This is a genomic window from Armatimonadota bacterium (genome assembly GCA_031459765.1).
Lineage (GTDB): Bacteria > Sysuimicrobiota > Sysuimicrobiia > Sysuimicrobiales > Kaftiobacteriaceae > Kaftiobacterium > Kaftiobacterium secundum.
Map to the genome: position 1 here is coordinate 55,771 of JAVKHY010000004.1, position 112,621 is coordinate 168,391.

At 70.0% G+C, this 112,621-nt stretch carries 113 protein-coding genes and 1 riboswitch (1 of these 114 cut by a window edge); of the genes, 95 read left to right on the forward strand and 18 right to left on the reverse strand.

What is annotated here, in order from left to right; translation table 11 throughout:
* Positions 1-145 precede the first annotated feature (145 nt).
* Together QN141_06685 and QN141_06690 are read left to right on the forward strand one after the other, a co-directional pair.
* On the forward strand, positions 146-1,402 hold the full coding sequence (locus QN141_06685) for an ABC transporter substrate-binding protein (GenBank protein ID MDR7558156.1): 1,257 nt from the start codon (positions 146-148) through the stop codon (positions 1,400-1,402).
* Between the two features lie 46 nt (positions 1,403-1,448).
* Positions 1,449-2,279 (forward strand): ABC transporter ATP-binding protein, encoded by an 831-nt coding sequence (locus tag QN141_06690; GenBank protein ID MDR7558157.1) that lies wholly within the window; start codon positions 1,449-1,451, stop codon positions 2,277-2,279.
* 84 nt (positions 2,280-2,363) lie between these two features.
* Here QN141_06690 and QN141_06695 read toward each other — a convergent pair whose 3' ends face one another.
* The 6 genes from QN141_06695 to QN141_06720 all read right to left on the reverse strand — a co-directional run bounded on the left by QN141_06695 (position 2,364) and on the right by QN141_06720 (position 10,397).
* The gene (locus QN141_06695; protein ID MDR7558158.1) at positions 2,364-4,466 is read right to left on the reverse strand and encodes a glycogen debranching N-terminal domain-containing protein; all 2,103 of its coding nucleotides are present in this window, start codon (positions 4,464-4,466) and stop codon (positions 2,364-2,366) included.
* A gap of 52 nt (positions 4,467-4,518) precedes the next feature.
* Positions 4,519-5,568: a glycosyltransferase family 4 protein gene (locus tag QN141_06700; GenBank protein ID MDR7558159.1), complete on the reverse strand. Its 1,050-nt coding sequence runs from the start codon at positions 5,566-5,568 to the stop codon at positions 4,519-4,521.
* A gap of 137 nt (positions 5,569-5,705) precedes the next feature.
* Complete coding sequence (locus tag QN141_06705; protein MDR7558160.1) at positions 5,706-6,749, reverse strand: branched-chain amino acid ABC transporter permease; 1,044 nt, start codon at positions 6,747-6,749, stop codon at positions 5,706-5,708.
* A 4-nt stretch (positions 6,750-6,753) separates the two neighbouring features.
* Positions 6,754-7,635 (reverse strand): branched-chain amino acid ABC transporter permease, encoded by an 882-nt coding sequence (locus QN141_06710; protein MDR7558161.1) that lies wholly within the window; start codon positions 7,633-7,635, stop codon positions 6,754-6,756.
* A 30-nt stretch (positions 7,636-7,665) separates the two neighbouring features.
* Entirely contained in the window at positions 7,666-9,621 is a 1,956-nt protein-coding gene (locus QN141_06715) for an AMP-binding protein (GenBank protein ID MDR7558162.1), read from the reverse strand.
* Between the two features lie 2 nt (positions 9,622-9,623).
* Entirely contained in the window at positions 9,624-10,397 is a 774-nt protein-coding gene (locus tag QN141_06720) for an ABC transporter ATP-binding protein (protein MDR7558163.1), read from the reverse strand.
* A gap of 71 nt (positions 10,398-10,468) precedes the next feature.
* On the opposite strand from QN141_06720, the gene QN141_06725 reads away from it, so the two are divergent.
* From QN141_06725 to QN141_06790, 14 genes are all read left to right on the forward strand, one after another.
* A complete protein-coding gene (locus QN141_06725) occupies positions 10,469-11,722 on the forward strand; it encodes a phenylacetate--CoA ligase family protein (protein ID MDR7558164.1) in 1,254 nt (417 codons plus the stop codon).
* A 533-nt stretch (positions 11,723-12,255) separates the two neighbouring features.
* Positions 12,256-13,977 carry a biosynthetic-type acetolactate synthase large subunit gene (gene ilvB / locus QN141_06730; GenBank protein MDR7558165.1) on the forward strand — a complete coding sequence of 574 codons (1,722 nt, stop codon included), beginning with the start codon at positions 12,256-12,258 and terminating at the stop codon, positions 13,975-13,977.
* Complete coding sequence (gene ilvN, locus QN141_06735) at positions 13,970-14,473, forward strand: acetolactate synthase small subunit (GenBank protein MDR7558166.1); 504 nt, start codon at positions 13,970-13,972, stop codon at positions 14,471-14,473. The genes ilvB and ilvN overlap by 8 nt, the downstream gene beginning before the upstream one ends.
* Positions 14,474-14,535: 62 nt before the next feature.
* The gene (gene ilvC, locus QN141_06740) at positions 14,536-15,561 is read left to right on the forward strand and encodes a ketol-acid reductoisomerase (protein MDR7558167.1); all 1,026 of its coding nucleotides are present in this window, start codon (positions 14,536-14,538) and stop codon (positions 15,559-15,561) included.
* Between the two features lies 1 nt (position 15,562).
* Positions 15,563-17,134 (forward strand): 2-isopropylmalate synthase, encoded by a 1,572-nt coding sequence (locus tag QN141_06745; GenBank protein ID MDR7558168.1) that lies wholly within the window; start codon positions 15,563-15,565, stop codon positions 17,132-17,134.
* The gene (locus QN141_06750; protein ID MDR7558169.1) at positions 17,125-18,411 is read left to right on the forward strand and encodes a 3-isopropylmalate dehydratase large subunit; all 1,287 of its coding nucleotides are present in this window, start codon (positions 17,125-17,127) and stop codon (positions 18,409-18,411) included. The genes QN141_06745 and QN141_06750 overlap by 10 nt, the downstream gene beginning before the upstream one ends.
* A 4-nt stretch (positions 18,412-18,415) precedes the next feature.
* On the forward strand, positions 18,416-18,925 hold the full coding sequence (locus QN141_06755) for a 3-isopropylmalate dehydratase small subunit (protein MDR7558170.1): 510 nt from the start codon (positions 18,416-18,418) through the stop codon (positions 18,923-18,925).
* A 32-nt stretch (positions 18,926-18,957) separates the two neighbouring features.
* A complete protein-coding gene (locus QN141_06760; protein MDR7558171.1) occupies positions 18,958-19,101 on the forward strand; it encodes a hypothetical protein in 144 nt (47 codons plus the stop codon).
* A 9-nt stretch (positions 19,102-19,110) separates the two neighbouring features.
* Positions 19,111-20,178, forward strand: a complete 1,068-nt coding sequence (leuB, locus tag QN141_06765; protein MDR7558172.1) for a 3-isopropylmalate dehydrogenase — start codon at positions 19,111-19,113, stop codon at positions 20,176-20,178.
* 2 nt (positions 20,179-20,180) lie between these two features.
* The gene (gene ilvD, locus QN141_06770; protein ID MDR7558173.1) at positions 20,181-21,932 is read left to right on the forward strand and encodes a dihydroxy-acid dehydratase; all 1,752 of its coding nucleotides are present in this window, start codon (positions 20,181-20,183) and stop codon (positions 21,930-21,932) included.
* Positions 21,933-22,046: 114 nt separating this feature from the next.
* Positions 22,047-22,220, forward strand: coding sequence for a 30S ribosomal protein S21 (rpsU, locus tag QN141_06775; protein ID MDR7558174.1), 174 nt, complete (start codon positions 22,047-22,049; stop codon positions 22,218-22,220).
* Positions 22,221-22,289: 69 nt separating this feature from the next.
* Positions 22,290-22,733 (forward strand): GatB/YqeY domain-containing protein, encoded by a 444-nt coding sequence (locus tag QN141_06780; GenBank protein ID MDR7558175.1) that lies wholly within the window; start codon positions 22,290-22,292, stop codon positions 22,731-22,733.
* Positions 22,730-23,227, forward strand: a complete 498-nt coding sequence (locus QN141_06785) for an NUDIX hydrolase (protein ID MDR7558176.1) — start codon at positions 22,730-22,732, stop codon at positions 23,225-23,227. The genes QN141_06780 and QN141_06785 overlap by 4 nt, the downstream gene beginning before the upstream one ends.
* On the forward strand, positions 23,205-24,614 hold the full coding sequence (locus QN141_06790) for an aminotransferase class III-fold pyridoxal phosphate-dependent enzyme (GenBank protein ID MDR7558177.1): 1,410 nt from the start codon (positions 23,205-23,207) through the stop codon (positions 24,612-24,614). Before QN141_06785 ends, QN141_06790 begins: the two co-directional genes overlap by 23 nt.
* 247 nt (positions 24,615-24,861) lie before the next feature.
* On the opposite strand, the gene QN141_06795 is transcribed toward QN141_06790, so the two are convergent.
* Positions 24,862-26,067 (reverse strand): HNH endonuclease signature motif containing protein, encoded by a 1,206-nt coding sequence (locus QN141_06795; GenBank protein MDR7558178.1) that lies wholly within the window; start codon positions 26,065-26,067, stop codon positions 24,862-24,864.
* Between the two features lie 552 nt (positions 26,068-26,619).
* On the opposite strand from QN141_06795, the gene alaS reads away from it, so the two are divergent.
* The 18 genes from alaS (at position 26,620) to QN141_06885 (ending at position 45,602) form a co-directional block, all read left to right on the forward strand.
* Positions 26,620-29,388: an alanine--tRNA ligase gene (gene alaS, locus QN141_06800; protein MDR7558179.1), complete on the forward strand. Its 2,769-nt coding sequence runs from the start codon at positions 26,620-26,622 to the stop codon at positions 29,386-29,388.
* A gap of 2 nt (positions 29,389-29,390) precedes the next feature.
* On the forward strand, positions 29,391-29,885 hold the full coding sequence (gene ruvX / locus QN141_06805; GenBank protein ID MDR7558180.1) for a Holliday junction resolvase RuvX: 495 nt from the start codon (positions 29,391-29,393) through the stop codon (positions 29,883-29,885).
* Positions 29,845-30,129, forward strand: a complete 285-nt coding sequence (locus tag QN141_06810) for a DUF1292 domain-containing protein (GenBank protein MDR7558181.1) — start codon at positions 29,845-29,847, stop codon at positions 30,127-30,129. The genes ruvX and QN141_06810 overlap by 41 nt, the downstream gene beginning before the upstream one ends.
* Positions 30,130-30,134: 5 nt before the next feature.
* Positions 30,135-31,127 carry an endolytic transglycosylase MltG gene (gene mltG, locus QN141_06815; GenBank protein MDR7558182.1) on the forward strand — a complete coding sequence of 331 codons (993 nt, stop codon included), beginning with the start codon at positions 30,135-30,137 and terminating at the stop codon, positions 31,125-31,127.
* A complete protein-coding gene (locus QN141_06820) occupies positions 31,124-31,642 on the forward strand; it encodes a YqeG family HAD IIIA-type phosphatase (protein ID MDR7558183.1) in 519 nt (172 codons plus the stop codon). The genes mltG and QN141_06820 overlap by 4 nt, the downstream gene beginning before the upstream one ends.
* Before the next feature lie 152 nt (positions 31,643-31,794).
* The gene (locus QN141_06825; protein MDR7558184.1) at positions 31,795-32,271 is read left to right on the forward strand and encodes a prepilin-type N-terminal cleavage/methylation domain-containing protein; all 477 of its coding nucleotides are present in this window, start codon (positions 31,795-31,797) and stop codon (positions 32,269-32,271) included.
* A gap of 21 nt (positions 32,272-32,292) precedes the next feature.
* Positions 32,293-32,886, forward strand: coding sequence for a prepilin-type N-terminal cleavage/methylation domain-containing protein (locus tag QN141_06830; GenBank protein MDR7558185.1), 594 nt, complete (start codon positions 32,293-32,295; stop codon positions 32,884-32,886).
* Between the two features lie 144 nt (positions 32,887-33,030).
* On the forward strand, positions 33,031-35,214 hold the full coding sequence (locus tag QN141_06835) for a DUF4900 domain-containing protein (protein MDR7558186.1): 2,184 nt from the start codon (positions 33,031-33,033) through the stop codon (positions 35,212-35,214).
* A gap of 14 nt (positions 35,215-35,228) precedes the next feature.
* On the forward strand, positions 35,229-35,690 hold the full coding sequence (locus QN141_06840; GenBank protein ID MDR7558187.1) for a prepilin-type N-terminal cleavage/methylation domain-containing protein: 462 nt from the start codon (positions 35,229-35,231) through the stop codon (positions 35,688-35,690).
* Positions 35,687-36,610 carry a transglycosylase SLT domain-containing protein gene (locus QN141_06845; protein MDR7558188.1) on the forward strand — a complete coding sequence of 308 codons (924 nt, stop codon included), beginning with the start codon at positions 35,687-35,689 and terminating at the stop codon, positions 36,608-36,610. The genes QN141_06840 and QN141_06845 overlap by 4 nt, the downstream gene beginning before the upstream one ends.
* A 152-nt stretch (positions 36,611-36,762) precedes the next feature.
* A riboswitch (cyclic di-GMP riboswitch) is annotated at positions 36,763-36,845 on the forward strand.
* Between the two features lie 57 nt (positions 36,846-36,902).
* Positions 36,903-37,697, forward strand: coding sequence for a sigma-70 family RNA polymerase sigma factor (locus QN141_06850; GenBank protein ID MDR7558189.1), 795 nt, complete (start codon positions 36,903-36,905; stop codon positions 37,695-37,697).
* Between the two features lie 27 nt (positions 37,698-37,724).
* On the forward strand, positions 37,725-37,997 hold the full coding sequence (locus QN141_06855; protein MDR7558190.1) for a MerR family transcriptional regulator: 273 nt from the start codon (positions 37,725-37,727) through the stop codon (positions 37,995-37,997).
* A complete protein-coding gene (locus QN141_06860; GenBank protein MDR7558191.1) occupies positions 37,997-38,374 on the forward strand; it encodes a hypothetical protein in 378 nt (125 codons plus the stop codon). Before QN141_06855 ends, QN141_06860 begins: the two co-directional genes overlap by 1 nt.
* Before the next feature lie 40 nt (positions 38,375-38,414).
* Positions 38,415-38,792, forward strand: a complete 378-nt coding sequence (locus QN141_06865; GenBank protein ID MDR7558192.1) for a roadblock/LC7 domain-containing protein — start codon at positions 38,415-38,417, stop codon at positions 38,790-38,792.
* A gap of 11 nt (positions 38,793-38,803) precedes the next feature.
* Positions 38,804-41,320 (forward strand): type IV-A pilus assembly ATPase PilB, encoded by a 2,517-nt coding sequence (pilB, locus tag QN141_06870; GenBank protein ID MDR7558193.1) that lies wholly within the window; start codon positions 38,804-38,806, stop codon positions 41,318-41,320.
* Positions 41,321-41,336: 16 nt separating this feature from the next.
* The gene (locus QN141_06875) at positions 41,337-43,076 is read left to right on the forward strand and encodes a GspE/PulE family protein (protein MDR7558194.1); all 1,740 of its coding nucleotides are present in this window, start codon (positions 41,337-41,339) and stop codon (positions 43,074-43,076) included.
* Between the two features lie 107 nt (positions 43,077-43,183).
* Positions 43,184-44,347, forward strand: coding sequence for a type IV pilus twitching motility protein PilT (locus QN141_06880; protein MDR7558195.1), 1,164 nt, complete (start codon positions 43,184-43,186; stop codon positions 44,345-44,347).
* Positions 44,348-44,390: 43 nt separating this feature from the next.
* A complete protein-coding gene (locus tag QN141_06885) occupies positions 44,391-45,602 on the forward strand; it encodes a type II secretion system F family protein (protein ID MDR7558196.1) in 1,212 nt (403 codons plus the stop codon).
* Positions 45,603-45,727: 125 nt separating this feature from the next.
* On the opposite strand, the gene QN141_06890 is transcribed toward QN141_06885, so the two are convergent.
* Together QN141_06890 and QN141_06895 are read right to left on the reverse strand one after the other, a co-directional pair.
* Positions 45,728-46,078 carry an aspartyl protease family protein gene (locus tag QN141_06890; protein ID MDR7558197.1) on the reverse strand — a complete coding sequence of 117 codons (351 nt, stop codon included), beginning with the start codon at positions 46,076-46,078 and terminating at the stop codon, positions 45,728-45,730.
* 182 nt (positions 46,079-46,260) lie between these two features.
* Positions 46,261-47,019: a hypothetical protein gene (locus tag QN141_06895; GenBank protein ID MDR7558198.1), complete on the reverse strand. Its 759-nt coding sequence runs from the start codon at positions 47,017-47,019 to the stop codon at positions 46,261-46,263.
* A 214-nt stretch (positions 47,020-47,233) separates the two neighbouring features.
* Here QN141_06895 and QN141_06900 point away from each other — a divergent pair, with 214 nt between their 5' ends.
* From QN141_06900 to QN141_06915, 4 genes are all read left to right on the forward strand, one after another.
* Positions 47,234-47,662 (forward strand): type II secretion system protein, encoded by a 429-nt coding sequence (locus tag QN141_06900; GenBank protein ID MDR7558199.1) that lies wholly within the window; start codon positions 47,234-47,236, stop codon positions 47,660-47,662.
* Between the two features lie 130 nt (positions 47,663-47,792).
* Entirely contained in the window at positions 47,793-48,221 is a 429-nt protein-coding gene (locus QN141_06905; GenBank protein ID MDR7558200.1) for a prepilin-type N-terminal cleavage/methylation domain-containing protein, read from the forward strand.
* Positions 48,222-48,305: 84 nt separating this feature from the next.
* A complete protein-coding gene (locus tag QN141_06910; protein ID MDR7558201.1) occupies positions 48,306-48,890 on the forward strand; it encodes a tetratricopeptide repeat protein in 585 nt (194 codons plus the stop codon).
* Positions 48,853-50,298 (forward strand): O-antigen ligase family protein, encoded by a 1,446-nt coding sequence (locus tag QN141_06915; GenBank protein MDR7558202.1) that lies wholly within the window; start codon positions 48,853-48,855, stop codon positions 50,296-50,298. The genes QN141_06910 and QN141_06915 overlap by 38 nt, the downstream gene beginning before the upstream one ends.
* On the opposite strand, the gene QN141_06920 is transcribed toward QN141_06915, so the two are convergent.
* Positions 50,226-50,456: a hypothetical protein gene (locus QN141_06920; protein ID MDR7558203.1), complete on the reverse strand. Its 231-nt coding sequence runs from the start codon at positions 50,454-50,456 to the stop codon at positions 50,226-50,228. The genes QN141_06915 and QN141_06920 overlap by 73 nt on opposite strands.
* Before the next feature lie 164 nt (positions 50,457-50,620).
* Between QN141_06920 and QN141_06925 the strand changes: the two genes are divergently transcribed.
* The 7 genes from QN141_06925 to QN141_06955 all read left to right on the forward strand — a co-directional run bounded on the left by QN141_06925 (position 50,621) and on the right by QN141_06955 (position 59,209).
* On the forward strand, positions 50,621-52,723 hold the full coding sequence (locus QN141_06925; protein ID MDR7558204.1) for an O-antigen ligase family protein: 2,103 nt from the start codon (positions 50,621-50,623) through the stop codon (positions 52,721-52,723).
* Positions 52,713-54,002, forward strand: coding sequence for a flippase (locus QN141_06930; protein MDR7558205.1), 1,290 nt, complete (start codon positions 52,713-52,715; stop codon positions 54,000-54,002). Before QN141_06925 ends, QN141_06930 begins: the two co-directional genes overlap by 11 nt.
* On the forward strand, positions 53,999-54,733 hold the full coding sequence (locus tag QN141_06935; protein ID MDR7558206.1) for a methyltransferase domain-containing protein: 735 nt from the start codon (positions 53,999-54,001) through the stop codon (positions 54,731-54,733). The genes QN141_06930 and QN141_06935 overlap by 4 nt, the downstream gene beginning before the upstream one ends.
* Positions 54,734-54,737: 4 nt before the next feature.
* Positions 54,738-55,844 (forward strand): glycosyltransferase, encoded by a 1,107-nt coding sequence (locus QN141_06940; protein MDR7558207.1) that lies wholly within the window; start codon positions 54,738-54,740, stop codon positions 55,842-55,844.
* Positions 55,841-56,665: a glycosyltransferase gene (locus QN141_06945; GenBank protein MDR7558208.1), complete on the forward strand. Its 825-nt coding sequence runs from the start codon at positions 55,841-55,843 to the stop codon at positions 56,663-56,665. The genes QN141_06940 and QN141_06945 overlap by 4 nt, the downstream gene beginning before the upstream one ends.
* 2 nt (positions 56,666-56,667) lie before the next feature.
* On the forward strand, positions 56,668-57,678 hold the full coding sequence (locus QN141_06950) for a glycosyltransferase family 1 protein (GenBank protein ID MDR7558209.1): 1,011 nt from the start codon (positions 56,668-56,670) through the stop codon (positions 57,676-57,678).
* Positions 57,679-57,796: 118 nt separating this feature from the next.
* On the forward strand, positions 57,797-59,209 hold the full coding sequence (locus tag QN141_06955; protein MDR7558210.1) for a sugar transferase: 1,413 nt from the start codon (positions 57,797-57,799) through the stop codon (positions 59,207-59,209).
* Positions 59,210-59,219: 10 nt separating this feature from the next.
* Here the strand turns inward: QN141_06955 and QN141_06960 are convergent, their stop codons facing one another.
* On the reverse strand, positions 59,220-59,576 hold the full coding sequence (locus QN141_06960; protein MDR7558211.1) for a retroviral-like aspartic protease family protein: 357 nt from the start codon (positions 59,574-59,576) through the stop codon (positions 59,220-59,222).
* Between the two features lie 99 nt (positions 59,577-59,675).
* On the opposite strand from QN141_06960, the gene QN141_06965 reads away from it, so the two are divergent.
* The 33 genes from QN141_06965 to QN141_07125 all read left to right on the forward strand — a co-directional run bounded on the left by QN141_06965 (position 59,676) and on the right by QN141_07125 (position 89,673).
* Positions 59,676-60,827, forward strand: a complete 1,152-nt coding sequence (locus QN141_06965; protein MDR7558212.1) for a glycosyltransferase — start codon at positions 59,676-59,678, stop codon at positions 60,825-60,827.
* Positions 60,806-61,741, forward strand: a complete 936-nt coding sequence (locus tag QN141_06970; GenBank protein MDR7558213.1) for a MoxR family ATPase — start codon at positions 60,806-60,808, stop codon at positions 61,739-61,741. Before QN141_06965 ends, QN141_06970 begins: the two co-directional genes overlap by 22 nt.
* A 3-nt stretch (positions 61,742-61,744) precedes the next feature.
* Complete coding sequence (locus QN141_06975) at positions 61,745-62,836, forward strand: DUF58 domain-containing protein (protein MDR7558214.1); 1,092 nt, start codon at positions 61,745-61,747, stop codon at positions 62,834-62,836.
* Positions 62,821-64,890 carry a transglutaminaseTgpA domain-containing protein gene (locus QN141_06980; GenBank protein MDR7558215.1) on the forward strand — a complete coding sequence of 690 codons (2,070 nt, stop codon included), beginning with the start codon at positions 62,821-62,823 and terminating at the stop codon, positions 64,888-64,890. Before QN141_06975 ends, QN141_06980 begins: the two co-directional genes overlap by 16 nt.
* Positions 64,887-65,645 carry a prepilin peptidase gene (locus tag QN141_06985; protein ID MDR7558216.1) on the forward strand — a complete coding sequence of 253 codons (759 nt, stop codon included), beginning with the start codon at positions 64,887-64,889 and terminating at the stop codon, positions 65,643-65,645. Before QN141_06980 ends, QN141_06985 begins: the two co-directional genes overlap by 4 nt.
* 127 nt (positions 65,646-65,772) lie before the next feature.
* A complete protein-coding gene (locus QN141_06990; GenBank protein ID MDR7558217.1) occupies positions 65,773-66,312 on the forward strand; it encodes a prepilin-type N-terminal cleavage/methylation domain-containing protein in 540 nt (179 codons plus the stop codon).
* Positions 66,309-66,983 (forward strand): hypothetical protein, encoded by a 675-nt coding sequence (locus QN141_06995; GenBank protein ID MDR7558218.1) that lies wholly within the window; start codon positions 66,309-66,311, stop codon positions 66,981-66,983. The genes QN141_06990 and QN141_06995 overlap by 4 nt, the downstream gene beginning before the upstream one ends.
* A gap of 6 nt (positions 66,984-66,989) precedes the next feature.
* On the forward strand, positions 66,990-68,495 hold the full coding sequence (locus QN141_07000; protein ID MDR7558219.1) for a hypothetical protein: 1,506 nt from the start codon (positions 66,990-66,992) through the stop codon (positions 68,493-68,495).
* Positions 68,496-68,578: 83 nt separating this feature from the next.
* A complete protein-coding gene (gene pilM, locus QN141_07005) occupies positions 68,579-69,667 on the forward strand; it encodes a type IV pilus assembly protein PilM (protein MDR7558220.1) in 1,089 nt (362 codons plus the stop codon).
* Positions 69,664-70,224 (forward strand): PilN domain-containing protein, encoded by a 561-nt coding sequence (locus QN141_07010; GenBank protein MDR7558221.1) that lies wholly within the window; start codon positions 69,664-69,666, stop codon positions 70,222-70,224. Before pilM ends, QN141_07010 begins: the two co-directional genes overlap by 4 nt.
* Positions 70,221-70,859, forward strand: a complete 639-nt coding sequence (gene pilO, locus QN141_07015; GenBank protein MDR7558222.1) for a type 4a pilus biogenesis protein PilO — start codon at positions 70,221-70,223, stop codon at positions 70,857-70,859. The genes QN141_07010 and pilO overlap by 4 nt, the downstream gene beginning before the upstream one ends.
* Complete coding sequence (locus tag QN141_07020; GenBank protein MDR7558223.1) at positions 70,860-71,507, forward strand: hypothetical protein; 648 nt, start codon at positions 70,860-70,862, stop codon at positions 71,505-71,507. It abuts the gene before it with no gap.
* The gene (locus tag QN141_07025; protein ID MDR7558224.1) at positions 71,508-73,262 is read left to right on the forward strand and encodes a secretin N-terminal domain-containing protein; all 1,755 of its coding nucleotides are present in this window, start codon (positions 71,508-71,510) and stop codon (positions 73,260-73,262) included.
* Between the two features lie 14 nt (positions 73,263-73,276).
* Positions 73,277-73,711, forward strand: a complete 435-nt coding sequence (locus QN141_07030) for a tetratricopeptide repeat protein (protein ID MDR7558225.1) — start codon at positions 73,277-73,279, stop codon at positions 73,709-73,711.
* Between the two features lie 159 nt (positions 73,712-73,870).
* The gene (locus QN141_07035) at positions 73,871-74,353 is read left to right on the forward strand and encodes a prepilin-type N-terminal cleavage/methylation domain-containing protein (GenBank protein ID MDR7558226.1); all 483 of its coding nucleotides are present in this window, start codon (positions 73,871-73,873) and stop codon (positions 74,351-74,353) included.
* Positions 74,354-74,463: 110 nt separating this feature from the next.
* Positions 74,464-75,525 (forward strand): Xaa-Pro peptidase family protein, encoded by a 1,062-nt coding sequence (locus QN141_07040; protein MDR7558227.1) that lies wholly within the window; start codon positions 74,464-74,466, stop codon positions 75,523-75,525.
* A gap of 144 nt (positions 75,526-75,669) precedes the next feature.
* On the forward strand, positions 75,670-76,230 hold the full coding sequence (gene efp / locus QN141_07045; GenBank protein MDR7558228.1) for an elongation factor P: 561 nt from the start codon (positions 75,670-75,672) through the stop codon (positions 76,228-76,230).
* Between the two features lie 163 nt (positions 76,231-76,393).
* Positions 76,394-76,810, forward strand: coding sequence for a transcription antitermination factor NusB (gene nusB / locus QN141_07050; protein MDR7558229.1), 417 nt, complete (start codon positions 76,394-76,396; stop codon positions 76,808-76,810).
* A complete protein-coding gene (locus QN141_07055) occupies positions 76,800-77,078 on the forward strand; it encodes an acylphosphatase (protein ID MDR7558230.1) in 279 nt (92 codons plus the stop codon). The genes nusB and QN141_07055 overlap by 11 nt, the downstream gene beginning before the upstream one ends.
* Before the next feature lie 17 nt (positions 77,079-77,095).
* Entirely contained in the window at positions 77,096-78,031 is a 936-nt protein-coding gene (locus QN141_07060; protein MDR7558231.1) for a polyprenyl synthetase family protein, read from the forward strand.
* Complete coding sequence (locus tag QN141_07065) at positions 78,028-78,870, forward strand: TlyA family RNA methyltransferase (protein ID MDR7558232.1); 843 nt, start codon at positions 78,028-78,030, stop codon at positions 78,868-78,870. Before QN141_07060 ends, QN141_07065 begins: the two co-directional genes overlap by 4 nt.
* Entirely contained in the window at positions 78,867-79,751 is an 885-nt protein-coding gene (locus QN141_07070) for an NAD(+)/NADH kinase (GenBank protein ID MDR7558233.1), read from the forward strand. The genes QN141_07065 and QN141_07070 overlap by 4 nt, the downstream gene beginning before the upstream one ends.
* Positions 79,748-81,388: a CTP synthase gene (locus QN141_07075; GenBank protein MDR7558234.1), complete on the forward strand. Its 1,641-nt coding sequence runs from the start codon at positions 79,748-79,750 to the stop codon at positions 81,386-81,388. The genes QN141_07070 and QN141_07075 overlap by 4 nt, the downstream gene beginning before the upstream one ends.
* Before the next feature lie 63 nt (positions 81,389-81,451).
* Complete coding sequence (ilvE, locus tag QN141_07080) at positions 81,452-82,354, forward strand: branched-chain-amino-acid transaminase (GenBank protein ID MDR7558235.1); 903 nt, start codon at positions 81,452-81,454, stop codon at positions 82,352-82,354.
* A 6-nt stretch (positions 82,355-82,360) separates the two neighbouring features.
* Entirely contained in the window at positions 82,361-82,891 is a 531-nt protein-coding gene (locus QN141_07085; GenBank protein MDR7558236.1) for an NUDIX hydrolase, read from the forward strand.
* A 4-nt stretch (positions 82,892-82,895) separates the two neighbouring features.
* Entirely contained in the window at positions 82,896-83,861 is a 966-nt protein-coding gene (xerD, locus tag QN141_07090; GenBank protein MDR7558237.1) for a site-specific tyrosine recombinase XerD, read from the forward strand.
* A gap of 12 nt (positions 83,862-83,873) precedes the next feature.
* On the forward strand, positions 83,874-85,091 hold the full coding sequence (locus tag QN141_07095; GenBank protein MDR7558238.1) for a phosphopentomutase: 1,218 nt from the start codon (positions 83,874-83,876) through the stop codon (positions 85,089-85,091).
* Entirely contained in the window at positions 85,091-85,909 is an 819-nt protein-coding gene (locus QN141_07100; protein ID MDR7558239.1) for a purine-nucleoside phosphorylase, read from the forward strand. Before QN141_07095 ends, QN141_07100 begins: the two co-directional genes overlap by 1 nt.
* Positions 85,910-85,916: 7 nt before the next feature.
* The gene (locus QN141_07105; GenBank protein MDR7558240.1) at positions 85,917-87,221 is read left to right on the forward strand and encodes a pyrimidine-nucleoside phosphorylase; all 1,305 of its coding nucleotides are present in this window, start codon (positions 85,917-85,919) and stop codon (positions 87,219-87,221) included.
* A 1-nt stretch (position 87,222) separates the two neighbouring features.
* Positions 87,223-87,726 (forward strand): AAA family ATPase, encoded by a 504-nt coding sequence (locus tag QN141_07110; GenBank protein MDR7558241.1) that lies wholly within the window; start codon positions 87,223-87,225, stop codon positions 87,724-87,726.
* 33 nt (positions 87,727-87,759) lie between these two features.
* Positions 87,760-88,617, forward strand: coding sequence for a 3-hydroxybutyryl-CoA dehydrogenase (locus QN141_07115; protein ID MDR7558242.1), 858 nt, complete (start codon positions 87,760-87,762; stop codon positions 88,615-88,617).
* Between the two features lie 109 nt (positions 88,618-88,726).
* The gene (locus QN141_07120; protein ID MDR7558243.1) at positions 88,727-88,990 is read left to right on the forward strand and encodes an autorepressor SdpR family transcription factor; all 264 of its coding nucleotides are present in this window, start codon (positions 88,727-88,729) and stop codon (positions 88,988-88,990) included.
* Positions 88,987-89,673 (forward strand): DUF1648 domain-containing protein, encoded by a 687-nt coding sequence (locus QN141_07125; protein MDR7558244.1) that lies wholly within the window; start codon positions 88,987-88,989, stop codon positions 89,671-89,673. The genes QN141_07120 and QN141_07125 overlap by 4 nt, the downstream gene beginning before the upstream one ends.
* Here QN141_07125 and QN141_07130 read toward each other — a convergent pair.
* Genes QN141_07130 through QN141_07145 form a run of 4 tightly spaced genes read right to left on the reverse strand, consistent with a single transcriptional unit; the run spans position 89,670 to position 93,221 of the window.
* Entirely contained in the window at positions 89,670-90,221 is a 552-nt protein-coding gene (locus QN141_07130) for a Zn-ribbon domain-containing OB-fold protein (protein MDR7558245.1), read from the reverse strand. The genes QN141_07125 and QN141_07130 overlap by 4 nt on opposite strands.
* Positions 90,221-90,829, reverse strand: coding sequence for a Zn-ribbon domain-containing OB-fold protein (locus QN141_07135; protein MDR7558246.1), 609 nt, complete (start codon positions 90,827-90,829; stop codon positions 90,221-90,223). Before QN141_07135 ends, QN141_07130 begins: the two co-directional genes overlap by 1 nt.
* A 25-nt stretch (positions 90,830-90,854) precedes the next feature.
* Positions 90,855-92,051, reverse strand: coding sequence for a thiolase domain-containing protein (locus QN141_07140; GenBank protein MDR7558247.1), 1,197 nt, complete (start codon positions 92,049-92,051; stop codon positions 90,855-90,857).
* A gap of 21 nt (positions 92,052-92,072) precedes the next feature.
* Positions 92,073-93,221 (reverse strand): acetyl-CoA acetyltransferase, encoded by a 1,149-nt coding sequence (locus QN141_07145; GenBank protein MDR7558248.1) that lies wholly within the window; start codon positions 93,219-93,221, stop codon positions 92,073-92,075.
* A gap of 164 nt (positions 93,222-93,385) precedes the next feature.
* On the opposite strand from QN141_07145, the gene QN141_07150 reads away from it, so the two are divergent.
* From QN141_07150 to QN141_07180, 7 genes are read left to right on the forward strand one after another with little or no spacing between them, the layout of a single operon-like run.
* A complete protein-coding gene (locus QN141_07150; protein MDR7558249.1) occupies positions 93,386-94,537 on the forward strand; it encodes an acyl-CoA dehydrogenase in 1,152 nt (383 codons plus the stop codon).
* A gap of 13 nt (positions 94,538-94,550) precedes the next feature.
* The gene (locus QN141_07155; protein ID MDR7558250.1) at positions 94,551-95,336 is read left to right on the forward strand and encodes an electron transfer flavoprotein subunit beta/FixA family protein; all 786 of its coding nucleotides are present in this window, start codon (positions 94,551-94,553) and stop codon (positions 95,334-95,336) included.
* A gap of 13 nt (positions 95,337-95,349) precedes the next feature.
* On the forward strand, positions 95,350-96,330 hold the full coding sequence (locus tag QN141_07160) for an electron transfer flavoprotein subunit alpha/FixB family protein (GenBank protein MDR7558251.1): 981 nt from the start codon (positions 95,350-95,352) through the stop codon (positions 96,328-96,330).
* 3 nt (positions 96,331-96,333) lie between these two features.
* The gene (locus QN141_07165) at positions 96,334-98,313 is read left to right on the forward strand and encodes a heterodisulfide reductase-related iron-sulfur binding cluster (GenBank protein ID MDR7558252.1); all 1,980 of its coding nucleotides are present in this window, start codon (positions 96,334-96,336) and stop codon (positions 98,311-98,313) included.
* A gap of 4 nt (positions 98,314-98,317) precedes the next feature.
* On the forward strand, positions 98,318-99,931 hold the full coding sequence (locus QN141_07170; protein ID MDR7558253.1) for a methylmalonyl-CoA mutase family protein: 1,614 nt from the start codon (positions 98,318-98,320) through the stop codon (positions 99,929-99,931).
* Positions 99,931-100,341: a cobalamin B12-binding domain-containing protein gene (locus QN141_07175; protein ID MDR7558254.1), complete on the forward strand. Its 411-nt coding sequence runs from the start codon at positions 99,931-99,933 to the stop codon at positions 100,339-100,341. Before QN141_07170 ends, QN141_07175 begins: the two co-directional genes overlap by 1 nt.
* 6 nt (positions 100,342-100,347) lie before the next feature.
* On the forward strand, positions 100,348-101,202 hold the full coding sequence (locus tag QN141_07180; protein MDR7558255.1) for a tRNA (adenine-N1)-methyltransferase: 855 nt from the start codon (positions 100,348-100,350) through the stop codon (positions 101,200-101,202).
* On the opposite strand, the gene QN141_07185 is transcribed toward QN141_07180, so the two are convergent.
* Together QN141_07185 and QN141_07190 are read right to left on the reverse strand one after the other, a co-directional pair.
* Positions 101,146-102,930 carry an SLC13 family permease gene (locus QN141_07185; GenBank protein MDR7558256.1) on the reverse strand — a complete coding sequence of 595 codons (1,785 nt, stop codon included), beginning with the start codon at positions 102,928-102,930 and terminating at the stop codon, positions 101,146-101,148. The genes QN141_07180 and QN141_07185 overlap by 57 nt on opposite strands.
* 6 nt (positions 102,931-102,936) lie before the next feature.
* Complete coding sequence (locus tag QN141_07190; protein ID MDR7558257.1) at positions 102,937-104,115, reverse strand: acetyl-CoA C-acyltransferase; 1,179 nt, start codon at positions 104,113-104,115, stop codon at positions 102,937-102,939.
* Positions 104,116-104,245: 130 nt separating this feature from the next.
* Between QN141_07190 and lysA the strand changes: the two genes are divergently transcribed.
* Genes lysA through QN141_07225 form a run of 7 tightly spaced genes read left to right on the forward strand, consistent with a single transcriptional unit; the run spans position 104,246 to position 109,991 of the window.
* Positions 104,246-105,553, forward strand: coding sequence for a diaminopimelate decarboxylase (gene lysA / locus QN141_07195; GenBank protein MDR7558258.1), 1,308 nt, complete (start codon positions 104,246-104,248; stop codon positions 105,551-105,553).
* Between the two features lie 21 nt (positions 105,554-105,574).
* Complete coding sequence (locus QN141_07200; GenBank protein MDR7558259.1) at positions 105,575-106,189, forward strand: site-2 protease family protein; 615 nt, start codon at positions 105,575-105,577, stop codon at positions 106,187-106,189.
* Positions 106,189-106,902 carry a segregation/condensation protein A gene (locus tag QN141_07205; GenBank protein ID MDR7558260.1) on the forward strand — a complete coding sequence of 238 codons (714 nt, stop codon included), beginning with the start codon at positions 106,189-106,191 and terminating at the stop codon, positions 106,900-106,902. Before QN141_07200 ends, QN141_07205 begins: the two co-directional genes overlap by 1 nt.
* Positions 106,899-107,552: an SMC-Scp complex subunit ScpB gene (scpB, locus tag QN141_07210; protein ID MDR7558261.1), complete on the forward strand. Its 654-nt coding sequence runs from the start codon at positions 106,899-106,901 to the stop codon at positions 107,550-107,552. The genes QN141_07205 and scpB overlap by 4 nt, the downstream gene beginning before the upstream one ends.
* Positions 107,552-108,694, forward strand: coding sequence for a D-alanyl-D-alanine carboxypeptidase family protein (locus tag QN141_07215; protein ID MDR7558262.1), 1,143 nt, complete (start codon positions 107,552-107,554; stop codon positions 108,692-108,694). The genes scpB and QN141_07215 overlap by 1 nt, the downstream gene beginning before the upstream one ends.
* Positions 108,691-109,590 carry a CoA ester lyase gene (locus QN141_07220; protein ID MDR7558263.1) on the forward strand — a complete coding sequence of 300 codons (900 nt, stop codon included), beginning with the start codon at positions 108,691-108,693 and terminating at the stop codon, positions 109,588-109,590. Before QN141_07215 ends, QN141_07220 begins: the two co-directional genes overlap by 4 nt.
* On the forward strand, positions 109,587-109,991 hold the full coding sequence (locus QN141_07225; protein ID MDR7558264.1) for a PspC domain-containing protein: 405 nt from the start codon (positions 109,587-109,589) through the stop codon (positions 109,989-109,991). Before QN141_07220 ends, QN141_07225 begins: the two co-directional genes overlap by 4 nt.
* A gap of 4 nt (positions 109,992-109,995) precedes the next feature.
* On the opposite strand, the gene QN141_07230 is transcribed toward QN141_07225, so the two are convergent.
* Positions 109,996-110,331 (reverse strand): tRNA-binding protein, encoded by a 336-nt coding sequence (locus tag QN141_07230; protein ID MDR7558265.1) that lies wholly within the window; start codon positions 110,329-110,331, stop codon positions 109,996-109,998.
* On the opposite strand from QN141_07230, the gene QN141_07235 reads away from it, so the two are divergent.
* The 3 genes in view from QN141_07235 to cmk are tightly spaced (each overlapping or abutting the next) and all read left to right on the forward strand, a layout consistent with a single transcriptional unit that may run on beyond the window.
* Positions 110,318-111,214: an ABC transporter substrate-binding protein gene (locus QN141_07235; protein MDR7558266.1), complete on the forward strand. Its 897-nt coding sequence runs from the start codon at positions 110,318-110,320 to the stop codon at positions 111,212-111,214. The genes QN141_07230 and QN141_07235 overlap by 14 nt on opposite strands.
* Positions 111,211-112,029, forward strand: a complete 819-nt coding sequence (locus tag QN141_07240) for a heme ABC transporter ATP-binding protein (protein MDR7558267.1) — start codon at positions 111,211-111,213, stop codon at positions 112,027-112,029. The genes QN141_07235 and QN141_07240 overlap by 4 nt, the downstream gene beginning before the upstream one ends.
* Positions 112,023-112,621: the 5' portion of a (d)CMP kinase gene (gene cmk / locus QN141_07245; protein MDR7558268.1), read on the forward strand. It continues 79 nt past the right edge of the window; 599 of the gene's 678 nt are visible here — the first part of the coding sequence; the start codon lies at positions 112,023-112,025; its stop codon lies beyond the right edge, outside the window. The genes QN141_07240 and cmk overlap by 7 nt, the downstream gene beginning before the upstream one ends.

Consider the following 112,621-nt stretch of genomic DNA (forward strand, 5'->3'; position numbering starts at 1 on the left):
GCGGCCAGGCCCCGGAATCGACCGGGGTCGTGTCCGCGGAGAGGGGGAAGCCCCCCGGCGGGCCGAATTCCACCCCCAATATTCGCGGTCTCCATCGGTGGGTAGGGCGCAGCGGTTGAGGTTTCGTCGTCGGGAGGGGAGAGCGATGAGGAAGTGGGTCGTCCTGGCGCTGGGGGTCCTGCTCGTCGCGGGGTGGACGCCGGTTCTGGCACAACAGCCGATTCCCGCCACCGTCAAGGTGGGGGCTCTCTTTGATACCACCGGACCGACCTCGGACGTCGGGGTCGATTACCACAAGGGGGTGCTGGACCACGTCCGCTACATCAACGAGGTCGAAGGCGGCATCCGCGGCCGGGTGAAGCTGGACCTTGTCTGGTCCGACTACGGGTACCGCATCCCCGACGCCCTGTCCCTGTACCGGAAATACCGGGATGTGGACAGGGTGAACGCGATCATCGGATGGGGCACGGGCGATACCGAAGCCCTGAAAGACCAGATCAGCGAAGACCAGATCCCCTACATCTCGGCGTCGTACTCCTCCCACCTCAACGATCCGGCCAAGACACCCTACAACTTCTATCCGGTGAGCAGCTACTCCGACCAACTGCGGGCGGTGCTGAAGTTTGCCCGGGAACTGGCCGACCAGGCCCGGATCAGCCGGCCGAAGATCGTCTTCATGTACCCGGACCACCCCTACGGCCGCGCCCCGATCCCCGCGGGGAAGGCCTACGCGCAGGAACTGGGGTTCGAGGTCGGGCCGGACCAGATCGTGGCCCTGACCGCCCTGGAGGCGCGCTCCCAGGTGGCCGCGGTGAAGAGCTTCGGCGCGGACTTCGCCTGGATCGGCGGCACGACCAACTCGGCCTCGGTCATCGTCCGCGACGCTAAGGCGGCGGGGCTGACGACGAAGTTCTTTGTGAACGTCTGGGGATACGACGAGAGCATGATCAAGCTCATCGGGGCCAGCGCCGAGGGCGTCTACGGCAGCACCCCGCACACCTACTTCGGCGAGCCGGCGCCGGGCTTCAAGACGATGGCCGAGGCCTACACGCGGTTCCGGGGGCGCCTCCCGGAGTTCCAGTGGGGCACTACGCAGACGCCGGCGATCGCCTCCTATGTGCGGGGCTGGCTCAACGTGCTGCTGCTGCGGCGGGGCCTGGAGATCATCGTCGACAACTGGCCCACCTACTCCCGCCTGGGCGGGTTCAGCGGGCCCTCGGTCCGCTCCGCGCTGGAGACGCTGAAGGACTGGGATCCCCAGGGGCTGGCGCCGGCCGTCACCCTGACCCGCACCGACCACCGGCCGTCCACGACGACGCGCATCATGCAGATCCGGAGCGGGCGGATCACGCTCGTCAAGCAGGTGACGATTGAGCGGCGAAAAGACTGGCTTGGGTTCTGAAGCGACTGCCGCCGGGGGAACTCTGGTTTCCCCCGGCGGCGCTCCCCTGGCCACCCTCAATAACATCGAGGTCGTCTACTGGGGCACCATCCTGGTGCTCAAGGGCGTGTCCTTGACCGTGCCCGAGGGGAAGATCACGGCTCTGATCGGGGCCAACGGTGCCGGGAAGACGACGACGCTGAAGGCGATCACCGGACTGGTCCGGCTGGAACGCGGCGAGGTGACACGCGGCAGCGTCGAGTTCGCCGGCCGGCGGATTCAGAACTTGCTGCCCGAGGAGACGGCGCAGATGGGGATTGTGATGGTCCGCGAGGGACGCCGGCTCTTCGAGGAACTGACCGCGGAGGAGAATCTGCTGGTCGGCGCCGCCCTGCGCCGTGGTCGTCGCGGGAGTGGGCACGGCGCCGGGGACGGACCGGCCACAGGGGCAGGCATCGCCTCACTGGAATCGGTGTACGGGTACTTTCCCCGGCTGCGGGAGCGGCGGCGGGTGCGCGCCGGGTACCTGTCCGGGGGCGAGCAGCAGATGCTGGCCATCGGCTGCGCGATGATGGCCGCCCCGCGTCTCCTCCTCCTGGACGAGCCCAGTCTGGGTTTGGCGCCGCTCGTGGCCCGGGAGATCTTCGGACTGATCCACCGGCTGAACACGGAAGCGGGGATGACGATCCTTCTCGTCGAGCAGAACGCGAAGATGGCGCTCGATCTTGCCTCCTACGGCTACATCATGGAGAACGGCAAGATCGTTCTGGACGGGCCGGCCGCCAAACTGCGCGAGGATGCCGACGTCGAGGAGTTCTACCTGGGCGTGCGCGGCGCGGAACGGCGCCGCTTTACCGAGGTGAAGAGCTACAAGCGGCGCAAGCGCTGGCTGGCCTAGCGCATGCCTCCGGAAGCGGCGGCGCAGGCAAGCCGACCGTCGCGAAGTTGTTGACGCTTCCCCGGCCGGACCGCCCTCAGGGCGTCAGATCTCGTCGGGTGACCAGGGTTCGATGAGGAGGTCGAGCGATCCCTCGCGCACCTCGATCTCGGCCCTGGTGTCCTCCCCCGACCGGTAGACACGGAGGTCGCAGCGCGCCGGCCCGACGGTGAGGCCCTGCAGGGTGAGCGACGGAAGCCATTCCGGGAGAAAAGGGTCCAGGAGCAGGCGGGCGCGGGGGGCGTCGGCGCGCATGCCCAGCAGCGCGGTGATGAGCAGGAAGACCGCGCCCGCCGCCCAACCCTGCGGCACGTTCGCTTCCCGATACGGTACGGGGAAGCAGCACGGCTGACGGTCCAGCCCGGCGAACAGCTCGGGCAGCTGGTGCGACCGGAACCAGGCGGAGGCGGCGAAGATGCCTTCCGCCACCTGCGCCGCCTCCCGGGCGAAGCCGTACCGGCGAAATCCGAGGGCGATCAGGGCGCTGTCGTGGGGCCACACCGCGCCGACCTGGTATCCATAGGGGTTGTAGGCGGGGTGGCGGCTGCTCAGCGTGCGGATTCCCCATCCGCTGAACATGTCGGGGGCCATCAGGCGACGGACGATCGCGCCGGCGTGCTCCGGCTTCGCGATGCCGGACCACAGCGCGTGTCCGGCGTTGCTCACCACCGAAGCGATCGGTTGCTTCCAGCGGTCGAGGCCAAGGAAATAGGTCCCTTCGGCCGGCCACCAGAACCGCTCCCAGAAGCGCTCGCGCAGCCGGGCGGCCTCTTTCCGCAGCCGCGCCGCCTCGGCCGGGCGGCCCAGGAGGGCGTAGAGATCGGCGAGGCGGCGCTTGGCGTCGTAGACATAACCCTGCAGTTCGACCAGCGCCACCGGCGGCTCGGCCGGCGAGCCGTCGCCGTGGACCGTGGCATTCTCCGAGTCTTTCCAGCCCTGATGCGTGATGCCCCGAGGCGACCGACGCAGATACTCCTGAAACCCGTCCCCGTCGAGGTCCCCGTAGGTGTCGATCCAGTGCCGCGCCCGCTCCGCGGCCGGGAACACCTCCTCCACCAGCGCCCGGTCTCCCGTCCACCGGTAGGTCTCGTGGAGCAGGATGAGATACAGCGGGGTGGCGTCGGCGGTGCCGTAGTAAGGCGTGTGGGGGATTTCATGGAAGTGTGCCAGTTCGCCGTGGCGGATCTCGTGCAGGATCTTTCCGGGTTGCGCATCCCGGAAGTCGTCCACCGCGGTGGCCTGCCGGGCGGCCAGGGCGCGGAGCACGGCCGGGGCGAAGGCCTTGACCACGGGAAGCGACTCCAGGCTGATGATGAGGCTGTCGCGCCCGAACAGGGTGGCGAACCAGGGCAGCCCCGCGGCGACGACGACCTCTTCCGCCCGCGCATCCGCCGCCGTCAGCCGCAGCACGGTCAGATCGTCCACCGCCTGGCGGAAGGCGGCCTCCACATCCGCCGCCGGCGTCCGGCAGGACGCCATCGCCCGGTACCAGTCCCGCCGGCGCGCCTCCACTTCTTCCAGCAACGTCTGGTGGCAGGCCGAGGGTGCCTCCAGCACCTCCGTCCCGACCTCCGGGACCAGATGGAGGCAGGCCCGCCAGCGGCCGCCCGGCGGCACGGTGACCGGAAAGATGATGCGGGCCCGGGCCAGCCGGGGACGGCTGTCCGCGGTCACTAGGCGCAGGGTGAGGCCGCGCACGAAGTCCTGGCGTTCGTAGCGCCACCGGATCTCGGCCGGCTCGTCCTCGCGGATCTCGACGCGCACCCGGCGGGCGCGCCGGGCACCGATCCGGCGGATCTCGAAGATGTCGGCGAAGTCGCAGGCCGCTTCCAGGACCAGGGGAAAGGCCGCGGGACGGTCGGCGTAGTTCGTGATGCCGATGTCTTCGTGCACTCCTCCGCGCACGGTCCGCTCCCACACCAGGGCCAGCGTCCCGCGGGGGATCAGTCCCGAGGTTGAGGTCACGGCGGGGTTGACGAAGTGCGCCTGCATGGCGTAGTGACTGGTGGGCGCCGAGCCGACGAGCAGCCAGCGGCGGCGACCCAGCCGCAGGCGGTAGCGCGACAGCAGGCGCGTGTCCTGGACGAACAGGCCGTGGTCCTCCCCGGGGTAGATGTTTCCGTCGGGGGCGCTGACGAACAGCGTCATCCCTTCCGCCAGCGTGATCCGGGGCGGACCGAGTGGGAGCGCCGCTGGCATCTCAGGCCGGGACGGATTCGGGTGCGGCCACCACGCGCTGGTAGGCCTGGAGGTAGCGCGAGGCCATCACGGCGCGGGAGAAGTGGCGCGCGACGTGATCGCGGCAGGCCTGGCGGGAGATCTCCGGGATGCGCTCCACGGCCCGGATCATCTCGCCGACGTCCTTGCAGACAAAACCGGTCACCCCGTCCACGACGACCTCCGGAACCGAGCCGCAATCCATGGCGATGACCGGAGTGCCCGTGGCCATGGCCTCGATCATCGTGATCCCGAACGGTTCGGGCCAGTCGATGGGGAAGAGATAGGCGTAGGCGTTGCCCAGGAAGTCATCCTTGGCCTGTTCGTCGATCTCCCCGATGAACTCCACCAGATCGTGGTCCAGCAGCGGGCGGATGGCGTGCTCGTAATACTCCCGGTCCGCCGGGTCGATCTTCGCCGCCACGCGCAGCGGCATGCCCACGGCGCGCGCCACCTCCACGGCCCGGTCCAGTCGCTTCTCCGGGGACACCCGCCCGAGGAAAGCCAGATAGCGCCCGGGCCGTGTCCGCAGGGTGAACTGCTCCACGGCGATGCCGTTGTACACCGTGGCGATCCAGTTCGCCCTGGGCAGGAAGCGTTGCTGCGCCCGGCTGATGGAGATCAGGGGTTGTTCCCGGAAGAAGTCGTTCACCCGGCGCACCTCGGGGAGGTCCAGCCGGCCGTGCATCGTCGTCACGGTCGGGGTCCGCGTCAGCCGGGCGAAGGGGAAGGCGAAGTAGTCGGCATGGTTGTGAATGATGTCGAACTCATGGGCTCGTTCGTAGACCATTGCCAGCTGGATCGTGGCATAGGCGTGAAAGTCCCGCACCCGGCCGTCGAGACGCAGTCCCCGGTCACAGCACGGCACCAGTTCCGCCGAGGTCGTGCTGTCCCCGCTGGCGAACAGGACGACCTCGTGCCCCAGGCGCACCAGTTCCTCCGTCAGATTGAAGACGACGCGTTCCGTGCCGCCGTACCGCTTCGGTGGGACGCTCTCGATGAGGGGAGCAATCTGCGCGATGCGCATGGCCATCACCTGTGCTCGGTTGTCCGTGTCCGTGATGTCCGCGAGCGACCCTGCGGGCGCAGAGTCCGTCGGCCCCCTGAAATATGTGGTAGCGGGGCCGGAGGGAAATTTCAAGTCCGGTCGGGAGCTCAACAGTTGGGAGCTCAGTAACTAAACGGCCACAGATCCAGCAGCCGTTTGAGCTTGCGGGCCAGCGCCGCCAGCCCGCCCGGTTCCCAGATCAACAGCAGGATGAGGATGCCGCCGAAGACGATCTCCCGCAGCGGGGTGGCCACCTTGGCAAAGGATGGGAGGATGGTGACCACCGCCGGGGTGATGATTTTCAATCCCTGGGAGAGGCTGATGACCAGGGCCGCCCCCAGGTGCGGCCCCCAGATGCTGGTCAGCCCGCCCATGACGATCATCGCCACGTAGTCGATGGAGGTGACGATGGTGAAGTGCTCGGGGGAGATCAGCCGGTTGTAGTGCGCCCACAGGCTGCCGGCGAGGCCGGCATAGAAGGCGCTCATCCCGAAGGCGAGCGTCTTGGAGGCCAGGAGGTTGATCCCCATGACCTGCGCCGCGTAGTCCCGGTCGCGCACCGCCATCAGGGCCAATCCGACGCGGGAGCGGATCAGATTCGCCGCGAACACCCCGCTGACCAGCCACACCGCCAGGAGCAGGTAGTAGAACTGGATCTCGCCGCGCAGCACCCAGGGACCGATCCGCGGCGCGCGCAGGGAGATGGCGCCCAGCCCCTGGCCCACGGCGTGGATGATCGTGTACTCGGTGAGGAATTGAAAGGCCAGGGTGGCGATGGCTAGGTACAGGCCCTTGATTCGCAGCGACGGCAGGGCGACGATGGCCCCGCAGGCGAAGGCCAGCACCCCGGAGAGGGGCAGGGCGGCCAGGAAGGGCAGGCCGTAGTTGCCCGTGAGCACGGCCGATCCGTAGGCGCCGATGGCCATGAAGGCGGCGTGGCCGAGTGAGATCTGGCCGGTGAAGCCGGTGAGCAGGCTCAATCCGGTGGCGCCGATGGCGAAGATGCCGATGGTGGTCAACAGAAAGATGAAGTGCCCCAACCAGAAGGGGGCGAGGATCAGGGCGGCGACGAGAAGGCCGAACCCCCAGCGGTAGAAGGCGGTGTCCAGCAGGGCCATATCCTGCCGGTAGCTGGTTTTGAAGTCGCCCGCCGGACGGACCGCCATGGCGCTACAGCCGCTCGATGTGCTCGGTGCCGAACAACCCGTAGGGCCGGATCATCAGCACCAGCAGGATGATGATGAAGGCCACGATCTCCTTGAACCCATAGATGATGTGGGCGTCGATGTACCCGCCGACCGTGGTCTCGATCACGCCGATGAGCAGTCCGCCCACAATGGCGCCCGGGATGCTGTCCAGCCCGCCCAGGATCACCGCGGCCAGGGCTTTCAGCCCGACGAAGCCCAGGGCGAAGTTCACGCCCAGCCACAGGCCCAGCAGGACGCCGCCCACCGCCCCGGCGATCGCCGCAAAGGCCCAGGCGTAGGCGAAGACCCGGCGGAGGCTGACCCCGAGCGTGCTCGCGGTCAGTTGCTCGTTGGCCGCGGCGCGCATGGCGATCCCCACCAGCGAGTAGCGGAAGAACAGCCAGAAGACCAGGAGCAGCGCTGCGGCCGTGGCCGCGCTGTAGATGCCGACCCGCTGGATGGCGATGCCGGCGATGACCGTGACGCCCGTAGGCAGCCCGGCGGCGAACTGCCGGGTGTCGCCGCCCCACAGCCCGACCATCACCCCGCGCACGATATACCCCAGGGCCAGGGTGACGATGATCACGGAGAGCAGGGGCTGTCCGAAGAGCGGGCGCATGATGGCCCGCTCGATGGCAAAGCCGAGGATTCCGGCGGCGAGCAGGGTGACGAAGACGGCCGCCGGGAAGGGCAGGACATGGCTCAGGGCGATGGCCAGGTACCCGCCGAACAGCACCAGCTCGCCGTGGGCCAGATTGAGGATCTTCGTGGATTTGTACAGGAGGGCGAAGCCCAGCGCAATCAGGGCATAGATGCTGCCCACGGCCAGCCCGTTGATCAGCCCACCCAGGAAAAACTCGATCACGGCGAACGCCCGCTCACGGCACGACCCCGGTCACGGGAGGTCCCGGATCGCCAGGCGCGTGCGCACTTCTCCGGTGCGGCCGTCTTCGTAGCGGATGGTGAAGACGGCGTCGTAGTGGGGCGCGTCGGAGCACAGCGCGGCGACCAGGTCACGGTAGCGGTCCTGGATGAAGCTGCGGCGCAGCTTGCGGGTGCGGGTGAGCTCGTCGTCGTCGGGGTGGAACTCTTTGTACAGGGAGAGGAACCGCCGCAGGCGCCATTCCGGGCGGAGGCGGCTGTTCACTTCGGCCACGAGGCCCTGCAGCAGGTCCAGCACCTGGGGCTTCTGGGAGAGGTCGGCGTAAGAGGTGTAGGCGATGCCGCGATCTTCCGCCCACTTCCCCACGCTGCGCATCTCGATATTCAGGATCGCGGCCAGCGTGCGCCGATCGGGCCCCAGGACGACCATGGCTTCCTGGATGTAGGGGGTGAACTTCAGCATCGCCTCCACCACCCAGGGGCTGATGCGGGTGCCGTCGGCCAGGACTAAGACGTCGGACATCCGGTCGAACATGATCACGTCGCCGCTGGGGTCCAACGTGCCGTAGTCTCCGGAATAGAGCCACCCGTCCCGGAGGGCCCGGGCCGTCGCCTCCGGGTTGCGGAAGTAGCCCTGGAAGAGGGCCGGGCTGCGGCTGACGATCTCCCCCTCCTCGGTCACCCGGACCTCGGTGTTCGCGATGGGCGAGCCCATGGTCCAGAAACGCACCGCCCCGTCGCGGTGGACGCAGGAGATGCCGGCCATCTCCGTCTGGCCGTAGATCTGCTTGAGGTTCACCCCCAGGGCGTGGAAGAACTTGAAGTAGTCCGGCCCCAGCGGGGAGCCCCCGTTCCAGGCCACGCGGAGGCGGGCGAAACCGATCTTGTCCAGCAGCGGCCGATACACCAGCCAGCGGGCGAGACTCCGCTGGACCCGCAGCCACCACGACACCGGCTGCCCGTCGGCCCGGCGTTCCACGATCCGGCCGCCCACGCCCAGCCCCCAGTCGTACACCTTCCGGCGCAGCCAGCCTGCATCCAGGATGCGGACGGTGACCGCGGTGTGCAGCCCTTCATAGATTCGCGCCGGGGCAAAGGTGAACCGCGGGGCGATCTCCCGGAAGTCGCGCTGCGCCGTCTCGGGCTCCTCGGGAAAGTTCACCGTGAACCCCACCAGCTGGTGGAGGGACACGGAGAGCATCTGCTCGCCGATCCAGGCGAAGGGCAGGTAGCTGACGAACTCGTCGTCGACGCCGATGTGCGACTCGACGGCGTGGAAGTTCAGCCCCTGACTGATCAGGTTGGCATGGGAGAGCATGGCCAGTTTCGGCAGCGCCGTGGTGCCCGAGGTCTGGCAGAAGATGGCGACATCCGTGGCCCGGCCCTGGTCGATCTCCTCGTCGAACCGCCGGGGGTCGGCCTGGTGGCGTTCCCTGCCACGGCGCAGGACCTCCTCGAATCGGAGCAGCATCGGGTGGCGGTAGCGCCACATCCCCCGCCAGTCGTCCACGATGATGAACTCGACGCGGCGCAGTCGGCCCAGCGCGTCGAGGACCTTGTCCGTCTGCTCCTGATCCTCGCAGAAGACGAACCGGGCCTCGGAGAAGTCAATGAGCTGGGCCAGCTGCTCCGACAGGCTGTCCTGATAGAGTCCGTAGGAGATCCCCCCCACGGACTGGGCGCCCAGCGCCGCGTAGTACAGCTCCGGACGGTTGTCGCCGACGATGGCCAGGACCTCGCCGCGGCGGAATCCCAGGGCCTGCAACCCCAGCCCGAAGTCGCGCGCCGCGTGGAAGTAGCGCCGCCAGGAGATGGGCTGCCAGATCCCCAGGTCCTTCTCCCGAAACGCCGTCCGATCGCCGAACCGCTCCGCGTTGTGCCGCAGGAGCTTGGGCAGCGTGTCCAGTGCCCGCGGGAGCCCGGATGGGCTCGGGACGCTTCGGGGGTGCTCGAGGAGGGCGCGGGCCATCGTCAGGCGAGGGCCTCCGTGCCGATGTAGGCGCGGATCACCTCGGGGTGGCGCTGGATCTCGGCCGGGGGGCCTTCCGCGATCTTCCGGCCGTAGTCCATGACCATGATCCGGTCGCAGAGGTCCATCACCACGCCCATGTCGTGCTCGATGAGGATCATCGGGAGGTGGCGCACTTCCTTCAACTCCAGGATGTAGCGCGCCATGTCCGCCTTCTCGTCCACGCTCATCCCGGCCATGGGCTCGTCGAGGATCAGCAGGGCCGGTTCGGTGGCCAGTGCGCGGCCGAGCTCGACCTTCTTCTGGAGACCGTAGGACAGATCGGCCACCCGGGCGTCGCGCACCGCTTCGATCTCCAGGAAGTCGATGATCTCCTCCACCGCCGCCCGATGGGCGATGTGCTCCCGCTGGGCCGGGCCCCAGTAGAGGCCGCAGGCCAGTACGCCCGAGCGCATCCGGATGGCGCGACCGGTCATGATGTTGTCGAGGACGGTCATCCCGGGGTAGAGCGCGATATTCTGAAAGGTGCGGCTGAGGCCCAGCTGCGCCCGGACGTGGGGGGGGAGCCCGGAGATCTCGCGGCCGCGGAAGGTGATCCGTCCCCGCTGCGGGCGGTAGAAGCCGTTGATGCAGTTCAGGACGCTGGTCTTGCCGGCGCCGTTGGGACCGATGATCCCGAAGATCTCACCGTCCAGGACGTCAAAGCCGACGTCCTGAACCGCCTGGATGCCGTGGAAGCTCAGGTGCAGGTGCTCCGTCTGCAGGATGGCCTCCATGGCGTATTGCCCAGTAATTACGGCCGGGGGGAGGAGGCTTCCTCCACCGCTCCAGGGAAGAATCCCGTCTGATGGGCGGACACGACGCGTCGTTCTACAGGGCGTCGGAAGGGCGCCCGCACGCCGAGCGTCTGCGGGAGCAGGAGGGGCGCCTGCGGGCAGTGCTGACGCAGGCTTTTGACGTCTCGGCGGCCATCCGGCACGCCCTGGCCACGGCCGGGCTGTCCCCGCGAACCATCACCCTGGCCGACCTGCCGCGGCTACCGCTGGTGCGCAAGGATCGCCTGCCGGCGCTGCAGGCCCAGGCCCCGCCCTTCGGCGGATGGCTCGGCGCGCCCCCGGCAGAGCTGCGCCGCATCTTCGTCTCCCCGGGACCGATCTACGACCCGGAGGGCCGGGAGCCCGACTACTGGGGGTTCGCTCCGGCCCTGCACGCCGCCGGCTTCCGCCGGGGCGACGTGGTGCTGAACGCCTTCTCCCACCACCTCACCCCCGCCGGCGCCATGTTCGAAGGGGCACTGGAGGCGCTGGGCTGCGTGGCGGTGCCCACAGGGGTGGGCAACGTGGAGATCCAGGCCAAGACCGCCATCGACCTGCGGGCCCGGGGATTCATCGGGACCCCGAGTTTCCTGGCCACGGTGCTGGCCAAGCTCGACGAGCTGCAGGCGGCCTCACCGCTGGCCCTGGCCTTCGTCTCCGGCGAACCGCTGGACGAGGCGCAACGGAACGACCTGGAGCGCCGGTTCGGGCTGCGGATCAGCCAGGGCTATGCCATCGCCGATCTCGGTCTGATCGCCTACGAGTGCCCCGAGCGCCGCGGCCTGCACCTGGACGACCGAGTCATTGTGGAGCTGGTCGATCCCCGCACGGGCACGGCGCCGCCCCGCGGAGTCCCCGGGGAGGTCGTCGTGACCTTCCTCAGCCCGGTCTATCCGATCCTGCGCCTGGCCACGGGCGACCTCTCGCACTTCGCCGACGGCGATTGCCCCTGCGGCCGTACCGCGCCGCGGCTGACGCGCATCGAGGGACGCATCGGGGAGGGGGTCAAAGTCCGCGGCATCTTCCTCTATCCCCACGACCTGGAGCGGGCGCTGGCCCGCTTCCCCGAGGTCCGCCGGTACCAGGCCATCGTCACCCGCGAGGGACTGCTCGACGAACTGATCGTCCGCGTGGCCGGCGATGCCCCCGACCGCGAGGCGCTGGCCGGGCGGATCGCCCAGAGCGTCTACGAGGCGACGCGGCTGCGGGCCACCGTCGAAGTGGTGCCGCCCGGGGTGGTCTGGCCGGAAGAAAAGAAGATCGTCGATCGACGCCCCGCGTCCTGAGCGGCCACCGAAGGGAGGGCCACCCTGTTGACAAGAGCACAGGGGTCCGGTAGACTTCCCTTCAAGTTCCAGAAGAGGAAGTGCGCCTAGGGTTCCACGGCTTCACAAGAGCCGGTCGGTCCAAGCGGCGCAGGCGGCCGGGCGCGGCCGCTACACCGTCAGGATAAAAGCCTGAGGGATAGGTTCCTCCAGAATCTATCGCTCAGGCTTGTTGCTATCCGGGTCCGGTGAGCGGATCCGGTGCCGTGATTGCCGGGCGATGACGGGAAGCAGTAGACGCCGGCGGGCGCTTTCCAGAGAGCCGTGGGGGGTGGAATCCGGCAGCCGACGCCGCGTCGAACTCGTCCCTGAGCCGCGACGCCGACCCCTGACCGGCTAGGCGTCGCCGGCAGCCGCCGTTACCGGTGCGAGTGCCGGCGGCTCGGTCCTGAGGACCGGTCGCTGGAACTAAGGTGGTACCGCGGGAGCACCCGCCCTTAGGGTGTCTCCCGCGCTGTGTTTCTTGCGGCCTACAGGGCCGGGAGGAGAGTGTCATGGCCCGTCAGATCGAGGCAGCACCGGGCAGGCGTGCCCTCCGCGCCAGGACGATGACCGGTGCGCAGATCCTGGTGGAGGCGCTGCGGCGGGAAGGGGTGGAGATCATCTTTGGCCATCCCGGCGGGGCCTCTTTGCCGATCTACGACGCCCTGTACGATGCGAAGGACATCCGCCACATCCTCGTCCGCCACGAACAGGTGGCCGCGCACGCCGCCGTGGGCTACGCCCGCGCCTCCGGCCGGGTCGGGGTCTGCACCGCGACCTCGGGGCCCGGCGCCACGAACCTGGTGACGGGCATCACGGACGCCATGATGGACTCCATTCCGATCGTGGCCATCACCGGTCAGGTGCCCCGGCCCGTCATCGGCAACGACGCCTTCCAGGAAGCGGATGTTACCGGCGTGACGATGCCGATTACGAAGTGGAACCACCTGGTCCTGGAGGTGGGCGATGTGGCGCCCTCCGTGCAGCGCGCCTTCTACCTGGCCCGAACGGGGCGGCCGGGCCCGGTACTGGTGGACCTCCCGCGCGACGTCCTGCAGGAGAGCGCCGTCCCGGCCTTCCTCGACGGCATCCCGGTTCCCGGATACCGTCCGGTCCTCGACGGCAACCCCAGGCAGATCGCCGCGGCGGCGGAGCTGCTGGCGACCGCGACGCGGCCGGTGATCTATGCCGGCGGAGGGGTGATCAGCGCCGGAGCCAGCGCCGAGCTGACGGCGCTGGCCGAGCGCACGGGCATTCCCGTCACCCTCACCCTGATGGGCAAGGGGGCGATGGACGAGACCCACCCTCTGTGCCTGGGGATGCTCGGCATGCACGGGAGCGTCTACGCCAACTACGCGGTGCACGAGGCCGACGTCATCCTCGCCGTCGGCGTGCGCTTCGACGACCGCGTGACGGGCAGGCTGCGGGATTTCGCCCCCCGGGCCCGGTTCATCCACATCGACATCGACCCGGCGGAGATCGGCAAGAACAAGCCGGCGCACATCCCCATCGTGGGAGACGCCTCCCGGGTTCTGGCCGCCCTGGCCTCTCAGGTCCGCGCCCCCCAGATCGACGGCTGGTGGGCACAGATCAACACCTGGCGGCGGCGCTACCCGTTCCGGTACCGGCAGGGCGAGGCCACCGTCAGCGCCCAGTACGTCTGCGACCAGCTGAACCGGATCACCGGCGGCGAGGCCGTCGTCACCACCGATGTGGGACAGCACCAGATGTGGATGGCGCAGTGGTACCGGCCGCGCGGGCCGCGCCGCTTCATCTCCTCGGGTGGGCTCGGCGTGATGGGGTTCGGGTTCCCGGCGGCCCTGGGGGCGAAGTTCGCCTGCCCGGAGAGCCTTGTGGTGGCGGTGGTGGGGGACGGCGGCTTTCAGATGACGATGCAGGATCTCAGCACCGCCGTCGAGTACCGAATGGCTCTGCCGATCATCGTCCTGAACAACGGCGCCCTGGGGATGGTGCGCCAGTGGCAGACCTTCTTCTACCGCGACCGGCGGTCGGCGTCCATCCTGCGCAACCCCGACTTCGCCCGCGTGGCCGAGGCCTTCGGCGCCCGCGGGATCCGCGTGGAGCGGCCGGAGCAGGTCGAACCCGCGCTGCGCAGCGCTTTGGCCGTCGAGGACGGGCCGGTGGTGGTGGACATCCGGTGCGATCCCGAGGAGAACTGCCTGCCCATGATCCCTTCGGGCCAGTCCGTGGCCGAGATGATCATCGATGAGTGAGGTGGAGGCGGCCGTGGCCACGATCAGCGTTCTGGTGGACAACAGCCCCGGCGTGCTGGTGCGTGTCGCGGGCCTGATCCGCCGGCGCGGCGTGAACATCCACAGCCTGTCTGTGGGCCCGACGGAGAACCCGGCGATCTCGCGGATGACCATTGTCGTGGACACCCCGCCCGAGCGCACGGAACAGTTCGCCAAGCAGCTGCGCAAGCTCGTCGAGGTGCGGCGGGCGACCGCGGTGGACGGGGCGGCCACGGTGGACCGCGAGCTGGCCCTGGTGAAGGTGAACGCCACGCCCGGCACGCGGATGGAGATCATGGAAATCGCCAACGTCTTCCGGGCCAGCGTGGTGGACCTCACCGACCGGACGATGACCCTGGAGGTCACCGGCAAGGGCGAGAAGATCGACGCCATCCTGTCGCTGCTGGCCAAACACGGCATCCGGGAGGTGGCCCGCACCGGCCAGGTCACGCTGGTCCGCGGCGCGCAGGCGACCTAGGGCGAGCGCCGAGGGCGCACCGGCCCCTTGGCGGACACGCCCATACCGCAAGGAGGTGGAAGATGGCCAGGATCTACTACGACCAGGATGCGCCGCTGACCCCGCTGGCGGGGCGCACCGTGGCGGTCATCGGATACGGCAGCCAGGGCCACGCCCATGCCCTGAACCTGCGGGACAGCGGAGTGAACGTTGTGGTGGGGCTCTACCGGGGGAGCGCCTCCTGGGCGAAGGCGGAGGCGGAGGGGCTGACCGTGGCCGCCGTGGGCGAGGCGGCGGCGCGGGCCGACGTCGTGGCGATGCTGGTCCCCGACCACGTGCAGCGCACCCTCTACGACCAGGAGATCGCCCCGCACCTGCGCCCGGGGCGGACGCTGCTCTTCGCCCACGGGTTCAACATCCACTACAACCAGATCCAGCCTGCGCCCGACACCGACGTGGTGATGATCGCGCCGAAGGCTCCCGGCCACCGGATGCGGGAGCTGTTCGTGGAGGGAGCCAGCGTCCCGGCGCTCCTGGCCGTCCACCGGGACGCCTCGGGACAGGCCAAAGCCACCGCGCTGGCCTATGCCCGGGGGATCGGCTGCACGAAGGCGGGCGTCATCGAGACGACCTTCCGCGAGGAGACGGAGACCGACCTGTTCGGGGAGCAGGCCGTGCTGTGCGGCGGGATCACCAGCCTGATCAAGGCGGGCTTCGAGACCCTGGTGGAGGCGGGATACTCCCCGGAGATTGCCTACTTCGAGTGTCTGAACGAGATGAAGCTCATTGTCGACCTCATCTACGAAGGCGGGTTTTCCTACATGCGGTACTCGGTGTCCGACACGGCGGAGTACGGCGACTACACCCGCGGGGGGGCGGTTATCGACCAGCACGTCCGCGAGGCGATGCGCCGGATCCTCCGGGAGGTGCAGGACGGCACCTTCGCCAGGGAGTGGGTCCTGGAGAACCAGGCCGGTCGGCCCGCCATGACGGCGTACCGTCGCCTGGAGGCGGCGCACCCGATCGAGGAGGTCGGCCGACGCCTGCGCGCCATGATGCCCTGGCTCCGCCGTCGGGCCGCCTCGCCGGAACCGGTCGGAGCCTCCTGAGATGCACACGGTGCCGCGGCCGGTGCGCCCGGAACGGGTCTGGATCTTCGACACGACGCTGCGCGACGGCGAGCAGTCGCCGGGGTTCTCCATGAGTGCCGACGAGAAGGTGGAGATGGCGCGGCAGCTGGCGCATCTGGGCGTGGATGTGATTGAGGCGGGATTTCCCGTCTCCTCCCCGGGCGAGTTCGAGGCGGCGCGGAGGGTGGCCCAGGAGGTGGCGGGACCGACGGTCTGCGTCCTGGCCCGGACCGCGCCCGGGGATATCGAGCGAGCCTGGGAGGCGGTGCGGGAGGCGGAGCGTCCCCGTATCCACACCTTCATCGCCACCTCGCCGATCCACATGGCCCGGAAACTGCGCATGAGTCCTGAGGCCGTCCTGGAGTCGGCCGCCGACGCCGTGCGGCTGGCGCGCCGGCTGTGTCCGGAGGTGGAGTTCAGCGCGGAGGACGCCACGCGATCGGACGTCGAGTTTCTCTGCCGCGTCTTCGAGGCGGCGATCAACGCGGGGGCGGCCGTGATCAACATCCCGGACACCGTCGGCTACGCCCAGCCGGAGGAGTTCGCCGCGCTGGTGCGGACCCTGATCGAGCGCGTCCCCGGCATGGAGGCGGTCACGGTCAGCGTGCACTGTCACGACGACCTGGGCCTGGCCACGGCCAACACCCTGGCCGGGATCCGGGCCGGCGCCCGGCAGGTCGAGGGCACGATCAACGGCATCGGGGAGCGGGCCGGCAACGCCGCCCTGGAAGAGGTGATCATGGCGTTGCATACGCGCGCCGACCGCTACGGCCTGACCACAGGCGTGGACACGACGCAGATCGCCGCCACCAGCCGGCTGCTCTGCGCCCTCACCGGCATCGAGGTCCAGCCCAACAAGGCCGTGGTCGGGGCCAACGCCTTCGCCCATGAGGCAGGGATTCACCAGCACGGGGTGCTGATGGATCGGGCCACCTACGAGATCATGACCCCCGAGTCGGTGGGCCTGCCCGCCAACCGGCTGGTCCTGGGCAAACACTCTGGCCGCCACGCGCTGGCCGCGGTGCTGGAGGCGGCGGGATTCCGGCTCAGCCGGGAGGAGGTGGACCGCGTCTACCGCCGGTTCAAGGAGGTGGCCGACCGGAAGAAGACGGTGCTGCCCGAGGAACTCGTGGCGCTGGTCGAGGATGACCTGGCCGCCCCGCCCTCCACCTGGGAGCTGAGCGGCTTCGAGGTGACGACCGGCAGCGCCCGGAAACCCTCGGCGGTGGTGGCGCTCACCTCCGGCGGCCGCCGCATCGAGCGGACGGCGACGGGAGACGGTCCGGTAGACGCCATCTTCGCGGCGATCAACGACATCGTCGCCATGAGGCCGGCGCTGGTGGACTACACGGTCCGCGCCGTGGCCGGCGGCGCGGAGGCGGTGGGCGAGGCCGTGGCGCGCCTCCGGCTGGACGGCGCGCTGGCGGTGGGCCGCGCGAGCAGCACCGACGTCCTCGAAGCCAGCGCCCGGGCCTATCTAGCGGCGATCAACAAGCTGCTGGCCCGCCGCGCGGCATCCGTGGTCCCGGGAGGGTCCCGCGCGTGGGCATGACCATGACCGAGAAGATCCTCGCCGCGCACAGCGGGGTCCCCTCGGTCCGCCCGGGAGAGATCGTGGACTGCCGGGTCGATTTCGCCTTCGCCAACGACATCACCGCCCCCCTGGCCATCCAGGAGTTTCAGAAGATGGGCGGCGAGGCCGTCTTCGATCCCGACCGGGTGGCCTTCGTCCTCGACCACTACGTCCCCAACAAAGACATCGCCTCCGCCGACCAGGCCCGCATCACGCGGGAGTTTGTGCGGGCCCAGGGACTGCCCCACTTCTACGACGTCGGCCGCGCCGGCATCGCCCACGTCCTCCTCGCCGAGGAGGGCTTTGTCGGTCCGGGCGACCTCTTCGTCGGCGCCGACTCCCACACGTGCAACCACGGGGCCCTGGGCGCCTTCGCCACCGGGGTCGGCTCCTCCGACCTGGCCGCGGCCCTGATCACCGGCCGCCTCTGGCTGCGGGTGCCACAGACCCTGCGCTTCGTCCTGCGGGGACGGCCGCGGCCCTGGGTGACGGGCAAGGACCTGGTCCTGACCATCATCGGGATGATCGGCGTGGACGGCGCGCGCTACGCGGCGATGGAGTTCGCCGGCGACGCCCTGGCCTTCCTGACGATGGACGAACGGTTCTCCATCACCAACATGGCGGTGGAGGCCGGCGCCAAGAACGGCATCATGGAACCCGACGAGCGGACGCTGGGGTGGATCGCTCCGCGCGCCCGCCGGCCGTTCACGGTGGTCCGGTCCGACCCCGACGCGGCGTACGCCGATGTGCGGACGATCGAGGTGGACAGCCTGGACCCGGTGGTTGCCGCTCCGTCGTCTCCCGGCAACGTCGTCCCGGTCCGGGAGGCGGCGGGGGTGCCTGTGGACCAGTGCTTCATCGGCACCTGCACCAACGGGCGCCTGGAGGACCTCCGCATGGCGGCGCGGATCCTGTCCGGCCGCACGGTGCACCGGGACACGCGCCTGCTCGTCATCCCGGCGACCCCCGCAATCTACCGCCAGGCACTGGAGGAGGGACTGATCCGGATCTTTCTCGACGCCGGCGCCGCGGTCAGCACATCGACCTGCGGGCCGTGCATCGGAGGACACATGGGCGTGCTCGGTGCCGGGGAGGTCTGCGTCTCGACCAGCAGCCGGAACTTCGTCGGACGGATGGGCCACAGGACCAGCCGCGTCTACCTGGCCAACGCGGCGGTGGCGGCGGCCACGGCGGTGACCGGTCGGTTGACCCATCCCGCGGACGTCGTCGGCGAAGCGGTGCCGGCCCGGGGATGAGGCGATGATCCGGCGGGGTCGGGCCCATGTCGTCGGCCACCACATCGATACCGACGTGATTATTCCGGCGCGCTACCTGGTGACCGCGGACCCGGCGGACCTGGCGCGGCATGCGTTCGAAGATCTCGACCCGTCGCTGCGCGAGCAGATCGGAGAGGGCGACATCCTCATTGCCGGCGAGAACTTCGGCCAGGGCAGTTCCCGGGAACACGCCCCCCTGGCCCTCCGGGGGCTGGGCCTCGCCGCGGTGGTGGCGGCTTCCTTCGCCCGGATCTTCTACCGCAACGCCTTCAACGTCGGCCTGCCTCTGCTCGAGTGCCCTGCGGCCGCCGGCGGCGTGCGGGACGGCGATGTGGTGGAGGTGGACTTCGGGGCCGGCACCGTACGCAACCTGACGCGGGGGGACCTCTACCGCGGCCAGCCGATTCCGGAGTTCATGCAGCGCCTGGTCGATGCGGGGGGACTGGTGGGCTACATCCGGGCCCAGCGCCGGGCGCTGCAGGAGCGGGGATAGCGCAGCCTTTGTGGCACAGAGGAGGAATATCGATGTCGGAGTCCGCATCCCGGAGCGGTGAGCGCCGGGGCAAGACGGAGTCGGAAGCGGAACAGCGCCGCGAGCCCGACGAAACCGCCGGGCCGGAGTGGGTCCTGGAGCGAATCCAGCAGACCTTCGAGACGCGCCGGGGGTGACCGCGCCCGGTGAGGATCGCCGTCCTGCCGGGTGACGGCGTCGGCCCGGAGGTGACGGCCGAAGCCGTGAGGGTGCTCGTCGCCTCCGCCCGCCGCCACGGTCTGGCCGTCGAGACCGCGGACGGGCTCATCGGGGGCGCGGCACTGGAACGGACCGGCCGTCCGCTCCCGGCGGAGACGGTGGACCTCTGTCGTACCGCCGATGCCGTGCTGCTGGGGGCTGTGGGCGGCCCACGGTGGGACGATCTGCCGGGCGACCGGCGGCCGGAGCGGGGACTCCTCGAGCTCCGCCGCGCCCTGGGGGTGTACGCCAATCTGCGGCCGGCGCGCGTCTTCCCCTCCCTGCTGGACCGGGCGCCGCTGCGGCCGGAGGTCGCCTCGGGGACGGATCTCCTCATCGTCAGGGAGCTCACCGGGGGCCTGTACTTCGGCACGCCGCGGGGCCGCGACGGGGATGAGGCCGTGGACACGCTGCGCTACCGACGCCAGGAGATCCGGCGCCTCGTTCGCACGGGGCTGGATGCGGCGCGGCGCCGCCGCCGGCGCCTGACCTCGGTGGACAAGGCGAACGTGCTGGAAACCTCCCGGCTGTGGCGGGAGGTGGTGGTGGAGGAGGCCGCCGCGTTCCCGGAGGTTGCCGTCGAGCACATGCTGGTGGACACCTGCGCCATGCAGCTGGTCCGCGCCCCCCGCGCCTTCGATGTGATCGTGACAGAGAACATGTTCGGCGACATCCTCAGCGACGAAGCCGGCGCCGTGGTCGGGTCGATGGGACTCCTCCCGTCGGCCAGCCTGGGGGAGACGCCTCCCTTCCTCTATGAGCCGGTGCACGGATCGGCGCCGGACATCGCGGGGAAGGGGATCGCCAACCCCGTCGGCGCGATCCTCAGCGCGGCGTTGATGGTCCGCCACTCCTTCCGCCGACCCGAGATCGCCGCCGAAATCGAAGCCGCGGTGGAGGCGGCGATCGCCGCCGGCGTGCGCACCCCCGATCTCGGAGGAACGGCGACCACGGCGGAGATGGGGGAGGCGGTGGTCGCCGCGCTGTCCCGGGTTGCGGGGTCGGGAGGACGGTGAAGATGGCGATGCCGGAGTGCAGGGCGGAGGTTCGCGAGCCCAGGGCGGAGGTTCGCAACTCCAGGGCGGAGGTTCACGAGCGCAACGCAGCATTCCGCGAGCACAGCGCGCGGCTGCTCGACGGGCCGGACCGCGCGCCGGCACGCTCCTACTTCAGGGCCATCGGGCTGACCGACGAGGACCTGCGCCGTCCCCTGATCGGCATCGCCAACACCTGGATCGAGCTTATGCCCTGCAACTACCACCTGCGGCGCCTCGCCGAGCAGGTGAAGTCGGGTGTCCGTGAGGCGGGCGGGACGCCCCTGGAGTTCAACACCATCGCCATCTCCGACGGCATCTCCATGGGGACCGAGGGGATGCGCACCTCCCTGGTCAGCCGGGAGATCATTGCCGACTCCATCGAGCTCGTCGCCCGCGGCTATCTGCTGGACGGGCTGGTGGCCATCGCCGGGTGCGACAAGACGATCCCGGGAGCGGTCATGGCCCTGGCCCGTCTCAACCTCCCCGCCCTCCTGCTGTACGGCGGGTCGATCGCCCCCGGAAGGTTCCGGGGCAGGGATGTCACCGTGCAGGACGTCTTTGAGGCGGTCGGCGCCTACCATGCGGGCCGGCTGGATGCGGCGCAGCTGGCGGAGCTCGAATCCGCCGCCTGTCCGGGCCCGGGCGCCTGCGGCGGGCAGTTCACCGCCAACACCATGGCGATGGCTTTTGAGGTGATGGGGATCAGCCCCATGGGCAGCGCCGACATCCCGGCCATGTCCCCGGACAAGGACGCCGCCGCACGGGAGGCCGGTCGCCTGGTGATGGGACTGCTCCGCGCCGGAATTCGTCCGAGGGAGATCATCACCCGTCGCTCGCTGGAGAACGCGATCACGGCGGTGGCCGCCTCGGGGGGCTCCACGAACGCCGTGCTCCACCTGCTGGCCGTCGCTCAGGAGGCGGGGGTTCCCCTGACCATCGACGACTTCGACCGCCTCAGCGGGCGCACGCCCCTGATCGTCGACCTGAAACCGGGGGGCCGCTTCACCGCCGTGGATCTGCACCGCGCCGGCGGCATCCGGCTGGTGACGCAGCGGCTGCTGGAGGCGGGCCTGCTGCACGGCGAGACGATCACCGCCAGCGGCCGGACGCTTGCCGCCGAGGCCGCCGTGGCCCGAGAGAGCCCCGGCCAGGAGGTCGTTCGTCCGGTCAAAGATCCGCTGGAGCCCACCGGAGGGCTGGCCATCCTGCGCGGCAACCTGGCTCCCGAGGGATGCGTGGTGAAGCTGGCCGGCTCCGCGCGCCGCACGCACCGGGGGCCGGCGAAGGTGTTCGACTCCGAGGAGGAGGCGTTCCAGGCCGTCGCCGGCGGGAAGATCCGCCCGGGAGACGTCGTCGTCATCCGCTACGAAGGGCCGGTCGGCGGCCCCGGCATGCGCGAGATGCTCGCCGTCACCGCCGCACTCGTGGGCGCAGGCCTCGGCGAGTCGGTGGCGCTGCTCACCGACGGTCGCTTCTCCGGGGCGACCCACGGCCTGATGGCCGGTCACGTCGCTCCTGAAGCCGCCCGCGGCGGTCCGATCGCGGCGCTGCGCGACGGGGATCTCATTGTCTTCGATGTGCCCGCCCGCCGGCTCGACGTCGCCCTCTCCGAGGCGGCGCTGACGGAGCGTCTGGCCTCGTGGCGGCCGCCGGCGCCCCGCTACAGCGGCGGTGCGCTGGCGAAGTACGCCCGCCTGGTGTCCTCCGCAGCCCTCGGCGCCGTCACGCGCTGATCGGGTCGACGGCCCGCTTCCGTCCCTGCTATAATGGCCTGAGTCGCCAACCCACGCCGCATCCGACGCTCAGCGTTCTCGGCGGGCGGGTGAGGTCAGGAGGGGGTGGGTCCCATGACCGAAGTCCGTGTCGGCAAGGACGAAAGCCTGGACAGCGCGCTGCGCCGGTTCAAGCGCCAGGTGAAGCGCTCGGGCATTCTCACCGACGCCAAGCGCCACGAGCACTACGAATCCCCCAGTGTGAAGCGGCGCCGGAAGGCAGCCCGGCGGCGCCGGCGGGGAGGGTAGGGCGTCCCGCCACGGCGCAGCAGGAAGGGGGACGGCGGTCCCCCTTCGTGCTTTGCGCCCACGCGTGCAATGTCCCTCGCCGACCGTCTGAAGGAAGATCTGAATCGCGCCCTCCGTGCCGGCGACAGCCTCCGTGTGTCGACGATCCGGCTGGCCCGGGCAGCGATTCACAATGCCGCCATCGAGCGGGGCCGCGACCTGACCGACCTGGAGATCCAGGACATTCTGGCGCGGGAGATGAAACGTCGGCGCGAAGCGATTGAAGCCTACACCAGGGCCGGGCGCGAGGACCTGGTACAGAAGGAGACCCTGGAACTGGCCATCCTCACCGAGTACCTTCCGCCGCTGGACGAGGCGCAGTTACGGGCGATGATCCGCGACACCGTCGCCCAGGTCGGGGCCACCGGGCCGCAGGATCTGGGCCGGGTGATGGGAGCCCTGATGCCGCGCCTCCGCGGCCGCGCCGACGGCGGGCTGGTCCAGCGGCTGGTCCGGGAAGCCTTGGGGGCATGACACCGGAGCGCAGCACCTCGCGCCGCAGGCCGGTCAAGCGGGCGCGCAGCGCCGGCGGGGTGGTGTTTCGGAGCGACGGCGGCCGTCCGACTATCCTCCTGCTGCGGCATGAGAGCGGCAGGTGGATGCTCCCCAAGGGGACGATCGAGGAGGGCGAAACGCCCGAGGCCGTGGCCCTCCGCGAGGTGCGCGAGGAGACCGGTCTCTCCCGTGTCCGGGTGGTGGCCGACCTGGGGGAGGAGCGCTACCACTTCTTCTGGCGCTCCGAGGACGCCTACTACGACAAGACCGTGCGCTACTTTCTCCTCGAGTTTCTGGGCGGGGAGGATCCCGCCCCCCAGTCGGAAGAAGGGTTTGTGGCCTGCGAGTGGGTGAGCCTGGACGACGCTCTCGAGCGCATCAAGTACAAAGAAACGCGCGAGGTCGTGCGTCGGGCGAAGGACTATCTCGAGCATACGGGGGAGCGCAGCGATGCGACGACCGGCCGATCCTGACCGTACCGGCGATGCTGTTCGCAGGGTGGATGCCGCCCGGCCGCGGGTCCCTGTTCCCCCGTCGGCGTCTCCCCCGCCGAAGGGCTCCGTCCCTCCGACGGGATCTGTCCTTCCGAAGGACCCCGACCGTCTGGCCCAGGAGGTCCTGGACAAGTACGCCCGCTTCATCAACCCCGGACTGGCCCGCCTCTACCGTTTCGCCAACGTCACGACCGCGGAGTGGGAGGCGGAGGGGGCCGTGGTCCGGGATATCCATGGCAAGGAGTATCTGGACTTCTCGGGAGGACCGGCCGTTTTCAGTCTCGGCCACCGCCACCCCAAGGTTGTGGCGGCGGTCAAAGCGCAGCTGGACCGCATGCCCATGTCGGTCCGCGCCATGCCGCGTCTGCTGGAAGCCGAACTGGCGGAGCTGCTGGCGCAGATCACTCCCGGCGACCTGCAGTACACCTTCTTTGTCAACAGCGGGACCGAGGCGAACGAAGGTGCGCTGAAGCTGGCGCGCCTGGCCACGGGCCGGCCGAACATCGTGGGGGCGGTCGGTGCCTTCCACGGGAAGACGATGGGAGCCCTTTCCGCCTCCGGACGCGACACCTACAAGACGCCGTTCCAGCCCCTGATCCCGGGATTCAGCCACGTGCCCTTCGGCGACCTGGAAGCCCTCGAGCGAGCGGTAACGGTCGAAACCGCGGCGGTGATCCTGGAACCGATCCAGGGGGAGGGCGGCGTGATCATCCCTCCCGACGACTATCTGCCCGGCGTGCGCGAGATCTGCGACCGCACCGGGGCGCTGCTTATCCTGGACGAGGTACAGACCGGTCTGGGCCGCACCGGGAAGATGTTCGCCTGCGAGCACTGGGGCGTCGCGCCGGACCTGCTGACCATGGCCAAAGCGCTCGGCGGCGGCGTGATGCCCATCGGAGCGATCACGGGACGACCGCAGATCTGGAAGATGCTCGAGCAGAATCCCTACCTGCACTCCTCCACCTTCGGCGGCAACCCGCTGGCCTGCGCCGCGGGCGTGGCCACGATCAAGGTGCTCCTGGAAGACCGTCTGCCCGAGCGCGCCGCCGAGTTGGGTCCGTACCTGCTGGAGCGGCTGCGCGACGTGCAGCGCCGTCATCCGACCATCGTCCGGGACGTGCGGGGGAAGGGGCTGCTCCTGGGCATGGAGTTCGCCGATCCCGACGTCGTCCTCCTGATCACCGCGGACGCGATGGAGCGCGGGGTCATCATCTTCTACAGTCTGAACAAGCCGGAGTGCTTCCGGATCGCCCCGCCGCTCGTGGTCACGAAGGCGCAGATCGACCGCGCGGTGGAGATCCTGGAGCAATCCGTCGCCTGGGCGGAGCAGATGGTGGCCGAAGTCTCCGCCGAGACGACGCGCTAGCCGCCGCCGTCACGGGCCGGCGACCTGGTGCCGGCGATCCGGTGGCAGCGACTCAGTGCGGCGACCCCGTGGCGGCGATCCCGCCCAGCGGACGGAATCCCGACGGCCAGAGTTCCGGCGGCCAGCCCACGGCAGTCACAATCCCCGGTGCCGCTATTCCCGGTGGCCGCGATTCTCCGTGGCCGCAATTCCCGGTGACCACACCCCCGGGGAGCCGATCCTGACTCGTTCCCTCGTGGCGGGCGGCTCATCCCGGCGCCGCCGCCGGTCCGCGGCGCATGTCTTTGTGCCGCATCGCCTGCACCGTGTCGCGGCCGAAGATGAGTTCCGCTTCGTAGCCGTTGTGGGCGCGACACCTGAGCTGGATGTTGTCGAGGGTCGCTGTTCCCCCGCGGGCGTACGGAACGATGTGATGGAACTCGAGGAAGCCGCGGGCCTCGCAGCGACGGCCGCCGGGTGAAACGTAGGCGCATTGTCCCTGGTCCCGAGCCCACGCCGCCCGCCTGACCTCCGCCGGAATGTGCCGCGAACGGACTGATGCGTTCGTGGTGTGCTGCCGTGGCGGCGGCTCACCATCTGCTCGACGTCCGTCGGTGTCGCGCTGCGCGGCGGAGTGCCTGCGCTGCGCCAGATCTTTCAGAAGCGCCCGCAGCGCCAGCCTGAAGACTTCCCCCGCATCACCATCGGGAATCCGGTGCCGCAGCAGATCCTGGGCCCGGCGGAGCGCCTGATACATTTCCTCATCTGCGGTGAATTGAATGCGATACAGCCTGGGCGCCAGCGGTTCGACAACGGGTCGCCGTGCGGAGGAAGGCGACGAGAAGCGTGATGCTTCCGCCGGCGCATCAATCAGCGGGGCCCCCAGTGCTCCGGGCCTATCCGGTGCTTCCTGTCCCGCTGCTTCCTGTCCCGGTTTTTCCTCTCCGTGCGCTTCCCCGATGCTATCGCCTTCGGAGGCTTTCGGATCGCGGGCGGCCCCGACCGGCCGCGCAATGGCGGCCGGGATCGGCAACCGGCGCACCGTCGAGGCCACCGGCGGTTGCGGTCGCAGGCGGGCGACCAGGGCTTCCACCTCGTGCTTGGTCTTGCGTTCCGCTTCCGTCAGCAGGGCCACGTGATTCTCCGCCGTCAGGTGAGGGGCCAAAAGCCCCACCGTGGTCAGGTTCACCGCTCCGCTGGTCAGCAGGTCCAGGACCTGAGGGAACCGGCGCGCCACCCGCGCGGCCTCGATGCGGTTGTATGCGGCGTACTCGGAGAGGTGGAGCACCCGAGTACAGTAGGCGAACATCGACGGGCAGCCCTCGGCGAGGTAGAGACGGCGCTCGTCGAAGACGGCCAGGTGAGCAATGAGGGCGGCGGTGGCCTCACGCTCGCGGCGCACCAGGTCCTGGATCCGACAGGTCAAATCCCGGTCGTTGAGTCCTGCGGCCTGGACAAGGATGGATGCGATCATGGCCCTTCTATACGCGGTTGTCGTCGAAGCCGTCAATGACCGGGGTGGATCAGTTCTACTGGGTCCGGACCCAGTTCTGTTCGATCGTCTGGCGTCAGGGATGGCGCGAGTCCGGCGCGAGGGCGGCTCGACGGGGACAGACCGGGACCGGTCCTCTCGGACCCTGGCGAACGAAACTCTGGCGGGAGACCCCCGGCAAACCAAACCTTGACGGAAGACCCCTGCGGGAGACCCCGGCGACCGAGACCCCGGCGAGCCAGGCCTTGGGAAGCGAGACCCCGGCGACCGAGACTCCGGCGGCCTGACCTGGGGATTGACGGGAGCCCCGCGGAATGGCGGAGAGTCCCGCGAAATGGCGAAGAGTGCTGACGCAGACGAGGCGGGGGGATCGGGACGGCAGATTGACAGGGGCCGGCAGCCTCTCTACACTGGGGCCGAGCAATGAAGGAGCTCGCCCCTCCCGAGCGTTCGCCGAACGTCAGCACGTAAGGCGACGGAGGCCTCCGATATCGGCCCCACGAGAGCCCCGGGGCCGTGTATCCTCCGGGGAAGATGGGTGGTACCGCGGGAGCGCTGCTCGCTCTCGTCCCTGAGGGGACGAGGGCGTTCTTTTATGAGGAAGCGATCGAGGTGGAGGAGATGGGGACGACCCGATGGACGTGGCGGCAGGCGGCCGAGACGTTCCTGACGTTCTTCCGGGAGCGCGGTCATACCGTCGTCCCCGGCAGCTCCCTGGTGCCTGCGGGCGACCCCACGCTGCTCTTCACCAACGCCGGCATGGTGCAGTTCAAGGACACCTTCCTCGGCCTGGAACGCCGTCCGTATCTGCGGGCCGCCACATTGCAAAAGTGCATGCGCGTGCAGGGGAAGCACAACGACCTGGAGACGGTCGGGCCGAGCCCCTGGCACCACACCTTCTTCCTGATGCTGGGCAACTTCAGCTTCGGCGACTACTTCAAACGGGAGGCGATCGCCTACGCCTGGGAGTTGATGACCGCCATCTACGGGATCGATCCGTCCCGACTGGTGCTGACCATCTTCAAGGACGACGACGAGGCCTTCCAGGCCTGGCGGGCGCTGGAGATCCCCGCCGCGCGCATTTTCCGCATGGACGAGAAGACGAACTTCTGGATGATGGCCGACGTCGGACCCTGCGGGCCGACCTCGGAACTGCACTACGACTGGGGCCCCGAGCGCTGCACCTGCGGACGTCCCGACTGCAGCGTCGCCCTGGACAACGGCTGTCTCCGCTGGCTGGAGGTCTGGAACCTGGTCTTCATGCAGTTCGACCAGCGGCCCGACGGGACCCGGGTCCCCCTGCCGAGACCCGGGGTGGATACGGGCATGGGGCTGGAGCGTCTGGTGACGGTCCTCCAGGGCACCCGCGACGTGTACGGCACCGACCTGTTCCTGCCCCTGATGGATCGCCTGCAGGCCATTCTGGGCCACGACCGGCGCCGGCGCGAGGAGCATGAGGTGGCCTACCGGGTGATGGCCGACCACGGGCGGGCCATGACCTTCCTGCTCGCCGACGGCGTGGTTCCCGGCAACGAAGGCCGCAGCTACGTCCTGCGGATGATCATGCGGCGGGCGATGCGCTTCTGCCGCTCCACCGGCACCACGGCGCCGTTCCTCGCCGAACTGGCCGGGGCCGTCGCGGAGGAGATGGGGGATGTGTACCCGGAATTGCGCGCGCAGCGGGAGTTCATCGAGGCCGCGGCGCGCGCCGAAGAAGAACGCTTCACCCAGACGCTGACCAACGGCCTGGAGCGGCTGGAGGAGCTCCTGGACCGGACCGCGGAGGCCGGGGCGCGCGTCCTGCCCGGCGAGGAGGTGTTCCGTCTCTACGACACCTACGGGTTTCCGCTGGAGATGACGAAGGACGTGGCGCGCGAGCGCGGGCTGGAGGTGGACGAGACCGGTTTTGCCCGGGCGATGGAGGCCCAGCGCGAGCGGGCCCGGGCGGCGCAGGCGTTTACCCTCCCGGCGGATGACGGCCGCTATGCCCGGCTGGCGGCCGAAGGGATAACCACAGAGTTCGTCGGCTACCGGCGGCACCGCCTGCGGGCGCGCATCAGGGCGCTGCTGGTCCGCGGCCGGCCGGCGGAGCGGGCCGCCGCCGGCGACGAGGTGGAGGTGGTGCTCGACCGCACGCCCTTCTACGCGGAAGGCGGCGGCCAGGTCGGCGACACGGGCGAACTGGTCACGGCGGACGGCCGGGTCGAGGTCCGGGACACCCGCCGCGGGCCGGGCGGGATCATCGTCCACCTCGGGCTCGTCCAAGATGGTGCGATCCGGGTCGGCCAGACGTGCCGCGCGACGATCGACGTCGCGCGGCGACTCGACATCATGCGGAACCACACCGCGACGCATCTGCTGCACAAGGCCCTGCGGGAGGTGCTCGGGGAACACGCCCGCCAGGCCGGCTCGCTGGTGGCCCCCGACCGGCTGCGCTTCGACTTCATCCACCTGGCGCCGCTCAGCGCGGAGCAGCGGCAGGCCATCGAGGTCCGGGTGAACGAGCAGATCACGGCCGACCTGCCCGTGCGGGCGCAGTGGTTGAGCTACGAGGAGGCGGTGGCCCGCGGGGCCATGGCGCTCTTCGGAGAGAAGTACGGCGACCGTGTCCGCATGGTCAGCATCGACCACTACAGCCGGGAACTGTGCGGAGGCACCCACCTCGCGCGCACCGGGCAGATCGGCCTCTTCAAGGTCACCGCGGAGAGCGGCGTCGCCGCTGGCGTGCGGCGCATCGAGGCGGTCACCGGTCGGGGCGCGCTGGATCTGGTCATCCGCCAGGAGCGCGCCCTGCGCGCGATCGCCGAGCAGTTGCGCACCACGCCCGAAGAGGCCCCCGAGCGCGTGCGGCGGTTGAGCGAGCAGATCAGAGAACTGGAGCGTCGGCTGCGCGCCGGCGCGGAGCCGTCCCGCGAGGAGGTCGCCCTGCGCGGCGAGGCCGCCGCCGTCACCGTGGACGGCACGCGCGTCGTCGTCCTCGACGTCCAGGCCGACGACGCCGAGGCGCTGCGTCGCCAGGCCGATCGGCTGCGCGAGGTCTTCGACGCCAGGACGGAGCCCGCCGTGATCGTCCTGGCCAGCACCACCAGCGGCCGCCTGGTCGCGACGCGCACACGCAAAGCCTCGCCGCCGGTCCACGCGGGGGCGCTGCTGCGCAGCCTGGCCGAGGAGTTCGGGGGCAGCGGCGGCGGCCGGCCCGACCTGGGGCAGGGCGGGCTGCGCGATCCGGCGCGGGTGCGCGACCTGGTGGCCCGCGGCCGCGATCCGGCCTTCCTGGCCGCGCATCTGGCGCGCGGGAGGTAGGGATGGGTGGGAGGGTGCTCGCCCTCGACGTAGGCACCAGGCGGATCGGCGTCGCCGTCTCCGATCCCACCGGGACCATCGCGCACAGCCACGCCGTGCTGCCTCGTACCTCGTGGGCCGACCTCCTCCGGCGACTGCGGCGCATCATCGCCGACCAGGAGGTGGAGCGGGTCGTCGTCGGCCTACCCCTGCGTCTGGACGGGCGGGAAGGGCCCGCGGCGGAGGAGGCCCGGGCCTTCGCCCGGCGGCTGCGGCGCGAGCTGCCGCTCCCCGTTGTCCTGCAGGACGAGCGCCTGTCCACCGCAGAAGCGGAACGGGCAATGGTGTTACAGGACGCCCGCCGGGGGGTGCGACGGCGACGGCGGGACGCCGTAGCGGCGGCGATCTTCCTGCAGACTTATCTCGAGCGGTGCCGCAGGGACGCGGGCGCGGCGGACGACGGGGAGGAGGGACGGCGTGACGAATCGCGGGACCACCATCACACTCCTGGACGATGAGGGCCGATCCCACGCCTTCACCCTCGTCGACGTAGTGGAGGTGGACGACCGCCGGTACGCCGTGCTCCAGCCCCAGGGCGAGGAGGGGAGCGCGGTGCTTTTCCGCGTCGAGGGCGAGCTGCTCACGCCGGTGGACGAGGACGAGGAGTTCGACCGCGTCGTCGCCGAGTTGCAGGAGACCGGGGACTACGACGCCCTGACCGTAGTGGACGAGGACGACCGGCGCAGGCGCGGGGTGAACTGACACCGATGCGCCGGGCGGCGGCGGTGACGGCGGGACTCCTGGGTGCAGCGATCGCCGCGGCCGCCTTTGCCGTCTCGAGCGCGCTGGCGCCGGTGGAGCGGCGGGCCCCGGTGCAGGTCGTGGTCATCCCGCCCGGGAGCGGCGCGGCGGAGATCGGCCGGATTCTGGAGGATGCCGGGATCGTGCGCCGGGCCTCCCACTTTGTCTACGCGGCGCGGCTGCGGGGGCTGACGCGCCGCCTCCGCGGCGGAGAGTACCGCCTGTCCCCCGCCATGTCTCTGCCGGAGGTGGTGGAGCGCATCGCCCGCGGCGAGGTTGTGCTCCACACCGTGACGATTCCCGAAGGCCTCACCGCAGAAGAGATCGTCCGAACCCTCGCCGGGAAAGGGCTGGGCGATCCCGTGCGGCTGCGGACGCTGGTACGGGAGGGAGCAGGAGCGTTCCCCCACACCTTCCTCCGGGAGATCCCCACCGCCTCCCTGGAAGGCTACCTGTTTCCCGACACCTACCAGCTGCCGCGCTTCCTCGACGAACGGTTGGTGTTGGCCGCCTTCCTGGACCGGTTCGAAGCCGTCGTCATCCCCGCATGGCGGCGAGAGGGACGGGGACGGAGCCTGCACGAGATCGTCACGGTGGCGGCGATGGTGGAACGGGAGGCCCGCGTGCCTTCGGAGCGCCCGCTCATCGCGGGGGTGATCTACAACCGGCTCCGCCGCGGCTGGCGGCTGGAGATCGACGCCACCGTTCTCTATGCGCTGGGGCGGCACAAACCGGTCGTCACCTACGACGACCTGAAGGTGGACTCGCCCTACAACACCTACCTCCACGCCGGTCTGCCTCCCGGGCCGATTGCCAGCCCGGGACTGGCCGCGATCGAGGCGGCGCTGCGCCCGGCCCGGACGGACTACCTCTTCTACGTCGCCCGTCCGGACGGCTCCCATGCCTTCAGCCGGACGCTGGCCGAGCACCTGGTCGCCGTCCGCCGCTACCGGCCGTGATCCAGCGCCTGCTCACGCCCCGGGAGGTGGCGGCCTCCGTCGCGGATCTCGATCCCGAAGCGCTGCACCGCCGGGGGGTCCGCGGCGTGATCCTCGATCTGGACAATACCATCGTCCCGTGGGGTCGCCGGACCGTCCCCCCGGTTGTCCATGAGTGGGTGGAAGGCCTCCGCCGGACCGGCATCCGGGTCTGCATCGTGTCCAACAACTCCGGGGGGTGGGCCCGACAGGTGAGCGCCTCGTTGGGCGGGATCCCCGTGGTGGGATGGGCGCTCAAACCGGTGCCCTTCGGGTTCAGACGCGCCATGCGCCTGATGGGCACCGCTCCCGCGCAGACCGCGCTGGTCGGTGACCAGCTGTTCACCGATGTCCTGGGCGGCAACCTGCTCGGCGTCTACACGATTCTCGTCGAGCCGCTGTCGCCCCGGGACTGGCTGAGTACCCGCCTGGTGCGTCTGCTGGAAGGACCCTTCCGCCGGCGCCTTGCCCGCCGCTTCCCTCAGGACACCGGCTAGCCCTCAGACTACCGGCTTCCCCCGGCCGTCCTCCTCTCCTCCCGGGGCCTTCTTGCCGATATTTCTTTCCGAATAGGACACAGAAGGCCGTCTAGGCCCCGGGAGGCCGGGGCAAGGAGAGGAGATGAGCGGCCGGCGAGGCCGCAGCCGGGGTGAGGGAGGGGCCGATTACGACACGCCGCCAGTTCCTGCAGGGGCAAACCGGGTTCACGTTGATCGAGCTGCTCGTGGCCACGGCGATCTTCGGGATCGTGGCCATCTTTCTGCTCACCTCGTTCATCCAGGCGCTCAGCCAGGCGGGGTACTCCAACGAGCGGTCCGCGGCGACGACCATCGGGATGCAGGTCATGGAGCAGATCCGCTCCAGCGCCAACCCCTATCAGCTGGTGGCCTTCGACCCGCTGCCGCGGACACCCATCGCCAGCATCGGGCCGTGCCCGCCGGACCCCAACCCGAGCCCGTACTGCGGTCTGGCCAACCCCACCCCCTACGCCTTCGACCTGCAGGTGGACATCAACCAGAACGATGACCTGGGGCTGGTCGACGTCACGGTCCAGGTCTACCGGACCGGATCGGCCGCCGGCGTCCCGCCCATCGTGAGGCTGACGACGATCCTCGATGACCAGTAGATGACCAACAGGAGACCGGCGATGCGCAGAGCAGGCGACAGGCGGACGGCGTCTTCCGGCGAGCAGGGGTTCACGCTGCTCGAACTGCTCATCGGTCTGACGCTGGTGGCGCTCGTCATCGGCGTGGTGGGCGCGTTGCTGGTTACCGGCGCCCGCGCCGCCAAGAACACGAATAGTTTCCTCCAGACCCAGGCCCAGGTGCGCGCCGGATTGGACAACATGGTGGAGGAGATCCGGTGGGCGCAGGAGGTCCGCGCGGCTGCGGCGCAGTCGGTCACGCTGTTCGTCCCCCAGAGCACCCCCTTCTCGGCCAGCAGCCCGTACACCGTGACCTTCGCCTACAACGCCGCGGACGACACGATCACACGCCAGGAGGATCCGGACGCGGACGGCCCGCAACCGGCCGGACCGCCGACGCCGATCGCCTACCTCGTCGTGGATCCGGGCGGCGGGGCGGGACTGACCCTGGAGTACTTCGACACCACGGGAACCTCGCTGGGGTCCGCACCGCCGTCGCCGGGGGACGTCTCGCGGGTCCGCATCTTCATCACGACGACGAAGGACGGGTTCAGCCGGACCTTTGCCGGCGACGCGGCACTCCGCGGCCGGTTGTAGCCGGTTGTCGGGAGAGTCGGTTGTCGTAGCGGAGTCGGTTGTGGGAGAGGAGCCGGTGTTGGAAACGACAGGATCGCACCGCGGCCCGTGCCCGGGCGGGGCGGGCCACCGGTGCAGACCAGGACAGAAGGACGGGACAGTCTCATGAGACGTCGAGGATGGGGGGAGCAGGGCTTCGCCATGATCGCCGTGCTCTCGGTCATGCTGGTGCTGACCGTGTTGAGCCTCCTGGTCCTCCACGTGACCGGCAAGGAGGTCCGCCTGGGCGGGGTGCGGCGCCTCGGAGCCCAGAGTATCTATCTGGCGGAGGGCGGCGCCAACGCCGGCCGGGCGGGGCTGATGGCGTTCCTGCACCAGAACCCCTCGGGACCGACCCCCTCCGATCCGACCGGGCAGTGGTTCTCCGTGCACGACTCGCTGAGCGAGACCATCCTGGACAGCAACCTGTATTCGGCGGGGAATCCCTCCACGCAGAACGCGCTGGGGCTGTTCGACTACCTGGTGGTGGACGGCCAGCGGTTCACCCTGGGCACGACCAGCGCCACAGAGTGGCAGGCCTTCTACACGGACTGGAGCCAGCCCTACGCCCACCGCAAGCTGGTGGCCGGGCCGAGCGGCACCTCGCCGCTCCGCACCGCGGCCTGCACTCCGGCGCAGGCGGCCGCGGTGTTCGGCAGTCCTCCCACCAACACCCTGGGGCCGGGAACCTACCGTTCCACGGTCGTGGTGTGTCCGCGTCTGGCGGCGCATCCCAGCGACCCCGGCCAGCCAGCGCGCTACGTCCAGAAGCACGTACCCGGTGTCTATGAGTTTTTCTACTCCTACATGGTGGTCAGCGACGGCGAAACCGATCCCACCAGCCGCCGCCGGGTGGTCCTGACCGGGGACTTCAGCATCATCGTGCAGCGCCAGACCTTCGCCCAGTTCGCCCTGTTCACCCACGTGCACACCACGCCGAGCGGGGGCGCCATCTGGTTCACGGACCGCACCTCCTTCGACGGACCCGTGCACACCAACGGCGAATTCCGCTTCGCCTTCTTCCCCAAGTTCAGCGACCGGGTGACCAGCGCGGGGTGCACCAACGCCGCCTGCACCAACACCGACCGGGACTACGCCTGGTTCAACAACCTGGGCAGCTCGATCCGGCGGCGGCAGAACGAGAACGTGGTCAGCGGCACCCGCCGCGACGCCCCGGTGCAGTTCGACTCGACGCCGTCGGTCTACACGGACGACAACGACAACGCGCCGGCCAACTTCACCCGGGGCGCGGCCCGGATTACCATTCCGCCGTCGTCCTACAACCAGCGGGCCATTGCCCTGGGAATCGACCCGGCCGACACCGCTCCGAACAGCTGGACCAGCTCCCAGTGGAACAACGCGATCCGATCGGCCGTCCCCGAGCTGGCCAACAGCTCCTCGTCGGTACCCAACGGCATCTACATTCCCGTGGTGGACGCCAACGGAAACGGCGTCTCCGATCCGAACGAAGCCCTCGCCGGCGGTGTCTACGTTCAGGGGAACCTGAGCAGCCTGACCTTCAGCGTCTCCGGTCCGACGAACAACCTGGCGGTCTACACCTTCGTCGCTGGCAGCCAGACGGTCACCATGACGGTGAACCGGGCGGCGGGCACGACGACGATCAACAACACCTGCTGGAACCCGGAGGCCTCCTGCACGCAGAGCGGCACACGAACGTTTGTGGGGGTGCCCAAGGGCTGGCAGGGCGACCCGACCTCCAACACCAACTCCACCGTCATCTGGGTCAACGGCAACATCGCCGGTTCCAGCGCGACCCAGGGGGTAAGCGGCACCCTGGAGGAGAACGAGCAGGTGACGGTGGCCGCCTCGGGACGCATCGACATCGTCAACCATATCCGCTACGAGGATCCGCCCAACGTCTCCGATCCCAACGACAACCCGAAGAACGTCCTGGGCCTGTACTCCACCGACGGCGACATCCGGATCACCACCGCGGCGCCCAACGATCTGGTCATCCACGCCGTCCTGATGGCCGGCCGGCCCGGCGCGCGCGACTGCTACTCCATGTCCTGTCCGGTCGTCACCGTCGATCAGTACAACAGCGGATCGCCCCGCGGCCTCGTCCAGCTCGTCGGGGGGCTGATCGAGGAGGAGTACGGCGCCTTCGGCACCTTCGACTCCAGCACGGGAGCGGTGCAGACGGGGTACGGCCGCGACTTCAAATACGACCGGCGGCTCGCCCGGGGCATCCTCCCGCCCTTCTTCCCGACGACGACCCGGTTCGAGCTGGCCGAAGGGTCGGGCAAGCTGGCCGGGGTCAAGCCGGTCTGGCGCGAGTCCACGCCCTAGGGGGGAGGTCGGGGATGGCCGCGGCAGGCCGGAGGGGCCCGATCCGGGGGCAGGCCGGACTCAGCATCATCGAGCTGATGGTGGCCATGGGGGTGCTGGCCGTCGTCCTGGCCATCGCCGTGAACCAGTGGCACGACTACTCGGAGTGGCAGCGGCTGCGCTACGGCACGGTGCAGGTGGCGACCGACCTGCGTGAGGCCCAGGAGCGCGCCCGGGCCGAGCGAAGGCAGTACACCGTGACCTTCACCTCCGGATCCGCGGCCTACGCCATCGCCGGTCCGGGCTACTCGGAGAACGCCGAGATGCCGGCCGGCGTTACCGCCACCGCCACCCAGACGATCTACTTCTCGGCCTTCGGCAAGCCGGTCACCGTCGGCGGCGCGCCGACGGCGTACTCCGTGACGGTGCAGAACCCCAAGGGCAGCGGGACGATCTCCATCACCCAGGCCGGGGGCATCACCTACAGCGAGCCATGAGGCGGGTCGCCGGCATCCGCCGTGCCGCGGCTGCCGTGACCGCGGTCGCCGCGAGTGCGACGGTCGTGGGGCTCTCCGCCGTCCCGGCGGCCGCCGGGACGGCGACGGCAATGCGCGCCGCCCGGGAGGCCTACCTGACCGGCCGGTACGCCGAGGCCGTGCCGCTGCTCCGCGCTCACCTGCGCGTGGCGCCCCGGGACGCGGCAGCCTGGGTCTGGCTGGGAGCCTCCCACTATGCGTCGGGAGAGATTCGCCCGGCGATCTGGGCCTTCGAGAGCGCGGCACTCCTCGACCCTGCTCCGGAGATTCTGCTGTGGCTGGGGGCGGCCTATGCCCGCGGCGGACGGACCACGGAGGCGGAGCAGGCGCTGCAGCAGGCGCGGCGGGCGGATCGCGGCCAGGCCGGCGTGATCGCCGGCCAGTGGCTGCGGGCGCTGCGGGGCCGGCGGGCTCCGGTGCTGGCTAAGGATGATCAGGCGGCGCGGTACGCCTGGGTCGTCCGCTGGTACAACCCGTCCCTCTCCGACGTCCAGGTGGAGGTGATCGTCCGCAGTGTGCTGGGCTACGCCCGGATGTACGAGGTCGATCCGCGGCTGGTGATGGCCCTGATCGCCGTGGAGTCCGGATTCAGCATCTCGGCGCGGTCGTCGGCCGGAGCGATGGGGCTGGGACAGCTGATGCCGGCCACCGCCCGGCAGCTGCAGGTCGATCCGTGGGATCCGGTGGCCAACATCTACGGCACGGTCCGCTATCTCCGTCTGCAACTCGACCGCTTCGGCGGGAACACGGCGCTGGCCCTGGCCGCCTACAACGCCGGCCGCGGGGCGGTGATGCGCTACGGCGGCATTCCGCCGTACCGCGAGACCCAGTGGTACGTCGTCAACGTCATGGCGCTCTTCGGCCGGCTGTCCGGGACGTAAGGCGGCCCAGGGAGGCGGGGTGGCACAGGAGTTGCTACCAATCTTCCACAGAACCCCTTCCCGGTTTTCCCCGCCGGGAGGAGGATTCCGCCGGGACGCCGTCGAAAAGGCGAAACGTCAGGGCATAATTTCATAGCAGTTTTCGACGGGTCCTCGCGAAAAGGCAAACCCAGGGCAACCTGGGGGCGCAAAGCTACGGGGCCTTCCCGTAAGGAAGGCCAGCCGGGCTGCCGAACGGGGCGCGTGTATTTTCGCCCTCCTTCAGCAGCCCACGAAGGGGGGCGTTGTCATTATGGCGCGCAGTCGCGCCGCCGTCCGCAACGGGGGAGGTGCAGTGGGGCCGGCGGAGTCGCCCGAGGCGCTGTTCCGGGCCTACCGCTCCACGCGGGATCGAGAGATCCATGCGCGCCTGACCTGCCTGTACATGCCGCTGGTGCACCAGGTGGCCCGCCGCTACAGCCGGTCGGGGGTGCCGCTGGAGGACCTGCACCAGATCGGCTACATCGGGCTGATGAACGCCGTCGCCCATTTCGACCCCGACCGCAGCGTCAAGTTTGAAACCTATGCCCGACACCTGATCGCGGGGGAGATCCGGCACTATCTCCGCGACCAGGGGACCACGGTGCGGCGGCCGCGCTGGCTGTACGAGATGGACCACCGGGTGAGCCGGGCGATCACCGAGCTCACCCAGCGCAAGGGCCGCACCCCCACCGTCGCCGAGATCGCCGGGGAGGTGCAGCTGGCGGAAGACGAGGTGCAGCAGGTGCTGCACGCCCGAGAGTCCCTGCGCTTCCTCTCCCTGGACGAGGAGCGGGAGGGGGACGACGGCGCACCCATCGCCCAGCGCGACCGCATCGCCGCCCGGCAGCTTCCGGCGGGTATAGGTGAAGAGGAACAGGTGTTGATTGCGGACGCCATCCAGCGCCTCTCGGAGCTGCAGCGAAAGGTGATCTACTACCTGTTCTACATGGATCTGACGCAGACCGAGGCGGCGAGGGAACTGGGCATCTCCCAGAAACACGTCTCCCGGGTCATGCATGCCGCCCTGCGGCGGCTGCGGGAGACGATGCGGCCGGAGACGGCCTAGAAGGCAAGGAGGACGGCGGTGAAGACGATGGAGGCTACGGCGGGGCAGGATCTGCCCATCTACCCGATCCGCACCGCGGCGCGCCTGACCGGCGTGGACGCCCGACGCATCCGGGCCTGGGAGAGTCAGTACGGGCTCCTGCACCCGGCCCGGACCCGCGGCGGGCACCGGCTCTTCAGCCAGCGCGACCTGGAGCTGATCCGACGGATCAAACGCCTGATCGACGAGGAGGGGCTGCGCCTGCAGGGCGTGCGTCTGCTGCTCGAGGCGGAATCGGTCGACACCGGGGGGGCGGCCTGATGGCCGGGAACGTGAAGGATCTGCTGCGCGGCCTCGTCGGAGGCATCGAGGGAGTGGTGGGCGCGGCCGTGGTGGGTATGGACGGCGCGCCCATTGAGACCATGCGCGTGGAGCAGGAGTTCTCCGTGGAGGAGATCGCCCAGGAAGGGGCGATGGCCAGCAAAGTGCTGGACTACCTGTGCCAGAAAGTCGATGCCGGCGCCATCGACCACATCATGCTGGTCGCCGAGCGCTACGTCGTCCTCCTGGCGATGGCCGGTCAGGACTACTACGTCGGGATCGTCGTCCAGCCCAGGGGGAACGTGGGCAAGGCCAGGCTGCAGCTGCGGCGGTTCATGCCGGAGATCGCCTCGGTGCTGAACGCCGGTGTGATCTGAGCACGAATGTGAATTGACGATTGGGAAAGGGATGAGCGTCATGCAGACGATGGACACGGCGACCGCAGGCGGACTCCGAGGCATCCTGGAAGGGCTGCTCCGCATCGACGGCGTGACCGCGGCCCTGGTGGTGGGACGGGACGGCTTCGTCATCGAGGCGGTGAGCAGCGATGCGATCGAGACCGACTCTGTGGGCGCCATCGCCGCCAGCTCCCTGGCTACCTCCGAGGCGATGGGCGGGGAGCTTCACCTCGGGCCGCTGGGGTCGATCCTGATCGAGTTCGAGCAGGGGCCGGTGGCGGTCTCCCCGGCTGGCCCGGAGGCGGTGCTGGCCGTGGTGGGCAACCAGCACGTCAACCTGGGCCGCCTGCGCATCGAGATGCGGAAGATCCGCACCGCGGTGGCCAACCAGCTGTAGAGGACCCGGGCGTGATCGAGCTGGCGGAGTACAAACAGCGACTGCGGGTCCCCCTCCAGGACACCACGCTCGACCGCGCCCTGGCCTTCTACCAGGCCAGGACACTGGAGCGGCGGGGACAGTTCGACGAGGCCATCGCCGCGTACAAGAAGGTTCTGGAATACGGCCCGCAGGACGGGGTGGCCTACGCCCGCCTGGCCTCCCTCTACGTGCAGCGGGGGCTGCCCCGGGCCGCGGTCATGGTCTACGTGGCCCTGGCCGAGATGCACATCAGCCGCGACCGCTGGGAGAAGGCCGCCGCCGCCTACGAGAAGGCCACAGAGCTCGACCCCGACGACTCGGACGTCCACAGCGCGCTGCGCGACGTCTACATCCGGCTGGGCTGGCTCAAAGAGGCGGCGAAGGTCCAGGCCCGGCTGGACCGCATCCTGACCGAGACCCCGAAGGGGGCCGTGGCCGAGCCCCTGGCACCTCCGCCGCCCGCGGCGAAGCCGTCTGTGCCGAAGCCCGACGGCGTGAAGCCCGATGCTGCAAAGCCCGATGGAGCCGTCGCAGACGGCGCCGCTCCCCGGGTCAAGCCCGACGGGGCGGCCCCGGCGGGCGCACCCGCAGCACCGGGCCAGTCCGCTCCGCCGGCGTCGGAACGGGCGCAGCCGGCAGGGCCGCCCGCCGCGCCGCCCGAGGCAACGCGATCCCCCCGCCGGGGACAGGAACCTCCCGCGCCCGCCAAGGACCGCCCGAAGGCGAAGGAGGCCGCTCCCGCCTCTCCGGCGCCCGCCCCCCCGGCGCCTGCTCCGGCCGCCCCCGGCACCAAACGGGGGATGCGGGCCCGCACCGAATCCCTGGGCCAGATCCTCCTGGACCAGGGCATGGTCTCGCGCGAGCAGTTGGAGAAGGCCATCCAGATGCATCAGCGCTCCGGCGGACACCTGGGACGGATCCTGGTCGAACTGGGTGCGGTCACAGAACAGCAGCTGGCGCAGGCCCTGGCCGTGCAGTGGGGACTGACCTGGGTGGACCTGAACACGGTCGAGATCGACCCCGACGTGGTGAAGACCATCCCCCAGCACCTGGCCCAGCGCCACAAGGTCCTGGCCATCGAAAAGAGCCGCAAACGCCTCAAGATGGCCATCGCCGACCCGTTGAACGTCCTGGCCGTGGACGACGTGCGGTTGGTGACCGGACTGGAGATCGAGCCGGTGGTGGCCGCCGAGGCCGACATCGTCGCCGCCATCAGCCGCCACTACAGCAGCACCGTGGATTTGGACGAGGCGATGCGCGCCGCCGTGGGCAGCGAGCTGGAGGTGGCGGAAGAACGCACCGAGGAACTCAGCGTCGAGAAGCTGCGCACGCTGACCGAGGAAGCGCCGGTCGTCCGCCTGGTGAACCTGATCATCGGCCAGGCCATCGCCGACGGCGCCAGCGACATCCACATTGAGCCCCACCGCCGCACCCTGAACGTCCGGTACCGCATCGACGGCGTCCTGCACGACGTGATGACCCCGCCCAAGGCGGTGCAGCACGCCATGGTCTCCCGCATCAAGATCATGGCCAACATGGACATCGCCGAGCGCCGCATCCCCCAGGACAACCGGATCCACGTGGTGATCGAAGGCCGAGAGTACGACCTGCGCGTCTCCACCCTGCCCACCGTCTTCGGGGAGAAGGTGGTGATGCGCATCCTGGACCAGTCCAGCACGCGCCTGGGGCTGGGGAAGCTGGGGTTCACGGCCGCAGCCCTGGAGACGTGGGAGCAGCTGGTGAGCAAACCCTACGGGATGGTGCTGGTCACCGGGCCCACCGGCAGCGGGAAGACAACGACGCTGTATTCCACCCTGAACAAGATCAACACCACGGACAAGAACATCATCACCATCGAGGATCCCGTGGAGTACCAGCTGGCCCGGGTGAACCAGGTACAGGTGAACGTCAAAGCCGGCCTGACCTTCGCCAACGGGCTGCGCTCCTTCCTGCGCCAGGACCCCGACATCATCATGGTGGGCGAAATCCGCGACCGGGAGACGGCGGAGATCGCCATCCAGGCCTCGCTCACCGGGCACCTGGTGCTGTCCACGGTGCACACCAACGACGCGCCCAGCGCCACGACCCGGCTGATCGACATGGGCATCGAGCCCTTCCTGATCAGCTCCTCGCTGATCGGCGTGCTGGCCCAGCGCCTGGCCCGGACCATCTGCTCCCACTGCAAGGAGTCCTACGTCCCCCCCGTGGAGGCGCTGCACCGCCTGGGGCTGCAGCCCGAGGAAGGCGAGGAGATCGTCTTCTACCGGGGTCGGGGGTGCGACCGGTGCAAGGGCTCGGGGTACAAGGGACGGATCGGCATCTTCGAGCTGATGGTAATGTCCGACACCCTCCGCGACCTGATCCTCAAGGGGGCCTCCGCGGCGGAGATCCGCGAGGCGGCCATCGCCGAAGGGATGAAGACCTTGCGCGAGGATGGTATCCTCAAGGTACTCGAGGGTATGACGACCGTGGACGAGCTGCTCCGCGTCGTCTTCGTCGAGACATGAGGAGCGTCCGACCGGCATGGCCGAGACCGGGAATCCCCGCCGGCCCGCTCTGGACGGGCCGGGGCGACGGCGTCCCCTGGGGGAGATCCTCCTCTCCGACGGCCTGATCACTCCCGACCAGCTGGCCCGCGCCCTGGAGATCCACCGCGCCAGCGGGCAGCGGCTGGGCCGCATCCTGCTGGAGATGGGGCTGGTGGACCCCGAGCACATCGCCAGCGGGCTGTCCCGGCAGCTCGGGGCGGAGTTCCTGCGCTTGACCCAGATCCCGCTGCGCGAGGAGGTCCTGCGCCTGGTGCCGGCCGCCGTGGCCGGCCGCCTCCAGGCCATTCCCGTGGCCCGCGACGGCGCATCTTTGACCGTGGCCATGGTCGATCCCCTGGACGTCGTCGCCCTGGACGACATCCGCCGGATGACGGGGCTGGACGTCCGCGTCGCCGTCACCACCCTGGCCGACTTCCAGTACGCCCTGAACCAGTACCCGCCCCTGGATGCCGAGAGCGAGCTGCTCATGGACCTGCCGCGGCGCGAGACAGCGGTCGAGGAGGTCTCTCCGGAGGCGCTGCGGCGGGCGGCGGAGGAGCAGCCGATCATCCGCCTGGTCAACCGGATCATTGAGGAGGCCGTCCGCCGGCGGGCCAGCGACATCCACATCGAACCCCAGGAGAAGGGGATCCGGGTCCGCTACCGCATCGACGGCGTGCTCAAAGTCCAGCACACTCTCCCCGAGCACATCCACCCCCAGGTCGTCTCGCGCATCAAGATCATGGGGACGATGGACATCGCCGAGCGGCGGCTCCCCCAGGACGGCAGTTTCCAGACCCGCGTGGACGGCCGGGCCATCGACGTGCGGGTTTCCACCGTCCCCTCCTTCTACGGGGAGAAGGCGGTGCTGCGGCTGCTGGACAAGGCCGCGCCGATCTACGACCTGGACAAGCTGGGGCTGTCCACGCGGAACATCACGCGGCTGCGCCAGATCATCCGCCGCCCCCAGGGCATCTTCCTCCTCACCGGGCCCACGGGCAGCGGGAAGACGACGACCCTGTACGCCATCCTGCGGGAACTGAACAGCGAGGCGGTCAACATCCTGACCATCGAGGACCCCGTGGAGTACCAGATTCCGGGCGTGACCCAGGTGCAGGTGAACGTTCGGGCCGGGGTGACCTTCGCCTCGGCGCTGCGCCACTTCCTGCGTCAGGACCCGGACATCATCATGGTGGGCGAAATCCGGGATCACGAGACGGCGCGCATCGCCGTCCAGGCCGCCCTCACCGGACACCTGGTGCTGAGCACCCTGCACACCAACGACGCGCCGGGGGCGGTGACGCGCCTGTTGGACATGGGCATCGAACCCTACTTGGTCGCCTCCGCCCTGGAAGGGGTGGCCGCCCAGCGCCTGGTGCGGGTCCTGTGTCCCCGCTGCCGGGTCCCCGATCCCTACAGCGGCGACGACCTCCGGGCGCGGTTCGGCCTGGCCCTCCCCGAGGGGGAGTACCTCCTGGCCAGGGGCTGCGAGTACTGCAACTACACCGGCTACCGGGGGCGGGTGGCCATCTTCGAGATCGCCCAGATGGACGACGACCTGCGCCAGCTGGTCATCAACCGGGCCCCGCACCACGCCATCAAGGACACCGCGGTGCAGGCCGGGATGGTCACGCTCCTGGACGACGGGCTGGAGAAGGCGGCGCGGGGGATCACCTCGCTGGCCGAGGTCCTGCGCGTCGTGCAGATCGAACGCGTCGAGGGCAACGGCGACTGACGGGCTGCCCCGTCCGGGGCAATCCCCCCGGCCGGCCTCGTTGGGGCAGGCCTAGCGTCCGCGCCGCCGGGGTATGGTAAGGCGGAGGACCAGCCGAGGAGCCCTGGATGCACATCGATGACCTGCTGCGCGAAGCCGTCGACGCCAAAGCGAGCGACCTGCACCTCACCGTCGGCATCCCGCCGACGATCCGGGTCTGGGGCAAGCTGCAGCCGCTGAACTACCCGGTACTGACGCCCGAGGACACCTTCCAGCTCGGGTACAGCATGCTCAACACCTTCCAGAAGCAGCGCTTCGAGAAGAACTGGGAGCTGGACCTCTCCTACTCGGTGTCCGGGCTGGGCCGCTTCCGCGTCAACCTGTACCGCCAGCGCGGCTCGGTGGGTGTGGCCGCCCGCGTCATCCCGGACAAGGTCCCGCCCTTCGAAGCCCTGAACCTGCCTCCGGTGCTGAAGGACCTCTGCCGCCTGCCCCGCGGGCTGATCCTGGTCACGGGGCCCACCGGCCACGGCAAGTCCACGACGCTGGCGGCGATGATCGACTTCATCAACAACGAGCGGTCGGCGCACATCGTGACCATCGAAGACCCCATCGAGTACGTGCACGCCCACCGCAAGAGCATCATCAACCAGCGCGAGCTGGGGCAGGACACCCAGAGCTTCCCCAACGCCCTGCGCGCCGTGCTGCGCGAGGACCCCAACATCATCATGATCGGCGAGATGCGCGACCTGGAGACGATCAGCGCCGCGCTGACCATCGCCGAGACCGGCCACCTGGTCTTCGCCACCCTGCACACGGCCAACGCCGCCCAGAGCATCGACCGCATCATCGACGTCTTCCCCCCGCACCAGCAGCAGCAGATCCGGGTGCAGCTGGCCGCGGTCCTGGAAGCGGTGCTCTCCCAGCAGCTGCTGCCGAACCTCCAGTTCACCCGGCAGGCCGAGACCCGCCGGCCGGTGGCCGCCGCGGTGCGCAGCGGCGGGGGGGAGACCATCGCCTCGGGCTCGGCGTTCCCGTCACTGGGGGAGGTGGGGCGGGTGCCGGCGATCGAGATCATGATCGCCACGCCGGCCATCCGCAACCTGATCCGCGAGGCCAAGACCCACCAGATTCACACGGCGATCCAGACCGGCGCCCAGTACGCGATGCAGACCATGGACCAGGCACTGTACAACCTGTACTCCCGGCGTCTGATCACCCTGGAGAACGCGCTGGCGCGGGCGATCTATCCGGACGAGCTGCGCAAGCTCATCGAGCGGGGAGGCCAGTAGCGGCGGGCGGCCGCGACGGACGGAAGGAACGAGGTGAGGCGAGATGGCCACGTTCAGATACAGCGCGCGTGACGCCTCGGGCCGCGTGGTGGCCGGGGCCATCGAGGCCGAGACCGAGGTCATGGTCGTCGGCAAGCTGCGCGACATGGGGTTCTACGTCACCAGCCTCTCCCGGGAGGCGCCCAAGATTGACGTTCGGGAGGGGCTGCGGCGCCTGCGCAAGGTCAGCCTGCGGGAGCTGACGGTCTTCACCCGACAGTTCGCCACGATGGTGAACGCCGGGCTGTCCATGGTGCGCACGCTGTCCATCCTGGAGGAGCAGTCCGAGTCCAGCAAGCTGAAGAAGCTCATCGGCGAGGTGCGCAGCGACGTGGAGCAGGGCATGACGCTGTCCGACGCCTTCGGCAAGCACCCCCAGACCTTCAGCTCGCTGATGGTGAACATGGTGCGGGCCGGCGAGGTGGGCGGTGTGTTGGACGAGGTCCTCAACCGCATCGCCGGTTTCTACGAGAAGGACATGGCCCTGCGGCAGAAGGTGCGGGCCGCCGTGACCTATCCCGTGGCCATCTTCATCTTCTCCATCGGCATCATCATGTTCCTGGTGTTCTTCATCCTGCCCCAGTTCATCGGTTTCTTCGAGGGGCTGGACCTGACGCTGCCCTGGCCGACGCGCATCCTGATCCTCTTCACCCGCACCATGACCACCTACTGGTACATCATCTTCGGTTTCCTGGTCCTTCTGCTCTACGGCCTGCGCCTCTACATCCGCACCCCGCCCGGCCGCATGAACTTCGACCGGTTCAAGCTGCGCATCCCCATCTTCGGGCCGCTGGTGCGCAAGGTGACCATCTCCCGCTTCTCGCGCACCCTGGGCACGCTGATCAGCAGCGGCGTCCCCATCATGCAGGCCCTAGAGGTGGTGGCCAAGGCCGTGGACAACACCATCGTCAGCCAGGCCATCGACAACGTGCGGGCCAGCATCCGCGAAGGGGAGAGCGTGGCCCTGCCCCTGCAGGCCAGCGGGCTGTTCCCGCCCATGGTGGTGCAGATGACGGCGGTGGGCGAGGAGACCGGCCAGCTGGACTCCATGCTGACCAAGGTGGCGGACTTCTACGACGGGGAAGTGGAGACCACGCTGTCCCAGCTGACCTCGATCATCGAACCGCTGCTGATCCTCTTCCTGGGCTTCGTCGTGGGCTTCATCGTCCTGGCCTTCTACATGCCCCTGTACCAGATCATCACGGGGATCAAGTAACCGCTGGGATCGTTCGGTCGAGCAATGCGCAGGGCCGGGGATTTTCCCGGCCCTGCCCACGTTACGCGAACCCAATTGTAGTCACACATCTGAACCGGGGCAAGGAGGCCCGGTTCGGGCGGTCCTCAGGCCAACATCATCCGCATCGGCTGGAGCTCTCTGGTAAAGGGGTTGAGGACCAGACCCAGGATCTCCAGCGTGACCACCCCCAGAAGCGCCTCGTCGCCGGGTTCGCCGAGGACGACCGGCGTGTGCGCGGCGCCCTGGGGCAGGATGATGTAGCACTCCGAAACCGCCCGCTCCACCGTCGTCCCGTCGGCCAGCGCAAAGGCGACCCGCCGGCTCGGGGCCAGGCCGAGGCGGCGCCACACGTCGTGGGGAACCACCGTGTACGTGGCGCCGCTGTCCACCAGGAAGCGCACGGGAACCTCCACCGGGCCCGCCCGGACGATTCCCTCGACATAAGTCACACTCATACTGTGCCCCGGGACTCCTCACCGGAGATGATAGCATCGGCGCGCCCTGCCGGCGATGACCCGGTCTGGCTATCGGGTGCGCCTGCTGGCGAAGGCGTGCGACACCCAGAGCACTTCAGGCGGCATGAGAAGGGCCGGGAGGGACTCCCCCCGGCCGCCTTTCTTGCGTTGACAAGACTGGCTCAGTGGGACGCGCTCAACTGCTCCCGGACGACCCGCTCGGCCTCCTCGGCGGTGATCCAGATGCCGGAGGTCTCGTACACCAGGCGGCGCAGGTACCCGGCGAGGGACATGAACCGGGTCTCCGCCGTGTACCCCCGGAGATGAGCAACGTTGGGGTATCCCGTGGCCGTCGGGATGGCCGCCGGCGCACCCCGCTGGAGGGCGGAGACCATGGCGCTGGTGCCAGGGCGAAACACCAGGATCGCCGCCACCCCCTGGCCGTCGAGACCGAAGGCGATGCCGCGGCCCTCGTAGATCAGCCCGGGGAAGCCCTCCACCGTCCCGCGCCGGAAGTCGCGGCCGAAGACCTCGTAGACGCTCTCCACCCGGTACCCGACGCCCAGCGTCTCGTCGATCTTCAGCAAACTGTTGGTGCTGGCCACCGCGGTGACGGCGCCCGACCTGGCGTAGACCGTAATCCCGTATCGACTGAACAGGTACGCCGTGTCCAGAGCGGTCTCGCGGATGGCGGAGGGCCGTCCAAAACGCGTCAGCACGTTGCTCAGGCGGGCACCGATCGCCACACCGGCCAGCGACCGGCCGGGGACGATGTTCCGCGGGCCGGCCGGTCCCTCCGGCCGGGGCGGGGCCGGCAACTGCGGCGGCGGGGCCTGTTCCTGGGCGGCCGGGGGTTGCTGGGGCGGGGGCTGCTGGGCGGCTACCGGCCGGACCGGCACCAGAAGCAGGAGGGCGGCTGCAAGGACGACGGCAAAGCGCATCGATGGGTTCTCTCCTTGTCGACCTGTTCGCAGGTTGTTTCCTCTCAGGCCGGGAGTTTCCTTCCCCCCGCTTCATGCCCCCCCGCAAGCCGGCTCCAGACTCCCCGTCCCCCCGCGGGCCGCCTAAACCGGGGCCAGCCGGGGTATAGGCAGCATGACAGGGCCCGGTCTAGATGCGCCGGGCCTCTGAACTGCATGCGCGGCGGATCATCCATTGACGCGGACTCATCGGCAGGCAGGCTTCACGCTCATCGAGCTACTCATCGTCATCGCCATCCTGGCCGTCCTGGCAGCGATCCTGATCCCCAACTTCGTCCGCTCCCGCGCCTCGGCCCTGCTGGCCACCTGCCAGCTCGACCTGCGCAATATTGCCTACGCCCTGGACATCTACTACAACGAGAATCAGGTCTATCCCGATGCGTCCAACTGGCAGACGACCCTGGAGTCGGGGGGGTACATCCGTTCGGTCCCCCGGTCGCCCATCGACCGGGCGCCCTACGCCTACGCCACCAACGCCACTCGCACCAACTTCGTGCTCTCGGACGGTCCGAACAAGTACACCCAGGCCGGGGTGACGGGGTACGTGGTCTATACCCCGGTCGGAGGAGTTCTGGTAGGCGCCCCCTCCGTGCCCACTCCCTGAGGGCAATTGGCCCGGGGAGGCCACAGGCCCGGAGGGCGGACAGGTCTAAAGGCTGGCGATGGTGGGCAGGATGTGCGGCAGAGAGAAACCCTGGCGAGGGTTTCACCTTCTGAGTAGAGGAGGAAAACACATGCTCCGGTTCTTCCACCGCAGACTGCGCAACGAGCGCGGCTTCACCCTGATCGAACTCCTGATCGTCGTCGCCATCATCGCCATTCTGGCGGCGATCCTGATCCCGAACTTCCTGCGGGCCCGCGCTCAGTCCCAGGTCTCGGCCTCCAAGGGCAACATGAAGAACATCGCCACCGCCCTGGAGAGCTACTTTGTGGACAACGGGTCGTATCCGACGACCCTGGCCCAGCTGGCGGCCGCGCCGCAGAACTACCTGCGGTCCACGCCGAACGATCCGTGCACCAACCAGCCGTATGTTTACACTCCCACAGGATCGCCGCCGCAGGACTACGCGCTAACCACGCCGGCGGGCTGGACCAGCAGTCCCTGCAACGCCATCGTGCCGAACGGCCTGACCTACACGCCTGGCGGCGGCCTGTCGCCGTAGCCATCGCACCAGGCCATCGTGCAACCGGATGAGGGTGCGAGGGGCCCTGACCCCGTCGCACCCTCGCCCTTTCCAGGAGGGGCAGTGTCGAGATCCGATCTGCTGAGGTGGATCCGCGGGGCACTCCTCGGAGTCTGCGTGGCCGCCCTGCTTCCGGCGGGATCGAGGTTGGGCGAGGCCCTTGCCTCGGTAGGGAATGAGAAGGCGGCGGCTCAGGCCTACGAACGCGGGCTGGCTTTGCTGGCAACCGGCCGGCCGGATGAGGCGGCCGAGCTGTTCCGACGGGCGATCGTCCTAGTACCCGATGCCGTGGGGCCGCGCCGAAGTCTCGCCGACCTGCTGGCCCGTCAGGGGAAGACGGAGGCCGCCGTCGCACTGTACCGCTCCATCCTGGCTGCCTATCCTGCAGCCTACGAGCCGGCGTTCCTCCGGGAACGGGGGATCATCGAGTTCAGGGGCGGACGCCTTCACGAGGCTCGACGGGATTTTGTCCGGACCCTGGACCTCAACCCTTCGGACTGGCTAGCCGCGTACTACCTTGGCCACACCTACGCCCGTCTCGGCGACCGCGACGCGGCCCGGCGCGAATGGCGGCGAGCAGTCATCTTGAACCCGCAGTTTCGGCAGGTCCATGCCAACCTTCGTGATCTTGGACCGCCACGACCCTAAGGCGTCTCCGGCGCCTCCGGCCTCCGGCGGACGCCTCGAAGAGGCGATCTCCCTGTGGATCCGTGGCTTAGGAGTCACTCTGGCGATTGCCGTACCGCTCGCTGTCAACCCGTGGGCGCGGGACGCCTACAGTGCGATCAAGGCCCTGCTGATCTGGATCCTCACGCCGGCGATGCTGGTCGGGTGGGCTGCGGCCTATCTCGCCAAGAGGTCGCCTCGTTGGCGCTCGACCAGGCCGGAACTCGCCGCCTGGCTCCTGGTGCTGGCGGCGCTGCTCACGACCGGCGTGACGGTGGACCCACGGCTGACGCTCTTCGGCGCCTCCGGCCGCCACGAGGGACTCCTCACGGTGCTGGCGTATGTCGCCCTGTACTTCATCGCCGTGCACTTCTTCGCCGGTGGAGAGGGAATGCGGCTGCTCACCCGGTGCCTGGGAGTGGGGGCGGTCCTGGCTTCCGTCCACGCCGTCTTCCAGCTCGGCCTGGGGCCGCAGTTTTTCACAGAGGCCTACGTGTACGACTGGTATGCCTTTCCCCACCTGCCGAGGGTCTTCGGCACACTGGGGAGCCCGATCGCGCTGGGAGCGTATCTGAGCGTAGCCCTCCCCATGAGTATGGCGATGGCCGCTGCGACGTCTGGCGCCAGGAGGATCATCTGGTCCGGGGCGCTGGTCATGATGGCGGTAGCCCTGGCCTCTACGTCTACGCGGGCCGCGTGGGGCGGGACCGCGGCAGGAGTTGTTCTGCTCTTCCTGCTGCTTCGACGGACGCCGGGCGCGCGGACGGTGGCGCTTTCCGCCGTCCTGGCCGCCGTCGTCTCGGGTGGAGCTCTCCTGGTGGCGACGGGTACGCCGACGCCCATCGTCGAGCGGGCCGCCGCCGCCGCGGACCCCGGTGCCGGCTCCTTCGCCCAGCGGATCTACATCTGGCGGCGCGTGATCGACCTCGTGCGGGCGAGACCGCTGTCGGGGTGGGGCCTCGAGACGCTGGGGGTGGTGTTCCCCTACGACCGCGCTTCTCTCGTGGAGGCCTTCGGGGTGAGGCCGGTGATCATCGACCGGGCGCACAACGACCTGCTGCAGGTTGCAGTGTCGATGGGTCTCGTGGGGGCCGTCGCCTACATCGCCCTCTGGGGCTCCGTCCTCTTCGCTGCCTGGCGGCTGTGCCGTACAGTCTCAGGTCCCGACCGCGTCCTTGCCTGCGGCTGGCTGGCCGCGCTGGCGGCTTATCTTATCCAGCTCCAGTTCTCGTTCAGTATCGTCGCGGTGGCGCCGCTGGTCTGGCTGCTGGCCGGCGCCGCCTGCGGGTGGGAGACGGCGGCAGGGAATGGTAGAGATCACGGGACGGGCAGGTACCGCATGGCGACGGGGAGCAGGATGGAGATCACGAGCAACCCCAGGAGCCAGTAGAATTGGCGATCCATCTTGTCGTCCAGGCGGTTGAAGCGCGCTTCCAGCCTCTCGTCGAGCTGGCTGAGGCGCTGTTCCACGCCTCCCAGCCGGGCACTGATCTGATCGTAAGCCCCTTCCAGCCTGGCCAGACGCGCTTCGATGGTCTCCACCGCCATCTCGGCCTCCTGCCCTCCTGCGCCACCAACAGGGTACCACACCGCGGCCGCATTCCGGAGGATCCAGGCCGCGACGCGCGACGCGCGTCCTGCCTGGACGGGCATATACGGAGCAGGGGTACAGGATGACAGGGCTCGGGCAACCGGCAGTCAAGATGCCGCCCATGGCCGACAACCTTACTACCCGCGTCGTCCCCGGGTGGCGCACGCGACAGTTCTCCGCGCGACTGGCCGCGCCGTGGTGGCTTGGTTCGGTCGTGACAGTTGCCGTTCTGTTCAGGCTGGCGATCGGCGACGGCGGCCGGGAGCCCTTCGGTCTGGCGATGGCGCAGATCACGGTCCTCCTGCTGCTGGCCCTTCTGGTGTGGACCGGACGGGCGCGCCTGAGTCCCGCCGCCTGGAGCGGCCTCTTCATGCTCGCCGTTATGGCGGTCACGTCGCCGACGTCGGTCCGTCCCGAGGCCAGTGTGCGCCAGATCCTCCTCTGGGCAATGTACATTGGCATCGCGGTCACCACGGGCTCCACCCTGCTCACCCCTCAAGCCGCGCGTCGGGCGACCGACGCCCTCGTCGCCATCGCCGGCGCGCTCGTCCTCTACGGGCTGTTCATCTTCTGGGGTGCCGGCGATCCCCGGATGCGCTGGTACGCCACGTTCTACTGGCCCAACCCCTTCGCGGGGTTCCTGCTGCTGGTGGTTCCAGTCGAACTCCTGCGATGTCTGCGGGCGCGGGCCGCACGTGAGGCCCTGGCGCATGGAACGATGGCCGCGCTGCTCCTGGTCGCGCTGCTGTTCACGTATTCTCGCGGGGCCTGGCTGAGCCTGGCCGCGGTCCTCCCGGTGGTGGGGATCGTTCTCCGGCCTTCGTCGTGGTGGCAGGCTGCGCGCCGCCTGGCAGTGGTGGGCGCGGCGGTCGTTGCGGTCACGGTGGGTCTGGCGGGCGCAGCCGGCGCCCGCGCCACCGTCGCCGGCATCGCTGGGCGGGCATCGTCGACGGCGGATGTGGGCGACTACTCGATCCGGGGCAGGCTCCACTTCTGGCGGGCCGCCCTGGCGATCTTCCGGGATCACCCCGTCCTGGGGACGGGACCGGGGACCTTCGGCGCGGTACACGCGGCCTACCAGCGCGACTCCCGATACTACGCGCGTGACGCGCACAACTTCTACCTGCAGGCTGCGGCGGAGATGGGTATTCTTGGTTTCCTCTCCACGATCGCTGTGGTGGCAGGCATACTCCTGACGTGGCTCGGCAGTCTCGCCGTAACTCGGGGAACCGAGTCCTATGCCGTCGCTGTTGGGTTAGGGGTCGGCCTGATCGCGTTCTTCGCCCACAGCGCCGTGGACATGGACTGGATGTTCCCGGCCGCCCCGGCCGCAGCGTGGGCTTCGACGGGAATCCTCTCGGCGCTGGTCACCCGCGGTTCAGTCCCGACCTCCCGGCGCGTCAGACCCGGCGTCCTTGGGCTGAGGCTGGTCGTCGTGATCGGCCTTCTGCTGGCCGCGCTGGTCGCCCAGAGCATCTCCGTCGCCCACCGGAAGTTCGTGGACGGCCATTCCTTCGCCCGCCGTCATCAGTGGGACCGCGCCGTCCAGGCCTATCTGGCCGCGGCGCACTGGAACCCGCTGAACGCCGGCTACCACGCCGCCGCGGCGGTGGCTTTGATCCAGAGTGACCCCATCAATCCCGCGCCTGCCGAGACTCACCTCTGGCGGGCGATGGCCCTCGACTCCAGGAACGCCGCGCATCCTTTGGATCTGGCCCGCCTGATCCTGCAGAGCCACGGCGCAGAACGCAGGTACGCGGAGATAGAGGAACTCCTCCTGCGGTCGCTGTCACTGGATCCCGCGAACCGCCCGGATGCCTACCGTCTGCTGGCGTCCGTCTACCTCGCTCAGGGCCGGTCGGACGAGGCCGGGAAGGTCTATCGCCAAGCGGGTGAGCAGTACCTCGGCAAGGGGCTGTCCCAAGGCGTTCTGTATATGCTGCTCTGGCCGCAGGCGGCCTCGTTGCTCCAGGAGTGGGCGGTGTGGGAGGAGCGGCAGGGAGAGAGAGAGGTGGCAGAGACTGTCCTGCTACGGTTGTTGCAGGAGGATCCCGCAAGGCTTCCCGCCTATTTGCAGCTCTCGACGCTCTACCGCCGGATGGGCCGGAGGGGAGCTGCCGAGCGAGTCGTTCTGCAGGGGCTGACTATCGTGCCCTCAGGCGAAGATCTCTGGGGAGGGTGGCAGGCTCTGTCAGGGAGACAGGCTCATACCCATGAACGGTGACGCAGTTGCCGCCCCAAGTCCCCTGAAGACCATCGGTTCTGCGGCCGCGCTTCACAGGCGCGTCCTCGGCCACGCCGGAAGACTGCTTGCGGGGGATGCGGCGTCGCGCATTTTTTCGTTCGGGACGGCCGCGTACCTTGCACGCGTTGTTGGCGTAGAAGCTTTCGGACTGCTGACTTTCGCCCAGGTGCTCTTGGGGTATGTGGTGTTGGTCGCGGACTGGGGGCTGGGCACGTCGGGGGTACGCGAGATTGCCAGCACGCCATCGGATGCCCGCCGGATAGCCGTGGGAGTGACGGTCTTGCGGACCATCCTGGCCGTGGGCGTCACGGCGGTGGCGCTCCCCGCCGCATGGTTTGGGACATGGGACGATCGAACCAGGGCGGTTGTAGGGATGACGCTCCTCGCAGCTATCCCGCTGGCGGCGATTCCCGACTTCGCCTTCCGCGGCGCGGAACGAATGACGGAAGCGGCTTTCATTGTCGCGCTGCTTCCCGGACTGATACTACTTGGATCGGTACTCGTCGTTCACGGACCGAGAGATCTCCTCCTAGTTCCTGCGGTCCGGACCGGTGCCGCGATCTTGACGGCCACGATTAGTCTCGTACTGGTCACGCAGGCAGCGCGTATGCCCCAGCGAATGTGGAGGTGGTCTTGGCATCGAGAGTACGGCGCCGCGCGCACCAGGCTACGCGCCGGCAGTATCCTGTTCGCGACGAACCTGGCAGTGTTGGCACACTCGAGTCTCGACGTGCTCTTCGTCCGTGCGTTGCTGGGAGATCATGCCGTCGGCCTTTACAGTGCCGCTTATCGAGTCATTCAGCTGCCTATGGGGGCGTTCTATGCTTTGACTGCCGCCGCGTTGCCCGTGCTGGTCAGGTTTCGCGAGCATCGCGTAGCGGTGGGGCATTGGCTAGTCGGTACCGCCGTCGCGGCGGGCGCGGTCATCGCCCTTTTCATATGGGGGCTCCGCGTCCACATCATCCGTCTTATTTACGGCGATCCCTACCTTGACGCAGCCGGGGTACTGGGTATCCTCGCTGCCGCGGTATTGTTTGACTTCACTGTGGCCGTGAAAGGGACATCCTACATCGCGCGGGGCTGGGAGCGGTGGGCCCTGATTTGCGTGGGCATCGCGGTGGTCGTGAATGTTGCGGCCAACCTGATGCTGATACCGCGGCTGGGGTTGTCTGGTGCCGCTCTGTCCGCGATCATCTCATATGCGACGTTGCTCGGGAGCTATCTCGTGTGGCTCGACCGCAGGCTCGTCGCCAGATGAAAGCATACCGAGAACGGATTTACAGGCGTTACTTTTCCTCATCCTACGGCGAGGATAATCCGCTCCACGGGGCCGCGTACGAGGCCCGCCTGACCGCGTTGCGAGACCACCTACTGCGGTGGATTCCAGCGCACCGGGACTCCCGAATTGTTGACCTGGGGTGCGGGATCGGCTATGCGGTGGACATGCTTGCCCGCCAGGGGTACCGTCAGGTGGAAGGGATTGATGTGAGCGAGGAGCAGGTGGCGCTTGCCCAGGCGCGCGGGCTCCCGGTAAGAAAGGCGGATGCCTTCGACTTTTTAGCACCGCGTCGCGAGCAGTTCGACGCCATTTTGGCCCTCGATGTCATCGAGCATTTCGATCGGGACGAACTGCTACGATTCCTAGATCTCGTCGCGGCTGCCCTAAAGCCCGGCGGACGTGTCATTGTCAAAACACCCAATGCGAATGCACCGACCGCTGCGCGCGCCCGGTTCCGGGATCTTACCCATGAGCTCATCTTTACCGAGCACTCGCTGCGGACGGGATTCGCGGTCGCGGGCCTCCGCACGCTGTCCGTCTTTGGCGAACGAATTCGCCCAGCCACAACGGCCGGGCTGATCCGGTGGCTGCTTGGCAGTGTCACACGTCTCGCGTGGCGATTGCTCCTTATTGGGGAACTCGGCCGTGAGGCGCTACGGATTCCCGTGGAGTTCAATCTGATCGCTGTAGCGGAGAAACCTGACCGGTGAGTGTGTGATTCGGGTATTGTTTGTTCTCCCCAATCTCCAGGGTGGAGGGGCGGAGCGGGTTGCGCTGGATCTGGTCCGCCATCTTGACCGCCGAGACTTCCGTCCCTGTTTCTTTCTCCTCAAAGACGAGGGGCAGTTACGGGACAGTGTTCCTGATGATGTTCCGGTGCGCGCCGGGAATCCGCGACGCAGGCTGTGTGAGCAACTGCCGTGGCTGCTGAGCGCCATCATGGACGAAGCCCGGAGGAATGATGTGGTTGTGGGGGCCCTGGAGCTGGATGCCACTTTCGCGGCGTGTGCGGCAGCTCGAGTCGCACGGCGCCCCTTTGTGGCGTGGGTGCATACCGTTTTGGATCGGTTCCTAGAAGAAAAGGCCGGCCGTCTACGGGCGGTGGCGACAAGGCTCTTGTATCCAAGGTTTCCCGTGGTCGTTGTCCCGTCGGCCGCAGTAGGCGCCTCTTTGCGTCGACGCGCTCGCGTCTCCGAGGGACGCATTGTCGAGATTCCGAACCTTCTTGATCTGGATCGGGTGACAAGGCTTGCGGCCGAGCCCGTTGCGCTGGACCTAAATGACGCAGCAACAGTAGTGGCGGTCGGAAGACTCGACTTTCAGAAGGGATTCGACCTGCTGCTGGAGGCCCACGCGCGGCTTCGGCGCCGCGGCATAGAACATCGGCTTGTTATCGTTGGCGAAGGCCCGAACCGTCGGGACCTGGAGCTGAAGGCCGCAACGCTTGGAGTGGCAGACTCCGTAATCTTCCCGGGCTTCCTGAAAAACCCGTATCCGTTGATGCAAGCGGCCCGCGTCTTCGTCCTGTCATCACGCTTTGAGGGATTCGGGATGGCTTTGCTTGAGGCCCTGGCCCTGAGTGTCCCCGTTGTGTCCACCGATTGCGGGGCGGGACCCCGCGAGATCCTGGCAGATGGGCGTTTCGGGCGTCTGGTTCCCCCCGAGGATCCCGAGGCGCTGGCCAGGGCCATCGAAGAAGCGCTACGCGAAAATGCCGGCGATGAGGCCGCCCGAAGGAGCCGGATGCAGCGGGTTCTGGAGTTCGTCCCCGATCGCATTGTGCCGCGATGGGAAGCCCTCTTTCGGCAGCTCGTATCGTGAAGTTTTCTCTCATTCTTGCCACAGTCGAACGAACGAGAGAGGTTGCGCGGTTCCTCGCGTCGCTGGAGGGTCAAACCTATCCTCATTTCGAGGTGGTGGTCGTCGACCAGAACGACGACGATCGAGTTGATCGGCTCATTGCTTCACACGAGATGCACTATGCTATCAGGCGGCTTCGCGCCTCTCGGGGTCTATCGCGGGCACGCAACCAGGGCATTGCCGTGGCTACTGGAGATGTTCTGGCTTTCCCCGACGACGATTGCTGGTATCCTCCGGAGTTGTTGGTCCGTGTGGTCGGACATCTGGAGAGCGGAACATGGCAGGGCGTCGCTGGCCGTGCCGTGGATAGCGTTCACCGCCCGTCCGGCGGCATGAGGTGGGATCAGACTTCTGGCCTTCTTGCGCCCGGCAATGTCTGGCGTCGAGCCACCTCTTACACGATCTTTCTTCAGCGTGTGGTTGTGGAAAGGGTAGGGGGATTCGATGAGAGCCTGGGGATCGGGTCTGGCACTCGGTGGGGCTCCGGAGAGGAGACCGACTACCTCCTGCGCGCAATGGCCGCCGGCTTTCGCATCTTTTACGATCCGGCCCTCTACGTCTACCATGAGCAGCCGGTGCGCAACAGTGCAGCCCTTGGGTTCTCCTATGGGATGGGCATGGGACGAGTGCTACGGAAGCACCACTATCCTCCGTGGTTTGTCTTTCAGCAGGTCTCCCGCGCAGTCATTGGGGCCGTCGCAGCTGCTGCGGCAGGCCGCCGTGATGATGCTCGATTTCGTTGGGCGGTCGCCCGGGGGCGAGTGCTCGGCTGGCTGAGGTAGACATGGCCGCGACATCATCGGTTCTGGTCGACGCGAGGTGGCTGGGACCGCACGGCATCGGGCGCTTTGCCGCTGAACTGCTGGCTCGGTTCCCTCGTGTCGACCTTCTGCGGAATGGGTTGCGGCCGAACAACCCCGTAGACTCCCTCGTGCTGTCGTGGGTCCTCCGCCGACGGCGATCAGGAGTGTTCTTCAGTCCCGGATACAACTCTCCTTTGGACTCGCCTGTACCGTTTGTCTTCACCATTCATGATCTCATCCACATACGTTTCCCCGAGGAGATCACCGCGACGAAGAAGGCCTACTACTGGACCTTCGTGCGGCCCGCGGTGCGACGTGCGGCGTGCGTGCTCACCGTGTCGGAATTTTCGAGGCGAGAGATCCACGATTGGGCCGGAGACGATTCGGCGCGAGTGGTCGTTGTGCCACCGGCTGCATCGGCCGCGTTTACGCCAGAGGGCGAGCGTCGGGAGCCCGGCTATCCATATCTGCTCTACGTTGGCAATCGGAAGCCGCACAAGAATTTGAAACGCTGCTTTCAGGCCATCGCGCAGGCGTCCCTTCCGCATGAGATGAGGCTGGTGATGAGCGGAACGGCCGATGCTGTTACTGCAGCCGAAGCGCGGCGGGCTGGCATCGCGGAACGGTTGGTGTTTGCCGGATGGGTAGACGATGCCGGGCTGGCCACCTGGTACAGGGGCGCGGTAGCTCTCGTGATCCCTTCTCTTTATGAGGGCTTTGGGCTTCCAGCCCTTGAGGCCATGGCGTCGGGGACGGCGGTGGTGGCTTCCGGGACGACGGCGCTGCCGGAGGTCGTGGGCGACGCCGCGGTGATGGTTGATCCCTTCGATGTAAGCTCCATCGCGGCGGGCATCGAGCGCGTCGTCCACGACCCAGATCTGCGTGACGAGTTGAGGCGCCGCGGTTTGACGCGTGCCGCGCTGTTCGACTGGAATCGCACCGCCCGTCGCGTATGGGAGATCCTGTCGAGGGCAGGCGAGGAGAGTATCTGATCGGAACCGCGAGGCAATGACAAAGGCGACCTGGTAGACCGGAGCGCTACACTTCCAGAGTCGGTTCCCTCGACTATCTGCCCCTTCGGACGGGCATGCTCCCCAAAGGGAACCGGGGATGCTGACGGAGAGCCGGCGCAGACAACTGCGGGTGCTGCTGGCGGTCGTGCTCGACGCGGGGATGATCGTGGCCGCGTTCTCGCTGGCCTACCTGCTGCGGTTCCGCTGGGAGATCATCCCCGCCCTGGACGAGCCGCCGGCCGCGCCGTACTTCGTCGTGCTCACCCCCCTGCTGCCGACCTGGCTGCTGATCTTCGCCGCCTACGGGCTGTACCGGGAGCAGATCCAGCCATTCTTCGACGAGGCCCTCAAGGTGGCCAGCGCCGTGGCCATGGGGATGATGGTGCTGCTGGCCGGCTCCTTCTTCTACCGCGACTTCTCCTACTCTCGGCTGTGGATGCTGCTGGCGTGGGCCCTGAGCACCGGGCTGATGCTGGGCGCCCGCGGCACGCTGCGGGTGGGGCTGCGCGCCTTGCGCGCCCGCGGCATCGACGTCCGGCGGGTGCTGATCGTCGGGGCCGGACCGGAAGGGGTCGCGCTGGCCCGGGCCCTGCGCGAGCGTCCGGAGCTGGGCCAGCAGCCGGTGGCGTTCCTCGACGACCGCGCCCGATCCGAGGTCGCCGGGCTGCCGGTGGCCGGTTCTCCCGGGGAGGTGCTGCGGGCGGTGCGGCGGTTCGGGGCGCACCGGGTGGTGATCGCCCGGCCGCAGGAGGCGCGGGAGGAGACGATGCGGGTGGCCGCCCTGTGTCAGGAGGCGGGGGTGCCCTTCGCCATCGTGCCGGACCTGTATACCCTGGCCGCCACCGGCGCCGCGGTCGAGGTCGTCGGCCGCCTGCCGCTGCTGAGTCTGCAGGGCAGTCCGCTCGGGGGATGGGGGAAGCACCTCAAAGACGCTCTCGATGTCGTCGGCGCGCTGATCGGGCTGGTCCTGACGCTCCCCGTGTTCGTCCTCTGCGCCCTGGCCGTCGTCGTGGACAGCCCGGGACCGGTTTTCTACCGCCAGCGGCGCATCGGCAAGGGCGGGGTGCCCTTCACCGCCTGGAAGTTCCGCACGATGATCCGGGATGCGGAGGCCGTGCTGGCGCAGGACGAGCGGCTGCGGCGGCAATTTGAGCGCTCCTTCAAGCTGGTGGACGATCCGCGAGTGACGCGGGTGGGCCGCTTCCTGCGGCGGACCGGCCTGGACGAGCTGCCGCAGCTGCTCAACGTCCTGCGGGGCGAGATGAGCCTGGTCGGTCCGCGGCCGATCGTGGAGGAGGAACTGGCCAAGTACGGCCCCTGGGAGCGGCGCCTCCTGTGCGTCAAGCCGGGGCTGACGGGGCTGTGGCAGGTGCTCCGCCACGACGAGCCGGACTACGCCCAGCGCGTGCGGCTGGACATGTACTACATCGACCACTGGTCGCTGGGACTGGACCTGCAGATCCTGTTTCGCACCGTGCCGTCGGTCATCGCTGGCCGCGGCGCCTACTGATCGAACCCGCTCACAGCAGGTACAGGGTGGTGGGGACCAGCCGTTTGTTGACCGGGTCCGCGGTAAGCCCGAAGCCTTCCAGGGTGTAGGCGCCGAGCAGCGCCTGGGCGCCGTCCTCGCCTACGATGCACAGGGTCGCGCGCACCTTTCCGCCCAGGCGCACGTAGGCCTCGGCGATGCCTCGCCTGACGGTGCGCCCGCCGGCCAGCGTGAACTCGGCCTGCTCTGTGGCGCTGAGACCGACGCTGTCCAGAACCGAGCGCGGCACCTGGGTGTAGGATGCGCCCGTGTCCACCACCGCTTCGACGGGCCGGAACGGACCGGCGGGCGAAGGGCCGATCTCAATGACCTGCCTGAAGACCCCCATGCCGGACTCATTGTAACACCCCGCTGGGCGACTATCCGGCGGAGGCCAGGGGCAAGACAGCCAAGGGCAATGGGTCTCGTTCGCGAACAGGCTACGGTGGTGTCCGAGCCTTCCCGCGCCGTGTCGGATCCGGGACGCAGGGTGCAGGGGCTGCGCGTGGCCCTGGTCCACGACTGGCTGATCACCCTGGGGGGGTCCGACCGCGTCCTGCTGGCCCTCCACGAGGTGTTCCCCGACGCCCCCGTCTACACGTTCCTGGCCGATCCGGCCCGGCTGCCGGCACCCTTCGCTTGCCTTCCGGTGCGGACGTCCTGGCTGCAGCGCCTGCCCGGCGCCACCTCCCGCCACCGCTGGCTCGTGCCCCTGATGCCGCTGGCGGCGCGTACCTTCGACCTGCGGGGGGTGCAGGTCGTGCTGAGCAGCAGCCACGCCTGCGCCAAGGGCGTCCTGGTCCCGCCGAGGGCGGTGCACATCTGCTACTGCCACACACCGATGCGGTACGCCTGGGAGTTGAGAGGAACGTATCTGCAGGCGATGCCCCCGGTCATCCGCCCCCTCGCCGCGGCGGCGCTGGGCTGGCTACGCCGGTGGGATCACGCCACCTCGGCTCGGGTCCATCACTTTATTGCCAACTCCCGCCACGTCGCCGCGCGCATCCGGGCGCACTACGGCCGCGAAGCGACGGTGATCTATCCGCCGGTGGATACCGCGTTCTTCACGCCCGGGGAGAGGCGGACGGGCGAAGAATACTTCCTGACCGTCGGCCGGCTTGTGCCCTACAAGCGCATCGACCTCGCCGTGGAGGCGTTCACCCGGGCGCGCCGGCCCCTCGTCGTGGTGGGCGACGGCCCGGAGGCGCCGCGCCTGCGCGCGCTGGCCGGCCCCACGGTCCGGTTCGTCGGGGAGGTCTCCGACGACGTCCTCCGCGACTACTACCGCGGGTGCCGGGCCGTGGTCTTCCCCGGCGTCGAGGACTTCGGTCTTGTGCCGGTCGAGGCGCAGGCCTGCGGCCGGCCCGTCATCGCCTACGCCGAAGGCGGGGCGCTGGAGAGCGTGGTGGAGGGGGAGACCGGGCTGTTCTTCCGCCTGCCGACTCCCGAGGCGCTGTTCGGCGCCGTGCAGGCCTTCGAGCGCCGGCGCTTCGATCCCGGCGTGATCCGCCGGCACGCCGAGCGCTTTTCGGTCCCCCGATTTCAGGCGGAGATCGCTTCTTTCGTGGGGCAGGTCTGGTGGTCCACGTCGAGAGCCTGATCCGCAACCTGGAACGCGTCATCGTCGGCAAGCGAGCCGCCCTGGAGCTGGTGGCGGCCGCGCTGCTGGCCGGCGGGCACGTGCTGCTGCAGGACGTTCCCGGGGTGGGGAAGACGATGCTGGGCCGGGCGCTGGCCCGCTCCATCGGCGGGACCTTCCGACGGATTCAGGCCACCCCCGACCTGCTGCCGGCCGACATCACCGGGGGAATGGTCTACGACGCGTCGCGCGGCGAGTTCCGGTTCGTGGCCGGTCCGATCTTCGCCCACGTCGTCCTGGCGGATGAACTCAACCGGGCCACGCCGCGGACTCAGGCCGCCTTTCTGGAGGCGATGGACGAAGGCCACGTCACGATCGAAGGCACCGCGCACCCGCTGCCGCAGCCGTTCTTCCTGATCGCCACGTTGAACCCGCTGGAGCACCACGGCACCTACCCGTTGCCCGAAGGGCAGCTGGACCGGTTCCTGGTGGCGACGCAGCTGGGCTACCCCTCGCCGGCGGAGGAGGTGGAGGTTGTCGCCCGCCAGCAGCGCGGCCATCCCGTGGAGACCCTGCGCCCCGTGGTGGACCCCGCCGGCATCCTGCGCTGGCAGGCCGCGGTGCGCGAGGTCTTCGTGGACCGCATTCTCGTGGAGTACGCGGTCGAGATCGTCGCCGCCACGCGCACCCATCCGGACGTGGTGCTGGGGGCCAGCCCGCGGGCCTCGTTGGGCCTGATCCGGCTGGCGCAGGCGCGGGCGTATCTCCAGGACCGTCCCTTCGTCCTGCCGGACGACATCAAGGCGCTGGCCGTCCCCGTCCTGGCCCACCGCCTGCAGGTCCGCGGCGTTTCGGGAACGGCGGCCCGGGGAGTGGCCGCCGCGGCGGTCGAACAGGTCCTCCGTTCGGTCGCCGTTCCGGTGATCACGAGGTAGCCGATGCCGACCCGCGACGCCGCGGCCTACGCCGTCCTGACCCTGCTGTTGCTCTTCGTCGCCGTGAACCTGCAGGCGGGATGGGTCTACGCCGTCGACGCCCTGCTCATCGGGTTCGGCCTGGCCGGGTGGCTGAGCGCCGTCCTGGCTGTGCGGCCGCTGCCCGTGCGCCGCGCCCTCCCGGCGGAGGTGGGGGAGGGCGACCGCGTCATCGTCCAGCTGGCCGTCGGCCCGACGCGCCTGCCCCGCTTCTTGCTGCACCTGCGGGATGAGGTTCCGGGGCTGGATCCCGGCGAGGTGTTCCTGTCCCTCGTCCGCGGTCCGGTGAGCGCCGCCTACGAGACCGTGGCCAGGCGCCGGGGCATCCACCGCACGCGGAAGATCGAGCTGCGTTCTGTGGGCCTCACCGGGCTCTTCAGGGCCTCCGGACGGGCGGACTGCCCGGGAGTGATCACCGTCCTGCCGCGGTACGCCGTCCTCCGGCGCTTCCCCCTGCCGGGGCGGCGGGGGCTGGAGCTGCACCCATACTTGAAGCCGTCGCGGACGGGGATGGAGGTTGCGGGGGTACGGGAGTTCCGCGAGGGCGACGATCCGTCGCACATCCACTGGCGCAGCACGGCCCGGCGGGGGACGCTGGTGGTCCGCGAGTTCGAGCGGGACGTGGAGCCGGGGGCCGTGCTGGTGATCGACACCCGGCCGGCGGCCTGCGGGGCGGAGGGGTTCGAAGCGCTGGTGCGCGCCGCGGCCTCCGTCGCCCACCTCATCGGCCGCACAGGGCAGCCGGTGCGAATCCTGACCGACGGCCCCGACGGGCCGATCGCCGTGGGATGGACGGAGGCGCTGCGCTTTCTGGCCGCGGTGGAGCAACGCGGATCCCGGACGCCGGCCGAGCTGTGCGCGACGCTGCCTGCGGGGACGCCCGCAGTCGTCTTCACCGGCGACGCCGAGGCGGTGACGCCGCTGGCCGCCCGCGGCCATCCCCTGGTGGCGGTCCTGGCCGGCGCGCCCTCCGGCGGCCTGCTGCTGGCGGCGCTGGGCGTTCCGGTGCGGCTCCTGCGCGAGGGGGAGGAGGTGGGGACGTGCCTCGATTCCTGAGGCCGCCTCCACCGCCGGAAGACTCGGTCCTGGTCCGGACCCTGGTGCTGCTGGCCGTTCTCATCGCCGTGCTGGCGGTGGGGATCTTTGAGGAGTTTACCGTGCGCGCGGGTCTCTCCGCGGCGGCGATCACCGGAGGGTTTGCGACCAGCCACCTCCTCCGCCGGCGCCGGAGGCTGTGGCTGAAGGCGGCGATCACCGCCCTGGTGTTCGTCGCCGCGCGCGACTTCTTCTCGGCGCTGATCGCCAACCCCTACGATCCCCGCGTGGCGCTGGTGAACCTGTTCCTGTGGCTGCAGGCGCTGCACAGTTTCGACCTGCCGGCGCGCAAGGACCTGAAGTACTCGCTGGCCAGCGCGGTGGTGCTGGTTGCGGTAGCGGCGGTCTATGCCCGCGACGCCGCCTTCGGAGTGCTTCTGCTGCCCTTCGCCGCGGCCTCGAGCGCGGCCATGGTCTCGATGACGGTCCCGGCGGGCGCCCTGCACCCCGGCCACCTCGGTCGGGCCGCCATGGCCCTGGCGCTGGCCGCCCTCGTGGTGAGCGCCGTTCTGTTCGCGGCGATCCCGCGGGGCGCGGGACTCCGCGTGCGCTGGCTGCCCGTTTCGCCCCGGCTCTCTCTGCTGGCACGGCTGCAGGCGCGGATCATCAACCCCATGTATCCTGATCCCGGTGGAGCCGCCGACCCCACCCGCCCCCCTCCGGTGTTCAACCCGCAGGGATATGTGGGGTTCTCCTCGGCCGTCGACCTCCGTCTGCGCGGCGTGCTGGACGAGACGGTGGTGATGCGCGTCCGCAGCACGCGGCCGGCACTGTGGCGGGGGCTGGCTTTCGATGAGTACACGGGCGTCGGCTGGCGCATGGCCGACCAGACCGTGCAGGAGTTCATCTCCGAGGACCCGCGGATCGTGCCTCGGTTGACGGCCGACGAGCCGTGGCCCGCCGACAGCGAGCAGGTGATCCAGACCTTCTACGTCGAGGCGCCCCAGCCCAACGTCTTCTTCGCCGCCTACCGTCCCTTCGAGGTGTACGTGCCGACAGGGAGTGTGGGCGTGGACCGCTACGCCGGACTGCGCAGCCCCGCGGCGCTGGAGGAAGGGACCATCTACAGCGTGATCAGCCGCGTCCCGCGCCCGGCGCCGGGGCTGCTCCGGCGCCGCCGCGGCGACCTCCCGCCGGCGATCCGCGACCGGTACCTGCAGCTGCCGGCGGTGCCGGAGCGGGTGCGCGCGCTGGCGGCGGCGCTGACCGCAGCGCACGACACCGTCTACGACAAGACCGTCGCCGTCAACCGCTACCTGGTGCGCCACTACACCTACAATCTTCAGGCCCCGCCGCTGCCGCATGGGGCCGACGCGGTGGATTACTTCCTGTTCGAATCGAAACAGGGCGCCTGCGAGGCGTTTGCCAGCGCCATGACCGTCCTGCTGCGCGCGGCGGGGATCCCCGCGCGGCTGGTCACCGGGTACGCCACGGGCACCTACAACCTCTTCACCGGGTACTACGAGGTCCGCAACGCGGACGCCCACGCCTGGGTGGAGGTGTACCTGCCGGGCGCGGGATGGATCGAGTTCGAGCCGACGCCGGGCTTTCCAACGCCTGAGGAGGTGTCGGCCCGGACGGAAGGTCGGTGGCTGGCCCGGGACGCCGCGGTGTGGGCCGCTGCGGCGACGCAGCGGCTGCTGGCCGGGCTGCCCGGCCTGGCCCTCCGGCTGCCGCCATCGGGTGTCCTGCTCGGCGTGCTGGCAACGCTGGCGGTTTCCCTGGTCCTCTTCCGCTGGCGTGTCGGCGCCATCCGTCCCCGAGACGGGGTCAGGGCGGCCTACGCCGCGATGCTCCGGGCCCTGCGGCGGCGGGGCGTCGTGCGTCACCCTCACCTGACGCCGCGTGAACTCCTCGGGGCCGTCCCCTCCGGGGCACGGGACGCCGCGGGCGAGGTGACGGCCCTCTTCGAGCGCGTCGCCTACGGCGGCGCGGCCGTGACGGCCGACGACGCGCGCCGGGCGGCCGAGGCGCTCGCCCGGACCATTGCCGAGCTGCAGGGACGACGGCGGTGATCCCGACAATGATCCCGCATGGGTTCGCCGCGGTCCTGATCTTCGCGCTCGGCGCCGCCCTCGGCAGTTTCCTCAACGTGGTGATCTACCGTCTCCCGCGCCGCCGCTCGCTGGTCTCCCCGCGCTCGCAGTGTCCGTCCTGCGGGACGCCCATCGCGGCGCGGGACAACATCCCGCTGCTGAGCTTCCTGCTGCTGCGCGGGCGTTGCCGCTATTGCCGCCGGCCCATCGGCTGGCGCTATCCGCTCGTCGAGCTGCTCACCGCCGTGCTGCTGACCCTGCTGTGGTTGCGCGAAGGTCCCACGCTCCAGTTCGCCGCGGCGGCCGTCTTCGTGCTCCTGCTGATCCCCATCTTCTTCATCGATCTCGAGCACCGCATCGTGCCCAATGCCCTCAGTTATCCGGGGATCGTCCTCGGACTGCTGCTGGCCGTCCCGCAGGGCCGCTTTGCGGACGCGCTCTTCGCCGGCGCCGGCGCCGGCGCGGTGTTCCTGCTCATCGCCATCCTCAGCCGGGGGGGCATGGGCGGAGGAGACATCAAGTTGGCCGTGGTGATGGGAGCGTTCCTGGGATGGCCGGCGATCGCCTTCGCCCTCCTCGTAGCCTTCACCACCGGCGCTTTGGTTGGGGTGGTGCTCCTGGCCACGGGCCGGCGCGGACGGCGGGATCCCATCCCCTTCGGCCCCTTCCTGGCGCTGGGGGCGGTCGTCGCCTGGTTGACCGCCTCGACGGTCATCGCCTGGTATCTTCGCTGACGCATCCGGGTCAACTCTTCGTCCGGCCCTTGCCACCTCCGCGCGCTTCGTGCTAGTGGTGGGCTGCCCGCACGGCTTACGCAGTCTACGGCAACTGTGCGGAGTCTACCGCAATTGCGGGTGGGGCATGAACGGCCAGAAGACCGGCACGGCTTCCATGGCCTCCCGGGAGGCTTCAGCCGGCTTCACGTTGCTGGAGGTTCTGGTCGCAGTGGCCGTGCTCGCCCTGGTCCTGGTGGGAGTCGGGGGCCGGGGCGGAGCCCTGGACGGACTGCGCGGCGCACAGGGGGCCATCCGCGCTGCGCGCGATCACACCGCCGCCGCCAGCTACCTGCAGTCGCTGCAGGAGTTCATCGCCGCCCGCAGCGGACGCGTCGAGCCGGGCGCGTACTGCGTGGGACCGGGGTGCGGGACCGAGCGCGCGCTCCCGCCCGGGCTGGACGGGTATCCGCTGCCGCCGGCGACCTCTTCGCAGCTGGACTGGCAACGCCTGGAGATGGTGATCGAGCCGTGGGCGTGGGACGTCACAACCAATCGCTTTGTGCCGGCGCCATCCGGCCCGGACCGGCTGCGGGCGGCCGATGCGCTGTGGCGCGTGCGCTCGGCACTCGTGTGGCGGTCGGCCGGGGCGGAACGCAGCCTGGTGCTGGAACGGTTCGTCCGATGATCCGGCGGGCACGGCAGGGCGACGACGGGTTGACCGTCCTGGAGCTCCTCCTGGCGCTCGGGATCTTCGCCGCGGTCGCCGGACTGGCCGGCGCGGCGCTGATGGTGTCCGACCGGACGGAGCGCCGGGCGGCGCTTGCGGCGGACGCCCAGCAGAATGCCCGCCTGGCTTTGGATCGACTGATTCGCGAACTGCGCGAGTCCACCCCCGGCCGGGTCCGTTGGGGCGGGAGGGCAGGGGCGATGTGGGTGCTGTTCGCCTCGGCGCGGCCGGCGGCCGATCCCTCGGTGTTCTGCGTGCATGCCCGCCGGTCGTCTGCGCCGGCGGAGGCCTCTACCCCCGACTGCTTCACCTTTCCCGGCGGGGATCTGGCCGAGCCGGCCCTGGGTACCTACGCGCCGGTCTGGCAACGCTATGTCGGGTATTTCGTCGCCACCACGGCGGAAGGGCCGGTGCTGCGCCGCGTCGTCGGACCGCTCGCCCGGCCGGAGGCGGTGCCCGACCCGGCGGTGCTGGTGGGCGGTGAGACCGTGGCCGAAGGGGTGGAGGCGTTCGACGTCGCCGTCGCCGGCCGCTTCTTCACCGCCGCGGTGCGGCTCGCGGGCCCCGGCCCGGCGCCGCCGCTCGTGCCGGAATTCCGGTTGCTCGGCGCGGGCGTAATCCGGAACTGAACGTCGATGCGTGTCCGGACGGACCTGGAGACCGGTGCGGTGCTCATCGGCGTCCTGATGGCCTCGATCCTGGTCGTCGTCCTGGCCCTCTCCGCCCTGACGGTGGCCGCCGGCGAGGTGCTGATGGCGGGCCTCCAGCGGGATGGGGTCCGGGCCCTGGAGCAGGCCCAGGCCGGGGTGGAGGAGGCCCTGCGACGAATGGAACGAGGTTACCCGTTCGTCCAGGGCTTTTCGGGGTCCCTCTCGAACAGTACGTCGGTTTCGGTCGCGCGCCTCGTCACGGGGGCCGGTGCGGCGTACCAGGAGATCCGGGTACGCGCCGATGCCGGCCGCGCCGCGCGCCGGGTGCACGCGATCGTGCTGCAGCGGAGTACCGCGGTGCTGCCGGACACCGTGGTGGCCGGCAGCATCCTGGTGGACGAGAACGGGCGGCTCGGCTGCGGCGATATCTATGCGCACACCTACATCCGGCAGAACCGTCCCCCCATGACCGGATGTGACGGGGCGGACCTCACTTCGGCCTTCCTGTACGCCGGCTGGCGGATCGACGACGGATTCGTCGCCTGCACCAGCCACGCCGACTGCGTCCGGCAGGGGCGGCCCACCTGGTATCCGGGCCAGCGCCGCGGCGTGTGGGCGGCCAGCCCTTTGGGCCGGGAGATCATCGCCCAGACCCTGCGGTGCCTGCCGGGAGAAGGCGGCCTCCCGGGGGAGATCGTCTCCGGAACCCTCGCCGACGGGACGGCGTATGAGGGCCCGGCGTTCGGCTTCGACACGGATGATCCCGACGGCGCGGGATCCGTCCCGCCACAGGCCGTGCGCGAGGGGCTGCCCTGCGGTCTGCCCTACAAGATCGTCCCGGAGACGTTCCTCGACGACCGGGGCAACGTCGTCACCCGGCTGTTCAAGACGATCGTCTACGAGCAGTGGCTGGACACCTACTGGCGGTTCGATCCGGACACCCTGAGCACGGTCAAGCGCCGCGGGGGAGCGTGCTCACCGGAGCAGGGGCCGTGCCTGCCCGGGGAAGGCGAGCCGGATCTGGCGAACCATCCGCAGTTCGGTGCCGTGCCGCCGGTCCCGGAGGTCGCCTCGCTGACGGCGAATGTCGATCGGCGCCTGCGGGGCGGGGGCAGGATCGCCGGCGGAGACTTCGGCTGCCTGCATCCCCCGATGCGGGGAGATGCCCACTGTCTCGGCGTCCCCGCGGATGCGTCGCGCCCGCTGGCCGTGTCGCTCGAAGAGGGCTCCTACGTGCTGGACGGCACCCTGCGCGGCCACGGGACGCTGGTCGCCAGCGCGCCCCTGCAGCTGACCGGCGATGTGGTGTACTGGGGCGCAGTCGTCGCTTCCCGGGGCATAACTCTGGAGGGGCGCGCGGCCCTGTGGGGGGCCGTGGCCACGGACGGTCTCCTGCAGGTCCGGGGAGCCGCCGCCCTGGCCGCCTCCAGCGTGCCCAATGTCCCGCTGGGGCCGGCCGTCGTCGTCATCAGGAGCTGGTGGGAGCGCTAACACCGGGCGATCGCGGGCAGAGGATGTAGATAGGGCCCGGGAAGAGGATACCGGGAGACAACCGGAAGACAGGAGAGGGCGCCATGGGGTTCTTCGGGCCGAAGTCCTACGTGGGAGTGGACATCGGGAGCCGGGCGATCAAGGTTGTGGAGCTGGCCCCCGCCGGCCAGCGCTACCGCCTGTTGCACGCCGGGATGGGCGAGACGCCGGCCGGCACGGTGAAGGAGCGGGAGGTGGTGGACCCTCAGGCCCTGGGGGTCGCGATCCGTCAGGTCCTCTCCTCCGCCGGGGTGAAGGCCGGTCGCGTGGTCTCGGCCGTCGGGGGGCAGGCGGTGATCGTCCGGGAGCTGAAACTGCCGCCGATGAGCGCCGACGAGCTGCGCCAGGCGGCGCGCTACGAAGCCGAGCGGTACATCCCCTACGCGCTGCGCGAGGTCAACATGGACTTCGATGTCATCGGCGAGACGGTGGAGGACAACCAGAAGAAGGTGGTGATCCTCCTCGTCGCGGCGCGCCAGGAGATCGTGGACAAGCACGTCGAGGCCCTGGCCGCGGCGGGGCTGCAGCCCTTCGTCCTGGACGTCGAGTCTTTTGCCGTCATGCGCGCCCTCAACCCCCGCACCGACGGCGACGGGGCCGAGGCGGTGGTCGTCGTGGACCTGGGCGCCGAGACCACCGACATCATCATCATGGAGGGCGGGCAGCTGCGTCTGACCCGCAACCTCAGCATCGGCGGCGACAGCCTGACCAAGGCCATCGCCGCCCGCCTGGACATGGAGTTCAAGACTGCCGAGCAATTGAAGGAAGAAAAAGGCGCCGTGCTGCTCGAGGGCGAACCTATGCCCGACGATCGGACGGTGATGGCCCTGCACGATGCGATGCTTCCCATCCTGGGGGACCTGGCCACGGAGATCCGGCGGTCGATGGACTACTTCCAGACCCGGTGGCGTGAGAGTCGGGTCCGGCGGGTGGTGCTCAGCGGCGGGACGGCGCGGCTGACCAACCTCGACCGCTTCCTGTCCCTGGAGCTGGGCGTGGAGACCGTCGTGGGCGACCCCTTCGCTCAGTGTGAGATCCCCGGGCACGTCCTGCCCGGAGACGCCCGCCGGCAGATGGCTCCGGCCCTGGCCACGGCGGTGGGGCTGGCCATGAGAGGAGCGGCCGAGCGATGATCCGAATCAACCTCCTCCCGCGAGAGCGGGTCCAGCGACGGCCCCTGGGCACCCCCGTCCTGTTCGTGATAGTTCTCGCCGTGCTGCTGCCGATCGCCATCGGGGCGAGTCTGTGGATGGAGGCGAGGAACAAGGCGGTGGAGCGACAGGTGGCCGAGGTGAACCGGCAGATCGACGCGCTCCGGGACCAGGTGCGACGGGTCGAGGAGCTGCGCCGGCAGGTCGAGCAGGCCCGCCGGAAGAGCGATCTCCTGAAAAGCCTGGAAGCCGCGCGCGTCCCCTGGGACATGATCCTGGAGGAGCTGCGCGCCGTCCTGCCCCAGGACGTCTGGCTGACTCAGATCGAGATGCAGGAAGCCGGGGCCATGACCTTCAACGGCTACGGGCTGTCCTACACCTCCGTGGCGCGGTTCATGGTCAGCCTGGAGGGCAGCGAGCTGTTCCGGAACATCGACATGCTCAGCAGCCAGACCCAGATGGTCGGCGGCCGGCAGGTGGTGAGCTTTTCGCTGACCGGACAGTTCGTCCAGGTGCGGAAGGAGGCGAACGTCCGATGAGCCGCCGCGAGCGCATGTTGCTGATCGTCGGACTGGTCGTGGTGGTCTTGCTCGGTTTCTACTACTACGGCTATCTGCCGCGTCAGGCCAGGTATCGTGAGCTGCGGGCGCAGCTGACCGACCGGCAGACCCAGTTGAGCCGCATGGAAGCCATGGTCCGGGACGCTCCGCGGCTGGAGCAGGAGTATGCCGGCCTCCAGGCGACCATCGCGCGGCTGGAAGCGCTGCTGCCGTCGGACAAGGAGACGGCGGTGCTCCTGGTCCAGCTGGAGCAGACGACGCGCAGCCTGGGGATCACCCTGCAGGCGGTGCGGCCGTCGGCGCTGGAAGGGCCGAGAGCGCAGGCCCCGCCTGGGGCGCCCCCGTCGGGCCGGCCCGCCCCCGGCGCGCCGCCGGCCGCAGGACAGCCGGCGCCCGGGACGCCGGCACCTGCTCCGGCGATCGAGTACCGTCGCTATCCCATCCAGCTGTCGATCAACGCCAGCTATGCGGAGCTGCTGCGGCTGATGACGGCGTTTCAGGAGTTCCCGCGGCTGATCGTCGTGCGCAAGATCGGCGTCACGCCCCGCCAGGTGCCGGACCTGACGGCCTCCCTCGACATCGAAACCTACGTGCTGCCCAAGGAGGCGCGCTGAATGGGCCGGATCCGGGAGTTCTTGAGGAGAAATCCGATCGCCGGATGGGCGCTCGGCCTCGTCCTGATCGCGGGGGCCGGGTACCTGCTGGCCTCCAGGCTCTTCCAATCCGCCCCGCCCGCGGCGGTGGCGCCCCCGCCGCCGGCGCCGAGGGCGACGGCGCCCGAACCGGCCGCTCCACCCTCGGCGGCTCCCGCGCCGGCGCCACCTCCGGCCGCGGCGCCGCCGTCGGTGGCGCCGCCGGAGGCGACCAGGGTCCCGCCGGGCCCGGTCGGGAGATCGGATCCCTTCGTCCCGCTGGTGCGGTCGGGTCCTCCGAGCGCGCCGCCTCCGCCCCCGCCGCCTCCTCCGCCACCTGTCCAGCTGCCGCCGCCGGCGTTTCCCGAGCCGGGCGGCCCGCTTCCTCCCCCGCTGCCCGGACAACCTGCGCCGGGGCCCGAGGCCGGGATGGCCGTCCGCGGCCTGGTCGCCGACGGTGCCGTCACCGGGGGGGCGGTGGCCGTGGTGGTCATCGGCGGGAAGTCGGAGGTCGTCGCCGCCGGCGACGAGATTGGCGATTTGCGAGTTGTGCGCGTGGACCCGGTCCGCCGTCTGGTCACGTTTCTCAGGGCCGGCAGACGCTTCGACGTCCGCATGGGAGGTGAATAGATGCGTCGCCTTCTTCCCAGCATCATCCTGACTGCGCTGCTGGCGCTCCCCTCACTGGGCACCGGCCCAGCCCTGGCGGCACCGAAGCGCATCACCCAAGTGACGGTGAAGGACTTCGGGAGCCGGATCGTGGTCGGCATCGTCTCCACCGGCCAGATCCTGTTCCACATCACCGAAGTGCCGTCCCCTCCGCCGCCGCGCGTGGCCATCGACATCCTGGATGCGGTTGCCGATGAGGCGATTCGTCGGACGACGGTGGTGAACAAGGGGAACGTCCTGCGGGTGCGTGTCGGCCAGTTCGAGGATTCGCCGGCGATCGCGCGGGTGGTGGTGGACCTGGTGCGTCCGGTTGCGGTGGACATCCAGCGACCCGCGCCCCACATCCTCTCCGTGGGCGTCCCGCAGGTGCCGGTGACCGAGGGGCAGGCGCGCGCCGCCGCCGCCGCCCCCGTGCCCGTGAGGCCGGCCCAGGCGGCTCCGCCCCTTCCGCCGCAGACGGCGGCGCCGCAGACCGCGCCGCTGACGCCGGCCTCGGCGGCCGTCCCGCCGCCCTTCACCGCCGCGCCCGGGACGGGCGTCGTCCGGACGGCCCAGGCGACGGGGCAGGCAACGGGACAGGCGACGGGACAGGTCCCGGGGGGGACCATCCGCCTGCTGGAGTTTCGCGGGGTGGCCCTCAGCGACGTGCTGAGCGCGCTGGCCCGGTTGTGTGGATTCAACCTGGTCACCGACGGATCGGTGCAGGGCTCGATCACGCTCCGTCTGGTGGATGTGACCTGCGAAGACGCCCTGCGCTTCATTCTGGAAGCCAACAACCTGGCCTTCCGGAGGCTGGGCAAGAACATCATCATCAGTTCGGCGGAGCGCCTGGCGCCGCCGCCGGAAGCCCCGGAGACGATCGCCTACCGCCTGGAGTTCGGCGATCCCAACCAGATCCGGGCCGCGGTGGCCGCCGTGGTCCCGGGCGTGCGCGTGGCGGTGGATCCGCGCACCAACTCCCTGCTGATCACCGGCACACCGGCCCAGCACCAGGAGGTGGTGCGGGTGCTGGGCACCCTCGACGTGCGCATCAACCAGGTCGTGATCCAGGTGCACGCCATCGAGGTGAGCACCAGCGTGCTGAAAGACCTGGGCCTGCTGTCTCCTCCCGATCCGTCGACTACCGTCGGATCGCTCGGCGGCTGGATCCTGGACAGCGCCCAGAACCGGATCACCTTCGCCCTCTCCGACAACCCGCTGCTGCAGTTCCGGCTCCGGGCGCTGATCACCGAGGGCAAGGCGAGCATTCTCAGCGCTCCGCGGATCGCCACGCTCGACGGGAACAAGGCGTCCATCCTGCTCGGCGACCGCGTGCCGATCTTCACGGTGACGACCCAGGCCGGCGTGACCACGACGACCGTGACCTTCGTGGACGTCGGCGTCAAGATGGAGGTCACGCCCCGCGTGAACAACGAAGGCCTGGTGACCCTGGCCATCCGGCCGGAGGTCAGTTCCGTGGCGGAGATCATCACCGGCCCCGGTGGGCAGCAGGCGCCCCGGGTGGCCACGCGTTCGGCGGAGACCACCCTGACCGTCTCCTCCGGCCAGACCATCGTGCTGGGCGGGCTCATCAGCCGGGAGGAGCGGGCGACGATGGTCCGGGTCCCCCTGCTCGGGGACATTCCCATCATCGGCGAACTGTTCCGCTTCCGGAGCGTGGACCGGCGTGAGAGCGAGGTGATCTTCCTCATCTCGCCCACAGTGATCAAGCAGTGAGGGGGAGGTGCGCGATGAGGCGCGCGCTGTTCGTCCTGCTGCTCCTCGGCGTCGCCTGGGTCCCCACCGCGGCGGCCCAGGCCCCCGCCCCGGCGCAGCCCCTGCCGCCCTTCGACACCCTGCGGTTCTACGACCAGGCGCGGTTCGAAGCGGCGATCGCCCCCTACGCCCAGGCGGTGGCCCGCAACGCGAACGACGCACGGGCGCACTACTGGCTGGGGGTCGCCTACCTGCACGCCGCGCGGTTGCACCGCTTCGGCCTGGCACCGTGGGCCGCCGATCACGCCGGGCGGGCCGTCGCCTCCCTTGAGCGGGCGCTGCAGCTGCAGCCGGCCATCGAGGTGATGCTGGTCCTGGCCGATGCCTACGCTCTGGTGGGAGCCCAGGACAAGCTCAACGAGCTGAATGTCCGTCTCGCCGCCCTGGCCCGCCCGCAGCCGCTCCGCTGACCGGTTCCACCGTATCGCGAGCCTTTCAGAGTACTCGAACCGCCGCACTCCCGATTCGGGATGCGGCGGTTCGAACTGTGACGGGGGTCCTGGCGTCCGGTCCATCCGCGGCATGGCGCGGCCCGGCAGGGTGTGGTCTGATGCTGCTCGGGATCCGCGATGCGTCGGCGACAGGCCGGATGGACGCTGGTCGAGCTCCTGGTGGTCCTGACGCTCGTGGCCGCGGCGGCGGCCGGGCTGTGGCGCCTGCAGCCGTTGCGCGGCCGGCTGGCCCTGCGGGTCGCCGCCACGGCGCTGGTCAGCGACCTCCGCATGGTGCAGGCCCGCAGCCTCGGGGAGCGGAATCCCGACCGGGCCCACGGCCTTGTGCTGTCCGTGGGTTCGGACCGGTACCTGCGGGTTGTGCGCACCGCCGGAGTGGTGGAGGCGGCGGAGATGCGGATCCTCCCGTTCGGCGTGCGCATCACCTACGCGCGATTCGGCGGCGCGGTGCCGACGACCGTGTGGTTCACCGGCGGGAGCTGGTTTGGCGCGCCGTCCGGCGGGGGCACGGTCACCCTGGCCAGCGGCCCGCTCCGGCTGTGCGTGCGCCTGATGCCGGCAACCGGCCGGGCGCGCGTGGCGCACACGGGGTGCCCGTAGGCCCCCGCCCCCGCACAGGGATGCCCCCGCGCAGGGAAGCCTCGGACAGGGGCGAAACTCTGTCCCCCGGGCCGCTCCGCTCAACAGATCCCTGACGACAGGAGAGACCGATGGTCCGCGTGGAGCGCCTCCGCGCGCTCATGGAGGAGCGCGGTGTGGAGGCGATGCTGATCCAGAAGGCCGAGAACCGACGTCACCTCACCGGATTCACCGGATCCGCCGGGGTCGTCCTCGTCACGCCGCGGGAGGCGCTCCTGCTCGTGGACTTCCGCTATGTCGAGCAGGCGGGCGTGGAGGCCTCCGGATTCGAGGTGATCAAAGCCGACCGGCAGTTCATCGACACGCTGGTCGAGGTCGTCGCGGCCCGGGGGCTCCGGCGCATCGGATTCGAAAGCGACGGGCTCACCTACAAGCAGTACGACGATTTCTCCCGCCGCCTCGCTCCCGCCTCGCTGGTTCCCATAGACGGGGTGGACCGCCTGCGCTGGGTTAAAGACCGCGAGGAGATCGAGCGCATCACCCGCGCCGTCGAGATCGCCGACCGTGCCTTCGCCCACATCCGGGGGATGCTCCGGCCGGGAGCGGTGGAGCGCGACCTCGCCATCGAGATGGAGTTCTTCATGCGCCGCCAAGGGGCGGAAAAGGAGGCGTTCGAGACCATCGTGGCCAGCGGGCCGCGATCGGCGCTCCCCCACGGGCGTGCCAGCGACCGCGCCCTGGGGGCGGGGGAGTTCGTCACCCTGGACTTCGGGGCGATGGTGGACGGCTACGTCTCCGACTGCACCCGCACCGTGGTCCTGGGAGAAACGACCCCCAGGCACGAGGAGATCTACGGGATCGTGCTCCGGGCCCAGCAGGAGGCGCTGGCCGGTCTCAGACCGGGAATGACCGGTCGGGAGGCGGACGCTCTGGCGCGGAACGTCATCGCCGCGTCCGGGTACGGCGAGGCCTTCGGCCACAGCCTGGGTCACGGCGTCGGCCTGGCCGTTCACGAGGGGCCGACGCTCTCGCCGCGCGAGGAGGCCGTGCTCTCGCCCGGCATGGTGGTCACGGTGGAGCCGGGGATCTACCTTCCGGGCTGGGGCGGGGTGCGTATCGAGGACCTCGTCGTGATCACCGCCGACGGCTGCCGCGTGCTGACCCGCGCGCCGAAGGAGTTGTCGGTCCCGTAGGCCGGGCCCGCGGGGTGCCGGCGCCGGATGCGGAGGGTTGCTGGCGCCGGATGCGGATTGGTAAAGTGAAAGATTGGCGGGATCCGCACAGGGCATCTCGGATCCCTGTTGTTGATCTTCGCCGTTGATCTTCGGGAGGGTGGCATGATCGCCAGCGGAGAATTCCGGCCCGGCGTCGTCGTCGAGCTGGACGGCGAGTTGTTCGCCGTGGTCCAGACTCATCACCACAAGCGCGCCCAGCGTCAGGCCTTCGTGCGGGCGAAGCTGAGGAATGTGCGGACGGGCGCCGTGCTGGAGCGGAACTTCACCTCCGACGAGCGCGTCCGGCAGGTGTACCTCGACCGCAAGCCGATGCAGTTTCTCTACGTCCAGGGCGACGAGTACGTGATGATGGACCACGAGACCTTCGAGCAGCTGCCCCTACACCGGGACCTACTGGGCGACGCGGTGCACTTCCTCAAGGAGAACACCGATGTGACCGTGGTGTTCTACGAGGGGCGGCCGATCGGCGTCGAGCTGCCCAACACCGTGGAGCTCCAGGTGGTGGAGACCTCGCCGGGATTCCGCGGGGACACCGCGGCGGGCAGCAGCAAGCCGGCGCGTCTGGAGACGGGGGTCACCGTGCAGGTGCCCTTTTTCGTCAACGTGGGCGACCGGGTGCGTGTGGACACGCGGACCGGCCAGTACCTGGAACGCGTGAAGTAGCGTCCTCCGCGCAGCCCACCGAGAGGTTTGCCCGGGGGTCCCGTCCCTGCTATAATTCCTTCGTGCTGGACCACCCACGGGTTGTACGTCGCGGGCCTGGCCCGACGGACGTCGAGGCCGGGACGGCGAGCCACCCGGTCATCCCAGGGTGGTTCTTTCGTTGATGTCCCGGCGGCGGACCCGAGAACTGGCCCTGCAGGTGATGTTCGAGGTCGATGTCGGCCGGCAGCCCCTCCAGGACGCCCTGGCCCGGGTCCGGGGGGAGGTCGGCGAGACGGAGTGGGCGTACCTGCACGAGATCTGCACGGGCACCTGGGCCCGGCGGCCGGAGCTGGACCGCATCCTCCAGGGGCTGACCACGGACTGGGCCCTGGATCGTCTGGCCAACACCGACCGCACCGTCCTGCGCCTGGCCGCCTACGAACTCCTCCACACCGAGACCCCGCCACAGGTCGTGATCAACGAGGCCGTGGAGCTCGCCAAGCGCTACGGTACGGAGGATTCCGGTCGGTTCGTCAACGGCGTGCTGGGTGCCCTGGTGCGCCGGCACCGGCGGGCGCCCGTCGGCGATGACCACTGACCCGGTGCGCGCCCACCTCTGGATCAGCGGCGTGGTGCAGGGGGTGGGGTTCCGGTTCTTTGCCGTCCGCGCCGCCCGCCGTCACGGCGTGAGCGGGTTCGTCCGCAATCTCCCCGACGGGCGGGTGGAGGTGGAGGCGGAGGGACCGCGTGAGATGGTCCTCGGGTTCATTGCGGAGATGCAGCGAGGTCCGGCGGGCGCCGTCGTCGCCGCGGTCGATGTGCAGTGGGAGCCGCCGGCGGGCCGCCAGGGGTTTGTCATCCAGTGAGCGGGGTCGATCCGGTGATGAGCGCGCAGGCGGCCGTTGACGATCTGGCCGTCTTTCTCGCCACCCGCGCCCGTCTGGTCGACGACGCGCTGGACCGCTACCTCCCTCCGGCCACGGCGCATCCGGCCATCATCCACGAGGCGATGCGGTACTCGGTCTTCGCCGGGGGGAAACACCTGCGCCCGCTGCTGGTGATGGCCTCGGCTGAGGCCTACGGCGCGAGGCCGCAGGATGTCCTCCCCGTGGCCTGCGCCGTGGACCTCATCCATACCTACTCGCTCATTCACGACGACCTGCCGGCGATGGACAACTCCGATGTCCGCCGCGGGCGTCCGACCTGTCACATCGCCTTCGGCGAAGCGATCGCCATCCTGGCCGGGGACGCGCTCCACGCCCTGGCCTTCCAGCTCATCGCGGATGCGGCCCCGGTCTTCGGCGCGGAGCGGACGCTGCAGGTCAGCGCCGAGATCGCCGCCGCCATCGGCACGGCGGGCATGGTCGGCGGGCAGGTGTGCGATCTGCTGGCCGAGGTGCCGGTGCGCCGCTTTCCCGGAGGCACGCTGCCTCCGAAGCGGCCGCTGCCCGACACGGTGCGGGAGATCCACACCCGCAAGACCGCCGCGCTGATCCGGGCCGCGGTGCGGTCGGGAGCCATCCTGGCCGGCGCCCCCGCCCACGACCTCCAGGCGCTGTCCGTCTACGGCGAACACCTCGGCCTCGCCTATCAGATCATCGACGACGTCCTCGATGTGGTGGGCGACGCGGCGAAACTCGGGAAACCGACGGGCAGCGACAGCGCCAAGGCCACCTATCCCGCGGCCTTCGGTCTGGAACGCTCCCGGCAGATCGCCGCCGAGCTGACCGCCCGGGCCCGGGCCAGCCTGCAGCCCCTGGGCGCGCGGGCGCGCCTGCTGGACGCGCTCGCCGGCCTCCTGCTCACGAGGGACGCGTGACGACCGCCGCGGCGCGCCGGGAACGGTTGGATGTGGTGCTGGTGGCCCGGGGATTTCTGCCGACGCGGGCCAAAGCGCAGGCAGCCATTCTGGCCGGCGAGGTCTACGTCGGGGGCGCGCGGGTCACCAAACCGGGCCTCGCCGTGGCCCCCGACGCCCCGATCGAGATCCGTCCCCTCCGGCCTGCGTACGTCAGCCGGGGCGGACTCAAGCTCGACCACGCCCTGACCGTTTTCGGGATCGATCCGGCGGGCTGGCGCGTGGCGGACGTCGGCGCGTCCACCGGGGGGTTCACCGACTGCCTGCTCCGCCGCGGCGCCCGGCAGGTGTACGCTATCGACGTGGGCGCGGGCCAGCTGCACTGGTCGCTGCGTACCGATCCGCGGGTTGTGGTGCTCGAACGGCGCGACGTGCGCACGGTGGACGCCGCGCTGCTGGACGGCCCGGTGGACCTCGCGACCGTCGATGTCTCCTTCATTTCCCTGGGCAAAGTCCTGCCGGCGGTGCGCCGACTCGTCCGTCCGGGCGGCGCCGTGGTGGCCCTGGTCAAGCCTCAGTTCGAGGCCGGACCGAAGGCGGCCCGGGGCGGCGTGGTGCGGGACGCCGCCGTGCACCGGCACGTGCTGGCGCGCGTGGCGCGCCAGGCGGAGGAGTCCGGCTACACCGTGGCCGGGGCCACCTACTCTCCGATCGCGGGCCCGGACGGGAATCTCGAGTTCTTCCTGCACCTGCGGACGGAGCATCCGCCCGACGTGCAGGGCGGCGCGGGACGCGTGGACCTGGACGCCGTGGTCGATACCGCGCACGCCGTCGTTCCCCGCAGGGGCGTCCGACGATGACCCTGGGCGTGATCATGAACACCACCCGCCTGCGCGAGCGGCCGGAGACGGGCCCGCCGGCGCGGGAGGCGGTCGCCGCCCTGGTGGCCGCCGCCGGCGACGTCCGAGTCGGTGAGGAGGCGGCGCGCCTGCTGGGCTTCGCCCACCTGGCCTGCGGCGAGGAGGAGCTGGGCGAGCAGGCGCGGTTGCTGGTGGCCTTCGGCGGGGACGGCACCATCCTGCGGGCCGCGCGTCTGGCCGCCCCGCGGGGCATCCCCATCCTCGGGGTCAACATGGGCGGGTTCGGCTTTCTGGCGGAGTTGAACCTGGATCAGTTCGGCGACGCCGTCCCGCGCCTGCTGGCCGGCCGCTACGAGATCGACGAGCGGATGATGCTGGAGGCGGCGGTGGAGCGGGGCGGGACGCCGCAGCGGCTCCTGGCCCTGAACGACATCGTGGTGACCAAATCGGGCGTGGCGCGGGTGCTGCGATTGCGCATTTCCGTGAACGGCGAGCATCTGGCCAGTTACCCCGCGGACGGGGTGATCGTGGCCACCCCCACCGGCTCGACGGCCTACTCCCTGTCCGCGGGGGGACCGATCCTCGCCCCGCGCGTCGAGGCGCTGGTGATCACGCCCATCAGTCCCCACACCTTCAACTCGCGATCCGTCGTCGTGGACCGGCGCGACGAGGTGATGATCGAGGTCACGGCGCCGGAGCCGGAGGCGACGCTCACGGTGGACGGCCGCGTGGGCGTGGCCCTGGCCGCGGTGCGCGCCGTCGTGGTGCGCCGGGCCGAGCAGGTCACCCGCTTTGTGCGCCTGGGCGGGCACACCTTCTACGGGATCCTGCGGACCAAATTGGCCTGGGGAGAACGGGCATCGCTGGAGGGGGAACAGTGACACGGTACATCTTCGTGACGGGAGGCGTGGCCTCGGCCCTGGGGAAGGGGATCACCTCGGCCTCCGTGGGGCGCCTGCTGGTGGCCCGGGGACTGCGGGTGACGATGCTGAAGTTCGACCCCTACGTCAACGTGGACGCGGGGACGATGAACCCGCATCAGCACGGGGAGGTCTTCGTCACCGATGACGGCGCGGAGACCGACATGGACCTGGGCCACTACGAGCGGTTCATCGACGCCCAGCTGGGCCGGGACAACAACACCACCACCGGCAAGATCTACGGGACCGTGATCGCCCGCGAGCGCCGCGGCGAGTACCTGGGCGGTACGGTCCAGGTCATCCCCCACGTGACCAATGAGATCAAGGACGAGATCCGCAAGGTGGGGGCGGACGCCGACGCCGACGTGGTCATCGTAGAAGTGGGCGGGACGGTCGGCGACATCGAGGGCCTCCCCTTCCTCGAGGCGATCCGCCAGTTCCGCCACGACGTGGGCGCCGAGAATGTGATGTACATCCACGTCTCGCTGGTGCCCTTCCTGGAGGCGGCCGGAGAGCTGAAGACCAAGCCCACCCAGCACAGCGTGCGCGAACTGCGCAGCATCGGCATCCAGCCCGACGTGATCGTCTGTCGGACCTCGCAGCCTCTGTCCCGGGCGATCAAGGAGAAGATCGCCCTGTTCTGCGACGTGCCCCCCGAGGCGGTGATCCAGGCCCTGGATGCGGAGACCATCTACGAGGTGCCGCTGATCCTCGAGGAGGAGGGGCTGGGCACCATCATCACCGATCGGTTGCGGCTGGACACGCCGCCGCCGGACCTGGCGGAGTGGCGGGAGATGGTGGACCGGATCAAGCGTCCGGCGCTGCGGGTGCGGATTGCGCTGGTCGGCAAGTACATGGGGGTGGCGGACAGCTACGTGAGCATCGTCGAGGCGCTCCGCCACGGCGGCATCGCCCACCGCGCCGAGGTGGTGATCGGCAAGGTGGATTCCGAGGTAGTGGAGCGTTGGAGCGCCGAGGAGGTCGCCGCCCACCTGCAGGAGTTCGACGGCATTCTGGTCTGCCCCGGCTTCGGCTCGCGGGGGGTGGAAGGCAAGGTCAAGGCGATCCGCTATGCCCGGGAACACGGGGTGCCGTTCCTGGGGATCTGCTACGGGATGCAGTGGGCGGTGGTGGAGTTCGCCCGGCACGTCTGCGGTCTCGTCGGCGCCAACTCCACCGAGGTCGATCTCCACACGCCGCACCCGGTGATCGACCTGCTGCCCGAACAGAAGGCGGTGACCGAGAAGGGCGGGACGATGCGGCTGGGGGCGTATCCGTGCCGCCTGGTCGCGGACAGCATCGCCGGCAGGGCCTACGGGGTGCCCGAGGTCGCCGAGCGGCACCGCCATCGGTACGAGGTGAACAACGCCTATCTGGAGGTGCTCACCCGGCACGGCCTGCGGGTGACCGGCGTCTATCCGGCGAAACACCTGGTGGAGATCATCGAGTTGCCGAATCATCCCTGGTTCGTGGGCACCCAGTTCCACGCCGAGTACCGCTCCCGCCCCAACCGCCCGCACCCTCTGTACCGGGAGTTCGTCGGCGCGGCGCTGGCCCGCGCCCGGGTGGGCGCCCCGCTGCGCGGTACGGCGTCGTAGCGGGCGGGACGCGGCGCAGGGGAACGGCGGCAGGAAGATCCGAAGGCCAAGGAGGTCGGGACGATGGGGCTGGTCACCTACGTCAACGGAGCCTTTCTTCCCAAAGAGGAGGCGAAGGTCTCGGTCTACGATCACGGGTATCTCTACGGAGACGGCGTCTTCGAAGGCATCCGCGCCTATGGCGGCCGGATCTTCCGGCTGGAGCAGCACCTGGACCGGCTGTACGACTCCGCCCGCTACCTGATGCTGGAGATCCCGCTGTCCCGCGACGAGCTGCGCCAGGCGATCCTGGAGACGGTCCGCCGCTCGGGGCTGCAGGACGCCTATATCCGGCCGGTGGTCTCGCGGGGGGTGGGAGACCTCGGGCTGGACCCCCGCAAATGCCGGACGGCGACGGTCGTGATCATCGTCGATCAGATTCAGCTCTACCCCGCCGAGGCCTACGAGCGGGGGTTGCGGGCGATCACCGCCACCACGCGCAAGATCCGTCCCGACGCCCTGTCGCCGCAGGCCAAGACCCTCAACTACCTGAACAACATCATGGCCCGCATTGAGGCCAACCGGGCCGGCGTGGACGAGGCGATCATGCTCAGCGCCGACGGGTACGTCTGCGAGTGCAGCGCCGACAACCTGTTCATCGTGCGGCGGGGCGAGATCTGGACCCCGCCGGCCTACCTCGGCATCCTCAAGGGCGTGACCCGGGCCGCGGTGATCGAGCTGGCCGCCCGGCTGGGGCTGCCTCTGGCGGAGCGGGTGTTCACCCTGCACGACGTGTACACCGCGGAGGAGTGCTTTCTCAGCGGGACCGGGGCGGAGGTCGGTCCCGTGGTAGAGGTCGATGGCCGGCCCATCGGCGCGGGGCGACCCGGTCCCACGACGCTGGGGATCATGCGCGCCTTCCGCGAGCTGGTTCGTTCCGAAGGGACGCCGGTGTACGCCGAAGAGGTGGCGGAGAGGCGGGCCTGAGCTCCGGTGCGGGTGATCGCCAGCCGGCGGATCTACGAGGGAGCGGTCGTCGCCCTCCGGGTGGACGAGGTCGAGACCTCCGACGGCCGACGCCGCGTGCGCGAGATCGTCGAGCACCGGGGGGCCGTGGCCGCGGTCCCGCTGCTTCCCGACGGCAGCGTCCTGCTCGTCCGGCAGCACCGCGAGGCGGCGGGAGGATCGCTGCTGGAGATCCCGGCGGGCACGGTCGAGCCGGGGGAAGACCCGGAGACGGCCCTGCAACGGGAACTCGCGGAGGAGATCGGAATGCGCGCCGGCCGCCTCACCCGTCTGACTTCCTTTCTGCCGTCTCCGGGGTTCCTTACGGAAGTGGTGCACGTCTACCTGGCCCGCGACCTCGCGCCGGACCGCCGCCAGGCCGAAGAGGAGGACCTGGAAGTGGTCCGGCTGCCGCTGGAGCGGGCGCGGGCCATGGTCGCCTCGGGGGAGATCCGCGACGCGAAGTCGGTCATCGGCCTGCTGCTGTCCGAACGGGCCGTCGGTCTGCCCGGAGGGTAGGGCCATGGCGGGGGCGGTCCCGGCGTCGTTCGGTCGTCAGGTCGACGCCTATCTGGCCTACGCCCTGGCCGAGCAGGGGCTGGCCGCCCGCACCGTCGAGGCCTACAGGAGCGATCTGGATGACTTCGCCCGATTCCTCCGCGGTCGGGGAGTGAGGGATCCGGCGGAAGTCAGCCGGGCGGCTGTCACCCTCTACCTCGTGCACCTCAGGCGCGCCGGACGGTCGCCGGCGACCGTCCGGCGGCGGGCGGCGGCGATCCGCTCCTTCTATCGCTACCTGCTCCGGGAGCAGGTGGTGACCGCAGACCCGACGCTGGATCTGGGCCCGCCCAGGCCGGCGCATCGCCTGCCCCATGTGCTCACCGTGGAGGAAGTGGACCGGCTGCTGGCCGCGCCGGACCCGACCACCCCCGAAGGCCTCCGGGATCGGGCCATGCTGGAACTGATGTACGGCAGCGGCCTGCGCGTCAGCGAACTCATCGGTCTGGACGTCGGCGACGTGGATCTCGAGCGGGAACTGGTGCGCTGCGTGGGGAAAGGCGACAAGACCCGCCTGGTCCCTACGGGGAGCCGCGCCGTGGCCGCCCTGCTGGCCTACCAGCGCCGCGGCCGTCCCCAGCTGACCCGTCGGCGGATGTCGCCGGCGCTGTTCGTGAGCCGCCGCGGCCGTCTGACCCGGCAGGCGTTCTGGCAGATGATCCGCCGTTACGCCCGGGTCGCGGGGATCACCAAGCGCCTGACCCCGCACGTGTTGCGCCACTCCTTTGCCACGCACCTGCTGGAGGGAGGAGCCGATCTGCGCGCGGTGCAGGAGATGCTGGGACACGCCTCGATCGCCACCACCCAGGTCTACACCCACCTGACGCGGGAACGGCTGCGGACCGTGTACGATCGGGCCCATCCCAGGGACGCCATGCGCGTCCCGGTCCGGCGTCGTCCCCTGGGAGGGCAACCGGCGCAGAAGCGGTAGGCGCCGGCCCCCGTGCGGTCGAACCCCACCATCGTGGCGTCCTTTCTCCGCGTCGTGGTCATCGTGCTGGACAGCGCCGGCGTCGGGGAACTGCCCGACGCCGCGCGGTACGGGGACGAGGGCAGCGCCACCCTCCCGCACACCGCCGACGCCGTCGGCGGTCTGCACCTGCCGACTCTGGAGACGCTCGGGCTGGGCCGCATCGTGCCCATCCGCGGTGTCGCCGCGGTGGAGCGTCCCGCCGGAGCCTTCGGGAAGATGCGGGAGATGTCGCCGGGCAAGGACTCCACGACGGGGCACTGGGAACTGATGGGGGTCATCCTGGACCGGCCCTTTCCGACGTATCCGAACGGATTCCCCCCCGAGATCATCGAAGAGTTTGAGCGGAGAATCGGCACCGGGACGCTCGGCAACGTGGCCGCCTCGGGAACCGAGATCATCCAGCGCCTCGGACCGGAGCATGAGCGGACAGGGTACCCCATCGTCTACACCTCTGCGGACAGTGTCTTCCAGGTGGCCGCGCACGAGGCGGTGATCCCCCCCGAGCGGCTCTATGAGATCTGTCGCGTGGCGCGGGCGCTGCTGGTCGGCGCCCATGCCGTCAGCCGGGTCATCGCCCGGCCCTTCGTCGGCAGCGCGGGCCGCTACACGCGCACCGACCGCCGGCGGGACTTCTCCCTGCCGCCGGTCGCGCCCACCGTGCTGGATGTCGCCCGGGAGGCGGGGGTGGAGGTCGTCGGCATCGGGAAGATCCCCGACCTCTTCGCCGGGCGCGGGATCTCCCGCCCCGTTCCGACCCACGACGACCTGGACGGGATCAGGCAGACCGTGCGGGCGATGGAGACCACGCCCCGGGGAATCATCTTCGCCAACCTAGTGGACCTGGACACCCGGTACGGGCACCGCAACGATCCCCAGGGATACGCCCGGAACCTCCAGGTCATCGACGCGGGGTTGGGCGAGGTCCGGGAGCGCCTGGGCGCCGAAGACCTGCTGGTGATCACGGCGGACCACGGCAACGACCCGACCACCCCCAGCACCGACCACTCCCGCGAGTACGCGCCGGTGCTGGCGAGCGGGGCGCAGGTGACCGGCGGGGTGGATCTCGGGGTGCGGGAGACGTTCGCCGATGTGGGCGCGACCGTGGCCGCGGCCCTGGGCCTTCCCTGGTCGGGACCGGGGACCAGCATGCTGGCGGCCATCACCGCGGAAGGAGGCAGGAGAGGCTGATGCTGCGCGAGCGACTGGACGCCGCCGTGTCCTCCATCAGGACACGGGTGCGCACGATCCCGCAGGTGGCGATCATTCTCGGCTCGGGGCTGGGGGCCCTCGCCGAGCAGATCGACGCCGAGGCGCGCCTTCCGTATGCCGAAATTCCCGGATTCCCCCGGTCGACGGTGGAAGGCCATGCCGGCCGGCTGATCCTGGGCACGCTGGAAGGGAAGACGGTAGTGGCCATGCAGGGGCGCGTGCACTTCTACGAGGGGTACACGCTGGCCGAGGTGGTCTTCCCGGTCCGGGTGATGCGCCGTCTGGGTGCCGCCGTGCTGCTGGTGAGCAACGCGGCCGGGGGCATCAACCGCCAGTGGCACCGGGGCGACCTGATGATCATCGCCGACCACATCAACTTCATGGGCAGCAACCCCCTGATCGGTCCCAACGATCCCGAGCTCGGCCCGCGGTTTCCCGACATGTCCCAGGCCTACGACCCGGAGCTGATCGCCCTCGCCGAGCGGGCCGCCCTGGCCGAAGGGATTCCCATCCGCAAGGGCGTCTACGTCGGGGTGCACGGTCCCAGTTACGAGACCCCGGCGGAACTGCGCATGCTGGGGCGGTGGGGGGCGGATGCGGTGGGAATGTCCACGGTGCCGGAGGTGATCGCGGCACGGCACATGGGGATGCGCGTGCTGGGGATCACCGCCATCACCGACATGGCCACCGGGGAGCAGGTGGCCCCGGTCAGCCATGAGGAGGTCATGGCCGCGGCCCGGGAGCTGGAGCCGCGGTTCATCCGTCTGGTCCGGCGGATTCTCCGGGAGATGCAGTGACGGTCCGATGCGCGCCTACGATCTGATCCGGCGCAAGCGCGACGGCGGGACGCTGAGCGCTGAAGAACTGGAGTGGCTGCTCGGCGGCTTCGTCCGCGGCGAGGTCCCGGACTACCAGATGAGCGCCTTCCTGATGGCGGTGTTCTTCCGCGGGATGACGGCGGAGGAGACCGCGGCCTTCACGCTGGCCATGGCCCGCTCGGGCGAGCAGCTCGACCTAAGCGCCATCCGCGGGGTGAAGGTGGACAAGCACAGCACCGGCGGGGTGGGGGACAAAACCTCCCTGGTGCTCGTCCCGTTGGTGGCGGCCTGCGGGGCGCCCGTGGCGAAGCTGTCGGGCCGGGGCCTCGGCCACACCGGCGGCACCCTCGACAAGCTGGAGGCGATCCCGGGATTCCGCACGCAGCTCTCCGGCCAGCAGTTCGTGGCGCAGGTCAACCGTATCGGCTGCGCCATCGCCGGCCAGACGGCGGAGCTGGTGCCGGCGGACAAGAAGCTCTACGCCCTGCGGGATGTGACGGCCACCGTGGACAGCGTGCCGTTGATCGCCAGCAGCGTGATGAGCAAGAAGATCGCCGGCGGCAGCGACGCCATTGTCCTCGACGTCAAGACCGGCTCGGGCGCCTTCATGAAGACCCTGGAGGGGGCGCGGGAACTGGCCCGGACGATGGTGGCGATCGGGCGGCAGGTCGGCCGCCGGACGGTAGCCATCATCAGCGACATGGATCAGCCGCTGGGCTCCGCCGTGGGCAACGCGCTCGAGGTCCGCGAGGCCCTCGACACTCTGCGCGGGGAGGGCCCGCCGGATCTGCGCGAGCTCTGTCTGGTTCTGGGCGCGGAGATGCTGGTTCTGGCCGGCGTCGCCGCGCTGCCGGAGCAGGCCCGCGCCCGGCTGGAGGGGGCGCTGGCCCGCGGCACGGCCCTGGCCAAGTTCCGGGAGATGGTCAAAGCCCAAGGGGGAGATCCGACGGTGGTCGATCACCCGGAGCGGCTGCCCCGGGCTCCGGAGGTGGCGATGGTGCCGGCACCGGAGGCCGGCACCGTGGTGGCCATCGATGCCGAAGCCATCGGGCTGGCGGCGATGCGGTTGGGCGCCGGCCGGGCGACCAAGGACGACGTGATCGATCCGACCGTGGGGATCGTCCTGCGCAAGAAGGTCGGCGATCCGGTGCGGCCGGGGGAGCCCCTGGCCGAAATCCACGCCGGCACCGCGGCCCGGGCGGGCGGGGTCCTGGAAGCGGTGCAGCGCGCCTACACCATCGCCGCCGAGCGCCCTCCCCGCCGGCCGCTGGTGCACGAGGTCGTGGCGTGAGATGCGCATCGTGGTGCCGAACTCGTGCCTGGTCATCCTCTGCGGGCCGGCGGCGTGCGGGAAGTCCACCTTCGCCCGCCGCAACTTCCCCGCCACGGCCGTCGTCTCCTCGGACCACTGCCGGGCGATGATCGCCGACGACGAGCGGGACCTGCGGGTCTCCCCCGACGCCTTCGCCCTCTTCCATCAGATCATCGACCTTCGGCTGCGCTACGGCCGGCTGGCCGTGGCCGACAGCACCGCGCTGCATCCCGCAGCGAGACGGGCACTGCGGCGCATCGCGCGGCGCCGGCAGCGACCGGTGGTGATGATCGTCTTCAACGTCTCCGAGGAGACCTGCCGGCTGTGGGACGGGCGGCGCGAGCGGCAGGTGGGCGCGGCGGTGATCCACCGGCAGTGGCAGATGCTGCAGGAGGCCCTGGCCAGGATCCCCGGCGAAGGGTACGACCAGGTGGTGGTCCTGGGCGAGGACGAGGTGGGCAGGGCGCAGGTGGAGGTGGGGTAGGAGGTCGAGGGGCTGACGGACGGGAGGCGGGCCATGGAGATCAGGCGTGTCGGCGTGGTGGGGTGCGGCTTGATGGGGTCGGGGATCGTCGAAGTCTGCGCCCGCAGCGGCTACGAGGTCGTCGTCCGGGAGGTGGACGACGACCTGCTCCGCACAGGGCTCGGACGGGTCGAGGCCTCGATGCGTCGGGGAGTGGAGCGCGGCAAACTCACCGCCGCCGAGGCCGCGGCGGCGCGGGCGCGGATCACGGGGACGACGAAGCTGGAGGATCTGGGCGACGCCGACCTGGTGATCGAGGCGATCGTGGAACAGATGGCGGCCAAGAAAGCCGTCTTCGCCGAACTCGACCGGCTCTGCCCGCCGCGCACGATCTTCGCCAGCAACACCTCGTCGCTGAGCATCACCGAGATGGCCTCGGCCACAGGGCGTCCGGCCCAGGTGCTGGGGATGCACTTCTTCAACCCTGTGCCCGTGATGAAACTGGTGGAGCTGGTACGGGGGCTGCAGACCTCGGAAGAGACCCTCGCCGTGGGCCGTCGGTTCGCGGAGTCCGTGGGCAAGACGGTCGTGGTGTGCAAGGACAGCCCGGGCTTCATCGTCAACCTGCTCCTGGTTCCCTTCCTGCTCGACGCCGTGCGCGCCCTGGAACTGGGGGTGGCCAGCAAGGAGGACATCGACACCGCGGTCCAGCTGGGCCTGGCCCACCCCATGGGGCCGCTGACGCTGCTGGACTATGTCGGCCTCGACACCACCTACTTCATCGCCGAGGCGATGTTCCAGGAGTTCAAGGACCCGCGCTACGCGGCGCCTCCGCTGCTGAAGCGCATGGTCCTGGCTGGCCTCCACGGCCGCAAGACCGGCCGGGGCTTCTACGACTACGCGCAGGCGTAGCGGCGGCAGGAGGCGCCGCACCGCCGCCCGCCCGGCGCGAGACGGCGTTGACCGTCCGGCCCATCTGCGGTAGGATTATTTCGGTGATTACCGAAATATTGGCCCGGCCGTGGCGGACCTGTTCCAGGCCCTGAGCGATCCAACGCGACGGGAGATCCTGCGTCTGTTGCGGCGGAGGGACATGACGGCGGGGGAGATCGCGGAGCGGTTCCCGCTTGCCCGCTCCACCCTCTCCGGCCACTTCGCCATCCTCAAGCAGGCGGGCCTCATCGTGGCCGAGCGCCGCGGCACGACCATCGTCTACAGCCTCAACGCCTCGGCGCTACAGGAGGCGGCCGCCACGGTCCTGGAGCTGCTGCGGGTGGGACGATGAGACTCTCCTGGAAGAGCGAGCTGCCCCCGGTGCTGCTGCTGGCGGGGATGTTCCTCCTGGCGGCCGTCAGCTGGCCGGCCGCGCCGGACCGGATCCCCGTGCACTGGAACGTCGCCGGGCAGGTCGACCGGTACGGCGGGAAGGTCGAGGGGCTGCTCCTGATCCCGCTCCTCGCCCTCGGGCTCTACCTGCTGCTCCTGGCGCTGCCGTGGATCGACCCGGGTCGGGCGAACTACCCGCACTTTGCCGGCGCCTATCAGACGATCCGGTTGACGCTCGTCGTGTTCCTGGCGTTGGTCTACGGCATCGTCCACCTGTGGATCCGCGGTCGCCAGGTGGCCGTCGGCGCCTGGGTCCCCCTCCTTACCGGCGGCCTGCTGGTCATCTTCGGCAACCTCATGGGGAAGATCCGTCCCAACTGGTTCATCGGGATCCGCACGCCGTGGACGTTGTCCAGCAAGCTGGCCTGGATGCGGACCCATCGCCTGGGAGGCTGGCTCCTCATCGGGCTGGGGCTCCTGCTGATGGCCCTCGCCGTGGTGCGGGCGGTCTGGGCCATCTGGCTGGTGGTCGCGGCCGGCCTCGGATTCACCCTCTGGGCCGTCGTCTACTCCTATCTGGTGTGGCGGACCGATCCGGACAAGGTCCCCCCGGCCGGGACCCTGCCGGCGGAGGAGCCCTAGGCCCCGGTTGAGGTGCGGGGCTGGCGGGAGCGGCGGGGCCGCGAGGGGTTCGAGGCGGCCGTCGGGCGCGCCGCAGTCGGCGACCCTGCGCTGCCGACCGGCGCAAAACCCAGGAGATCTTCGAGGCTCCCCGTGCGCTGGCGTCGGGGAACGAGCACCCCTTCTACAGGAAGGTCGATGCGCACGTCGGCGGGAGCGATCCGGCGCAGGCGCGTCACCAGCCCGCCATCGGTGCCGTCGATGCGGACGTAGGCCACGACCTCCGGCTCCCGCAGCGGCCGTCCCTCCCGGTCCCTGTGGACGACGGTGTAGGTGTGCACCCGTCCCCGCGGTTCCACCTCGCTCCAGGCCGCGCTCAGATCGGCGAAGCACTCCTCGCAGTACAGGCGGGGCGGCAGGTAGGTCCGGCGGCATTCCGCGCAGTGCGTGACGGCCAGGCGACCGGTCCGGCGCAGCGTCTCAAAGAACCGTCGCCCGGCCACTCCGGGCGTGTACCGGAACTGCACCGGCATGGTGCCGTACCACGTTCTGCGCTCCGTGGGGCGCATTACGCCTTCCTCCCTTTCCCCCGGACCGGCTCGAAGTAGAGGATGTCGGTGATGGCGCCCGATCGCTCCCGCGCCGGCTTCCAGACCGCACGCACCGGCATGCCGATCTGCACCTGCCGGTGCACCGCCTCCACCGACGTGCCCCTGAGCCCGCCCAGCAGGTGCAGGAAGCCGACACGGGGAGTCGTGCCGTCGATCTCGATCACCGCGGGCACCTGGGGTTTCCGCAGCGGTTTCATGTCCCAGGTGACGTAGCACACGGAGAAGGTGTTCACCGTACCGGTGGGCGGCAACTCCACCCATTCGTCCATCGGCTTGAAGTCCAGCTCGCAGAAGGCGCGGGGTGGGGTGACCGTCCGCCCGCACCGCCGGCAGCGGACGCCGTAGATCTTGCCCGCCCGCAGTCCGGCCAGGAAGCGGCCGATCGCCTCACCCGTGTCCCAGCCGTACTCCAGTGCCGGCACCCACTCCACCGTGGCCACCGTCTTCTGGAACTCGGCCTCGCTCAGCCCGGTCCCGCGCATCGGCAGCCGCGGAGGGGCATCGATCATCCGCGGGGAGGCCGTCGTCGGCCTTCGCCGGGGGCCCGGCGTCACCGTCCTGGCCATCGCACCCTCCTTCGAGTCAGCTCCTTCAGTGGATCCCCAGCACTGCGACCGTGCCGATCTGCATCAGGTCGCCCCAGGCCTGGGCCACGCCGCGTTCCGGCTTGCCGGGGACCTGGCGTCTTCCGGCTTCGCCGCGCAGCTGCCAGAACAGTTCACACACCTTCATCACGCCCGCCGCGGCGATCGGGTTGCCGACGCCCATCAGCCCGCCGGACGGGCAGACGGGGAGGGGACCGGTGCGCTCGAACCGGCCCTGGGCCAGATCTTCCGGCGCCTGGCCTTTGTCCGCAAGCAACAGCCCCTCCAGGTGGTGCAGTTCCTTGTAGGCGAAGGGATCGTAGGGCTCGGCGATGTGGATCTGTTTGCGGGGCTCGGTCACCCCCGCCATCGCGTAGGCCATGCGCGCCGCCGCCTCGACGTACCGCGGGTAGGCCAGGTCGCGGTTCCCCCAGTACGAGGTATCGAGCGACCAGCCCACGCCCTGGATCCAGACCGGCTTGTCCGTCAGCCGGCGGGCCACCGTCTCGCTGGCCAGCACCAGGGCGGCCGCGCCGTCGCTGACCGGGCTCACCATCAGCCGGTGCACCGGCCAGGCGACGACCTCGGAGGCCAGCACGTCGTTCACGGTGAGGTTCGCGGCCACCTGCGCGGCGGGATGGTCCAGGGCGTTGCGCTTGTTCTTGACGGAGACCAGCGCGATGTCTTCGTTCCGGATCCCGTAGGTTGCCATGTACCGGTGCTGTTCGAGGGCGAAGATCCAGAGGAGATTCGGTCCCAGCGGCCGCTCGATGGTGTGGTCGAAGATGGTCAGGAAGGCGCCCTGGGGGTGGGGCTGGCAGCTGCTCATCTTCTCCTCGCCGATGACCAGCACGAGGTCGAACAGCCCCGAGGCCACCAGCGTCCAGCCGCTGATGAGGCCGAAGACGCCCGAGCCGCCGCCCACGTAGGTCCGCATGTAGGGCTTCCCCGCGCCCCCCGCGCCGTCCAGCAGCCATTCCCCTTTCATGTGCACGCCGTCGAAGGCGTCCGGCGCGGTGACCATCACCACCGCCTCGATCTCCCGCCGCTTCACCCCGGCTGTCTCCAGCGCCTGGGAGGCGGCATAGTAGGACAGTTCCTTGCCGGTCTCCAGGGCCCGGCGGACGAACAGGCTCATCCCCGCGCCGACCACCGCGACCCGGCGCCGGGGTTTGCCGAGCAGAGGTGCCTCCGTGGCCCTCACCTCCCTGAGCGCTACGCCCAATTACGCCGCGGCCAGCACCAGTGCGCCGCCGGTCTGGGTGGGCACCCCGCGCCAGGACAGGACCAGGCCGAGGGTGGCCCCGCGCACCTGCTGGCGTCCGGCCTCCCCGCGAATTTGCCGCACGGCTTCGGCGGTCCGGTACAACGCCGTGGCGTCGAAGCAGTACCCCATTCCCAGGCTTCCCCCGGAGGGGTTGACCGGCAGCGCGCCGCCACGCCCGGTCTCGCCGGCCAGTGTCATGCGCCCCGCGCCGCCCCGGGGAGCCAGGCGCGCGGCCTCCATGTGCTGGAGCTCCTTGTAGGCGTAGGTGTCGTCGATCTCGGCGAACCGGATCTCGTTGGCCGGGTCGGTCACCCCCGCCATGGCGTAGGCCTTCTCCGCCGCCGCCGCCGCGTAGGATGCCGCTCCCCAGGGACGGGTGCCGAGCCAGGGGCTCCCCGAGATCCAGCCGACGCCGCGGAGCCAGACCGGCCGCGGCGCCCGCCTGGCCGCCTCTGCGGACCCCAGCACCAGGACCACGGCGCCGTCGGCGTAGGCGCTGATCTCCAGCGCCCGCAGCGGCTCGCAGAGGGGATCGGAGGCCAGCACGTCGTCCGCCGCCAGCATCGCGCCGAAGGCCGCCGCCTGATTCCCCAGCGCATTCCGGCGGTTCTTGACCACGACCTGGGCCACCGCCTCTTCGGTGGTCCCGGTCTCGTGGAGGAAGCGCCGCATCTCGAGACCCGCCACGTAGTGGGGATAGACCTGCAGCGGCCGCTCGTAGAGGGGATCGAAGGCCATCTCCAGCACGGCCTCGTGACGGAGGATGTTGCTGGACTTGCAGTGCGCTTCCACCGCCACCAGATCGGCGATCCCGCTGCGGATGAGCATGAAGGCGGTGGCCACGCCCTGCAGCCCGTCGCCGGCGACGGTCTGCACCGGCCGAAGGACGGCGCCGAGCTGATCGGGGGTGTACTCGTCGGTGATGCTCGTGCCCTCGTGGAGATCCTCGGCCACGCTGATGAAGCTGTCGATGTCCCGATGGGTGACCCCCGCGTCGGCGTAGGCCCGCGCCGCCGCGGCGAAGACCATCTCCCGGTAGGACTGGTCGGGGCTCAGCGTCCGGAGCGGGGTGGAGCCGATGCCCACAATGGCCACATGATCGCTCATCGTCGACGGCTCCTTGGGGAAGCGGTGCGCGGGGCCGATCCGTTCCGCTGTGGTGATTCCTCCGGGCTCTCCTCGACTCCTGCCCGCGGAAGACGTCCTGCCGCCGAGGCCTGTGACGGCAGACCGAGCAGGGCCCCCCGCCCTGATCAAGAATGTAGACCGCGGTGGATTTCCGTCTCTCCGACGAACACCGCGTCGTGCAGGCCGCGGCGGCGGACTTTGCCGCGCGCGAGATCCTGCCGGTGGCCGCGCAGCTCGACCACTCCGGCGAGTTTCCCGCAGAGGTGATCCGCAAGGCGGCGGACGCCGGGTGGCTGGGCATGACCGTTCCGGAGACCTACGGCGGCGCCGGACTGGACACCGTGTCCTACGTCATCGCCCAGGAGGAGCTGGCCCGGGCGTCGGCCGGCGTGCAGACCATCATCACCGTGAATAACTCGCTGGTGTGCGATCCCATCGTGAGGTTCGGGACCGAGGAGCAGCGGCGTCGCTACCTCCCCGACCTGGCCTCGGGACGGAAGCTGGGCTGCTACTGTTTGACCGAGCCCTCCAGCGGATCGGACGCCATGTCGCTGCGGACCGAGGCGCGGCTCGTGGACGGGGACACCTGGCTGCTGCGCGGCACCAAGATCTTCGTCACCAACGCGGTGGAAGCCGAGGTCTGCATCGTCTACGCCCGCTCCGGTCCGGAGCCCGGGGCCCGAGGACTGTCGGCCTTCATCGTCGAGAAGACCTTTCCCGGGGTCCGTGTCGGGAAGGTGGAGAAGAAGCTGGGGATCACCTGTTCCTCCACCGCCGAGATCATCCTGGACGACGCCCGCGTACCCGCGGAGAACCTGCTGGGCGAACCCGGCCAGGGAGGTCGGATCGCCCTGGCCACCCTGGACGGGGGCCGCCTGGGGATCGCCGCCCAGGCGGTGGGCATCGCCCGGGCGGCGTTGGAGGCGTCCCGGACCTACGCCCGCGAGCGGAGGCAGTTCGGCCGGCCCATCGGCGAGTTCCAGGCCGTGCAGTGGATGCTGGCCGACATGGCCACGCGCATCGAGGCGGCCCGCCTGCTGATGTATCGCGCCGCCTGGTTGCGCGACCAGGGGCGCCCCCACACCAGGGAAGCCTCGATGGCCAAGCTCTTCGCCAGTGAGACGGCGATGTGGGCAGCGCACAAGGCGGTGCAGATCCACGGCGGATACGGCTACATCTGGGATTATCCCGCGGAGCGCTATTTCCGCGACGCGAAGATCACCGAGATCTACGAGGGAACGTCGGAGATCCAGCGCCTGGTGATTGCCCGCCAGGTGCTGGGAGGGCGACACTAGGGCCGGAGGGCGTGTGCACACGATCGTCTGTCTCAAACAGGTGGTGGATCCCGAACTCCCGCCGTGGGACTTTGGCATCGACCCGGCGACGAAGCGGCAGGTGCGGACCGGCAAGCCGCTGGTCATCTCCACCTACGACGAGAACGCGCTGGAGCTGGCCCTGCAGCTCAAGGAGCGGGTCGGGGGGAAGGTGACGGCGTTGACCATCGGTCCGGCCGGCGAGGTAAAGGACGCCGTCCGCCTGGCGCTGGCCATGGGCGCGGACGAGGCCGTGGTGGTGGACGACGCCGACGCGCCCCTGGCGCTGGCGGCCGACAAGGCGCAGGTCCTGGCCGCCGCGATCGGACGCCTCGGATCCTTCGACCTCGTCCTGACGGGCTGCGAGTCCGCCGACTGGGTGGAGCGCGCCGTGGCCCCCTTTCTGGCCGAGGCGCTGGAGGCGGCGTGCGTCACCTTCGTGACCCGGGCCGAGGTCCGCGAGGGCGGCCTCACGGTGCGCCGGACCTCGGACGAAGGATTTCACGTCGTCGATGTCCGGCTGCCCGCCGTCCTGTCCGTGACCAGCGACGAGTCGCTCCGGCCACGGCTGCCTAAGGTCAAGGACATCATGGGGGCGATGCGCAAGCCGGTGCAGACCTGGACGCGGGCGGAGTTGGGCGCGGCGGCCGGGGCGACGGGGGTGGAGGTGCGGGAGGTGGCCGTGCCCCAGCGCACGACCAAGTGCGAATTCATCGAGGGAGATCCCGCCCAGCAGGCCGAGGCGCTGGTGAGCCGGCTGCGGGCCCTCAAGATCATCTGAGGAGCGAGAGACGATGCCCGGCATCTTCATCGTGGCCACTGCCCTGGAGGGCAGCCTGGGCCGGTCGGGTCTTGAACTCGTCGGCGGCGCCCGCACGCTCGCCCGGCCGCTCGACCTGGAGGTCTCGGCGGCCGTGCTCGGCCACGGGGCGCACCTGGCCGACGCCGTCGACGAGCTCCACGCCCACGGGGTGGGCAAGGTGTATCGCTGCGACCATCCCGCTCTCACCGCCGGGCAGAGTGAGGCGGTTCTGGCCGCGGTGGATCCCCTGGTCGGGCGGGAGCGCCCGGATATCGTTCTGGTCTCGGCCGACACGGTGGGACGGGAGGTGGCCCCGCGTCTGGCCTACCGCCACCGGGCGGCCCTGGCCACGGAGGTGACGGCGCTGGACGTGGACGGAACAGTGATCCTCGCCCGGCGGCAGGTCTATGCCGGCCGGGCCATCGCCACGCTGGCCATCACCTCGAGGCCGGCGGTCATCGCGGTCAAGCCGCGGGCGCTGGACGTGCCCGAGCGTGCCCCGGTCCGAGGGACCGTGGAAGAGGTCTCTGCGAACATCCCCTCGGAGCTGCGCCTGCAGGTCCGGGAGATCCACAGCGAGCGCGCCGAGGTCAGCCTGGACGACGCCGCGGTGGTGGTGGGCGGCGGCCGCGGGATCGGCGGCCCTGAGGGCTTCAAACTGCTGGCCGAACTGGCCAGGGTGTTGGGCGGCGCCGTGGGCGCCTCGCGTCCGCCGGCGGACGAGGGGTGGGTGCCCATCACCTGGCAGATCGGCCAGACGGGGAAGTCCATTCGGCCGAATCTCTACCTGGCCGTGGGCATCTCCGGGGCGGCGCAGCATGTGGCGGGTGTCTCGGGCGCCCGCACCATCGTCGCCATCAACAAAGATCCGGAGGCCCCGATCTTCTCGCTGGCCCACTTCGGCCTGGTGGGCGACTACCGGCAGATCGTGCCGGCCCTCATCGCACGCCTCAAGGACGCCGCGGGCACCTAGGGGATGGACATCACCTGGCTGCGCGGTCTGGCCGCCCTGCTGCTGCTCGCGCTGGCCGGGGGGATCGCCGGCCGCAAACTGTGGTTCGTCTACCGCCTGATCCGCCTGGGCCACGGGCCGGTGCCGCTGGCACCCCTCTCCCGGGGCCTGCGGCATCTGCTCGTCCAGGTGGTGGGACACACCAAGGTCTTCCGCCGCTTTACCTCGGGGCTGCTCCACCTGTTCATCTTCTGGGGGTTCCTGGTGCTGCTGACCACGATCCTGCAGGCCTTCGGGGAGGCCTTCGTCCCGGGCTGGACGCTGCCGGTGGTCGGCGAGGCGGCCTGGCTGGTCGCGCTCCAGGACCTCTTCATCGTCCTGGTCCTGGTCGGAATCCTCCTCGCCCTCTACCTGCGGCTGGTCGTCCGCCCGTGGCGGCTGCAGACCCAGGATCAGTTCGGCGCCTACCTCATCCTGGGGTTGATCACCGGCATCATGACCACTCTGCTGCTGACCCGGGCGGCCGGCATCGCCCTGGGCCGTGCCGGGTGGGCGCAGGCGGCCTTCGCCTCGCGCGCCGTCGCCGGGGGGCTCGACACCCTGCCGGAGGCCGCCGCCCGGGGGATCTTCGAAGTCGCCTGGTGGGTGCATCTGGGCCTCATCCTCTACTTCCTGACCTGGATTCCCGAGGGCAAGCACCTGCACCTCATCACGCTGATCCCCAACGTCCTGCTGCAACGGGCCCGCCCGCGCGGGGCGCTGGCGCTCCTCGACATCGAAGGGGCCCATCGTCTGGGTGCGTCGCGCGCCGAGCACTTCACCTGGAAGGACAACCTGGATGCCTTCGCCTGCATGGAGTGCGGCCGGTGCACGGAAGTCTGCCCGGCCAACAACACCGGCAAGGAATTGGATCCCCGCCGGCTTCATACTGATCTGAGGAAGCAGTTGACGGCGGTCGGAGCGCAGTTGTTGGCCGGGCGGTCATCTGACGACGTCGCCCGACCTCCTCTGGTAGGCGAGGTCTTTTCTGAGGCCTTCCTCTGGCAGTGCCTCTCCTGCGGCGCCTGCGTCGAGGAGTGTCCCGCAGACAACGATCACATCGACAAGATCGTGGAGATGCGGCGGTACCTGGTGATGGAGGAAGCCCGCCTGCCGGAGCCGATGACGCAGGCGCTGCGCAGCCTGGAGGCGCGCGGCCACCCCTTCCGCGGGGCGGCCGTGACCCGGACCGCCTGGACCGCAGGGGCGGAGGTGGCGCGGTTCGACCTGGGCGGCCGGGCGGAGTGGCTGCTCTGGGTGGGCTGCGCCGCCGCGCTCAACGAGGGCAACCACGCCTCGCTGCGGGCCCTGGTGGGGTTGTTGCGCGCGGCCGGGGTCGAGGTGGGCATCCTGGGCGAGGAGGAGACGTGCACCGGCGATCCGGCGCGCCGGATCGGCCACGAGTACCTGTTCCAGACCCTGGCCCGGCAGAACATCGCCACCCTGGCCCGCCACGGCGTGACGCGCATCGTCACCCCCTGTCCCCACTGCTACAATACATTGAAGAACGAGTATCCGGCCCTGGGCGGCCGGTACGAGGTGTGGCACCATACGCAGCTCCTGGCCCGCTTCATCGACGAAGGGAAACTCCGTCCGGCGCGGGGCCTGGCGCAGCGGATCACCTTTCACGATCCCTGTTACCTGGGACGCCACAACGGCGAGTACGCGGCGCCGCGGCGGATTCTGGACGCCATCCCGCAGGTGCGCCGCGTGGAGATGGCCCGGTGTCGCGACCGGGCCTTCTGCTGCGGGGCGGGGGGCGGTCTGTACTGGCACGAGGACCGCGCGGGCGAGCGGGTGAGCCACGTGCGCAGCCGGCACATCGCGGCCACCGGCGCCGACATCGTCGCCACGGCCTGTCCCTTCTGCGCCCTGATGCTGGAGGATGCCGGGAAGGCCACCGACGCCAGGGCGCATCCAATGGATGTGGCCGAACTCCTCCTGCGGGGCACGACCGGAGGGTGAGAAGGTGAGCGATCAGGAGCAGTCCGAGGAACGGTTGCCGCGCTTCACGACGATCTCCGGCCTGGAGATCGACCGGGTCTACGGCCCGGCGCACACCGCGCGCCTGGACTACGCCCGGGATCTGGGCGATCCGGGGGAGTACCCCTTCACCCGCGGGATCCACCCCACGATGTACCGCGGCCGCCTGTGGACGATGCGGCAGTTCGCCGGTTTCGGCTCGGCCGAAGACAGCAACCGCCGCTTCCACTACCTCCTGGAGCAGGGCCAGACCGGGCTATCCGTGGCCTTCGACATGCCCACGCTGATGGGGTACGACTCCGACCATCCCCGGGCCCTGGGCGAGGTCGGCCGGGAGGGCGTGGCCATCGACACCGTGGAGGACATGAAGGTACTCCTGCGGGACCTGCCCCTGAACCGCGTCACCACCTCGATGACGATCAACGCCCCGGCCAACGTGCTGCTGGCGATGTACCTCGTGGCCGCGGAGGAGGCCGGGTTCCTCTGGCCGGAGCTGGGCGGGACGACCCAGACGGACATGCTCAAAGAGTTCATCGCCCAGAAGGAGTGGATCGTCCCGCCCCGGCCCAGCATGCGCTTCATCCAGGACATGCTGGTTTTCGGCACACGGGAACTGCCGCGCTGGAATGTGATCAGCATCAGCGGCTACCACATTCGCGAGGCGGGCGCCACCGCGGTGCAGGAGCTGGCCTTCACGCTGGCCGACGGGATCGCCTACGTGCAGGCGGGGATCGAGGCGGGGCTGGACGTGGACGCCTTCGCCCCGCGGCTGAGTTTCTTCTTCGACTGCCACAACGACTTCTTCGAGGAGATCGCCAAGTTCCGCGCCGCCCGGCGGATGTGGGCGCGGATCATGCGGGAGCGGTTCGGGGCGACGCGGCCGCGGTCGTGGTGGCTGCGGTTCCACACCCAGACCGCGGGGGTGTCGCTCACCGCCCAGCAGCCGCTGAACAACATCGTGCGGGTAACCCTCCAGGCGCTGGCCGCAGTGCTCGGCGGCACGCAGTCCCTGCACACCAACTCCATGGACGAGACCTACGCCCTGCCGACGGAGGAGGCGGTGCGGGTCGCCCTGCGCACCCAGCAGATCATCGCCCACGAGAGCGGGGTCACCAACACCGTGGACCCCCTGGGCGGGTCGTACTTCGTGGAGGCGCTCACCGACCGGATGGAAGAGGAAGCCGGCGCGTACCTGCGCCGGATCGACGACCTGGGCGGGATGGTGCGCGCCGTGGAGCTGGGCTTTCCCCAGCGCGAGATCGCCGAGGCGAGCTTCCGCTTTCAGCAGGCCCTGGAGCGCAAGGAGAAGATCATCGTCGGGGTCAACGACTTTGTCATCCCCGAAGAGACGCCGATCCCCATCCTGCGCATCGACCCGGAGGTGGAGCGGATCCAGATCGACCGCCTGCGCCGGGTCCGGGCGGAACGGGACGGCGCTGCGGTGCGCCGGGCCCTGGACCGGCTGAAGCGGGCCATCGAGTCCGGCGAGAACACCATGTACCCGATCGTGGAGGCGGTGCGCGCCCGGGCCAGTATCGGCGAGATCTGCGACGTCTATCGTGCCGTGTACGGGGAGTACCGCGAGCCGGCGATCATCTGATGGCCGAGAAGATCCGCATCATCATCGCCAAGCCCGGGCTGGACGGTCACGACCGCGGCGCCAAGGTAGTGGCGCGGGCCTTGCGCGACGCCGGCTTTGAAGTGATCTACACCGGGCTCCACCAGACGCCGGAGATGATCGTCAACGCGGCCATCCAGGAAGACGCCGACGCCATCGGCCTCTCCATCCTCTCCGGCGCCCACATGACCCTGTTTCCCCGCGTCGTGGCCCTGCTCAGAGAACGGGGGGCCGGAGACATCGTCGTCTTCGGCGGCGGGATCATCCCCGAAGAGGACATCCCGGCGCTGCGGGCGGCCGGCGTGGCCGAGATCTTCACCCCCGGCACGTCGCTGGAGACCATCGTGCGCTGGGTGCGGGAGCACGTGCGGCCGCGGGGCGTGCGGGCCTGACCCGGCATGCGCGCTGGTCCCCTCCGCGCCGGCGAGCCGGTACTCCTCATCGACCGCAAGGCCCGGCGGTATCTGATCACCCTGAAGGGCGGCGGCAGCAGCGACCTGCGCGGCGGCAGGCTTCCCCACGACGACCTCATCGGCACCACGGAGGGCCGCTACGTCGTCTCCACCCGGGGCGAGCGGTTCCTGCTGGTGCGCCCCACGCTCGCCGACTTCGTCCTGGAGATGCCGCGGGGCGCGCAGGTGATCTACCCCAAGGATCTCAGCGTGATCCTGCTGGCGGCGGACATCTACCCCGGCGCGACCGTGCTGGAAGCGGGCACCGGCTCGGGGGCCCTGACGATGGCGCTGCTGCGGGCCGTGGGGGCGGACGGGCGGGTCTACTCCTACGAGGTGCGCGAGGAGTTCGCCCGGACGGCCCGGCGGAACATCGAGCAGTACCTGGGGCCGGCGCCCCAGCTGGTGATGCGGACCCAGGATATCTATGAGGGCATTGTGGACCGTCCGCTGGACCGGATCGTCCTTGACGTCCCCGAGCCCTGGCGCGCCGTGCCCCACGCGGCCGGCGCGCTGCGCGAGGGGGGGATCTTCCTCTCGTACCTGCCGACGGTACCGCAGGTGATGGAGCTGGTCCGGACCCTGCGGGCCGCCCGGGTCTTCGCCCTGATCGAGACCACCGAGACCCTGCTGCGTCCCTGGAACATCGACGGAGCCAGCGTCCGCCCGGCCCACCGCATGGTCGGGCACACGGCCTTCATCACCACCGCCCGCCGGATCCGTCCCGCGGCGGAGGGCCCGGTCTCAGCGGAGGGGCCAGAGGAGGGGGATGAGGAGCAGGCTGAGGCCCCCGAGCAGTAAGGCGAGCGGCAGGCCGAGCCGCACGTAATCGGCCAGCCGATAGCCTCCCGGTCCCATCACCAGCAGGTTCACCGGATTGCTGATGGGCGTGAAGGTGGTTCCGGTGGCGGCGATCACCGCCATGACGAAGGCGTGGGGGTTGCCGCCGGTGGTGGAGGCGATCTGCACGGCGACAGGCGCCAGGAGCACGGTCGCCGCCACCGACGGCATCACCTGGTTGGCGACGATGCCGACGGCGAGCAGGACGACCAGGGCGGGGAGGGTCCCGCCCCCCACCGCAGCCAGGACGCCTCTGACGATCTGGTCGGCGGCTCCCGTGGCGGTGAGGGCGGTGCTGAAGGGAAGCATGGCGCCGATGAAGACCAGCGACCGCCAGTCCACGAACTGGTAGACCTCTTCCGCCGAGAGGCAGCCCGCCACCACCACCACGGCTGCGGTGAGCGCGGCGACGGCGATCTCCACCCCGGCGGTGCCGAGCAGGATCATCAGCAGGAGGGCCCCGACGGCCCACGGCGCCCGGGCCGGTCGCGGCGGCAGGGTCTCCTCCGGTTCCAGGACCAGGAAGTCGGGGTCGTTGCCGAGCAGGCGGAGCCGATCGCGGCGTCCCTGGACCAGCAACGCGTCTCCCAGCTGCACGGGCAGGTCCACCAGTCCGGTTCGCCTGGGCCGCCCCTCGCGCCAGATGGCCAGCACGTTGACCCCGTACTTCTCTCGAAAGTCCACCTCGCGCAGCGTCTTGCCCACCAGGGAGCTGCGCGGCGCGAGAATCACCTCCACCACCCGCACCTCCGGCGACTCCAGTCCGTCGACTTCGACGGAGTCGCGCTCCCGGACGTCGTCCCTGCTGAGGCGGCCGGAGCGCAGGAGATCATCGAGGCGCCCCTGGACGAGCAGGAGGTCCCCGGGCAGCACCCGGTCCTGCGGGGAGGGCGCGACGACCCGCCGGCGGTGTCGGGTGATACTCAGCACCGTCACACCCCAGGCCGAGCCCAGCGCCGCCTCCTCCAGCGTCCTGCCGGCGAGCGGCGAGTTCGGCGCTACGCAGATCTCGAAGAGACGCTCCCCGAGCCGGTACAGTTCACTCCACTTCCGCCGCCGGCGGTACTCCGCCGGAGCCGCGGATGGGAGCCACCGCCGTCCGATCAGCGCGATGAAGGCCAGTCCGGCGAGCAGGAACGGTCCCCCGATGGGCAGGAGCTCGAAGAAGCCCAGCGGGCGCAGGCCGTGGTCCGCCAGGATCCTGCTGGCAATGAGGTTGCTCGGTCCCGCGATCAAGGTGAGGTTGCCGCCCAATCGGGTGCCCAGAGCCAGCGGTAGGAGCAACCTCGACGGGCTCACCCCGGCCTCGCGCGCCGCGGCCATCGCCGCCGGCAGCAGAACGGCCATGGCGCCGATGCTGTTCATGACGCCCGAGAGCAGGCCGGCCACGCCGCCAAGGGAGAGAATGAGGAGGACCTCGCTGGCTCCGGCCAGGCGCACCAGGCGGCGGCCCAGGGCGGAGGCGACTCCGGTCCGTTCCAGAGCGGCGCTCACCACGAAGACGGCGCCGACGGCCACCAGGACAGGAGACCCGAACCCGGCGAACGCAGCACGGGGGTCGAGGACGCGGAAGAGGATCAGGGCGAGCAGGGCGAGGACGGCGACGGCGTCGGGCCGCCACCGACCCGCGGCGAAGGCCGCAATGGCGGCGGCCAGGGCGCCGACGGTGAGATACCCCGCCGAGGTCACTGCGCGCTAGAGGCGTTCCACGGCCAGCGCCACCGCCTCTCCGCCGGCGAGACAGATCGAGGCCACCCCCCGCCGCGCCTCATGCCGCGCCATGGCGTACAGCAGCGTGGTCAGGATCCGCGCCCCGCTGGCCCCGATGGGATGACCGAGGGCCACCGCGCCGCCGTGGACGTTCACCCGCTCATAGGGCAGCCCGAGGTCGCGGCACACCCCGATGACCACCGCGGCGAAGGCCTCGTTGATCTCGAAGAGGTCGACGTCGCTTATCGACCAGCCGATCTTCTCCAGCAGCTTCCGCGTGGCGTGGGCCGGCGCGATGGTGAACCACTCCGGAGCCAGCGCCGCGCCGGCCTGGCCCACGATGCGGGCCATCGGGCGGAGGCCTCTGGTCCTGGCCACGTCGGTGGCAGCCACGACCACGGCCGCGGCTCCGTCACTGATGCTGCTGGCGTTCGCCGCGGTGACGGTCCCGCCTTCCTCGAAGGCGGGCCGCAGCTGCGCGATCTTCTCGAACTTCACCCGGCGCGGTTCCTCGTCTTCGGCGACGACCGCCGGTTCGCCCTGGCCCGGCGCCCCCTCGACCCTGACCAGTTCGTCGGCGAAGGCGCCGGAGTCCATCGCGGCGATGGCGCGCGAGTAGCTGAGGCGGGCGAAGTCGTCCTGCTCCTGCCGCGAGATGCGATACTCGCGGGCCAACAGCTCCGCGCAGTTGCCCATGTGGATGTTCCGGTAGACGTCGACGAGCCCGTCCCGCAGAATGACGTCGGTGACCGTCCCGTCACCGAGGCGGTATCCGGATCGCGCTTTGGACAGGAGGTAGGGCGCGGCGCTCATATTCTCCATCCCGCCGGCCACCGCGAGGTCGGCGTCACCCACGGCAATGGCTTGATGGGCGAGCATCACCGCTTTCAGGCCCGAGCCACACATCTTGTTCACCGTAGTCGCGGGGACGGAGTGGGGCAGTCCGGCGAACAGCGCGGCCTGGCGGGCGGGCGCCTGGCCGAGCCCGGCGCTCAAGACATTGCCCATGATGACCTCGTCCACATCGGCCGGGGTCAGACCCGCGCGCCGCACCGCTTCGGCGATGGCGATGCTGCCGAGCCGGGGGGCGGGAATGCCGGCCAGCCCGCCCAGGAATCGTCCCACCGGAGTCCGCACCGCGCTCAGGATCACGACGTCGCGCATAGGAGCACCTCGTCTGTTCCAGTGTACTGCGCGCTCCGGCACAGCGGCAATCGTGCGCCGGCCCGTCCCCTGGCCGCGGCCGCGCCCGCCGCGTTGACACCTCCGCGGCGGGGCTGGTAGACTCGGCGCGATGCGCACCGTTCCGCCCCACGGCTTTCCGGTCAACGCCGCGGGCCATCTCACCGTGGGCGGCGTGGACGCGCTGGAGCTGGCCGGGGAGTACGGGACCCCCCTGCACGTCCTCGACGAAGATCGCCTGCGCGCCAACTGCCGCGAGTACCGGGACCTGCTGAGACAGGCCTATCCCCGCAGCCGCGTGGTCTTCGCCTCCAAGGCGTTGTGCGTGGGCGCGACCTGTCAGATCGCCCATCAGGAAGGCCTGGGGATCGACGTGGCCTCCGGCGGCGAGCTCTACACGGCGCGGCGCGCCGGCATTCCCGCCGAGGACCTGGTCTTCCACGGCAACAACAAGACGCCGGAGGAGATCAGCTACGCCCTGCGGGAGCGGGTCGGCCGGTTCGTCGTGGACAATGAGGACGAGCTGAGCCTGCTGGACGAGCTCACGGCCAGGACGGGGACCACGGCCGACATCCTGCTGCGGATCACCCCGGGGATCGAGCCGCACACCCACCGGGCCGTCCAGACCGGCGGAGTGGACTCCAAGTTCGGCTTCGCCCTGGCCGACGGGGCGGCCGACCGGGCCGCCGCGCGGGCGGCCGCCCTGGACCGCGTGCGGCTGCGGGGCCTGCACGCGCACGTCGGCTCGCAGGTGTGCGATCTGGAGCCGTTCCGTCTGGAGGCCGCGGCATTGGTGGAGTTTGCCGCGCGTCTGCGGGATGCCCTGGCCATCGCCGTGGAAGAACTCAACCTGGGCGGCGGGCTGGGCATCCGGTACCTCTCCAGCGATGAGCCGCCGTCCAAGGCGGCCTATATCCGCACTCTGGTGGACACCGTGCGGGCGAAGGTCGAGGCGCACCGTCTGACCCCGCCGACGCTCTACATCGAACCCGGTCGCTCCATCGTGGGAGACGCCGGAGTGACCCTGTATCGGGTGGGCGGGGTCAAGACAATCCCGGGCGTCCGCACCTATGTGACGGTGGACGGGGGGATGTACGAGAATCCGCGTCCCGCCCTCTACGGGGCGCGGTACGAGGCGGTCCTGGCCGCCCAGCCCCTGGCCGGGCCGGTGCAGACCGTGGCCCTGGCCGGACGGTGCTGCGAGTCCGGCGACGTCCTGATCTGGGAGGCCCGCCTGCCCGAAGTGCGCCGGGGCGACATCCTGGCCGTGTTCAGCACCGGCGCCTACCACTACTCCATGGCCAGCAACTACAACCGCTTCCCGCGCCCGGCGGTGGTCCTGGCCGGGGGCGGCCGGGCACGGGTCATCGTGGAACGGGAGGACTACGACGACCTGGTCCGCAAGGACGTTCTCCTCTAGTCCCCGAAGCAGTCCGGCGTGATGCGCCCACTCGGCCTCGCCGATCTCTTGCCCGTGCTGGTGGCGCTGGTCGTCGCGGCGACGGTGCACGAGTTCGCCCACGCCTTTGTCGCCGACCGGCTCGGTGATCCCACGCCGAGGAGCCGGGGCCGGCTCACCCTGAACCCTCTGGCGCACCTCGATCCGGTCGGATCCCTGATGATCCTGCTGTTCCGCTTCGGCTGGGCCAAGCCGGTGGAGATCAACCCGGCGCGCTTCCGTGACCCGCGCCGCGGCACGATCCTGGTGGCCGTGGCAGGCCCGCTGGCCAACGTGACCCTGCTCTTCGTGCTGGGCGTCCCCTACAAAGCCGGGCTGATGGATCCGGGGGGCACGGTCTTCGACCCTTTCCTCCTGACGACGATCTGGATCAACGCCATGCTGGCCGTCTTCAACCTCATCCCCGTCCCGCCCCTGGACGGCTCGAAGATCGTCCTGGGACTGCTGCCCCCGGCCTGGGCCGCGCGCTACGCCCGGCTGCACCCCCTCGGCGTGCTGGTGCTGCTGGCGCTGGTGCTGACCAACGCGGTGGCAGGGGTCGTGCTGGTGCCCATGCGCTGGTTGATGGCGCAGGCCACCGGCGGAGGGATCTTCTGATGCCGGGTTACACCGTCACCCTGCCGCAGTTTACCGGCCCGCTGGAGCTGCTGCTCACCCTCGCCCAGCAGGGGCAGGTGGACCTGCGCGAGATCCCGCTGGGCCAGATTGCCGAAGACTATATCGCCGCATCCGGGGCGGCCATCGACCTGGAGGAAGCGACCGAGGTCCTGTGGATGCTGGCGGCGATGATCGAGATGAAGTCTCGCCTGCTGGTCCCCAAGGACGAAGCACCGGTGGAACCCCTCGAGACCGAAGCGCCTCCCTCCGATCTGGAAGAGCGGTTGGAGGGGCAACTGCAGGAGTACCGGGCGTTCAAGGAAGTGACGACCGCGCTGCGCGCGCTGGAAGAGTATCAGCGGAAGGTCTTCGCCCGCCCCCGGGAGGGGGAGGCCGGAGAGGTCCTCCTCGAGGGCGTCACCGTGGACGATCTGTTCCGCGCCTTCCAGCAGGTCCTGGAGCGCGCCCGGGAGCAGGTCGGCGAGATCCCGGCGGAGGAGATCAAGGTCGCCGACCGGATGGACGCCATCCTGGACCGTCTGGCGCAGCGGCCCGACGGCGTGGCGTTCGCCGAACTCTTCGGAGAGCGCGCCGGGACCCTGGAAGTCATCGTCACCTTTCTCGCGCTGCTCGAGCTGATCAAGCAGCGGCGCGTGAGGGTCCAGCAACCCAGGCCCTTTGCGCCGATCCGGCTGGCGCTGGTCACGCCATGAGGGTGGAACAGGAGGGAGCGGCCACGACCGACGAGGGGGCGTCCCCGTCCACCGTGCCCGGGGCGGAGGACCGCCGCCACCTGAAAGGTGCGGCCGAGTGTGTGCTGCTGGTGGCCGCGGGTCCGGTGACCCCGCAGCAGCTGGCGGAGACGCTGGGCGTGCCGGTCGATGTGGCCGTCGATGCCGTGCAGGAGCTCGCGGCCGATTATGCCGGTCGCGGGCTCCAGATCCAGAACGTGGCGGGGGGCTTCCAGCTCTGCACCCGGCCGGAGTTCGCGGAGTACGTCCAGCGCTTCCTGCGACTGGACTTCCAGGAGCCCCTGTCGCAGGCGGCGCTGGAGACTCTGGCCATCGTCGCCTACCGTCAGCCGGTCACCCGCGGCGAGATCGAACTCGTCCGGGGCGTGCGCAGCGAGCATGTGCTGGAGCGCCTCGTGGCGCGCCGCCTCATCCGTGAGGTGGGACGCAAACCGACGGTCGGCCGCCCCATCCTCTACGGCACCACGGAGGGGTTCCTGCGTCACTTCGGCCTGCGGGACCTGTCCGACCTCCCCCCGCTTCGGGGCAACGACCCCCGGGCCATGCTATCCGGTCGGACCGACCGCGCCGAGGATGAGGAGACGCCCCCCGCGCACACCGGGCCCGCCTGATGCCGCTTCGCCTGGTCCTGACGGCCACGACCGTGTCCCTCGTCTTCGGCGCGCCGGTCTCGACGTTCGCGGAAGGGGTCGCGCCGGCGGCGGGGGCGGCTCCGCCCGTCCTGGCCGCATCCGCCGCCGTCCTGCTCGACGGTGCCCAGGGACGGGTGCTGTACGCCCTGGCTCCCGAACTCCGGCATCCTCCCGCCAGCACGACCAAGATGCTGACGGCGCTGCTCGTGGCCGAGTCCCTGACCCCCGCGACGCCCGTGACCATCAGCCCGCGCGCCGCGGCCGAACGTTCCGGGGCGGCGATCGGACTGGAGGCGGGCGAACGCTGGTCCGCCGACGAGTTGATGCGCGCCATGCTCATGCACTCCGCCAACGACGCCGCCGTGGCCCTGGCGGAAGCGGTGGCCGGCTCGGTAGAGGCCTTCGCCGACCGGATGAACCGCCGGGCTCGGCAACTGGGCCTGCGCCGGTCCCACTTCGTCACGCCGCACGGCCGGTACCATCCGGAGCACTACAGCACGGCTTATGATCTGGCGCTGCTGGGTCGGGCCGCTCTGGCCGTGCCCTGGATCGCGGGCATTGTCCGCACCCGGACCTGGGAACTCCGGGGCCACGGCGAGCGCCGGCAGGTGATCAACACCAACACCCTGCTCTGGCGATACCGGGATGCCGACGGGATCAAGACGGGGTGGATCGCGGAGTCCGGGCCGTGCCTGGTCGCCTCCGCCACGCGCGGCGGATGGCGGCTCATCGCGGTGGTCCTGAACAGTCCGCAGGTGTTCCGGGATGCGGCCGCACTCCTCGATTACGGGTTCGCCGCCTTCACTCGGGTGCGGGCTGCCGCGGCGGGGGAGGTGGTGGGGACCGTCGCCGTCCCCAACGGAGCGCGCGACCTGATCCTGGCGGCAAGAGACACCGTTGTCGTCACGATCCCCAGGAACGCGCCGCTCTCCCGCACCCTCGCGCTGTCCCGGACCAGGGCTCCCATCGCCCGGGGCGAGGTGGTCGGAGCGTTCCTGCTGACGACCGGCGGCGAGGAGGTGGGCCGTGTCACCCTGGTGGCCGCCGCCGTCGTCCCCCCCCGCGGGTGGCCGGCGCGGCTGTGGTGGTGGCTGCGGCAGGCGGCGGGGAGGGTGCCGTGACGGGCACCGCGACAGGCCCCATCCGCCTCCTGCGCTCGATGCTCTTCGTCCCGGGCGACCAACCCCGGATGATTGAGAAAGCCCGCGGTCTTGCAGCGGACGCCATCATTTTGGACCTGGAGGACGGCGTGGCGGCCCAGCACAAAGCGCGGGCCCGCACCGAGATCCGGGCCGCCCTCGACGGGGGGATGCCGGAGGCCCTCTCCGTCTGGCTCCGGCCGAACGCGCTGACCACGGGGCTGCTGGAGGAGGACCTGCTGACCTGCCTGCGTCCGGGGCTGGCAGGCGTCGTCCTCCCGAAGATCAGGCATGCCGACGAGGTGGCGCTGGTCGACGGACTGCTCTCCCGTCTGGAGCGGGCCCGTGGGATCCCCCACGGGAGTCTGGCCCTCGCCCTGCTGATCGAGACGCCGCAGGCCGTCCTCCATGCCGAACAGATTGCCGGGGCGTCTTCCCGGGTGGAGGCGCTGCTGTTCGGGGCCGATGACCTGGCCGCGGAGATGGGGGTGAGCCGGACTCCCTCCAGCGAAGAGGTGCGTCTGCCGCGCGCTGATGTCGCCCTCGTCGCCCACGCCGCGGGATGCGAGGCCGTCGACATCGTCTACACCGCGGTACGGGACCCCGAGGGTCTCCTCCGCGAATGCCGCGAAGGCCGGATCCTGGGCTACACTGGGAAGCAGGTGATTCATCCCGCGCAGATCGAGCCGGTCCACGCCGTTTTCTCCCCCTCGGAGGAGGAGGTGGCGAAGGCGGCACGCATCGTGGACGCCTACCGGACGGCGTCCCGCGGGGCCGTGGTCGTGGATGGCCGTATGGTGGACCTGCCGATCGTCCGACAGGCGCAGCGGGTCCTGGCGCGGGCCGGGCAGATCGCCCGCAAGGCGGCACCGCCGTGAGACGCATCCTGTACCGCTCGAGGTCCGACCGGTGGATCGCCGGGGTCTGCGGAGGGCTCGGCGCGTTCTTCAACGTGGACAGCAACGCGATCCGCGTCCTCTTCGTCCTGCTGAGCCTGTGGCACGGGGTCGGGGCCCTGGTGTATCTGGTGCTGGTCCTGACCCTGCCCGACGAACCGATCAGGGAGGCGGTCTCGGAGCCCGGGCTCCCGCCGCCGGAGGAGGAGCCCGAGGCCCAGCGTCGGGCCAGGATGCTCGGAATGGGACTGATGGTCGGAGGAGCCTACCTCCTCCTGCGGCAGGTTCCCGGCTTCCAGGCGATCTTCCAGGACGTGGGGGTGGGGGTGATCCTCATTGCCGGAGGCATTCTGCTGCTGCTCCTCCGCCCGCGTCAGCGGTAGGAGGTCAGGCGATGCGACCGCCCAGCTCGGCTTCCCGATCCGGCTGCAGGAGCACGATCCGCCCGCCGCGCTCCACCACACCGAGGGTGAGGACCTCGGAGACGAAGTCGGCGATCTGCTTGGGCGGGAAGTTTATCACGCAGACGACCTGGCGTCCGATCAAATCTTCCCGTGCATAGAAGGGTCGGATGGCCGCCGAGGATCGTTTGACGCCGAAGGGACCGAAGTCGATCGTCAGCCGATATGACGGCTTGCGCGCCCGAGGGAAGTCGTCCGCGGCGATGATTCGGCCGACGCGCATCTCCACCCGCTCGAAGTCGTCCATCGTGATCCGGGCCATGGGCGTCCTGTGGGGGGTTTGCCTGATCGCCGCCCTCCTCCTGCCGGACGTCCCTGCCGGCGCGGCGGCGGGCGGAGCGTCCGTCACCGTGACGGATGCTCTAGGACGGCGGGTCATCCTCCCCGCACTTCCGAGGCGTATCGTCTCCGTCGCGCCCAGCGTGACCGAGATCCTGTTCGCCCTCGGCCTCGAGGCCCGGATCGTGGGCCTGAGTTCCGCCGACGACCACCCGGCGGAGCAGGTGGCGGGCAAGCCGCGCGTGGGCGGGGTGATCCTGGATGTGGAGCGGATCATCAGCCTGCGACCCCAGCTGATCCTCGGGGTGGCCTCCCTCCAGCGCGATCAACTGGAGCGTCTGATCGCCTTCGGCCTGCCGGTGGTGGCGGTGGACGCGGCCACACTGCCGGAGGTCTACGCCCAGATTGCGTGGATCGGACGGCTCACGGGGGCCAACGAGGCGGCCGCCCGGCTCATCGCCACCATGAGGCAGAAGGAGCAGCGTGTGGCCGCCGCGGTGCGGGGACGGCCGCGGCGACAGGTGTACGTCGAGGTCTCAGCCGACCCGATGATCACCGCGGGGGAGGGGACCGTGGTGTCCGATCTCGTCACCCGCGCTGGCGGGGTCAACGTTTTCGGCGACGTGACCGGCTGGGTGCAGGTCAGCGAGGAGGCGGTCCTTCGGCGCGATCCCGAGGTCATGGTGGCCGCCTATCCCCGCGGCCGCCCCCTCATTCTCCGACGCCGGTGGCAAGGGGTGAGGGCGATCCGGACCGGCCGGGTGGGGGAGGTGCCCGCATCCCTCGTCTCGCGTCCGGGGCCGCGCCTCGTGGACGGACTCCACGCGCTGGCCGAGATCATCCACCCCGAGGCCTTCGGCCGATGACCCGTCCGGCGATCGTCCTGCGGGATCTGGTGTGCCGGTACGGCGACATCCCCGCCCTGGACCAGGTCAGCCTGACCGTCGTCGCCGGAGAGTTTGTCGGAATCGTCGGGCCCAACGGCAGCGGGAAGACGACGCTGCTGCGCGCCGTCATGGGGATGGTGCGGCCCGTCCGGGGAACGGTCTTCCTGGACGGCGCCGAGGTGCGCCGCCTCAGCGCACGGCAGATCGCGCGGACCGTGGCCCTCGTGCCGCAGCGTCCCCACCACGGCTTCGGATTCACCGCGCTCGAGATCGTGCTGATGGGCCGGGCGCCCCACCTGGGTGCCCTGGACCGTGAGGGGCCGGCCGACCTGGCTGCGGCCCGACGGGCGATGGAGCAGACACAGACCTGGCACCTCCGGCACAGACCGGTGGACGAGCTCAGCGGCGGAGAGCAGCAGCGCATCCTGCTGGCCCGGGCCCTGACGCAGACGCCGCAGGTGCTGCTCCTGGACGAGCCGACCGCACACCTGGATCTCCATCACCAGGTGGCGATGATGCGGCTGGTCCGGGAGTTGCACCGGGGAGGGCTGACCGTCGTGGCCGCGCTGCACGATCTCAACCTGGCGTCGATGTTCTGCGACCGCCTGGTCCTGCTCCACGAGGGTCGCGTGGTGAGCGTCGGATCGCCGGAGGAGGTGCTGACGGCGGACCGACTGCGGTCGGTGTACGGGGCCGAGGTTATGGTCTGCCGTCATCCGGCCACCGGGCGCCCCCTGGTCCTGGCCCTGGTCCCGCAAGGGGACCTCCCGGTCGCCGAGAACAAGGAATGGTAACCCGCCGTCGTCCGGTCATCGCCATCGACGGCCCGGTAGGGGCGGGAAAGAGCACCGTGGCCCGGATTCTGGCCCAGCGTCTGGGCTATCGGTACGTGGACACGGGCGCGATGTACCGGTCCGTGGCCTGGCAGGCCGAACGGCTCGGTATCGATCTCCGCGCCGAGGACGAGGTGGCGGAGGTGGCGCGGTCGCTCCGCGTGGAGTTTGTGCCCACCCCGGCGGGACAGCGCGTCGTCGTCGACGGCACCGATGTCACCGAAGCGATACGCAGCCCTCGGGTCAGCGAGGGGGCGTCGATCGTCAGCGCCTATCCCGCGGTGCGCCGGGCGATGGTGGCGCTCCAGCGCCGGATGGGCGCGGACGGTGGAGTGGTGATGGAAGGTCGCGACATCGGGACGGTGGTCTTCCCGGATGCGGAGGTCAAGATCTTCCTGGACGCTTCCCTGAAGGAACGGGCGCGCCGGCGGTACGAGGAACTGCGCGCGCGGGGGGAAGGGGCCACCTTTGAGAAGGTTCTGGCCGCCCTGCGGGAGCGGGACCAACGGGACTCCACGCGTCGCCACTCGCCGCTGCGCGCCGCGCCCGATGC

What these genes read in the sequence shown, in the direction of transcription:
- QN141_06685 (MDR7558156.1), top strand. Translation starts at nt 146, where the DNA reads ATGAGGAAGTGGGTCGTCCTGGCGCTGGGGGTCCTGCTCGTCGCGGGG.
- QN141_06695 (MDR7558158.1), bottom strand. Translation starts at nt 4,466, where the DNA reads ATGACGCTGTTCGTCAGCGCCCCCGACGGAAACATCTACCCCGGGGAG.
- QN141_06700 (MDR7558159.1), bottom strand. Translation starts at nt 5,568, where the DNA reads ATGGCCATGCGCATCGCGCAGATTGCTCCCCTCATCGAGAGCGTCCCA.
- QN141_06705 (MDR7558160.1), bottom strand. Translation starts at nt 6,749, where the DNA reads ATGGCGGTCCGTCCGGCGGGCGACTTCAAAACCAGCTACCGGCAGGAT.
- QN141_06715 (MDR7558162.1), bottom strand. Translation starts at nt 9,621, where the DNA reads ATGGCCCGCGCCCTCCTCGAGCACCCCCGAAGCGTCCCGAGCCCATCC.
- QN141_06720 (MDR7558163.1), bottom strand. Translation starts at nt 10,397, where the DNA reads ATGGAGGCCATCCTGCAGACGGAGCACCTGCACCTGAGCTTCCACGGC.
- QN141_06725 (MDR7558164.1), top strand. Translation starts at nt 10,469, where the DNA reads ATGGGCGGACACGACGCGTCGTTCTACAGGGCGTCGGAAGGGCGCCCG.
- ilvB (MDR7558165.1), top strand. Translation starts at nt 12,256, where the DNA reads ATGGCCCGTCAGATCGAGGCAGCACCGGGCAGGCGTGCCCTCCGCGCC.
- ilvN (MDR7558166.1), top strand. Translation starts at nt 13,970, where the DNA reads ATGAGTGAGGTGGAGGCGGCCGTGGCCACGATCAGCGTTCTGGTGGAC.
- ilvC (MDR7558167.1), top strand. Translation starts at nt 14,536, where the DNA reads ATGGCCAGGATCTACTACGACCAGGATGCGCCGCTGACCCCGCTGGCG.
- QN141_06745 (MDR7558168.1), top strand. Translation starts at nt 15,563, where the DNA reads ATGCACACGGTGCCGCGGCCGGTGCGCCCGGAACGGGTCTGGATCTTC.
- QN141_06755 (MDR7558170.1), top strand. Translation starts at nt 18,416, where the DNA reads ATGATCCGGCGGGGTCGGGCCCATGTCGTCGGCCACCACATCGATACC.
- QN141_06760 (MDR7558171.1), top strand. Translation starts at nt 18,958, where the DNA reads ATGTCGGAGTCCGCATCCCGGAGCGGTGAGCGCCGGGGCAAGACGGAG.
- ilvD (MDR7558173.1), top strand. Translation starts at nt 20,181, where the DNA reads ATGGCGATGCCGGAGTGCAGGGCGGAGGTTCGCGAGCCCAGGGCGGAG.
- rpsU (MDR7558174.1), top strand. Translation starts at nt 22,047, where the DNA reads ATGACCGAAGTCCGTGTCGGCAAGGACGAAAGCCTGGACAGCGCGCTG.
- QN141_06780 (MDR7558175.1), top strand. Translation starts at nt 22,290, where the DNA reads ATGTCCCTCGCCGACCGTCTGAAGGAAGATCTGAATCGCGCCCTCCGT.
- QN141_06785 (MDR7558176.1), top strand. Translation starts at nt 22,730, where the DNA reads ATGACACCGGAGCGCAGCACCTCGCGCCGCAGGCCGGTCAAGCGGGCG.
- QN141_06790 (MDR7558177.1), top strand. Translation starts at nt 23,205, where the DNA reads ATGCGACGACCGGCCGATCCTGACCGTACCGGCGATGCTGTTCGCAGG.
- QN141_06795 (MDR7558178.1), bottom strand. Translation starts at nt 26,067, where the DNA reads ATGATCGCATCCATCCTTGTCCAGGCCGCAGGACTCAACGACCGGGAT.
- alaS (MDR7558179.1), top strand. Translation starts at nt 26,620, where the DNA reads ATGGGTGGTACCGCGGGAGCGCTGCTCGCTCTCGTCCCTGAGGGGACG.
- ruvX (MDR7558180.1), top strand. Translation starts at nt 29,391, where the DNA reads ATGGGTGGGAGGGTGCTCGCCCTCGACGTAGGCACCAGGCGGATCGGC.
- mltG (MDR7558182.1), top strand. Translation starts at nt 30,135, where the DNA reads ATGCGCCGGGCGGCGGCGGTGACGGCGGGACTCCTGGGTGCAGCGATC.
- QN141_06830 (MDR7558185.1), top strand. Translation starts at nt 32,293, where the DNA reads ATGCGCAGAGCAGGCGACAGGCGGACGGCGTCTTCCGGCGAGCAGGGG.
- QN141_06835 (MDR7558186.1), top strand. Translation starts at nt 33,031, where the DNA reads ATGAGACGTCGAGGATGGGGGGAGCAGGGCTTCGCCATGATCGCCGTG.
- QN141_06840 (MDR7558187.1), top strand. Translation starts at nt 35,229, where the DNA reads ATGGCCGCGGCAGGCCGGAGGGGCCCGATCCGGGGGCAGGCCGGACTC.
- QN141_06845 (MDR7558188.1), top strand. Translation starts at nt 35,687, where the DNA reads ATGAGGCGGGTCGCCGGCATCCGCCGTGCCGCGGCTGCCGTGACCGCG.
- QN141_06850 (MDR7558189.1), top strand. Translation starts at nt 36,903, where the DNA reads ATGGCGCGCAGTCGCGCCGCCGTCCGCAACGGGGGAGGTGCAGTGGGG.
- QN141_06855 (MDR7558190.1), top strand. Translation starts at nt 37,725, where the DNA reads ATGGAGGCTACGGCGGGGCAGGATCTGCCCATCTACCCGATCCGCACC.
- QN141_06860 (MDR7558191.1), top strand. Translation starts at nt 37,997, where the DNA reads ATGGCCGGGAACGTGAAGGATCTGCTGCGCGGCCTCGTCGGAGGCATC.
- QN141_06865 (MDR7558192.1), top strand. Translation starts at nt 38,415, where the DNA reads ATGCAGACGATGGACACGGCGACCGCAGGCGGACTCCGAGGCATCCTG.
- QN141_06875 (MDR7558194.1), top strand. Translation starts at nt 41,337, where the DNA reads ATGGCCGAGACCGGGAATCCCCGCCGGCCCGCTCTGGACGGGCCGGGG.
- QN141_06880 (MDR7558195.1), top strand. Translation starts at nt 43,184, where the DNA reads ATGCACATCGATGACCTGCTGCGCGAAGCCGTCGACGCCAAAGCGAGC.
- QN141_06885 (MDR7558196.1), top strand. Translation starts at nt 44,391, where the DNA reads ATGGCCACGTTCAGATACAGCGCGCGTGACGCCTCGGGCCGCGTGGTG.
- QN141_06890 (MDR7558197.1), bottom strand. Translation starts at nt 46,078, where the DNA reads ATGAGTGTGACTTATGTCGAGGGAATCGTCCGGGCGGGCCCGGTGGAG.
- QN141_06895 (MDR7558198.1), bottom strand. Translation starts at nt 47,019, where the DNA reads ATGCGCTTTGCCGTCGTCCTTGCAGCCGCCCTCCTGCTTCTGGTGCCG.
- QN141_06905 (MDR7558200.1), top strand. Translation starts at nt 47,793, where the DNA reads ATGCTCCGGTTCTTCCACCGCAGACTGCGCAACGAGCGCGGCTTCACC.
- QN141_06915 (MDR7558202.1), top strand. Translation starts at nt 48,853, where the DNA reads ATGCCAACCTTCGTGATCTTGGACCGCCACGACCCTAAGGCGTCTCCG.
- QN141_06920 (MDR7558203.1), bottom strand. Translation starts at nt 50,456, where the DNA reads ATGGCGGTGGAGACCATCGAAGCGCGTCTGGCCAGGCTGGAAGGGGCT.
- QN141_06925 (MDR7558204.1), top strand. Translation starts at nt 50,621, where the DNA reads ATGGCCGACAACCTTACTACCCGCGTCGTCCCCGGGTGGCGCACGCGA.
- QN141_06930 (MDR7558205.1), top strand. Translation starts at nt 52,713, where the DNA reads ATGAACGGTGACGCAGTTGCCGCCCCAAGTCCCCTGAAGACCATCGGT.
- QN141_06935 (MDR7558206.1), top strand. Translation starts at nt 53,999, where the DNA reads ATGAAAGCATACCGAGAACGGATTTACAGGCGTTACTTTTCCTCATCC.
- QN141_06950 (MDR7558209.1), top strand. Translation starts at nt 56,668, where the DNA reads ATGGCCGCGACATCATCGGTTCTGGTCGACGCGAGGTGGCTGGGACCG.
- QN141_06955 (MDR7558210.1), top strand. Translation starts at nt 57,797, where the DNA reads ATGCTGACGGAGAGCCGGCGCAGACAACTGCGGGTGCTGCTGGCGGTC.
- QN141_06960 (MDR7558211.1), bottom strand. Translation starts at nt 59,576, where the DNA reads ATGGGGGTCTTCAGGCAGGTCATTGAGATCGGCCCTTCGCCCGCCGGT.
- QN141_06975 (MDR7558214.1), top strand. Translation starts at nt 61,745, where the DNA reads ATGCCGACCCGCGACGCCGCGGCCTACGCCGTCCTGACCCTGCTGTTG.
- QN141_06990 (MDR7558217.1), top strand. Translation starts at nt 65,773, where the DNA reads ATGAACGGCCAGAAGACCGGCACGGCTTCCATGGCCTCCCGGGAGGCT.
- QN141_06995 (MDR7558218.1), top strand. Translation starts at nt 66,309, where the DNA reads ATGATCCGGCGGGCACGGCAGGGCGACGACGGGTTGACCGTCCTGGAG.
- QN141_07000 (MDR7558219.1), top strand. Translation starts at nt 66,990, where the DNA reads ATGCGTGTCCGGACGGACCTGGAGACCGGTGCGGTGCTCATCGGCGTC.
- pilM (MDR7558220.1), top strand. Translation starts at nt 68,579, where the DNA reads ATGGGGTTCTTCGGGCCGAAGTCCTACGTGGGAGTGGACATCGGGAGC.
- QN141_07010 (MDR7558221.1), top strand. Translation starts at nt 69,664, where the DNA reads ATGATCCGAATCAACCTCCTCCCGCGAGAGCGGGTCCAGCGACGGCCC.
- pilO (MDR7558222.1), top strand. Translation starts at nt 70,221, where the DNA reads ATGAGCCGCCGCGAGCGCATGTTGCTGATCGTCGGACTGGTCGTGGTG.
- QN141_07020 (MDR7558223.1), top strand. Translation starts at nt 70,860, where the DNA reads ATGGGCCGGATCCGGGAGTTCTTGAGGAGAAATCCGATCGCCGGATGG.
- QN141_07025 (MDR7558224.1), top strand. Translation starts at nt 71,508, where the DNA reads ATGCGTCGCCTTCTTCCCAGCATCATCCTGACTGCGCTGCTGGCGCTC.
- QN141_07030 (MDR7558225.1), top strand. Translation starts at nt 73,277, where the DNA reads ATGAGGCGCGCGCTGTTCGTCCTGCTGCTCCTCGGCGTCGCCTGGGTC.
- QN141_07035 (MDR7558226.1), top strand. Translation starts at nt 73,871, where the DNA reads ATGCGTCGGCGACAGGCCGGATGGACGCTGGTCGAGCTCCTGGTGGTC.
- QN141_07040 (MDR7558227.1), top strand. Translation starts at nt 74,464, where the DNA reads ATGGTCCGCGTGGAGCGCCTCCGCGCGCTCATGGAGGAGCGCGGTGTG.
- efp (MDR7558228.1), top strand. Translation starts at nt 75,670, where the DNA reads ATGATCGCCAGCGGAGAATTCCGGCCCGGCGTCGTCGTCGAGCTGGAC.
- nusB (MDR7558229.1), top strand. Translation starts at nt 76,394, where the DNA reads ATGTCCCGGCGGCGGACCCGAGAACTGGCCCTGCAGGTGATGTTCGAG.
- QN141_07055 (MDR7558230.1), top strand. Translation starts at nt 76,800, where the DNA reads ATGACCACTGACCCGGTGCGCGCCCACCTCTGGATCAGCGGCGTGGTG.
- QN141_07060 (MDR7558231.1), top strand. Translation starts at nt 77,096, where the DNA reads ATGAGCGCGCAGGCGGCCGTTGACGATCTGGCCGTCTTTCTCGCCACC.
- QN141_07070 (MDR7558233.1), top strand. Translation starts at nt 78,867, where the DNA reads ATGACCCTGGGCGTGATCATGAACACCACCCGCCTGCGCGAGCGGCCG.
- ilvE (MDR7558235.1), top strand. Translation starts at nt 81,452, where the DNA reads ATGGGGCTGGTCACCTACGTCAACGGAGCCTTTCTTCCCAAAGAGGAG.
- xerD (MDR7558237.1), top strand. Translation starts at nt 82,896, where the DNA reads ATGGCGGGGGCGGTCCCGGCGTCGTTCGGTCGTCAGGTCGACGCCTAT.
- QN141_07100 (MDR7558239.1), top strand. Translation starts at nt 85,091, where the DNA reads ATGCTGCGCGAGCGACTGGACGCCGCCGTGTCCTCCATCAGGACACGG.
- QN141_07105 (MDR7558240.1), top strand. Translation starts at nt 85,917, where the DNA reads ATGCGCGCCTACGATCTGATCCGGCGCAAGCGCGACGGCGGGACGCTG.
- QN141_07110 (MDR7558241.1), top strand. Translation starts at nt 87,223, where the DNA reads ATGCGCATCGTGGTGCCGAACTCGTGCCTGGTCATCCTCTGCGGGCCG.
- QN141_07115 (MDR7558242.1), top strand. Translation starts at nt 87,760, where the DNA reads ATGGAGATCAGGCGTGTCGGCGTGGTGGGGTGCGGCTTGATGGGGTCG.
- QN141_07125 (MDR7558244.1), top strand. Translation starts at nt 88,987, where the DNA reads ATGAGACTCTCCTGGAAGAGCGAGCTGCCCCCGGTGCTGCTGCTGGCG.
- QN141_07130 (MDR7558245.1), bottom strand. Translation starts at nt 90,221, where the DNA reads ATGCGCCCCACGGAGCGCAGAACGTGGTACGGCACCATGCCGGTGCAG.
- QN141_07135 (MDR7558246.1), bottom strand. Translation starts at nt 90,829, where the DNA reads ATGGCCAGGACGGTGACGCCGGGCCCCCGGCGAAGGCCGACGACGGCC.
- QN141_07145 (MDR7558248.1), bottom strand. Translation starts at nt 93,221, where the DNA reads ATGAGCGATCATGTGGCCATTGTGGGCATCGGCTCCACCCCGCTCCGG.
- QN141_07160 (MDR7558251.1), top strand. Translation starts at nt 95,350, where the DNA reads ATGCCCGGCATCTTCATCGTGGCCACTGCCCTGGAGGGCAGCCTGGGC.
- QN141_07165 (MDR7558252.1), top strand. Translation starts at nt 96,334, where the DNA reads ATGGACATCACCTGGCTGCGCGGTCTGGCCGCCCTGCTGCTGCTCGCG.
- QN141_07175 (MDR7558254.1), top strand. Translation starts at nt 99,931, where the DNA reads ATGGCCGAGAAGATCCGCATCATCATCGCCAAGCCCGGGCTGGACGGT.
- QN141_07180 (MDR7558255.1), top strand. Translation starts at nt 100,348, where the DNA reads ATGCGCGCTGGTCCCCTCCGCGCCGGCGAGCCGGTACTCCTCATCGAC.
- QN141_07190 (MDR7558257.1), bottom strand. Translation starts at nt 104,115, where the DNA reads ATGCGCGACGTCGTGATCCTGAGCGCGGTGCGGACTCCGGTGGGACGA.
- lysA (MDR7558258.1), top strand. Translation starts at nt 104,246, where the DNA reads ATGCGCACCGTTCCGCCCCACGGCTTTCCGGTCAACGCCGCGGGCCAT.
- QN141_07200 (MDR7558259.1), top strand. Translation starts at nt 105,575, where the DNA reads ATGCGCCCACTCGGCCTCGCCGATCTCTTGCCCGTGCTGGTGGCGCTG.
- QN141_07205 (MDR7558260.1), top strand. Translation starts at nt 106,189, where the DNA reads ATGCCGGGTTACACCGTCACCCTGCCGCAGTTTACCGGCCCGCTGGAG.
- scpB (MDR7558261.1), top strand. Translation starts at nt 106,899, where the DNA reads ATGAGGGTGGAACAGGAGGGAGCGGCCACGACCGACGAGGGGGCGTCC.
- QN141_07215 (MDR7558262.1), top strand. Translation starts at nt 107,552, where the DNA reads ATGCCGCTTCGCCTGGTCCTGACGGCCACGACCGTGTCCCTCGTCTTC.
- QN141_07230 (MDR7558265.1), bottom strand. Translation starts at nt 110,331, where the DNA reads ATGGCCCGGATCACGATGGACGACTTCGAGCGGGTGGAGATGCGCGTC.
- QN141_07240 (MDR7558267.1), top strand. Translation starts at nt 111,211, where the DNA reads ATGACCCGTCCGGCGATCGTCCTGCGGGATCTGGTGTGCCGGTACGGC.